The sequence below is a fragment of the Gemmobacter nanjingensis genome (genome assembly GCF_014652195.1).
Classification (GTDB): Bacteria; Pseudomonadota; Alphaproteobacteria; order Rhodobacterales; family Rhodobacteraceae; genus Gemmobacter; species Gemmobacter caeni.
In genome coordinates this window covers 110,067-222,506 of record NZ_BMYI01000002.1, presented here as the reverse complement: position 1 = coordinate 222,506, position 112,440 = coordinate 110,067, and the positions used below count along the sequence as shown (strand labels likewise).

The window sequence follows — 112,440 nt, the reverse complement described above, 5'->3', positions numbered from 1 at the left end:
CAGTCGGGGAACAGGCATGATCGGACGGCTGCTGGCGGAACTCGCCCGGCTCAGGAATACCGCAACCTGGTCATGGGAGGGCTGGGCCGCCTCATGGCGCAACGAGAAATCGCTGCGGCAGTGGTTTGCCGTCAACATCGCCTCGGCCGCGCTGGCTTTCACGCTGGACCTGACGCCGGGCGAACGGGCCCTGATCCTTGCGCTTGGCGTATTGCTGCTGGCGGCAGAGCTGATGAACACGGCGGTGGAGGAGGTGGTAGATTATATCTCCACCGACCATGACCCCCGCGCCAAACGCGCCAAGGATGCCGCCTCGGCCGCTGTCGCGGTGACCGCCATCGCGGGCGGTCTGGCCTGGCTGATGATCCTGCTGGGGTAAGCGGATCAGAGCGTCTTGTGCGTGCCGTCGCAGAACGGCGCCTTGGCCGAATGCTTGCAGCCGCACAGAAAGGCGGGCTTTGTCGCCTCGGCGGTGAATTTCACCGGGGTAAAGCCGGTTTCCTTGTGGCTGCCATCGCAGAAGGGCTGTTTCTGCGACCGCCCGCAGGCGCACCAGAAATAGGTTTTCCCTTCGGTCAGTTCGACCCTGTAAGGGGCTTTCTGCGGGCATTCCGGGCTGTCGGTCATCAGGCTCTCCGCTGGCGGTTGGCTGCGGGAATGCTAGCGCGCGCGCCCCGAACCGCCAAGCGGGCATTTCCGACCTGACGGGACCGGCAGGGTGTGGCATCCTGCGGGAAAGACGGAGGTTCCCATGCGTGCCCTATCCTTGCTTGTCGCCCTGCTGCCGCTGGCGGCCTGTGTGCAGCCTGCCCCGCCCGGCCCAACCAGCCTGCCGCTAATGGGTGGCTACCGCGACCCGGCCGATCCCTGCCGCCGGGTGGGTGAGGATGCCTTTACCAACCAGTTCCTCGACGATGCCGCCGATCTGGTGGCCTGCCCGGCGGGGATGGAGAACATGGGCGTCTTCATCACCGAAACCGCCGCCCGCCGCCTGACCGACGCGGCAGGATACACGATGTTCAGCGTGCCGCGGCGGTGAGGGTCAGGTCGTGGCGGCCCAGCCCCGAAAGGTGAAGCCCGCGTAGAACAGGCCGACATCGGTAAATCCTGCCTCTTGCAACAGGGCCTCATCTTCGGTCGGGGAAAGAAGCGGCAGACGCTCTGCAATCGCCGCAGCCGCCGTTCGGGCGCTTTCCGGCGGAACACCATTGCTTGCCGCGAAATCGGCATAGCGCCGCAACCATAGCGCCCGTCCGGCCTCGGGCACACTGTGATGCGCCACGATCAGAGGCGCGCCGGGTTTCAGCCTGCGGCGCAATTCGGTCAGCGTGTGCAGACGTTCTTCGCGGGGCAGAAAATGCAGAGTCAGCAGACAGGTGGCGCCTTCGAACGGCCCCGTCGGTGCATCGTCGATATAACCTTCGTGCCAGTCGATGCGCGCGGCGTGATCCCGCGTGACCTCACGCGCCAGTGCCAGCATTTCTGCCGAGGGATCGACGCCGACGAACCGCCAGTCAGCCCGGTAGCGCGCGAACAGATCCAGCTCCTGCCCGCCGCCCGCGCCCAGCACAAGAATGCCCGCCCCCTCGCCCGCATGTTCCGCCAGCAGCAGCGCCGTCATGCGATGCAGGTCGCGCAGACCGGGAACGAGGCGCGCAGGCCCTTCGGTATAACGTGCAACGGTATCGGGATCGGTGAAAACGCTCATGCCGTCAGTCTAGGGGCACGGCCTGTCGCTGTCGACCGCCTCAGACCACCCGCCCCCACAGATCATATTCGCTGGCTTCCTCGACCTCGACCGTCACCATGTCGCCGGGCGACAGGGTTTCGAAATCCGCGTCGATGAACAGGTTGCCGTCGATTTCGGGCGCGTCGGCCATGGTGCGGCAGGTGGCGCCTTCTTCGTCCACCTCATCCACCAGAACCTGCATCACCTGCCCCACCTTGGCGGCGAGCTTGGCTTCGGAAATCGCCTGAGCCTTTTCCATGAAGCGTTCCCAGCGGTCCTGTTTCACCTCGGCCGGCACATGGTCGGGCAGATCGTTCGAGCGCGCCCCGGCGACGTTCTCATACTGGAAGCAGCCAACGCGATCCAGTTGCGCTTCATCGAGCCAGTCCAGCAGGGTCTGGAATTCCGCTTCCGTTTCACCGGGATAGCCCACGATGAAGGTCGAGCGCAGCGTGATGTCCGGGCAGGCGGCGCGCCAGGCGGCAATCTCGTCCAGCGTCTTTGCCGCCGCCGCAGGGCGGGCCATGCGTTTCAGCGTCTCGGGATGCGCATGCTGGAACGGGATGTCCAGATAGGGCAGCACCAGCCCCTCGGCCATCAGCGGGATCAGGTCGCGCACATGCGGATAGGGATAGACGTAATGCAGCCGCACCCAGGCGCCCAGCTTGCCCATCTCGCGCGCCAGATCGGTGATATGCGCCCGCACCTCGCCGCCCTTCCAGGGCGAGAGGTCATGCTTGCGGTCGACCCCATAGGCCGAGGTATCCTGCGAGATGACCAGCAGTTCCTTCACCCCGGCCTCGACCAGCTTTTCCGCCTCGCGCAGGACGGCATGAGCCGGGCGGCTGACCAGACGGCCGCGCATGTCGGGGATGATGCAGAACCTGCACTTGTGATTGCAGCCTTCCGAGATCTTCAGATAGCTGTAATGGCGCGGCGTCAGCTTCACCCCGCTGGCGGGCAGCAGATCGACGAAGGGGTCGGGCTGCGGCGGCACGGCCTTGTGCACGGCATCCAGCACGGCCTCATACTGATGCGGGCCGGTGACGGCCAAAACCTTGGGATGCGCGCCGGTGATGTAATCCGGCTCGGCCCCCAGACAGCCGGTGACCAGCACCTTGCCGTTTTCACGCAGAGCTTCGCCGATGGCATCAAGGCTTTCCGCCTTGGCACTGTCCAGAAAACCGCAGGTGTTCACAATCACCGCATCGGCGCCCTTGTAATCCGGGCTGATCGCATAACCCTCGGCGCGCAGGCGCGTCAGGATGCGTTCACTGTCCACCAGCGCCTTGGGGCAGCCAAGCGAGACCATGCCGATGGTCGGCTGGCCGGGGCGTGCCACGTCGGGGATCATGGCACGGGCGAGATCGGGGCGGAGGTTCGGCGGGTTCTGCGACATTGGCCCCATATAGCGGTGAAGCAGGCCGCCGCAAAGGGGCCACGCGCAGCCCACCGCCGACCGGCGCCACACGGGATTGTTGCCCGCAACGGCTGCGGTTAGGCTGCGGGCAAGAGTGGAAGGAGGGCCGGATGCGCTGGTTGATGCGGATCGTCTCGTCATTGCTGGTTCTGGTGCTGCTGTTGGCGCTGATGGTGTTCCTAATGCCGAAGGACAGGATCGCCCGGCTGGCGGAAACGGAATTTGCCCGCACCACCGGCCGCGTCATCGAGATCGGCAACCAGATCCGCCCGACGATCTGGCCTGTGCTGGGGGTCACCGCCGGGCCGGTGCGCATCGCCAATCCTGACTGGGCAGCCGGACCGGACCTGCTGCATGCCGACCGCATTGCCATCGGGCTGGAACTCGGGCCTTTGTTCGATGGCCAGATCCGCATGACGGAGGTGGAGATCGACAAGCCCGAACTGCTGCTGGAGCGGCGCAAGGACGGGCGCACCACCTGGGCCATGGGGGGCAGCGGCGGGTCGGGCCCCGCAAGCGGCGCATCCTCCGGCGCGGGCATGACGCTCGGGCGGGGCACGATCCGCGATGGCCGCCTGCGCTTCATCGACCGTCAGAGCGGCACCGAGATCGAGATGACCGACGTCAATATCGACGCCGCCATACCCGAGTTCGATGGCCCGGCCCGGATCGACCTGCGCGGGCTGGTGCGCGGGCAGCCGGTCACACTCAATGCCTCGGTCGAGGCGCTGGGGCCGCTGCTGGCCGGAGAACTGGGCGCGATCGAGCTTCAGGCAGGCGCGGGCAAGGCGGCTTTCGGCTTCAAGGGCAAGGCAAGTCTCGCGCGGGCCGAGGCCGAAGGCCATCTGACCGCCGATCTGGGCGACCGCCCGGCACTGGAGGCGGTGCTGGGCCGCCCCCTGCCCGATCTGCCCGAAGGCCTGGGTGCGCGCGCCATCGGGCTGAGCGCCGATCTGACGCGCACGGCCAAGGGCGCGCTGCATCTGCGCAAGGCCGAAATCGCGCTGGACGATACCGTGATCACGGGCGAGGCCGACCTGTTGCCCGGCACAGACCGCCCGCGCCTTCAGGGTCGCTTCACGACCGAACGGCTGACCCTGCCCGGCAGCACGACGCAAGGGGACGGCAAGAACACGGGCGATGCGGGCTGGTCCACCACCCCCATTGACGTCTCGGGCCTGTCGGCGCTGGATGCCGAAATCACTCTGTCCGCCGGGGCCATTGCAGCCGGTCCGCTGAAGCTGGGCCAGACCCAGGCGGGCGTCACGCTGGACCGCGCGCGTGCCGTGGTGAAACTGACCGAAGCCGCAGCCTATGGCGGCTGGATCACCGGGCAATTCGTGCTGAACGGGCGTCAGGGCCTGTCAGTCGGGGGTGACCTTTCGCTGAAGGAGCTCAACCTGCAACCCCTGCTGCAAGACCTGACCGGAACCGACCGGCTGCTTGGTCGCGGAAATGTGAAGCTGAGCTTCCTCGGCTCCGGCGCGTCGGTCGATGCGATCCTCCGCAGCCTGTCCGGCGACATTGCCGTCAAGATGGGCAAGGGCGAAATCCTTGGTCTCGACATCGTGGGGATGCTGCGCACCATGGACCCCGGCTATGTCGGTGAAGGCAAGCGGACGATCTTCGACACCGCCGGAATGACCGCGAAAATCACCAATGGCATCGCGGTTTCGGACGACCTGAACATCGCCGCCAACCTGTTCACCGCAGGCGGCGCCGGGCAGATCGACCTTGGCGCGCGCAGTCTCGACTACCGGCTGCTGCCGCGTCTGGGCGGAGACGACGGCGTAGAAATTCCGGTGCTGATCAAGGGGCCATGGGCATCGCCCAAGATCCGGCTGGATCTGGAATGGCTGACCCAAAAGCGGCTGGATGCCGAAAAGGCCCGCGCGGAAGAACGCGCCAAGGCCCGGCTGGAGGAACTGGCGAAAGACAAGCTAGGTGTCACCCCACAGGAGGGCGAAAGCCTTGAAACCGCCGCCAAACGCCGCGCGCAAGAGGCGCTGGAGGCGGAAACCGGGCGCATCCTCGACAAAATCCTGAACGGAAACTGAGGCTTGCGCGGCCTTACCGTTTAAGAACCTCGACGGTGGGCAGATCGGTCAGCGACAGGCCCGCCGCGCGGAAGGCTGCCAGCGACAGTTGCGCAGCGCCCTCGCCCGGCATCAGGTCAACCTGCACGGTCACGCCACCGGCCGTCCGGATCACCCCCGGCACCGGCGCCGACACCAGCGACGACCGCAGCCAGAATCCCGGCGTGGTCGGATCGCCCAGCGTCACCACCACCTTGCCCAGCGAGCCTCCGGCCGGAACCGTCGCCGCCGTGGCGGCCTTGCGCTGTTCGTCGGTGGTCGTGTCCAGCGTCTCGGCCGTGCGGGCGCCGGGTTTCGGCGGCGGCGCCGAAAGCTCGGGCGTGGGCAGCGGCAGCGGCTCGGAAATTGCGCTTTGCGGTGCAGAGGGGCGCTTGCCGAACTGAGGCATCTTCAAGTCTGCGCAGCCCGCCAGTAGCAGGCACCCCCCCAGAATCGTCAGACCACGCAGCATTCCGCACCTCCTTCTCACGCGCCCGCATCGGGCAGAGTGCAACGATAGTCGGGGGGGAACGGCGCTTCAACTGTCGGATTCGCGCTTGCTGGCCGTTCGGCGAATGCCTACCTTTCAGGCATGAACGCGCCCCTGATCGACCCTTTCGCCCGTGCCATCCGATACCTGAGGGTTTCGGTGACGGACCGCTGCGATTTCCGCTGCACCTATTGCATGGCTGAACACATGACGTTCCTGCCGAAGGCAGAGTTGCTGACGCTGGAGGAACTTGACCGGCTTTGCACCGCTTTCGTGCACATGGGCGTGGAAAAGCTGCGCATCACCGGGGGCGAGCCGCTGGTGCGCAAGGGCATCATGACCTTCTTCCGCGCCATGTCGCGCCATCTGGACAGCGGTGCGCTGAAGGAACTGACGCTGACAACCAACGGCAGCCAGCTTGCCCGTTTCGCACAGGAACTGGTCGATTGCGGGATCCGTCGGATCAACGTGTCTCTGGATACGCTCGATCCCGCGAAATTCGCGGAAATCACCCGCTGGGGGCGCCTGCCGCAGGTGCTGGACGGGATCGAGGCAGCGAAGGCGGCCGGGCTGCGCGTGAAAATCAATGCCGTGGCGCTGAAGGGCTTCAACGAGGACGAGCTGTTCCCGCTGGTCGACTGGTGCGCGCGGGAGGGCCATGACCTGACCTTCATCGAGGTCATGCCGATGGGCGATCTGGGCGGCGAGGACCGGCTGTCGCAATACTGGGCGCTGACCGACCTGCGGGCCCGGCTGGCCGAACGCTTTACCCTGACCGATCTGGCGGAACGCACCGGCGGCCCGGCGCGCTATGTGCGGCTGGAGGAGACGGGGCAGAAGATCGGATTCATCACGCCCTTGACCCATAATTTCTGCGAAAGCTGCAACCGGGTGCGGCTGACCTGCACGGGTGAGCTTTACATGTGCCTCGGGCAGGAGGACATGGCCGACCTGCGCGCGCCGCTGCGCGCCAGCCCGGATGACGCCGGGCTGGAACAGGCGATCCGTGCCGCCATTGCCCGCAAGCCGAAGGGCCATGACTTCGATTATTCGCGCCAGGCCATCGCCGGACAGATGACCCGCCACATGAGCCATACGGGTGGCTGAAGCCGTGAGCGACCGGCAGAAATGGCTGACTGCCGCGGCAGAACATCTGCTGCCCGCCATGGTGTTGCCCCGCGGCAGCGAAATGCTGCGCGCGGCAGGGGCAATCGGGCTGACGCTGGGTCTGGCCGCGCTGATGCAGATGCTGCTTGGCGCCAATGATGCGCGGTTCTCGCTGATCGCCCCGCTGGCGGCCACCACCTTCCTGTTGATCTCGGTTCCCAACAGCCCGCTGACACAGCCCTGGTCGGTGGTGATCGGCAATGGCGCGAGTGCTGCGGTGGCGGTGACCGTGTTGCAATTCGGCCTGCCCGTCCCGCTGACCATTGCGCTGGCAGTGGGCGGGGCGACGCTGGCGATGATGCTGCTGCGTGCCATGCATCCGCCCGGCGCTGCCGTTGCCATGGCCGCCGTACTGTCAGCCCCGGCGACGATGAAGCTGGGCTACCAGTTCGCGCTGACGCCGGTGATGCTGGACAGCACCATTCTGGTGATTGCAGCCATCGCGGTAAACCGGCTGACCGGCCGGGTCTATCCTTTCCGCCTGCCCCATGACGCCACCGCCGCGCCGCGCCGCGCCGACCGCCCCTCGCCAGAGGTGCTGGAGCGGATTCTGGGAGACCTGCGCCTGTCGGCCAATATCGGGGTCGAAGACCTGCGTCGCGTGCTGGACGAGATCGAGAAGCGCGAAAAACCGCCTGTACCGCACCGGAAGCCCCGCTTCAGCGGAGCTGTCGGAGCATTCCGGCCACGCTCTCGTCGCTGAACGGCAGGTCCAGCACCAGGGGCGGCGGCTGTCCCGGCAGCGCCTCGACCGAGGCGCGCAGACTGACATATCGACCACCCAGCGCCGCTATACGCTCCAGCAGACCGCTGTCGCGCGCCGTGGCGAAAGGCAGGTTCAGGAAAGCCGCCGCCAGATCCACAGCATCGGCCAGTTCGGCCAGCGCCGCCTCGATCTCGGTCGCGACCAGAACCGTCGCCATGCGGTCAGCCTCGCCGATCAGCATGCCCAGATCCTCGGCCACCAGCCGGACCGGGTCGACCACCAGAAACAGCCGTCGCATCCCATTCTCCCTGCGCCAGGATCTCCGGTCACCCGATTCCCCGCCCGATTCCCCGGTAGCATGGAACCGTCTGCGCAGGTTCGCATTAAACTGTGACATAGCCGAAGAGGAATTCGCCATGCCCACAGCCTGCGCCGACTGCCCCCTGCGCTGCCAGCCGATGTTCCAGCCGATGAATGCCGGGGAGGTCGCCTTCATGCAGGCCTTCAAATCGTCAGAGGTGGAGGTGGCCGCCGGACAGGTCTTGCTGTGGGAGGGGCAATCGAGCCCGTGGCTTTACACCGTGCTGCGCGGTCAGGGCCTGCGCAGCAAATCGCTGCCAGATGGTGAACGGCAGGTGGTGAATTTCGTTTTTCCCGGGGATTTCCTTGGCTTGCAGTCGGGAGTTATGGGCGAGATGAAACATTCGGTCGAGGCTACGACCGACATGACCCTGTGCCGTTTTGAACGGAACGAGTTGTGGCGGGTGTTTCGCGATCAACCCGCCCGCGCCTTCGACCTGACTTATCTGGCGGCGACGGAAGAACATTTTCTGGGAGAGGCCTTGCTGACCCTCGGCCAGCGCGACGCGACCAGCCGTCTGGCCTGGGCCTTGCTGCGACTGTGGCGACGGGCGGTTGCGACGGGCATGCAGGGGCCGCGCGGCGTGCCGCTGCCCTGGCGCCAGCGCGATCTGGCCGATGCGCTGGGTCTTTCGCTGGTTCATACCAACAAGACGCTGGCCCGGCTGCGCATCCTGGGCGCCGCGCACTGGTCCGGCGGCTATCTGGCGGTGCCTGATCCGGCGCGGCTGGCCGAACTGGCACAGGAAGAGGACGGGGCTTCGACGCCCCGCCCGCTGTTCTGACCGTCAGGCGGCCGGCATCCGCGTTTCCACCATGCCCGCATACCAGCTTGCGCCGAAGGGAATGGCATTGTCGTCAAAGTTATAGGCCGGGTGATGCACCATCGCAGTATCGCCATTGCCAAGGAAGATATAGGCGCCGGGGCGTTCGTTCAGCATGAAGCTGAAATCCTCGGCCCCCATCAGCGGCGCGGTATTGGTGTCGACATAGCCGGACACCGCCTGCGCCACCTCGGCGGCGAAGCCGGTATTTTCCTCGGTGTTCATCGTCACCGGATAGCCGCGCTGATAGTTCAGCTCGGCCTTCGCGCCCAAAGCCAGCGCCGTGCCCTCAACGATTTCCTTCAACCGCTGTTCCACCTGATCCTGCACCGCCGGGTCCATGGTGCGCACGGTGCCTTTCATCTTCACCACCTGCGGAATGACGTTATGCGCGGTGGAATCGGTGGCGACAGTGCAGATCGAGACGACGACCTGTTTCAGCGGATCGACCGTGCGGCTGGCGATGGTCTGCGCCGCGACGATGATATGGGCGGCGACAACGGTGGTGTCGATGCAGTCATGCGGCTTGGCGGCATGGCCGCCCTTGCCGGTCACGGTGATGTCGAACTGATCCGCCGCCGCCATCATGGCGCCGGGGCGGATGGCGAAATGGCCGACCGGGATGCCGGGCATGTTGTGCATCCCATAGACTTCCTGAATGCCGAAGCGGTCCATCATGCCATCGGCGCACATCTCGCGCCCGCCGCCGCCGCCCTCTTCGGCGGGCTGGAAGATCACCACGGCGGTGCCGTCGAAATTGCGGGTCTCCGCCAGATATTTGGCCGCGCCCAGCAGCATGGCGGTATGGCCGTCATGGCCGCAGGCGTGCATCTTGCCGGGGGTTTTGGAGGCATATTCAACCCCGGTCTGTTCGATGATCGGCAGCGCATCCATATCGGCGCGCAACCCGATGACACGGCCCGTGCTGTCCGTCCGGCCCCTGATGACCCCAACAACGCCAGTGCGGCCGATGCCCTCCACCACCTCGTCGCAGCCAAAGCCGCGCAGCAGTTCGGCCACCTTGCCCGCCGTGCGGTGCACTTCGAACAGCAGTTCCGGGTTTTCATGGAAATCACGCCGCCAGGCAGTGATTTCGGGCAGCAGTTCGGCAAATCGGTTCTTCGGGGGCATGGCGTTCCTCGTGTCCTGGCCGCGCGTGCGGACTTGGATGCCAGCCTGTTACAATCACCGCGCCGCTTCAACCCCGGCGTGTCGGGATTTGATCACAATGACGGGCCGGGTGCGATTTTGCTGCCGTCGGTGAAGCGGGTCAGCCGGAAACGGTGCAGATCGTGGCCGGTATCGTTCCCGGCCACCAGATCGGCGATGACGCGGCCGAAACCGGGGCCGATGCCGAAGCCATGGCCGCTCATCCCCGTTGCCAGCACCAGACCGGGCAGCGCCGCCACCCGGTCCACCACTGGCACCACATCAGGCATCGTGTCGATCATCCCGGCCCATGCTGCCTTGAGCTTCGGCGCCCCGAGATGCGGGAAGCAGGCGGCGAAGCTTTGGCAGACATCGGCAACAATCCGGGCCGAGGGTTCGGGGTTCAGCACGCGCATCCGTTCAAACGGGCTGGTTGCATCCGCCGCCCAGCGACGCGGAGTGCCCCAGGCATCGGGGTAATGCGAAGGTGCGGCGGGAAGGAACTTCGTGGAGCGGAAATCCTTTTTCAACACAGGCAGATAGAGGCCGAAGTTGCGAAAGGCATCCGGCCCGATGAAGAAGTCATGTGCCGCACCGGGGGCGAGCGTATAGCCGCCATCGGCACGTCGCCGAAAGGCAAAGGCATCATCCGCCGCATTGCCGGCAAAGACCTGCGGCAAGGGTTCGGTCGCCATCACGGTCGCCCGCACCGAAAGCTGCGGGATCGCCACGCCATGCGCGCGGGCAAACAGCGCCGACCAGGCGCCGCCCGCCAGAACCACCTGATCGCAGGCGATGCTGCCCTGTTCGGTGACAACGCCGGTGACGCGACCGCCCGCGATGTCCAGCGCCCGCACCGCGCAGTTTTCCACGATCACCGCGCCACGCGCCTGCGCGCCCTCGGCCAGCAGCGGCACCGCCACCCAGGGTTCGGCCCGCGCGTCGGAGGCGGTGAACAGCCCGCCCTTCCACGGCGTCGCCGCCCCTGCGATGCGTTCGGCCACCTGCCCCGCGCTCTGCATCTCGGTATCGACGCCAAAGCTGCGGGCCTCGGCGCGCCAGGCCTCGAACCCCGCCATCTCGGCTTCGGTCCGGGCGAGATACATCACGCCTTCCTGACGGAACCCCAGCGCCTCGCCAAATTCCTGCGACAGCGATTTCCAGTGGCGCAGCGATTCCATCATGATCGGCAATTCGCCGAAATCGCGGCCCTGCTGGCGGATCCAGCCCCAGTTACGGCTGGATTGTTCGCCCGCGATCCGGCCCTTTTCGCACAGCGTGACGCGCAGCCCGCGTTCGGCAAGGTTCCACGCGGTCATCACCCCGATGACGCCGCCGCCGATCACCACCACGTCGCAGGCGTCGGGCAGCGGGCCGGCAAAGCGGACCGGCGTTGCCTCGGAAATCGGGAATGGCATCATTGCGCCAGATCCTCGACCAGCGCCTGCATGAAGCGCCAGCCTGCCTCGAATTCGCTGACCTCCAGATATTCGTCGGGCTGATGAGCCTGCGCGATGTCGCCGGGGCCGCAGACCACGGCGGAATAGCCCTCGGCCTGGAACTGCCCGGCCTCGGTGCCGTAGCTGACAACCATGGTGCCGTTGTCGCCGGTCAGGCGCCGCACCAGCGCCTCGGCCGCGCCATTGGTTTCCGGGGTCAGCGCGGGCACCACGAAGATGCGGTCCAGCAGCACCGCCGCTTCGGGGCGCACGGCCTTCATCGCAGCCTCAACCCGCGCGCATTCAGCCTCGAACCGCGCGGCCCAGTCCTCGACGCTTTCACCCGGCACCACGCGGAATTCCATGACGAACCGGCAATCGGCGGCGGTGATGTTATGCGCCGTCCCGCCCGAGATCTGGCCGGAATGCAGCGTTGTGAAGGGCGGGCGGAACAGGCCCGCAATCTCGGTGACCGGCTTCGCCCGGTTCTCGTCATTGCGGTCATTCATCCACTGGATCAGCCGCGCAGCTTCCATGATGGCGCTGACACCCTCGGGCAGAAGCGAGGAATGCACCTCGAACCCCTTCACATGCACCCAGAAGCCGGTGCCGCCCTTGTGACCATTCACCAGTTTCATCCGCGACGGCTCGCCAATCACTGCCGCAGATGCGCGCGGCAGGGTGCGGGCCATTTCGGCGATCATCGGCGGCGCGCCGGTGCAGCCCAGTTCCTCGTCATAGGACAGCGCGAATTGCAGCGGCCGCTTCACCCCGCGCTGCACCGCCAGCGGCACGGCGGCCAGTGCCAGCGCGACGAAGCCCTTCATGTCGCAGGTGCCGCGCCCGTAAAGCCGCCCGTCCCGCTCGGTCACAGTCCAGGGGTCAGAGCTCCAGTCCTGTCCGTCAACCGGAACGACATCGCTGTGCCCCGAAAGGATGACGCCCCCCTCCACCGCCGGGCCCGCGCTGGCATAAAGCGCGGCCTTGTCGCCGGTTTCATTGTAGACGCGATGCGCTGCCACGCCCCAGGACGCCAGATAGCTTTCCACCCAGTCCACAAGGTCCAGGTTGCTTCCCCGGCTGACGGTCGGAAAGGCCACCAGCCGGTCCAGAATCTGACGTGGCGTAAGCTGCTCGGGCATCGCGATCTCCATTTTCCGGGGCGAGCCTGCCCAGTGCCCATGCAATTTGCAAGTGCCGTAGCGTCCATCGCAGGCAGAGCGCAAACTCTTGCCGTCAAAGTGATAGAACTGCCTTGCTAGGTGAAGAAAAATATCTGACACTCTGGTCAAAGATGGCGGCAAAATCCAAATGAGACCGTCCAAACAAGAATAAAAACAAAAACTTGGGGAGTTACATATGCCCGACGGGGCGGTGCCCGTACTTGAGGTTCGCGGCCTGAAAACCGTTTTCCACACCCGTGGTGGATCGGTTCACGCGGTCAATGATGTCAGCTTCCATCTGATGCCCGGCGAGCTTCTGGGCGTTGTTGGCGAAAGCGGTTCGGGGAAGTCGGTGACGATGATGTCGCTGATCGGCCTGCTGCCCTCGCCCCCGGCTGATGTGCAATCCGGTCAGGTGCTGCTCGGCGGTCAGGATCTGCTGAAAGCGACGCCGGAGGCCCTGCGCAAAGTGCGCGGCGCCCGCATCGGCTTCGTGTTTCAGGACCCGATGACCTCGCTCAACCCGGTGTTTACCGTGGGCAGTCAGATCATGGCGCCGCTGCGCAAGCACATGGGGCTGTCGAAGGCGCAGGCCGAAGTCCGCGCCGTGGAACTTCTGGAACTGGTGGGCATTCCCGATGCGCGGCGGCGGCTGAAAAGCTATCCGCATCAGTTTTCCGGCGGGATGCGGCAGCGCGTGATGATCGCCATTGCGCTGGCCTGCGACCCCGAGGTGCTGATCGCGGATGAACCGACGACGGCGTTGGATGTGACGATTCAGGCGCAGATCCTCGAACTGGTGAAAGAGCTGCGGCAGAAGCTGGGCATGGCGATTGTCTGGATCACCCATGACCTTGGCGTGGTGGCCGAAATCGCCGACCGGGTGATGGTGATGTATGGCGGTCAGGTGGTGGAACAGGCCCCGGTGAAAGAGCTGTTCCGCAACCCGCGCCACCCCTATACCCGTGCCCTGCTGAAGACGATCCCGAAGCTGGGCGGCCAGCGCGGCGAACGCTTGCAGGTGATCGAGGGGCAGCCGCCGATCCTTGGTTCCGCCCCAGCCGCCTGCCCGTTCCGCGCCCGCTGTGCCCATGCCTTCGCGCGCTGCGAGGCGGAAAACCCGGTCCGCCGCCCGGTGGATGGCCGCCCTGTCGGTCAGGGGCATGATGTGGCCTGCCATTGGTCGCCCGAAGGTGCAGAAGACCCGTCGCAGGAGGCTGCCCATGCGTGACACCACGACGCGCCCTCTGGTCGAGGTGCGCAATCTGAAAATGTATTTCCCGATCCACAGCGGTCTGATGCGCAAGCACACCGGCGATGTGAAGGCGGTGGATGACATCAGCTTTGACATCTATGAGGGCGAGACGCTGGGCCTTGTGGGCGAAAGTGGCTGCGGCAAGTCGACGGTTGGGCGAGCCCTGCTGAGGCTTTACGAACCCACCGCAGGACAGATCACCATTGCGGGCGACGATGTGGCGAGCCTGTCGCCCGAGGCGCTGCGCCGCAAGCGCCCCACCATGCAGATGGTGTTTCAGGACCCGCAGGCCAGTCTCAACCCGCGCATGACGGTGGCCGATATCATCGGCGAGCCGCTGGACGAACACAGCGGGCTGTCGAGTGCGGACAAGCTGGCGCGGATTTATGAGCTGATGGATGCCGTCGGCCTGAACCGCGCCTTCGCCAACCGCTATCCGCATGCCTTTTCCGGCGGTCAGCGGCAGCGGATCGGCATTGCCCGGGCCCTGGCGCTGAACCCCAAGTTCATCGTCTGCGACGAACCCATCGCGGCGCTGGATGTGTCGATCCAGGCGCAGGTGGTGAACCTGCTGGAGGATTTGCAGGACAGGCTGGGCCTGACCTATCTGTTCATCAGCCATGACCTGAGCATGGTGCGCCATATCGCCGACCGCGTGGCGGTGATGTATCTGGGCCAGATCGCCGAAATCTCGCCGGTGGACGCGCTTTATGCCCGGCCGCTGCACCCCTATGCCGAGGCGCTGCTGTCGGCTGTGCCTGAACCCGACCCGAGCCGCGAGGGCGCGCGCCAGCGCATCATCCTGAAGGGCGATGTGCCCTCGCCCGCCAACCCGCCGAAAGGCTGCAACTTCTGCACCCGCTGCCCGAAGGTGATGCCGGTCTGCCGCGAGGTGGAACCTCGGCTTCAGGAGGCGGCGCCCGACCGCCTGGTCGCCTGCCATCTTATTCATCCGATAGACGCCGCGAGAGCCGGGCAAACCGGCCAAGCCGGGGCACAAGAGCACAGCCAACAACAAGGAGTGTAACAATGAAAATGAAAGCCGCCCTGTTGGGCGCCGTCGCTCTGGCCGGGCTCGCCCCGGCCGCCTATGCAGAGCGTGGCGCCGACGGCCATGTGAATATCCTCTATTCCCAGGCGCCCTCGACGCTGAACCCCTATCTGTCCTCGGGGACCAAAGACATCGAGAACGCCTCGCTGGTGATCGAACCGCTGGCAGGCTACGACGAGAAGGGCGTCATGATCCCGCGTCTGGTGGACGAGATCCCGACCCTGGAAAACGGCGGCGTGGCCGAGGACCAGAAATCGATCACCTGGAAGATCAAGCCCGATCTGAAATGGTCCGACGGCTCGCCCGTGACTGCGGATGACGTGGTGTTCACCGCCGAATACTGCATGCATCCCGAAGGTGGCTGCGCCCAGCTTGCCAAGTTCGAGGGCGTGGAAAAGGTGGAAGCGGTCGATCCGCAGACCGTGAAGATCAGCTTCAAGGAAGCGAAGCCCAACCCCTATCTGGCTTTCGTGGGTTCGACGACGCCGGTGCTTCAGAAGGCGCAGTTCGCCAATTGCCTTGGCGCTGCCGCCTCGACCTGTACCGAACAGAACTTTGGCCCCATCGGCACCGGCCCGTTCCGGGTGGTCGAGTTCAAGACCAATGACGTGATCCAGCTGGAAGCCAACCCGGAATACCGTGACCCGGCCAAGCCCGCTTTCGCCACCGTGACGGTGAAGGGTGGCGGCGATGCCGCCTCGGCCGCGCGCGCCGTGATGGAAACCGGCGAATTCGACTATGCCTGGAACACCCAGATCCCGCCGGAACTGCAACAGGCGATGGAACAGGGCGGCAAGGGCGAATTCGTCAGCGGCTTCGGCACGCTGGTCGAACGGATCGAGATGAACATGACCGATCCCTCGCCCGATCTGCCGGAGGGCGAACGCTCCACCGCCAAGCACCCGCACCCGATCCTGTCGGATCTGAAGGTGCGTCAGGCCCTGTCGATGGCGATCGACCGCAACCTGCTGGTGGAAATCGGCTATGGCAATGCCGGTCGTCCGACCTGCAATCTGGTGCCCGCACCGGAAATGTATGCCTCGACCGATAACACCGGCTGTCTGACGCAGGACATCGAAGGCGCCAAGAAGCTGCTGGACGAGGCCGGCTGGACCGACAGCGACGGCGACGGCATCCGCGACAAGGACGGCAAGAAGTTCAGCCTGCTGTATCAGACCTCGGTCAACCCGGTGCGGCAGGACTTCCAGGCGCTGATCAAGGGCTGGTGGAACGAAATCGGCATCGAGGTCGAACTGAAGGCCGTGGACGGTTCGGTGTTCTTCGGCGGCGACGCCGGTTCGCCCGACACGTTCCAGAAGTTCTATGCCGATGTCGAGATGTACGCCAACAACTTCGACGGCACCGACCCGGAGGCCTATCTGGCGGAACATACCTGCGCCAAGGCCCCGCGCCCGGATACCCAGTGGCAGGGCGAGAACATCAACCGCTACTGCGACCCGGCCTATGACGCCATGATCGCGGAGCTGGGCAAAACCGGCGATCTCGAAAAGCGCGCCGAGCTTGCGAAGAAGCTGAACGACATGCTGACCAAGGAAAGCATGACCATCGTGCCGCTGGTGGATCGTGGCCGTCTGTCGGCGCGGTCGAAAACCCTGGGCGGTGTCGTGCTGAACACATGGGATTCCGAACTGTGGAATGCCTCGGACTGGTATCGCATGAAGTGATGCGGGCCTGAGCCCCGGCTCTGATCCCGGCCGGTGCGGCAACCGCACCGGCCCCCTTCCCGACAAGACCAGGAGGCCAAGACCCATGACCCGAGGTGTCGTGCCATGCTGACATTCACGATCCGCCGCCTGTTGCTGGCCATCCCGACCCTTCTGTTCATCAGTCTCGTGATCTTCCTGCTGCTGGAGCTCGCCCCCGGCGACCCGATGTCGGAAGTGCCACTGACCGTTCCGCCCGAGGTGAAGCAGAAGATGCGCGAGGCGCTTGGCGCCGACCAGCCGATGTTCTTCCGCTATATGCTGTGGCTGAAACAATTCTTCGTCATCGAACCGCTGCACATCCTTGGCGCCATCACCGGCTATGACCTGGCGGGTGACGCGCAGCGCATCATCTCGTGGCAAAGCCGCAGCCCGGTGGCCGACATCATCGCGCAGCGCATCCCGCAGACGCTGACCGTGATCGGCGCGGCCTATCTGATCGGCGTGCTGATCGCCCTGCCCATCGGCATTTATTCCGCCTATCGGCAATACAGCTGGTTCGACCAGCTTGGCACCTTCATCTCGATGATCGGGTTTTCGGTGCCGACCTTCTTTACCGGCGTCCTGCTCATCGTGATCTTTTCGGTGAAGCTGGGCTGGTTCCCCTCGATCTACGACACCACGTTGCGGGTGACGGACTGGGCCAGCTTCGGCAAGCAGGTCAAGCAGATGGTGCTGCCGGTCTCGGTGCTGGCGCTTTACAACGCGGCGCAGATCAGCCGCTACATGCGGTCCTCGATGCTCGACAATCTGGGGCAGGATTATGTGCGCACCGCGCGGTCGGTCGGCATGACCGAGCGGGTGGTGGTGCTGCGCGACGTGCTGCGCAATTCCATGATCCCGGTGGTCACGGTGATCGCGCTTGGCATCCCGACCATCTTCGGCGGCGCCATCATCACCGAACAGGTGTTCAAGGTGAATGGCCTCGGCCAGCTGCTGATTTCTGCCATCCACGGCAATGACCTGCCAATGGTACAGACGCTGACCTTCATCTTCGCCATCCTGATCGTGCTGTTCAACCTGATCGCCGATATCCTTTATGGCATCCTGGACCCGAGAATCCGCTATGACTGAAACCGCTGCCTCCCCCGCCGCGCTGAAACCGCCGCGCAGCCAGTGGCGTGATGTCTGGGATCAGTTCCGCACCCACAAGGGTGCGCTTCTCGGGCTGATCGTGCTGGTGTCTCTTGTGCTGTTCGTCACCATCGGGCCGTTCTTCCGCGATGCGCCCGATCTGACCATCGCGCAGCAGATCAAGCTCCGCAACAAACCGCCAAGCTGGGAATTTCCCTTCGGCACCGACCAGTTGGGCCGCGACATGCTGCTGCGCATGATGGAGGGCGGCAAAGTCTCGATCTCGGTCGGGCTGGTCGCCATGCTCATCTCGATCACGCTGGGATCGACCGTCGGCGTGCTGGCGGGCTATTTCAAGCGTCTGGACGGGCCGCTGATGCGGATGACCGATCTGTTCCTTGCCCTGCCCCTGCTGCCTTTGCTGCTGGTCATGGTGATGCTGTTCCGCGAAAAGCTCGCGGGCGCATTGGGGCCGGAGGCGGGCACCTTCCTGCTGATCGTCTCGGCCATTGGCGTGACAAGCTGGATGCAGGCGGCGCGCATCGTGCGGGGCGAGGTTCTGGCGCTGAAGGAACGCGAATTCGTGCTGGCCGCCCGGTCCATCGGCACGCCGCCGCGCCGGGTGATCCTGCGCCATGTGCTGCCCAATGTGATGTCACCCATCATGGTGGCCGCGACCCTGGGCATCGCCAGCGCCATCATCACCGAAAGCGCGCTGAGCTTTCTGGGCCTCGGCTTCCCGCCGGATTTCCCGACCTGGGGGCGGCTTCTGTATGACGGGGTGGAGCAGATGCAGCTGTTCCCCGCCCGCGTGATCTGGCCCGGCCTTGCCATTTCACTGACGGTGCTGAGTGTGAACTACATCGGCGACGGGCTGCGAGACGCGCTGGATCCGCGGATCCGCGGGCGCTGAAACAACAGCCGGGGGCCTCGTGCCCCCGGTTCGCATTTCCAGTCAGTGCATCGCTTGCCGGATACGGCGGATCATCAGCCAGACCCCCAGTATGACCGGCAGCACCAGAAGCGCGGTCAGCATCTCTTTCGGCAGATGCACCAGCTTGCCAAGCGGATACAGCAGATAAGAGGCAAGGCTGACGGCGTAATAGCTGATCGCCACCACAGACAACCCTTCGACCGTATGTTGCAGCCGCAGTTGCAGATCGGCGCGGCGGTCCATGCTTTCCAGCAGACGCTGGTTCTGGGCGCTGCGGTCCACATCGACACGGGTGCGCAGCAGTTCGGCGGCACGGGCCGTCCGTTCCGACATGGTGGCCAGTCGCGTCTCGGTCGATTTCACCGTACGCATCGCCGGATCATAGCGGCGCATCATAAACTCACCAAAGGTCTGCCGCCCATCCAGCCGGGTTTCACGCAGCACCGCGATGCGTTGCGATACGATGGCCTCATAAGCCCCTGTCGCGCCGAAGCGGAAGGAATAGCGCACGGCAAGCGATTCCAGCTCGGCCGAGATCGACAGCAGATCATGCAGCACCGCCTCCGGCCCCCGATCCATCGCGTCGAGGCTGGTGACCAGCGCCGACAACCGCGGATCCAGCGCATTCAGCCGTGATGACAGTTCGCGCCCCCGGCTGAGGCCCAGCATCGACATGGCGCGGTAGGTTTCAATCTCGCACAGGCGCTGCACGATCCGGCCCACGCGCCGCGTGCCGACGCCCGGCGCCACGAAAACCGCAAAGCGCATGTGTCCCGCCGCGTCGATGCGGAAATCGCCCGCGATGATCGCCGCGCCATCGACCACGCGTGACACCGCCAGGCTTTCCGAAACAAACCAGTCGTCGATCCGGGCCAGAATCTCTTCCTCGGTTTCCGGCATCGGTTCGACCCGGATCAGGAGCGAGGCAAGCCGCTTGCCCGGCGCCGCCGCCAGCCATTCTGTCGGAAAGACCTTGGCCTCCACCGCATCGAACGGGCGCTCTGACAGGCCCGGAGTAAAGGCGGAATAGGTGACGAACTCGGTATGGCTTTCCCATTTCAGCGTCGCACGCCCGATCTCGCCCGAGAAATGCGTGGCATCGGGCTGCGGATGGGCCGAGCCATGCCGGTCCAGCAGCGCCAGAAGATGCGCACGGTCGGCATTCCGGTCGCGGTTATGGGCGTCCACCGGCTCCTTGATCGCCACATAGGCGGCCATGCAGGGCACCTCCAGCGACGGGAAGGGCCGGGCATGAAGTTCGTTCACCAGCGGATAGCGCAGGGGATGGTCGGGGATCTTGGGCATTTTCGGTCTCGGGCTTTTGCCCCTTGATGGGTCGGTCGCCCCCGGATTTGGAAGCGGAATCGAGGCATACCCGCGTATGCATCGCCCCTGTTGCTGAAATGCAAAAGGCCCCGGTGGTGCCGGGGCCTTTCATCATGTCGCGGCGATCACTCGATCATCGGCAGCAGGGCGTCGATGCTCTTTTTTGCGTCACCGTAGAACATGCGCGTGTTCTCTTTGTAGAACAGCGGGTTTTCGATGCCGGAATAGCCGGTGCCCTGCCCGCGCTTCGACACGAAGACCTGTTTCGCCTTCCAGCATTCCAGCACCGGCATGCCGGCGATGGGGCTGTTGGGGTCTTCCTGCGCGGCCGGGTTCACGATGTCGTTCGAGCCGATGACGATGGCAACATCCGTTTCGGGGAAGTCCTCGTTGATCTCGTCCATCTCCAGCACGATGTCATAGGGCACCTTCGCCTCGGCCAAGAGCACGTTCATATGCCCTGGCAGACGGCCCGCCACCGGGTGAATGGCGAAGCGGACGTTCTTGCCCTTGGCGCGCAGCTTGCGGGTCAGTTCGCTGACCGATTGCTGTGCCTGTGCCACCGCCATCCCGTAGCCCGGAATGATGATGACAGAGTCAGCGTCGTTCAGCGCCGCCGCCACGCCTTCGGCGTCAATGGCGATCTGTTCGCCCGTGACTTCCATCGCCGGGCCGGTCGTGCCACCGAAGCCGCCGAGGATCACGCTGACGAACGAACGGTTCATCGCCTTGCACATGATGTAGCTGAGGATGGCACCGGAAGAGCCCACCAGCGCGCCCACCACGATCAGGAGGTCATTCGACAGCGAGAAGCCGATGGCCGCCGCCGCCCAGCCGGAATAGCTGTTCAGCATCGACACCACGACCGGCATGTCGGCACCGCCGATGCCCATGATCAGGTGGTAGCCGATGAAGAAGGCCGCCAGCGTCATCACGATCAGCGCCAGCGTCGAGCCCGATTGCAGATAGACCAGCAGCAGCGCCAGCGACAGCACCGCCGCACCTGCGTTCAGCATGTGACCGCCCGGCAGTTTCTTGGCCTTGCCGTCCACACGCCCCGCCAGCTTGCCGAAGGCGATGACCGAGCCGGTGAAGGTGACCGCCCCGATGAACACGCCGAGGAAGGTCTCGACCCGAAGGATCGACACTTCGACCGGCGTCTTGTGCGCCACCACGGCGGCAAAGCCGTGCAGCGCGGCGCGGGCCGCTTCGTCCATGCCTGCCACGCGGGCAAGTTCGATATGAGTGTTGTACCCGATGAACACCGCCGCCAGACCGACGAGGCTGTGCATCGCCGCCACCAGTTGCGGCATTTCGGTCATCTGCACGCGCTTGGCGACGACCCAGCCGATCGCGCCGCCCGCTGCCACCATGACAACCGAGATCAGCCAGTTGCCCGCACCGGGACCGACCAGCGTGGCCGCCACGGCCAGCGCCATGCCGACAATGCCATACCACACCGCGCGCTTGGCGCTTTCCTGCCCCGAAAGGCCGCCCAGCGACTGAATGAACAGAACTGCCGCAACGACATAGGCGGCCGTGGTGAATCCGTATTCCATTTCCCGGCCTCCCCCTTACGACTTCTGGAACATGGCGAGCATCCGCCGGGTGACCATGAAACCACCGAAGATGTTGATCCCGGCCATGAAGACCGAGGCCGCTGCGAGAATGACGACCAGCCAGTTGCCCGAGCCGATCTGCATCAGCGCGCCCAGAATGATGATCGACGAAATCGCATTGGTCACCGCCATCAGCGGCGTGTGCAGGCTGTGGCTGACGTTCCAGATGACCTGAACGCCGACATAGACCGACAGCACGAAGACGATTAAGTGCGCCATGAAGCTTGCGGGCGCGAACAACCCCGCCAGCAGGATCAGCCCGCCGCCGATGGCCAGCATCAGCACCTGATCACGGGTCTGTTTCCTGAAGGCCGCGGCTTCCTGCGCGCGTTTTTCCTCGGGCGTCAGCTCCTTCGCCTTTTCCTTCGGCTTCTGCGCGGCGATGGCCTGCACCTTCGGCGGCGGCGGCGGATAGGTTATGGCACCGTCTTTGGTCACCGTCGCGCCGCGGATCACGTCATCTTCCATGTTGTGATCGACCACACCGTCTTTCTTCGGTGTAAGATCGGACATCATGTGACGGATATTGTTGGCATAAAGCGTCGAGGCCTGTGCCGCCATCCGGCTGGGGAAATCGGTATAGCCGACGATGGTCACACCGTTTTCGGTGACGATCTTTTCGTCCGGCACCGTCAGGTCGCAGTTGCCACCGCGCTCGGCCGCAAGGTCGACGATGACCGAGCCCGGCTTCATCATCTGCACCATATCCTCGGTCCACAGTTTCGGCGCGGGCCGACCGGGGATGAGGGCGGTGGTGATGACGATGTCGATGTCGGGCGCCAGTTCGCGGAACTTCTTCAGCTGCGCTTCGCGGAACTCCGGGCTGGACGGGGCGGCATAACCGCCGGTCGCCGCGCCATCGGTCTGCGCTTCACTGAAGTCGAGGTAGACGAACTCCGCACCCATCGATTCGATCTGCTCGGCCACTTCGGGACGCACGTCGAAGGCGAGCGTGATGGCGCCCAGCGAGGTCGAGGTGCCGATGGCCGCAAGACCTGCCACACCGGCGCCGACGATCAGCACCTTGGCCGGGGGCACCTTGCCCGCTGCCGTCACCTGACCGGTGAAGAAACGGCCAAAGTTGTTGCCCGCCTCGATCACCGCGCGATAGCCCGCGATATTGGCCATCGACGACAGCGCGTCCATCTTCTGCGCCCGGCTGATGCGCGGCACCATGTCCATGGCGACGACCGTGGCGCCGCGTTCCTTCGCGGCCTCCAGCAGTTCGGGGTTCTGGGCAGGCCAGAAGAAGCTGATCAGAGTCTGCCCCTGCCGCAGCATGGCGACCTCGGAAGGCTCCGGCCCGCGCACCTTCACCACCACATCGGCGGCGGCATAAAGCTCTGCCGCAGTGGTGACGATCTCGACCCCGGCGGTGCGGTACGCCGCGTCCGAAAAGCCAGCCTTGGCCCCGGCGCCCGCTTCCAGAACACAGATATGCCCCAGTTTCTGCAACTGCACAGCCGAGTCGGGTGTCAGCGCCACCCGGTTCTCGCCTTCGAATATCTCTCTCGGTGCCCCGATCTTCACTGTTTCTCCCCCGTTCGATGGCGCGTTTCAGCGCGTCAGGTTTCTAGTCGATAATCGCCGCGCAAGAAAATTTCAAAAAGAAAGTTCTGCTCTGCGGCAAAATTGCGTCGCTACGCTGCGGCATATCATATCCATCGCCGCACCTGCGCGGTCCAAAGGTCGTAAGCCGCGCCAAACCGTTGCCGCAGCACCCCCTCCTCCGGCAGGATGAAACGGTGCTGGATCACCGCCATGAACACCAGCAGTACCGGCAGTGCGAGCGGCACATCCCACCACAGAATCGCCGCTGCCAGAATCAGCGCATCGCCGAGATAGATCGGATTGCGTGACAGGCGGAACACGCCCCTCGTTACCAGCGCCTGCGGAACGCGGCGCGGAATGACCGTCGTGCGCCCGCCCCACATCTGCATCGCCGCAGCCAGCATCAGCGCCAGACCAAGCCCCGCCAGCACGGGGGCGACGACCGCCCCGGCCGTACCGAAGCCCGCGAAAGGAACAACCCGGTCCATCACCCAGACGAGGGCAATGGCACATGCAAGCCAGAGCGGCGGCCAGTCCAGCGACAGCAAGGCGCGTCCCTCACGTTAGGTCAATACCGGCTTATTCCCGCTCATTTACGACTTTGCAACCCTGTTTGGTCCTGCGTATGGCTATGACAAGGAAAGGTTGCCGCCGCCCCATAAGTTTTAAACTTGAAATTTATGACTTTCAGGATAGAGATATAAGTTGTCGCCCCTCGCCCGACACGCCAATCTGGTGCAAAGGCCGTGCGCGTGACTCCCGGCCGCTGACTGCAAGGATCAAGATGACCCGCGATTTCGCTGATACCCGCGCCCTGTTCGATCTGCCCGAAGGGGTGATCTATCTTGACGGAAATTCGCTGGGACCGCTGCCGAAAGCCGCCGCCGCCCGCGTTGCCCGCACCGTGACCGAGGAATGGGGACAAATGCTGATCACCGGCTGGAACAAGGCCGGATGGATGGAACAGCCCTCGAAGACCGGCGACCGGATCGGACGGCTGATCGGCGCCGAGCCTGGCCATGTGGTGATGGGCGACACGCTGTCGATCAAGGTCTATCAGGCGCTGGCCTCGGCGCTGGAGATGAACCCGACGCGGCGGGTGATCCTGTCGGATACCGGCAATTTCCCCTCCGATCTTTACATGGCCGAGGGGCTGTGCCGCACGCTGGGCCCGGATTACAACCTGAAAACCGTGGCGCCGGAACAGGTGCTGGAGGCGCTGGACGACACGGTTGCAGTGATGATGATCACCGAAGTCGATTACCGCACCGGCCGCCGGCATGACATGGCGGCGCTGACGGCGCGGGCGCATGAGGTGGGCGCGCTCGCGGTCTGGGATCTGGCGCATAGCGCGGGGGCGCTTCCGGTCGAGGTGGCAAAGGGCGGCGCCGATTTCGCGGTGGGCTGCACCTATAAATACCTGAACTCCGGCCCCGGCGGCCCGGCCTTCATTTATGTCGCGCCACGCCACGCGGAAACCGCGCGCCCGGCCCTGTCCGGCTGGCTGGGGCATGAGGCGCCTTTTGCCTTTGACCTGGACTATCGCCCCGGCCGCGGGATCGAGCGCATGCGCGTCGGCACCCCGCCGGTGCTGCAACTCGCCGCGCTCGACGCCTCGCTCGACATCTGGGACAAGGTGGAAATGGCGGACATCCGTGACGCCTCGCTGGCCCTGACCGACCGCTTCATCGCGGGGGTGGAAACCGCCTGCCCCGGCCTGGAACTCGCCACGCCGCGCGATCATGCGATGCGCGGCAGCCAGGTCAGCTTCCGCCACCCGGAAGGCTATGCCATCATGCAGGCGCTCATCGCGCGCGGCGTCATCGGTGATTTCCGCGCCCCAGACATCCTGCGTTTCGGCTTCACGCCCCTGTTCATCAATGCGGAAGATGTGGACAAGGCGGTCGCCATCATCAAGGATGTAATGGACGGCGCCCTGTGGGACCGCCCCGAATACAAGACCCGCGCCCGCGTGACCTGACCCATAAAGAAACCCGCCCCGTGCTTTACCTTGGTCGAAATATCCCCGCCGGAGGCTCCCGGCCCAACCGGAGGCGCCTCCGGCGGGAGTATTTTGCCAAGGAGCAGGTGCAGAGCGTGCCGCCCCTGTGCCGGCCGGCGGGATGGGTTTGTCTGTGGCGGCGGATCGGTAAGGTTTCGGTACTGAACCGGCAGGTGTGCGGCTGACCGCCGCCCTGCCCTTTCAGACACCGGAGTTTCCCATGACCACCTACGATCCCGCCCGCGACGGCGCGCAGATGTCTTTCGACGGCCGCATGTCCTATGGCGATTACCTGCATATCGACACGATCCTGAACGCCCAGCAATTGCTGACCGGCGCGCATGACGAGATGCTGTTCATCATCCAGCACCAGACATCCGAGCTGTGGATGCGGCTGGCGCTGCACGAGCTGGATGCCGCGCGCCGTGCAATTGCGGCGGACGAGGCGCGCTCTGCCTTCAAGATGCTGACCCGCGTGGCGCGGATCTTCGAGCAGCTCAATTCCGCATGGGATGTGCTGCGCACCATGACGCCCAGCGAATATACCCGCTTCCGTGACGGGCTGGGGCAAAGCTCGGGCTTCCAGTCCTGGCAATACCGGCTGATCGAATATGCGGTGGGCAACCGCAACCTGGCCATGCTGCGCCCCCATGCGCATCGTCCCGACCTGACGGCGAAGCTGGAGGCGGAACTTGGCCGCCCCTCGCTTTACGACGAGGCGCTGCGGCTGCTGGCGCGGAAGGGTCTGCCGGTGCCGGAGGCCGTGCTGGCCCGCGACCTGCGAGCGCCCTGGGTGGCCGATCCGGGGGTGCAGGCGGCTTGGGAGATCGTTTACCGCGATCCGCAGGCACATTGGGAAGCCTATGAAATGGCCGAGAAACTGGTGGATTTCGAGGATTATTTCCGGCGCTGGCGGTTCAACCATGTCACCACGGTCGAACGTGTCATCGGCTTCAAGCGCGGCACCGGCGGCACGGCGGGCGTGAGCTATCTGCGCCGCATGCTGGAAGTCGAACTGTTTCCCGAATTGTGGCACTTGCGCACGGCTCTGTGAACAATCCGTGATGGACCAAGACGGAACCCTGCAATATCTGTGGGAATTGTGTATCGGGTAAACGGGTTCCGTCCGTTCGGATTCGCTGGGAGAAATTGATGCTGCGTAATGTTCTGGCTCTGGTTCTTGGCGGGATGCTTGTGGGCTCCCTCGGGGCTTGCGTCCAGCCTGCCGTCACCGAGGCGACCAAGTCGCCCGAGCCGCCCGCGCCGGTGGTGAAACAGCCTGTTCCCGAAGATTTCGTGAACAGCTATGTCGCGCGTCAGGACGGCCCCTTCACCATCCCCGCCGTGCCGGAAGAAAAGATCCCGCCGCAGTTCAAGCGGCAGCTGGTGGATTTCCCGACCAATGATCCGGTCGGGACGATCATCATCAACCCGACGAACAAGACGCTGCATCTGGTGACCGCGCCGGGTAAGGCGATGCGCTATGGCATCGCGGTCGGCGCTGACGGCTTCCAGTGGGCGGGTGAGGCTCTGGTGACCAACCGCAAGCACTGGCCCACCTGGACGCCGCCGAAGGAGATGATCGAGCGCAAGCCGCAGCTTGAGAAGTGGAAAGACGGCCAGCCGGGCGGTCCGACCAACCCGCTGGGCGCCCGTGCATTGTATCTGACGACCAATGGCGTCGATTACGGTTTCCGCATCCATGGCACGCCGGAATGGAAGTCGATCGGGCGCAACGCCTCGTCGGGCTGTTTCCGCATGATCAACCAAGATGTGATCGACCTCTATGACCGCGTGCCGAACGGGGTGAAGGTGGTTGTGCTGAATGCCGATGGCTCGCGTCCCGCCGCGCTGAAGCTGCCGCCGCCGCAACCCAAGAAAGCTTCGGTCAAGCCGAAGCAGACGCCGAAACCCGCCGATGCGCCGGTTCCAGCCAAAGCGCCGGGCGCGCCTGCGCCGGGTTTCCCCACCATGACGGCACCTGCTCTGAACCCGCCCGCTCTGGGCGGCGTGCCTGCCGCGCTGGTGGCACCGGCCCAGCCCGCCGCCCCGGCGCCGGAAGCTGCCGCCGTGACCGTGACCCCGCCTGCGGCCGAACCGGCCACCCCCGAGGCTCCGGCCCCTGCCGCAACCTGCGTGCCCACGGCGGAAAAGCCCTGCCCCTGAGGCCGATTGGTGCATCTAATGACAAAGGCGCGGCTTTTGCCGCGCCTTTTGCTTTGCAGGTTGCCGCTTTCGGGATCAGGCGGAGCGAACCGCTGCCGCGCCCTGCCCGGCCCATTCCGCCGCCGCCCGCCCGAAGGCCGCGAACAGCGGCCGCGAGACCGGATCAGCCACCGCATTCCATTCCGGGTGCCATTGCACCGAAAGCGTGAAGCCCGGCGCGTCTTTCACATAAAGCGCCTCGGGTGTGCCGTCGGGGGCCTGCCCGTCGATGACAATGCGCGGACCGGGCCGGTTGATCCCCTGCCCGTGCAGTGTGTTGGTCATCACCTCTTCGGCCCCCATCAGCCGCGCAAATACCCCGCCGGGGGTAAAGCGCACCGGATGGCGCAAGGCGAACTTCTCCTCCAGCGATCCATCGGGTGGCATGCGGTGGTTCATGCGCCCCGGCAGATCGCGGATTTCGGGGTAGAGCGTGCCGCCCATGGCCACGTTCACTTCCTGAAAGCCGCGACAGATGCCAAGGAAGGGCTGCCCCCGGTCCACACAGGCACGGATCAGCGGCAGCGTGATCGCATCGCGCGCGCGTTCAAACGTGCCATGGGCGGGGGTTTCCGCCTCGCCATATTCGCTGGGATGCACGTTCGGCCGCCCGCCGGTCAGCAGGAAGCCGTCGCAAAGCGCCAGAAGTTCGTCAACGCTGACCAGCCGGGGGTCCGAAGGGATGATCAGTGGCACGCAGCCCGCCACCTGCGCCACCGCCTCGGAGTTCATCGTGCCCCCGGCATGAACCGGATAGCTTTCGTTCAGCAGGCTCATGTTCCCGATGATCCCCACGACGGGGCGGCGGCTGGCGGCGTGAACTGACATGGTCTGAGCGCATTTCCCTGTGTTTCGCCAAGTCTAGGCCCGCAGCCCGCGGTTTTGAAGCGTGAAACCCGGCTGTTTCGGTGCATGGGTGCAGAACTCGCCGTCATTCCGCGCAGGCTGCCCCGGCTTTGCCCGCCGGACAGGCCGGAAATAATGCCGCTCCAGAGCCGGAAATTGCCCCTTTGCCCCCCGTTCGGGGGATGGCCCGGCAACGGGTCCGGCCTTTAGAAGCAACAGACCCGGAAGGGACACCCCATTGTTCCGACAGAAATTTGTGGAGAGTGCGCATGGCAAAGACCATCGAAAAGGTGAAAACCTGGTTCAACAACACCAAGGATCTCGACCTGCTGGCCTTCGACGCCACAACCTTGTCCAACGGCAAGGTGATGGTGGCCTTCGGGGGTTCGGCGCTGATTGATTCAGGCATCTATGCCAATTCGGTGGTCTATACGGCCACGCTGAACCTCAGGACCGACAAGCTTGGCCCGATCACCACCGCCTCGGTCGCCACCACGCCCGGCGGCTTCGCCCCGATCAGCACATTTCAATATGTGGATCTGATCGCGGGGACCAAGGGCCGCGCATTGCTGACGGGGATGTTCTACAACAACCGCATCGACGGCGACGACCATAACTGGTCGCTGGCCGCACAGGGCTATCGCGGAACGGCGCCGGTTGGCGGCACCCGGCTGGAGCCGCATTCGGTGACGCCCGGCCAGCCCGGGATCAACCCGGCGACCGACTGGTCGGGGGTCCGGCTGAAGGATGGCAGCTATGCCGTTTTCCACACTCAGCCCGGCGCCAGCGCCGCCGACATCTCGACCGGCATCCTGATGACCAAATTCAAGGCCAGTGGCGCGCCCTCGGGCAAGGCCAAGGTGGTGGTCGAGGATCATTCGGTCGGCATCAGCCCCTGGGCGATCGAGGCAAGTCCGGTCGCCCCTTCGGCGGTGGTGCTGGGGAACGGGCGCATCGGGGTCTTCTACAAGGAGGTCGGGGGCGAGACGATCAACGGCATCACCTATACCGACAAGCAGATCACCTATCAGCAGATCACCGCGAGCGGCAAACGTGTGGGCAAGGCCATTGCCATAGACGACACGCTGGGCGCGGGAACCCTGCGCCCCGAGGCGGTGGCGCTGGACAATGGCCGCGCGGTGGTGACGTGGTATGACTCTGCCGATGGAGGGGCGCACAAGGCACGGATCGTCGGTGCCAATGGCAAAGTGGCCAGCAAGACCATCACCCTGAACGAGGACGGCCACGACAGCTGGACCGACCTGAAGGTCATCGCGCTGGCGAAAAACACCTTCGCGCTCAGTTGGTTCGACAGCGACAACAGGCTGTGGCTGGGGCAGGTGTTCGACGGCGACGGCGCAGCCCGCACCGGGCGCTTTCTGCTGACCGACAATGGCGCCGATCTTTCGGTCGTGGAGGGCGAAAAGAACGATGGCGGCATTATCCGTCAGGGTAAGGGGTTTCTTGGCTGGACCATCGGACGGGAAACCGAACTGACGAAGGAACACCTGGACGGTCAGGCCTTCAGCCTGATCTCGACGCAGGGCGCCGAGCGCAATGGCAACGGGCGCGGCAATACCCTGAACGGCACCACGAAGGACGACATGCTGGACGGGCGTGGCGGCAAGGACAAGCTGGACGGGCGCGCGGGCAATGATCTGCTGACCGGCGGGAGTGGGAATGACCGGCTCAAGGGCGGCTCCGGGTTCGACTGGCTGGAAGGCGGCTCGGGCAATGACACGCTCGACGGCGGCAGCGGCACCGATGTGCTCTATGGCGGTGCGGGGCGCGACCGCGTGCTGGGCGGAACCGGGAACGACCGGATCCATGGCTGCGCGGGGGCAGATACGCTGACGGGTGGCGCCGGGGCCGACCATTTCATCTTCACCGCGCGCAGAGAGAGCTTCCGGTTCGTCTTTGACGAAGGCGGCGACACGATCACCGATTTCCGGCCCGGTCAGGGCGACAAGCTGATGTTTTCGGGCTTCGGCGGCGCCAATCCGTTCAATCCGCTGCCCAACGGGACTGCCGCCAGGCCCACCGAGATCGGGTTCTATTTCAACACGAAAACCCATGTGCTGAGCTACGACCCGGATGGCTCGGGCACGCTTTATGAACGGCAGACCGTCGCCAAACTGGTCGGCGTCAATTCTCTGGGCTGGGATGATATGATCCTGCTGCCCTGAATCCTGCTGCGCGGAGCGGCAATCACAGCGCCTTGCGGAAAAACACGCGGGAAAAGCCCTGATCGACCCGCCGCCCCGTCTCGGTATAGCCGAGGCGGGGGTAAAGCCGCAGCGCACCCGCCATCGCCGCATTGGTGTAAAGCGTGACGGCGGGCAGCCCCGCCGCCCGCGCCTCGGCCTCGCACAGGGCGACCAGCCGGGCGCCAAGACCGCGGCCCTGCGCCTCTGGCACCACCGCCAACACGTCGAGAAGCATGGCCCCGTCTTCGGGCCAGCAGGCCATGACAGCGCCCTCGTCCAGCAGCCAGACCTGACCCGCCGCGATCAGCGCCGCATAATCGGCATCCATCGGCGCCGGACGGCGACCGATCAGCGGCACATAAGGCGCAAAGGCGGCCTCGACCACCGTCTGCACCTGCGCCAGATCGGCGGGCATGGCGCGGCGCGCGGTCATGCGCCAGCCGCCCCGGCCACCGCATGCGCCGCCGCCGTCAGCGCGCCCGGCCCATGCGGGATGTCCAGCGCGATCATGCCGGCCTCCATCGCCGCCAGTACGCCCAGCGTCATATGGGCATTCACATGGCCCATATGCGCCACCCGCAGAAAGCCGTGATAGGCGGGCTCCGACGGCAAGGCCATGCCCAGACCGATGCCCAGCGTGACCCCCGCACGTTGCTCCAGCCAGTCGCGCAGGCGGCTGGCATTCGGCGCCGGGCCAATCCGGGCCGCTGTCACCGAATGGCCGCGAGACGCCGGATCCGCCACGTTCAGCGCAATCTCGGGCTGCCCCGCGCCCCAGGCATCGAACGCCGCCCAGACGGTGCGGGCAAGCGCGGCATGCCGCGCCCAGACCGCCTCCAGCCCCTCCTCGGCGATCATGTTCAGGCTTTCGCGCAGACCGAACAGGTGATGCGTCGGGGCGGTGCCCGCCCAGTGCTGCCAGAACTCGGTCGCGGTCGCGCGGGGCGTCCAGTTCCAGTAGGGCGTGCGCAGGTCGCTGGTCTTGCAACGCTCCATCGCGCGGTCGGAAAACCACAAAATCCCCAGCCCCGGCGGCACCATAAGCCCCTTCTGGCTGGCCGCTACCACCACATCCACGCCCCAGTCATCCATGAAGAACGCATCGCAGCCCATCGAGGCGATGCAATCCACCGCCAGCAAGGCCGGATGGCCCGCAGCGTCGATGGCGCGGCGGATGGCGGGGATGTCATTCTTCACCGAACTGGCGGTATCGACATGAGTGACCAGAACCGCCTTGATCCCATGCGCGGTATCGGCCCGCAGCGCTGCCTCGATCCGGGCGGGATCGGCGGGGGCGGCCTTGCCGAAATCCAGAAGTTCGGCCTGCACGCCCTGCGCCGTGGCACTTTCCGCCCAGCCGATGCCGAACCTTCCCGTTGCCACGACCAGCGCCCGGTCCCCGCGCGAGAACAGGTTGGCATTGGCCGCCTCCCACGCACCATGGCCATTGGCGATATAGAGCGCCACATATGCCTTCGTCCCCGCCAGCCGCCGCAGATCGGGCCAGAGGCTTTCCACCATCTCGGGCAACGCCCCGGCATAGATATTGGGCGCCGCCCGGTGCATCGCGTTCAGCACGCGATCCGGCATGGTCGAGGGGCCGGGAATGGCGAGGTAGGGGCGTCCGTTGGCGAGGGTCATCTGCTTCTCCGCGAGTCCTGACAAATGGCTACGCCCGCGCCGGAGCGGCGTCAACGCGGGGCACGCACGCGCACGCGCCTTGCCCTGCCCTGCCACGCGGGCTATCCCAAGGGCCAGCCGTGACAGGAGCCGCCCTTGGCCAGACCGCCGCAAGACCCGCGTTACACCTCGCGCCGCCTGTTCGGCAGGCTCTGGTCGGGCTACCTGCGCCCCCATGCGGGGCTGATGGCGCTGGCCTTCGGGCTGATGGTGATTGAAGGATCGACGCTCGGCGCGTTGTCCTGGCTGCTGGAGCCGCTGTTCGACAAGGTCTTCGCGCCCGGTGGGGAAGGCGCACTGATCTGGGTCGGCCTTGCCATTCTTGGCCTGTTCCTTGTCCGCGCCGTCACCTCGGTCGCGTCGAAAACCACGCTGACGGCGGTGGCGCAGAAAAGCTCCACCGCCATGCAGGTGGATCTTCTGGCGCATGTGCTGCGGCTGGGTGGCCGGTTCTTTCAGGACAACCCGCCCGGCGCGCTGATGGAGCGGGTGGTGGGCGATACCGCCGCCGTGCAGGGCGTCTGGTCCTCCATCATCATAGGGGTCGGGCGCGACACTATTGCACTGGTGTCACTGTTCGCCGTGGCGCTGTCGATCGACGTGCACTGGACGCTGGCGGCGCTGGTGGGGGCGCCGCTGCTGATCCTGCCGGCGGTGGTTGTGCAGCGCTATATCCGCCGCAAGACCATGCTGATGCGCGAACAGGCAGGCAGCCGCGCCACCCGCCTGGACGAAATCTTTCACGGCATTCAGGCCATCAAGCTGAACCGGATGGAGGACTACCAGACCGGCCGCTTCCGCCGCATCGTCGGCACCATCGTCCGCGCCGAGGTGCGCACCGCCTTTGGCCGCTCCACCATCCCGGCGCTGATCGACGTGGTGACCGGCATCGGCTTCTTCACCGTACTGATGCTGGGCGGGGCAGAAATCGCCGAAGGCGAGCGCACGACGGGCGAGTTCATGTCTTTCTTCACCGCCATGGCACTGACCTTCCAGCCGATCCGCCGCATCGGTGATCAGGCCGGGGTCTGGCAGGTGGCCTCTGCCTCGCTGGAGCGTATCTTCCGCCTGTTCGACACCGCCCCGCCCGAACGCCCCCGCGCCGGCGAGGCAGAGCCCGGCCCCCCGCCGGTGGGCATTGTGCTGAACGACATCAGCTTCGGCTATGGCGAAACGCCGGTGCTGCGCGGGCTGAGCTTCACGGCAGAGCCGGGCCAGATGACCGCGCTGGTCGGCGCTTCGGGGGCCGGGAAATCCACGGTCTTTCATCTGCTGACCGGCATGGCAGAACCACAATCCGGGGTGATCACGCTGAACGGGCGCGACATCGCCGGGATGCGCCTGCCGGAGCTGCGCGCGCAATTCGCCGTGGTTTCGCAGGATGCCATGCTGTTCGATGAAACCATCCGCGAGAATGTAACGCTGGGCCGCGACATCGCGCCCGATCGGCTGGAGCGCGCCTTCGAGGCCGCGCATGTCGCCGATTTCCTGCGTGCCCTGCCGGAGGGCGCCGATACCCATGCCGGGCCGCGCGGCTCGGCCCTGTCGGGCGGGCAGCGGCAGCGCGTGGCCATTGCGCGGGCACTGGTGGCCGACGCGCCGGTCCTGCTGCTGGACGAGGCCACCTCGGCGCTGGATGCGGCGTCCGAGGCCATCGTGTCAGAGGCGCTGACCCGTCTGGGCAGTGGACGCACCACGCTGGTGATCGCGCATCGTCTGGCCACCGTCCGCGCGGCTGACAAGATCGTGGTGATGGATCGCGGTCGCGTCGTCGAGGAAGGCACGCATGACAGCCTGCTTGAAAAGGGCGGGCTTTATGCCGATCTCTACCGTCTGCAATTCCAGGAGTGAGCCATGCGCCGCCTCATCCGTCTGACCGGCCCCGATGCCCTGAGCCTCCTGCAAGGACTGGTCAGCAATGATGTATTGCCGCTGAAAGCGCGCGGCATCGTCTATGCGGCACTGCTGACGCCACAGGGGCGGTATCTGGCGGATTTTTTCGTGGTGAACACCGGAACGGAGCTGCTGCTGGACCTGCCCGAAAGCCTTGCTGACGGGGTGATGCGGCGGCTGGCCATGTATCGGCTGCGCGCCGACGTGGCCTTCGCGGTGTCGGATCTGTCGGTCAGCCGCGGCATCGGCGACGCGCCCGAAGGCGCCCTGCCCGATCCGCGCCACCCCGCGCTTGGCTGGCGTCTCTATGGCGCGCCCTTGCCCGAGGCCACGGTGGACTGGGATGCCATTCGCGTGGCGCATATCATTCCCGAGACCGGGGTCGAGCTGATCCCCGACGAAACGCTGATCCTCGAAGCCGGGTTCGAGCGGCTCAATGGCGTCGATTTCCGCAAGGGATGCTATGTCGGGCAAGAGGTGACCGCGCGGATGAAGCACAAGACCGAGCTGCGCAAGGGCTTGGTCCGGCTGCATATCTCGGGCACTGCCCCCGCTGGAACGCCGATCCTGATGGCCGACGGGCGCGAGGCAGGGCGGCTTTTCACGCAATCCGGCGACCGGGCGCTGGCGCAGATGCGACTGGACCGTCTGGCAGGCCCGTTGCAGGCCGGAGATGCCATTTTGCGGGCTGACGCATAAAATGCGAAGATTGACAAGCTTTCCCGCAACATGATTTCGGCGCGGGAACGCGCAACCACCCCGAAAAACTGGCGAAAGTTTGACCAGTCCTTGAACCGTTCGGGGCGTATCCTATATCTCGTCGGCACACCCCGGATTTGACCCCAAAACCTAGTGGTATGCGCTGCCAGCCATGACGTAGACGCATGGCAGCCATATCAAACCCGAGATACCGAATCGTCTCGAAAACGTCATATTCCCCGGGCGCCGGAATACGCAAGAGCAAGAACAGGAAAACGGACATGGCTGATTTCATCGACGGCACCGCGTTCAACTATGAGCAGGGGCAACGTGCCCGCAAGCTCTTCGCGGCTGTCGTTCTGGCGGCCCTCGACGATGCCATCGCCGATGACAAGAAATACGGCAACGGGCCGGAGCAGATCGCCCGCTGGGCGCGCTCGCGCGACGGGCGCGAGGTTCTGTCCTGCGCCGGGATCGACCCGAACGAACGTGTCGTGAAGGGCCTTATGGAATTCGTGGCGAAAGGTGTGCGCACCTCTGTCGCGCTGTCGCGCGAGGAAAGCGAACGCCGTCACGCCGCCGAGCTGGAGGCCGAAGCGGCCTGAGCCGCCGGCACCCTGCGAAATGCAAACGCGCGCCGGATGGCGCGCGTTTTTGCTTTTGGCGTCAGTCCGGTTTCAGGAAAGATCGCGGCTGGCAATCGCGCGACTGATCTCGGCCCGCACCAGCTTGCGCACATTGCGGGTGATGCGTTCACCCAGAGCCCCCTGAAGCTCTTCGCGGATGATGTCGCGCACGACTTCGCGCAGTGCCTCTTCGTCGAAATCATCGGCATCGCCGGGTGCGAACAGACCGGGTTCAGCGGCGGCCTGTTCGGCTACCTCGTCCTCGACCGCGCGGCTGAGCTCGGCCACCACCTCAGCCTCAGCCAGATCCGCCGCTGCCGGATCGCTGTCGATCTCGGCCACGGGTTCCGGCTCGTCCAGTTCGGCGGGCTGCGGACCATCCGGCCAGGCCCCGTCGCGCCAGGCATCTTCCATGCGCGCCTGATCGGCCGAAACGAACTGCACCACCTCGGCTTCGGCCACGCTGTCCAGATCCACCTCGACAACCTCGGGCAGGCTCGGCCAGCTTGCCTCGCCCCACTCCGGCTCGGCCGCCTCAGTTTCCCAGGCTTCGTCGGGTTCGACAGCCGCCCCAAGCGAGGCGACCACATCCTCGATGCGCCGCGCCGAAGCGGGCTCTTCCGTCAGGCCGGTGATATCGGTTTCCGGCTGTTCCGGCGCGGCCGCAGGCGCGGCCGCAGGCGCGGGCACAACACGCAGGGCGGGTGTCAGCAACAGCTTGCCCGGAACGGCTGGCGGGTTGGTAGGCGTGCGATGCGCGGGACGCAGATCGTCGGAGACAAGCCGACGAATCGACGACAGCACATCCTCGATTTCCCGGGAACTCATCGGTTCGTTCATGCCTGCCCCGTTATTCGCCTTTCGGTCCAGACTAGCCGCAGGCGCGCCCGCTTACAAGCGGGCGCCGCCTTATCCGTCAACTTGCGTGCAATCGCCGGTCACGGCTTTTTGCCGATGGACTGCAACACACGGTCCAGTTTCTTGCCCTGGAACGAGGTCGCGGGCGCGTCCTTGACAGCGTTGTAGTAGCCGGTCACGTCATAGGTCGGGATACCGAGGTTCAGATCCGTCACCGTCAGACGGCCCATGGCTGACAGCACGTTGTAAACCGCGAAATAGCGCTCCGCCTCGGATTGCACGCGGGCGGCGCGGGCATCCAGAAGCTCCTGCTCGGCGTCCAGCACCTCAAGCGTGGTGCGCGCGCCCAGCTTCGCCTCTTCGCGCAGTCCGTCGAAAGCGATCTGCGCCGCCTCGATCTGGCGGTTGTTCGCTGCGATCTGCGCCGCCGCCACGTCAAGGCCGGACCAGGCATTGCCCAGGTTCTGTTCAATGGAGACGCCGGTCTGGTGCAGCGAGGCGCGTTGTGCCTCACGCTGCGCCATGGCCTTGCGATAAAGCGCCGACAGCCGGCCGCCCGCATACAGCGTCTGGCGGCCGGTGATCCCCACGGTGGCGAGGTTGTAGTCGCTGCTGGCCGAGGCCGTGCCTTCGTACATCCCGGCGGTCGCATCGAGCGTCACCGTCGGCTTCATATTCGCCTTGGCAATGTCGACGCCCAGATCGGCGGCCTTCACCAGATGCTGCGACCGGATCATGTCGGGGTGATTGCGCCGCGCAATACCCAGCGCCGCATCTTTCGACGCCGGAAGCTTCGGTGCCTTCGGCAGGGCCGACAGACGCCCCGGATAGGCGCCGGTCATGGCCTTATAGGCCTCGCGCGCCACCATCAGATCGCCCTCGGCGGCCGTCAGCGCGGCACGGGCCTGCGCCAGACGCGATTCCGCCAGCGCCACATCCGTCCGCGTCACCTCGCCCACATCGAAGCGGTCTCTGGAGGCTTGCAGCTCCTGCGTGATGACGCGGCTGTTGTTCTGCCGCAGTACCACGATCTCCTGCGCCAGGCGCACGTTCACATAGGCGTTGACCGTATTCAGCAGCACCTGCTGTTCCACAGAGACCAGCCCGGCGCGGGTAGCCAGAACCGCTTCTTTGGCGGCTTCGATGGCGAAATGAGTGCGGCCGAAATCAATCAGCAGAAGCTGGAAGGACAGCTCCAGCGAATTGGTGGTGGCGGTCGCCTCGTCCGGAACGGTGCTGAACAGGCCGCTGGACTGCCCGGCATTTTCATAGATCTGGCGCGAGCGGCGGAAATTCGCGGTGAATTCCACCACCGGGCGCAGCGCAGAGACCGCCGAGGCCACATCCTCATCCGCCGCGCGCAGCACGGCCCGGTTCTGGTCGAGCAGGTGCGAGTTGCGGTAAGCGGCAATCAGCGCATCCGCCAGCGTTTCGGACTGTGCCGCAGGGGCCATCATCATGACGGACACCGCCGCCGTCGCAAGAATCCGCCTCATGCCGAACATCGCCTGCTCCTGTTCTATTGCCCGCCTGCCGGGGTCGTTCAGAGTGTAAAGGCTCTCCGCGCCGCGAAGCCCGGCAGAACCGGGGCGGAAGCGTTGAAAGCATAGCGCCAGGTGATCTGGCCGTCGATCTTGTAACCGATGCGGGCGACGCCCAGCGCGCCTTCCATGAACAGGCAGCCGATGCGCCCGCCCTCTTTCAGCTGCGCCAGCAGCGCGGCGGGAACCACCTCGGCTGCGCCCTGCACAGTAATCACGTCATAGGGGCCAGCCTTGGGCGCGCCATCGGCCAGCTTGCCAGCCATCACTGCGGCATTGTCCACGCCATGCGACGACAGCGTGCGCTGTGCCTCGGCCACCAGCGCCTCGTCCTCTTCCACGGCCACCACCGCCTCGGCCATGCGGGCGATGACGGCGGTCGAATAGCCAAGGCCACAGCCAATATCCAGCACGGTTTCCGTCGGCTGAATATCCAGCGCGTCCAGCATCTTGGCCAGCGTGCGCGGCTCCATCAGCACGCGGCCGCCGCCCATGGCGACATGCTCGCCCACATAGGCGGCCTCGCGGCGGTCCTGCGGCACATAGGCTTCGCGCGGGACAGTCAGCATGGCCTCGATGATCGGGAATTTCGTGACATCCGAGGGGCGGATCTGCGTGTCCACCATCATGGTGCGGCGCGTGGCGAAATCGGTCATGCTAAACTCGTCGGTCTAGTTTCGGCTCACAAGGTGATGCCACAGAAAACCGGCAACGGCAACAAGCCATCTTCGCCTTCCCGCAGAGACATATTCGATTCACTGAATGCAAATCGCAACCGCCTTTTGCGCGGCTTGACGACAAGCCCGCCTGGCCACAGGATCGGCTTATGACAAAGACCGATTTTCCCGTAACGATCTGGCACAATCCCGGCTGTTCGACGTCGCGCAAGGCGTTGCAGGCGATCCGTGATGCGGGGGTGGAACCGCGCGTGATCCGCTATCTTGAAACCGGCTGGGAGGAGGCCGGGCTGCGCGCCCTTCTGGAGGCTGCCGGGCTGACCCCGACACAGGCGCTGCGCCGCAAGGGTGATCTGGTGGCAGAGCTTGGGCTGGCTGCGGCCGGGGATGCGACGATCTTCGCCGCCATGCTGGCCCATCCGGTGCTTGTGGAGCGGCCCTTCGTGCAAAGCCCGAAGGGAACCGCGCTGTGTCGCCCGCTGGAAAGGCTGACGCCGCTGCTGCCCTGAGGGTCAGTCGATCCAGACCGGCGTGACGCCAAGGCTTTCCAGCCAGCGGAGCAGATCGGCCGGGGCCATGGCCACGGTGCGGTCATTCACCAGCGGATGCATATGCACCAGCCGCGCCTCTTTCAACGCGCGTTCCAGCACCAGCACCACCCCGGTTTCCGCCCCCGTCACCATGGCCAGCGGGCTGACCGCGCCGGGGCGGATGCCCAGATGCTCCATCAGCCGGTCGGCCGAACCGAAAGACGGGTTCTGTGCCCCGATGGCGGCGCCCAGCGCCTTCAGATCCACTGCGCGATCCTGTTCGACCGTGACCAGATAGTTACGCTTCTTGCGGTCGCGCAGATAGAGGTTCTTGATGTGATAGCCGCCCGCCTCGCTTCCCAGCATGGCATGCTGCACCTGTTTGGCATCCTCGACCGTGCGCAGGGGCGCGTGGTCGTAGCTTTCAAAGGCGATCCCCGCCGCACGCAGCGCCGCCATCAGCGCATCCGAACTGACCGGCAGTTCATGCTGCGCGGCGGAACTGGCGTCGGGGGCAAGCGTCTGGTCCATGGGGGCACTCCTTTGCCCCCATGAAGCGCATGACGCCCCGCGCCGCAAGGCCGGATGCGGCTATTCCCAGTCCAGAACGACCTTGCCCGACAGGCCGGAGCGCATGACCTCGAACCCTTCGGCGAAATCTGCAACCTTGAAGCGGTGGGTGATGACGCGGCGGATGTCGAGGCCGTTTTCCAGCATGGCGATCATCTTGTACCAGGTCTCGAAAATCTCGCGGCCATAGACACCCTTGATCGTGATGGCCTTGAAGACGATGCGCGACCAGTCCACCGGGCTTTTGCCCGGCGGGATGCCCAGCATGGCGATACGCCCGCCCATCACCAGTTGTTCGACCATCTGGTCCAGCGCGGCCTGATTGCCGCTCATCTCCATCCCCACGTCAAAGCCTTGCGTCATCTTCAGCCGTGATTGCACGGCCTTCAGATCCTCGGTCGCCACATTGACCGGCACCACATCGGCTACCTGCCCAGCAAGTTCCAACCGCGCGGGGTTCACATCGGTAATCACCACATGCCGGGCGCCGACATGCCGCGCCACCGCCGCCGCCATGATGCCGATAGGCCCGGCGCCGGTGATCAGCACATCCTCGCCCACCAGATCGAAGCTGAGCGCGGTGTGCACGGCATTGCCCAGCGGATCGAGAATGGCCCCGATCTCGTCATCAATCGAGTCGGGCAGCGGCACCACGTTGAAGGCGGGCAGTTTCAGATAGGTCGCGAAGGCGCCGTTTTCATTCACGCCGATGCCGCGCGTGGCAGGGTCCAGATGGAACTTGCCCGCACGCGACTGGCGCGAGTGGCGGCCGATCAGATGCCCCTCGCCCGAGCAGCGCTGGCCGATGGCCTGATCGGTGACATTGCGGCCCAGTTCGACAATCTCGCCCGCGAATTCATGCCCGGTGATCAGACCCACCGGCACGGTGCGCGCCGCCCAGTCATCCCAGTTCCAGATATGGATGTCGGTGCCGCAGATCCCGGTCTTGCGGATGCGGATCAAAACATCATCCGGCCCGATTTCCGGCACCGGGCGCGTCTCGGCCCAAAGCCCGATTTCGGGTTTCGCCTTCACCAGCGCTTTCATCTGGTTGGTCATGCCAGGGCCCCCACCGCCTTGCCCGCTGCCCGGAAGGCATCAAGCGCGAAATCCAGATCATCCCGCGTCAGCCGCGCATTCATCTGCGTGCGGATGCGCGCCTGCCCTTTCGGCACCACCGGGAAGAAGAACCCGGCCACATAAACCCCGCGCTCATACAGGGCCGAGGCCATGTTCTGCGCCAGCACCGCATCGCCCAGCATCACCGGCACGATAGGATGTTCACCCGGCAAGAGACGAAAGCCCGTATCCTCCAGCCCCGCGCGCCAGTAGCGGGCATTCTCGAACAGCTGCGCGCGCAGGTCGTCGGCGGCCTCGACAATATCCAGTGCCGCCAGACCGGCGGCCACAACGGCGGGCGGCAGGGCGTTGGAAAACAGATAGGGCCGCGCGCGCTGCCGCAGCAGGTCGATCACCGGCTGCGGCCCGGCGATATAGCCGCCCAGCGCACCGCCCAGAGCCTTGCCCAGCGTGCCGGTCAGAATGTCGACCGAAACCCCGGCATGGGCCGGCGTCCCGCGCCCCTGTGGCCCCATGAAGCCGGTGGCATGGCAGTCATCCACCATCACCATCGCCCCGTAACGGTCTGCCAGCGCCCGGATCTCCGCCAGCTTCGCCAGATAACCATCCATCGAGAACACGCCATCCGTCGCCACCAGAATGAACCGCGCGCCATCGGCGCGGGCGGCCTGCAACTGCACCTCCAGATCCGCCATATCGGAATTGGCGTAGCGGTAGCGCTTCGCCTTGCACAGGCGGATGCCGTCAATGATGCTGGCATGGTTCAGGCTGTCGGAAATCACCGCATCCTCCGGCCCCAGCAGCGGTTCGAACAGCCCGCCATTGGCGTCGAAACAGGCGGCAAAGAGGATCGCATCCTCCATCCCCAGAAAGCCCGCGATCCGTGCCTCCAGCGCCCGGTGCATGTTCTGCGTGCCACAGATGAAGCGGACCGAGGCCATGCCATAGCCCTGCCCCTCCATCGCGCCGCGCGCCGCCGCCACCAGACGCGGATCATCCGCCAGCCCAAGGTAGTTATTGGCGCAGAGGTTCAGGAGCCTGCGCCCCGCCACCTCGACATGCGCGCCCTGCGGGCCGTGGATCAGCCGCTCGCGCTTCATCAGCCCCTCGGCCTCAATCCCCGCCAGCACCTCGCCAAGATGCGCCAGAAACGCCGCCTTCCCCGAATCCGTCATCGCAGAACATCCTCCGTTATGGCGGACAAATTGCCGCAAAACCGGAAATCCGTCAAGATAGCGGATACGCATCCGCCAAAACGGATTTCTTTTTCACTGCCCGAGCCGCCGCCCTAGCTGTCCTGCACGATCAGGATGGCCCGCGCCCCGGCTTCGGCCCGGATGGCATGGGCGCGATCCGCCGCATAGCGCGCGGTATCGCCCACGGCCAAAGCCTGTTCATCCTCGCCGCTTTGCACCAGCAGCGCACCTTCGATCACGGTCAGATGTTCGCGGCAGCCGGGGCTGTGCGGATCGGACACCAGCGCGCCGCCGGGCTGGAAGATCAGTTCGTAAACCTCGTGTTCCCCCACCGCCTCGGCAGGGGAAAGGATGCGGATGCGCACGCCACTGCCCCGCCCGGCAATGACCGGCGCAGCACCGGCACGGATCACCTCGATCCCGCCAGAGGGGCGGCCTTCCAGCAGCCCCGCGAAATCGACCTGAAGAGCCTGCGTCAGGTTCCACAGCGTCGCCACGGTGGGCGAGCTTTCGCCACGTTCGATCTGGCTGACCATGGAGCGGCTGACACCCGACAGCTTTGCCACCGCATCAAGGCTCAGCCCGCGCGCCTTACGCGCCTCGCGCAGCGACGCGGCCAGCCGGTCATGGATGTCGGATCTTGCGTTCATGACTCATAGTCCCCGGCGGCACCGCGCCGCGCAACTGGTATTTTCGCGGCGTCAGGTGCCACAGAAGGTGCGGAAGCCCTGCGCAAAGTCCTGCGGCGCGGGCAACGCATAGGCCTCCAGCCCCGGCCTTTCGCCAAAGGGCTGCGTCACCACATCCAGCAGCGCGTGGAAAGGCGCCATGTCACCCGCCTCCGCCGCCGCCAGCGCCTCTTCCACCCGCAAATTGCGCGGGATGTAGACCGGATTGATCGCCGCCATCCGCGCCGCGAAATCCGGCGCGCGCCGTGCCTGCCAGCGCGGCCACCAGACGGCCAGCGCGTCCGGATCGGCGAACAGCCCCGCCAGGGCCGCCGCATCGGGCGCGTCCGCTAGCCGGTGAAAGCCCAGCGTCCAGTCAGTGCCTTCCAGCGCTTTCAGGAAATCGCCAATCAGCGCACCATCGCCGTCCTCCTCGCCCGCCAGCCCCAGCTTCGCCCGCATCACTGCCAGCCATTCGGCGCGGAACTGCCCGGCAATCGCCTCCAGCCGCGCATTGGCCAGATCCACGGCGCGATCCTCGTCGGCATCGAACAGCGGCAGCAGCGTCTCTGCCAGCCGCGCGAGGTTCCAGCCGAGGATCTGCGGCTGGTTGCCATAGGCATAGCGCCCCTGCCGGTCGATCGAGGAATAGACCGTGGCGGGCGCATAGCCTTCCATGAAGGCGCAGGGGCCATAGTCGATGGTTTCGCCCGAAATGGTCATGTTGTCGGTGTTCATCACGCCATGGATGAAGCCAAGCCCCATCCAGCGCGCCACAAGCCGCGCCTGCGCCGCCGTGACCGCCTCGAACAGCCCGAGATAGGGGTTTTCGGCGTTCAACGCCTGCGGATGGTGCCGAGCGATGGCGTAATCGGCCAGCCGTTTCACCATGTCGCCCTGCCCGCGCGCGGCGAAGAACTGGAAGGTGCCGATACGCAGATGGCTTGCGGCAACGCGGGTCAGCACCGCGCCGGGCAGCGGGCGCTCGCGCAGCACCTGCGCGCCGGTCGCCACGGCGGCCAGCGCCCGGCTGGTCGGCACGCCCAAAGCCGCCATCGCCTCGCCCATCAGATATTCGCGCAGGACCGGCCCCACCGCCGCGAAACCGTCGCCGCCACGCGAAAAGGCGGTGGGGCCAGAGCCTTTCAGCGCGATATCGCGGCGCTCGCCCTTCCGGTCGATCACCTCGCCCAGCAGCAGCGCCCGGCCATCGCCCAGTTGTGGGGAAAAGCCGCCGAACTGGTGGCCTGCATAGGCCTGAGCGACAGGTTCGGCGCCGTCAGGCAGCAGGTTGCCGGAAAATACCTCGGCTGCGCGGGCCTCCAGTGCTTCCGGTTCCGCGCCAAGTTCCTCTGCCAGTTCCCTGTTGAACATCAGAAGCTTCGGCGCCACCGCCCGGCGCGGTGCCTGTTCCAGCCAGGCGCCCGGCAGATCGCGCACATAGCTGTTGTCGAAGCGCAGCCCAAAGCTGCCCGCCGCCTGTTCTGCCAGTGTCATGATCCGCCCTTTCCTGTCGCGCCCTTCCGATATGGACCCCGCGTGCCGGGGCGGCAAGCCTCAGCGCGGCAGGGTCAGGCGCATCTCGGCGCCGATCTCGGCCGCGCGCCCCTCGTAAAACCGCGCCTCGCCCGCCAGAGCCACACCGCGGCGCGGTTCTTCCAGCACCAGCCCCAGCCGGGCGTAGGGGCGGCGTGTCACCACGGTTTCAGAAACGTCCAGCAAGGCGGAACGCACCGTCACCCGCGACCGTGCCGCCTGCATCCCCAGCCCCAGCACCACCTGCCCCGAAAGGGCGCCAAGATCCGCGCGGCGGCTCAGCGCCAGTTCGGGCGTGACCGACAGGCTGCGAAAGCCAATGTCCACCGGATCGGTCAGGATGCCCATGCCCTTGGGCAGGCGGTAGCGGCTTTCACCGATCCCGGTCAGCACCGAGGCCTCCAGCCCGAAGCCCGCGCCCAGATCGGTCTCGCGCGACAGCCGCAGCCCGATCAGGCGGTCGCGCACCAGATCATGCGGCGTGTCGCTGTCCGGGCCAAGCACTTCGGGGTCGATCTCCAGCCCGAAGGCGGGGGGCCGGTTCCGCGCAGGAACCGCCGCAGGTGCCGTGACGAAGCGAGCCGCGGTGACGCGCAGCGCAGGCTCCACATGACCGCGTCTGTCCTGCCCCAGAACCAGCGCACTGCGGCAGCCCTGACAAGCCCCCGTACAGCCCGAAAATACGGCCAGAACCGAGGCCGCCGCGACAAGGCGTCGCCACCCCCTTTGGCGGGGCCGGAGGGGCCACAATTGCCCTTGCATTCCCAGCGTCGCCCTTCCAGATTTGCTGCAATTTTCCAAGGAGGTATACATGTCCACGCTGCGCATCAACACATCGCTTGTCGATGTCATCCAGAAGACGGTCGCCCAGATCGGCGCGAAACCCGGCCTTTACCTCCCCTCGCTCAAATATGCGGACCGGCTTGACCTGTTTGGTGATGTCATCGACGCCGTCACCCCACGCGTGACGCAGCTGTCCTCCACCAAGATCACGCTGGCTTTCAGCGCGGAGTCCAACTGGACGCTGAGCCTTGCCGGCAAGGGGATCAGCCCGGTCGGCAATATCCAGTCCCTGATCGAAGCGATCCAGGATGGCGTGGCAAAGGGCGAGTTCGACAGCCTGACCCTGAAACAGGGCAAGACCACGCTGATGAACATTGATTTCTCGCCCACCGGCTACACGCTGAAAACCGGCACTGACACGCTGCGCATCACCGGCAGCCTGCCGGATTCGATGGATGACATTTATGCCATCGCCGCTGTCGTCGGCCAGATCGGCGATCTTGAGGACATGACGCCCAGCCAGCGTGAACAACTGGCCGATGCGCTGTCTGATTACGGCATCACCGGGCTGAGCCTTACCAACGCGACTCGCGAGGTGTTTTCGTTCAGCCTGACCGAAGACACGCTGGCGCTGAAGCTCTTTGGCTATACGCTCCAGTTCGATGGCGTCTTCCCCACCAATTTCGGCGAGATGCTGACGGTGGGCTGGGATCTGCTGGCCCAGATGGGCGAAGACCCGGATCTGTCGTCCATCGCGGGGCTGGCGCTGGATGGCATGAAGCTGACCGCGCCCGACGGCACGACGCTGATGAACCTGACCGGCCCGCTCGACACTTCCGATCCCGGCCATATCGACCGCTTCGTGGTGGATGGCGTCCGCTCGCCGGTCGGGACGATCCTGATGTTCGATCCCACCGCCGAAGGGGATCGTGACAACGAACTGATCATGGGCACCTGGGGCCGCGACAGCCTCAGCGGCAATGGCGGGCGCGACCATCTGATCGGCTACAAGGGCAACGACATGCTGTCCGGCGGCACGGGGGCGGATACGCTGGTCGGCAGTCAGGGCAACGACAGCCTGTATGGCGGCAGCCAGAATGACCGGCTGGAAGGCGGCGTCGGGCGCGATGTGCTGACCGGCGGCAAGGGCGCCGATCATTTCGTGTTTGGCAATGGGTCTGGCCGCGACACGATCACCGACTACCGCGATGGCACTGACAGGATCGTGATCGGCTGGAGCCGCGCCGACAGCTTCGCCGACCTGACGATCACCGACACGAGCCTTGGCGCCCGCATCACCGATGGCAAGAATATCGTCATTCTGCACGATGTTGCAGCTTCGGTTCTGGATGCAGGCGACTTCATCTTTGCCTGACCCCCCCGGCCGGGCGGCCCCGCGCAGGGGCCCGCCCGCCCCTGCGGCGTTTTCCGCCAATACCGGCCTCGGGCCTTTTCTCGACCCCGTCCTGCGTCTATGCTAATGCCATTCCGGCGGCAGGGCAGTTGCCGCAACGAGCGAATGAAGCGCAGCCCGGCAGAAGGCGCGCCATAATGAGGGTTAGGAATGGCACGAGCAGCGGTCGGACATCTGGTCATGGCGGTGGTTTCCGTCGGTCTTCTGACAGCCTGTGAAGCAGGCAAGAATCCTTTCGCCCCGAAACCGAAGCCGGAGGTCGCGGCCACCGGCAGCGGCGAAAGCCCGGCGGCGACCTCGGTCAAGCTGGTCGACCGCGATGTCGAGGCGCCCGAGATCTTTCAGACCACCGATACGGCGCTCTGGGATGGTCGTCCCTCACTGGGCGGCGTCTGGGTGGCCTCGCCCGATGCGAAAGACCCGGAGCGGGTGATCCTGCGCAATCCGGCGAACGGAAAATTCGTCATCGGGGCGCTGTTCCGCCGCGAACGTGACAATCCGGGGCCGAAGCTGCAAATTTCCTCCGATGCCGCTGCCGCGCTGGGGCTTCTGGCCGGGCAGCCCGGCAAGATCAACGTGACCGCCCTGCGCCGCGACGAGGCGCCGACGCAGACCGATGCGTCGAAGCCGATCCTTGACGCCGCCGAAACCGTGGCAGCGGAACAGCCCGCAGCCCCCGCGCCCGTTGCAGGGGCCAAGCCGATCGCGGGCGCGCCCGTCACCGCGCAGCCGCTGGACAAACCGGCCGCCGCCGCTGCGGCCCCGGCCGCGAAACCGGTGGCCCCGGCGGCCAAGGCAGCCCCCAAGGGCAAGACCACGACGATCCAGATCGGGATCTTCTCGGTCGAGGCCAATGCCAAACGCGCCGCCGATGCGCTTGGCAAGGCCGGTGTCTCGGCCAGCATCAAGCCCGGCCAGACCCAGGGCAAGGCACACTGGTCGGTCACTGCCTCGGGCAGTGGCGACCGCACCGCCCTTCTGAACAAGGTCAAGGGGCTGGGCTTCGCCGACGCCTATCTTCTGTCGAAATGACCGCCTGACACACACGCGGCGCCCGCCCGATGCGGGCGCCCCCAGACCACGGATCGCTGCCATGATGAAACCGCTTCGCCTCGCCCTTGCGCTCCTTCTGCTTTCGGCGCCTGCGCAGGCGTTCGAAACCCAGGCCCGCGCGGCATGGGTCTATGACATGACGACCCATACCGTTCTGATGGACAAGGATGCCGACGAGCCGCTTCCGCCGGCCTCGATGTCCAAGCTCATGACCATCAACATGCTGTTCGAGGCGCTGCGCGACGGGCGCGTGCAGTTGTCGACGCCTTTCGCCGTGTCGTCGCGCGCCAAGGCGATGCAGGGGTCGACCATGTTCCTCAACGAACGCGACCGCCCGACGGTCGAGGAACTGATCCATGGCATGATCATCAATTCGGGCAATGATGCCTGCGTGGTGGTGGCCGAGGGTCTGGCGGGCACGGAAGAGGCCTTCGCGCGCCAGATGACCGAACGCGCCGCCGCGCTGGGAATGGAAAATTCGCATTTTGCCAATTCCAGCGGCTGGCCCGACCCGAACCAGCGCATGAGCATGGAGGATCTGGGCATCCTTGCCGTGCGGCTGATCAGCGAATTTCCCGAATATTACCCGATCTTCGCGCAAACCGAGTTTGATTATCAGGAGCGTTCGCCCGCCAACCGCTTCAACCGCAATCCGCTGCTGAAACTGAACATCGGCGCGGACGGGCTGAAGACCGGGCATACTGCCGAGGCGGGCTATGGCCTTGTCGGTTCGGCCAAGCAGGGTGACCGCCGCATCGTCTTCACGATCACCGGCCTGCCGAGCGACAAGGCCCGCGCCGAAGAGGCAGAGCGGATCGTGAACTGGGCCTTCCGGCAGTTTTCGATGAAGACCGTGGTGAAATCGGGCGTGCGCATTGCCGAGGCCGATGTCTGGATGGGCGAGCAGGCCCGCGTGGGCCTTGTGGCCGCCGAGGATGTCACCCGCCTGGTGCCCGCGCTGGCGCAGGACACCATGACGGCCGAGGTGGTCTATTCCGGCCCGGTCAAGGCACCGATCACGGCCGGGCAGAAGGTCGCCGATCTGGTGATCCACATTCCCGACCTGCCGGATGCGCGGATCCCGCTGGTGGCTGAAACCGATGTCGCCAATGCGGGCTTCGCGCAGCGGATGCTGGGCGCCGCCAGGGTACTGATCTCGCGCGCCCTGCCCGCCGACAGCCCCGCGAGCTGATGCCGGGACGGTTCATCAGTTTCGAGGGCATTGACGGCTCGGGCAAAAGCACGCAGGCGCGGCTGCTGACCGATGCTTTGCGCGCGCGTGGCCAGTCGGTCGTGCTGACGCGCGAGCCGGGCGGCAGCCCCGGCGCCGAGGAAATCCGCCGTCTGGTGCTGGAGGGCAACCCCGACCGCTGGTCGGCGGAAACCGAGTTGCTGCTGTTCACCGCCGCCCGCCGCGACCATCTGGAAAAGACCATCCGCCCGGCTCTGGCGCGGGATGAGACCGTGATCACCGACCGCTTCGCCGACAGCACCCGGATGTATCAGGGCATCTCGCGCGGGGATCTGGCGGCGCTGGTCGACCAGTTGCACCGGCTGATGATCGGGGTGGAACCCGATCTGACGCTGCTGATCGACATTGACCCGGAGGTCGGCCTGTCGCGTGCGGTGGCGCGGCAAGGGGCGGAACAGCGGTTCGAGGATATGGGGCTGGATCTGCAACGCCGGATGCGCGCCGGGTTCCTTGCGCTGGCGGCGGCCCATCCGGGCCGCTTCCGCGTGATCGACGGCGCCCGCGATCCGCAGGCGGTGGCCGCCGATGTGCTGGCCGCCGTGACGGGGGGCTGACATGCCCTCGGTCTTTCTGGACGACTTTCCCGAACCCGACCGGATCGAGGGTGCCCCCCATCCGCGCGAGACCGCGCATCTTTACGGCCACGCGGCGGCACAGGCGGATTTCCTCGCTTCCTACCGGGTGGGACGGCTGCATCATGCCTGGCTGATCACCGGGCCGCGGGGCCTTGGCAAGGCGACGCTGGCCTGGAAGCTCGCGCGCTTCCTGCTGGCCACGCCCACCGATGACGGCGGCATGTTTGCTCCGCCCCCGCCCGAGACGCTGGACATTCCTTCCGACCACCCGGTCGCCCGCCGCATAGCGGCGCTGTCGGAACCCCGGCTTTATCTGCTGCGGCGGGGCCTGAACGAAAGCGAAAAGGCGGTGGCGCAGGATATTCTGGTGAAGGAAGTCCGGCTGCTGAAGGAATATTTCGCGCTTTCCGCCGCCGATGGCGGCCGCCGCGTCGCCATCGTGGACAGCGCGGATGACATGAACGTTTCGGCCGCCAATGCGCTGCTGAAACTGCTGGAAGAGCCGCCGGGCAATGTGACCTTCTTCCTGATCTCGCACCAGCCCTCGCGGCTCTTGCCCACCATCCGCTCACGCTGCCGCGAATTGCGTCTGTCGCCGCTGGCGGCGGGCGACATGGCGGCCGCGCTGGATCAGGCGGGCACCGCCATTGACGACGCTCAGGCCATGGCGGAACTTGCCGGCGGCTCGGTCGGCGAGGCGCTGCGGATGATCCACCTCGACGGGCTGGAGCTTTACGGCAAGCTCGTCACCCTGCTGGGCGCCCTGCCCCGGATGGACCGGCCGCGCCTTCTGACGCTGGCGGAGACCGGCACCGGCAAGGGGAACGAGGCGAAGTTCGACCTGATGGTGTCGCTGATCGACCTCATGCTCGCACGTCTGGCGCGGGCGGGCACGCTGGGCATGACACCGCCCGAGGCCGCACAGGGCGAAGCCGCGCTGCTGGCCCGCCTGTCGCCCGACCCCTGGGCCGCGCGGGCATGGGCCGACCTTGCGCAAAGCCTGTCGGCGCGGGCGCGGCGCGGCAAGGCGGTCAACCTTGACCCTGCCGCGCTTCTCATGGATATGTTCCTTCAGATCGAACAGACGGCGGCCATGCTCGCCGCAAGGTGACGCATGACCCTGCCCGAAATCGTAGACAGCCATTGTCACCTCGACTTCCCGGATTTCGAGGGTGAACTGCCGCGCATCATCGACGCGGCCCGCGCCGCCGGGGTGCGCCGCATGGTGACAATCTGCACCCGGCTGAAGAACGAGCCCCGCGTCCGCGCCATCGCGGAGGCGCATGACGGCGTGTTCTATGCCGCAGGCACCCATCCGATGAGCGCGGCGGAAGAACCTATGGCGACGCTGGACGAGTTGATCGCGCTGGCCGCGCATCCGAAATTCGTGGGCATCGGCGAGACGGGCCTTGATTACCATTACACCGCCGACAGCGCCGAGGTGCAGAAGACTTCGCTGCGTCTCCATATCCGGGCGGCCCAGGAAACCGGGTTGCCGCTCATCATCCATTCCCGCGCGGCGGATGACGACATGGCGCAGATCCTGACCGAAGGCTTCCGCGAAAAGCCCTATGCCTGCGTCATGCATTGCTTTTCCTCCAGCGCGGAACTGGCGCGGGCGACGCTGGATCTGGGGTTCTACCTCTCCATGTCCGGTATCGCCACCTTCCCCAAAAGCCAGGAGCTGCGCGACATCTTCGCTGCCGCGCCGCTGGACCGCATCCTATTGGAAACCGACAGCCCCTATCTGGCCCCGGTGCCCTATCGCGGCAAGCGCAATGAACCGGCCTATACTGCCTTCACCGCCAGGACCGGCGCGCACCTGTTTGGCCTGACCGAAGCCGAGTTTGCCGCCGCCACAACCGCCAATTTCGACCGGCTGTTCCGCAAGGCCCGTGTGAGCGAGGCCGCCTGATGCATCGCTTCACCATCCTCGGCTGCGGATCGTCGGGCGGCGTGCCGCGCATCGGGGGCGACTGGGGCGACTGTGATCCGATGAACCCGAAGAACCGCCGCCGCCGCTGTTCCATGCTGGTGGAACGGATCGGGCCGGAGGGCACGACACGGGTGCTGATCGACACCTCGCCCGACATGCGCGAACAACTGCTGGATGCGGGCGTCGGCACGCTGGATGCGGTGGTCTTCACCCATTCACATGCCGACCATGTGCATGGCATCGACGACCTGCGCCAGATCGTGTTCAACCTGCGCCGCCGCCTGCCGGTCTGGGCCGACGGGCCGACGCAGGGCGCGCTGATCGACCGTTTCGGCTATGCCTTCGTACAGCCCGCAGGCTCGCCCTATCCGCCCATCCTGGACCTGAACACCATCGACGGCGATTTCACCATCGACGGCGCGGGCGGGCCGATTGTGCTGACCCCGTTCCTCGCCGATCACGGTTCCATCGACGCGCTGGGGTTCCGCATCGCGGGGCTGGCCTATCTGCCCGATGCGGTGGCGATCCCCGAGGCCAGCTGGCCTGCGCTGGCGGGGCTGGAGATCTGGGTGCTGGACGCGCTGCGCCGCAAGCCGCACCCCACCCATGCCCATCTGGCGCTGGCGCTGGAATGGATGGCCCGTGCCGCGCCCCGGCGCGGCGTGCTGACCAACATGCATCTCGACCTTGATTACGAAACGCTGGCGGCCGAATTGCCGCCGCATATTGAACCCGCCTTCGACGGTATGGTTCTGGAGCTTCCTGACATATGAGCGCCCTTCTCGACGTCATCATGCCGGTCTTTCTGGTCATCGGGGGGGGCTGGCTGGCGGCGCGGGCGAAGCTGTTCAGCGATGCGGCCGTTGACGGGCTGATGCGGTTTGCACAGACCTTCGCGGTGCCGGTGCTGCTGTTCCTGTCAATCTCGCGGCTGGACCTGTCGGCGGCCTATGACATCGGCCTGTTCATCAGCTTCTATGCCGGGGCCTTTGCGGCCTTCGGCCTTGGCATCCTTGGCGCGCGTCTGCTGGGGCGGCCCGGCACCGATGCTGTGGCCATCGGTTTTGCCTGCCTGTTTTCCAACTCGCTGCTGCTGGGCCTGCCGATCACCGAACGCGCCTATGGCGCTGATGCGCTGGCGGCAAACTACGCCATCATCTCGATCCACTCGCCGCTGCTTTACGCAACCGGCATCACGGTGATGGAACTGACGCGGAGCCATGGCCAGGGCCTGCCCGCAGGGCGGCTGGCGCGACAGGTGCTGCGCGCGATCTTCTCGCAGCCCATGGTGCTGGGTATCTGTGCCGGGTTCTTCGTCAATCTGACCGGCCTGCCGCTGCCCGATTTCGCATGGTCGGCGCTGAAGATGATCGGCGGCGCGGCGATCCCGACAGCGCTGTTCGGGCTGGGTGGCGTTCTTTATCGCTACCGCCCCGAGGGCGACGGCCGTGCCATCGCGCTGGTCGTCGGGCTGTCGCTGCTGCTGCATCCGGCGATCACCTGGCTGCTGGGCAGCAAGGTTTTCGGCCTGTCCGTCGAGCAACTGCGCTCGGCGGTGGTGACCAGTTCGATGGCGCCGGGGGTGAATGCCTATCTGTTCGCGCATCTCTACGGCGTGGCGAAACGGGTGAATGCCTCGGCTGTGCTGCTGGCCACCGCCGCCTCCATCGGAACGATCTGGATGTGGCTGCATATCCTGCCGTGATCCCGGGAAATCAGAATGAAAAAGGGGGCCGCATGGCCCCCTTTCTGCATTCCTGACACCCGGATTACTGCGGGGTGACGCCCCGGATCCGCTCCGACCGGCGGCGCAGCAGTTCCACCGTGGCCAGCAGGGCAATCGAGATCAGCACAAGGATGGTTGCCACCGACAGGATGGCCGGGCTGATTGCCTCGCGGATCCCGTTCCACATCTGGCGCGGGATGGTCTGCTGGTCGGGACCGGCGATAAACAGCACCGCCACCACTTCGTCAAACGAGGTCACGAAGGCAAACAGCGCACCCGAAATCACACCCGGCAGGATCAGCGGCAGGACCACCTTGAAGAAGGTGCGCGAGGGCGACGCGCCCAGAGAGGCGGCAGCGCGGCTCAGCGACTGGTCGAAACCGATCAGCGTCGCTGTCACGGTGATGATGACAAAGGGAATACCAAGTGTGGCATGGGCCAGCACGACGCCGGTATAGGTGGAGGTCAGCCGCCCGCATTCGAAGCCAAGCATGGAACAGGGGTTCGAATAGAAGAAGAACAGGCCGGTGGCGATAATGATGATCGGCACGATCATCGGCGAGATCAGAACCGCCATGATCAGCCGCCGATAAGGCATTTCGGACCGCGACAGACCAAGCGCCGCCAGCGTCCCCAGAACGGTCGCGACGATGGTTGACCAGAAGCCGATGATGACCGAGTTCTTGGCGGCCTTCACCCAGGCGGCATTGGCCCAGACATCTTCCCACCAGCTGCTGTCGCGCGGGGCATCCGGTGCGACCATGCCATGCGTCAGCAGAAGGTCATACCAGCGCAGGCTGTAGCCCTCGGGGTCGAAGGTCAGCATCTTCTGCGTGAAGGTGAAATAGGGCTCGGCGTTGAAGCTGAGCGGCATGACGATCAGGATGGGCGAAATCAGGAAGACGAAGATCGCCACGCAGATGACGTGGTAGGTGTAATACCACAGGCGTTCCAGCGGATCGGCATAGACGGGAAGAGCCATCGGTTTCTCCTCGGGCCGGATCGCCGGGGGCGCTGCCCCCGGACCCCCGGGATATTTGGACCAGGATAAAGGGAGGCGCGGGGGCGCCTCAGCCCAGTTTCAGCTTGTCGATGCCGACGAGGCGGTCATAGAGCCAGTAGAGCACCAGAACCCCGGCCAGCAGCATGGCCGAAAGTGCGGCAGCCAGCGACCAGTTAGATTTGCTCATGTGGAACTGGATCAGGTTCGAGATCAGCTGCCCGTCGGCCCCCCCGACCAGAGCAGGGGTGATGTAGTAGCCGACCGCGAGGATGAAGGTCAGCAGCGCCCCTGCGCCAATCCCCGGCAGGGTCTGCGGCAGATAGATGCGGCGGAACGTTGTCCAGCTGGTCGCGCCCAGGCTGCGGGCGGCACGGGCATAGGAGGGCTTGATCGTGCGCATCACCGAATAGAGCGGAAGCACCATGAAGGGCAGCAGGATATGCGTCATCACGATGATGGTGCCGGTCTGGTTGTAGATCATGGTGATCCGGCCATCATCACCGATCACGCCCAGTGAAACTAGGATATTGTTCACCACGCCCTGCCCTTGCAGAAGCACAATCCAGCTGGTCGTCCGCACCAGAAGCGAGGTCCAGAACGGCAGCAACACAAGGATCATCAGCAGGTTGGATTTCGACATCGGCAGCGTGGCCAGCAGATGTGCGATCGGGAAGGCGAGGATCAGGCAGAGGAACGTAATGACGCCGGACAGGATGAAGGTCTTGCCAAACAGCCAGAGATAGATGCGCTCGTTTTCCGGCACCCGCTCGATCCCGCCGTCGGCAGTGCGCTGGCGGTCGGTGGCGATCAGGTAGAAATCCGAGGTCCAGGGGCTGGAGGCTTCGCGCATCGCCTGCCAGATCACCGGCTCGCCCCATTTAGCATCCAGCGCCAGCAACGCCTCCTTGTAGGGCGGCTCCAGCTTGTCGGCGCCACGGGCGGAGGAGGTGAACAGCGACCGGGTGCCGGGCACGGTATAGTTGATCCGCGTGCCTGCCTCCCCCGCCGTCTTGTCCTTTTTCATCAGCGCGAGATCGGAGGCCAGCGCGGCATAGGCGCTTTCGTCGAAGTCGCTGCCATCGGGATGGCTGCTGAACCATTCGCCAAGCGCGGGGGCAGAATTGGAAAATCCGTCGTGATAGACCGAGCGTTGCAGCATCTGGCCAATCGGCAGAATGAAGGTCACCACCACGAACAGCAGAAGGGGCGCCACGAGGAGGAAGGCACGGCGTCGCGCGCGCGCCTGAGCGGCGGCCAGAGCCGCCTTGAGGGGGCGGCCGTCGGCAGTGGTCAATTGCGAGTATGCATCGGTCATCGTCAGTCCTTGAACAAGGCTGAAGCAGGGTCAGTCCGGGGAAACGGGAAGCCGGGCCGGGGTGAAATGCCCCGGCCCGGATCTGCCATCAGTTGGCGGCGAGCCAGGCGTTGAAACGCTCATTCAGCTCGGAATCGCGGTCGACCCAGAACTCGTAGGACGACGGCAGCGCGTTGGTCAGGTTTTCAGCGGCGGTGGGCATATGCGGGCCCATCTCGGTCTTGCCGTCCTGATAGAGACCGACCAGCGCGCCCGAGGATTTGCGGGCCGGGCCATAGCTGATCCACTTGGCCTGATCGGCAAGGCGCTGGGTGTCCGTCGCATAGGCGAGGAACTTCTTGGCCTCTTCGAGGTTCGGGGCACCTTTCGGGATCACGAAGAGGTCATATTCATAGACCTGACCGTCCCAGACCACCTGGAAGGGTTTGCCCTCGGCCACGGCGGCGGCGAAGATCCGGCCGTTATAAGCGGTGGTCATCGCCACCTCGCCATCGGCGAGCAGCTGCGGCGGCTGGGCACCGGCTTCCCACCAGATCGTGTCCTTCTTGATCTTGTCGAGCATCGCGAAGGCACGATCCACCCCTTCCGGGGTTTCCAGCGTAGCGTAGACATCGGCCGCCGGCACGCCGTCAGCCATCAACGCCATTTCGAGGTTGGCCTTGGCGCCCTTGCGCATCGCGCGCTTGCCGGGGAATTTCTCCAGATCGAAGAAATCGTGGATCGAGGTCGGACCTTCCGGGAACTTCGACGAGTCGTAGGCGAAGACGGTCGAGAACACGATGGTCGCAACGGCGCAATCGGTCAGCGCGCCCGGCAGGAAATCCTCGGTCGCCGGGGTGCCATCGGGAGCCGGGGGCAGCATGGCCGGGTCGATCTGTTCCAGCATGCCTTCGTCGCACAGGCGGATCGCATCGGCATATTCCACGTCGGCGATATCGACCGTCACGTTATTGGCTTCGACCATGGCCTTCACCGGGGTCGCCGGGTTGTCGGCGTCGACCATGGTGACCTTCACGCCGGTCTCGGCGCTGTAGGGCTTGATATAGGCTTCGGTCTGGCTGGTGCCGTAGGCGCCGCCCCAGGACATGACCGTAACATCGGCCACGGCCGGAAGGGCCATGCCGGTCAGGGCGGTCGAAAGGACGAGAAGTTTCTTCATGTTATGGTGCTCCCGTTGGTTGGACGTTATTGGCCGCGTCCTTGCGGCATCTCCGGCGGCAACCGCCGGACATTCGATATCTTACATCGGATCCAGCGCGCGGGCATCCGCCGGATGCCAGCCCACCTTGATCTGCTGACCGGGCGACAGTTTGGTCTGACCCAGCGTGTTGCGCATCTTCATCACGAAATCATCGCTGCCCGCCACGCGCAGCCGCACGCGCAGGATATCCCCCATATAGATCACCTCAAGCACGGTGGCGTCGATCATATGGGCGCCTGCCGGCATCATCTCGGGCTTGAACTCCACCCGCTCGGGGCGGATTGACACAAGGGTCTTCTGACCCTTCGCCGTCACGTTGACGGGCGTCGCGTCGATCAATTCGCCGGTTCCCAGACGCACCAGCGCCTTGTCGCCCGAAAGCTCCTCGATGGTGCCCGGCAGTTTGTTGTTCTCGCCGATGAACTGCGCGACAAAGCTGTTGTCGGGGCGTTCATACAGATCGGACGGCGGGGCAAGCTGCTGGATCTTGCCATCGTTGAACACCGCCACGCGGTCGCTCATCGTCAGCGCCTCGCCCTGGTCGTGAGTCACATAGACCACGGTGATGCCGAGGCTTTCGTGCAGGTGCTTGATCTCGAACTGCATGTGTTCGCGCAACTGCTTGTCGAGCGCGCCCAGAGGTTCGTCCATCAGCACAAGTGCCGGGTCGAACACCAGCGCGCGGGCCAGCGCGATCCGCTGCTGCTGGCCACCGGAAAGCTGGGCCGGGCGGCGGTTGGCAAAGGCACCCATCTGGACCATATCCAGCGCGCGCCTGATCTTGGCTTCGCGCTCGTCCTTGCCCATGCCGCGCACTTCCAGCGGGAAGGCGAGGTTTTCGCCCACCGTCATATGCGGGAACAGGGCGTAGTTCTGGAACACCATGCCGATGCCGCGCTTGTGCGGCGGTACGAGGTTGATGTTGCGCCCGTCCAGCCGGATCTCACCATGAGTGGCGGTCTCGAACCCGGCCAGCATCATCAGACAGGTGGTCTTGCCAGAGCCGGACGGCCCGAGCATCGTCAGAAACTCGCCCTTGCCAATGTTCAGGTTGAGGTCTTTGACCACCAGAGAAACGCCGTCATAGCTTTTCTGCACATGGTCGAAGACGACGAAATCGTCGTTGCGGGCTTCTGTCGTCACCCTGGTCTCCCCGTGTATCGGCAGGTCGTCCTGCACTTTCTCTTGTTCCGACTAAAGCGGATGCGTCGCTGCATTGCAACGCTGTTCTGATGCCCGGCAGTGTCGTTGCGTCACCGCCCCCATACCGGCAATAAAACGACACTTGTCCGCACGGCAGCGGCGAGAATGGAAAAGGCGGGCCTGAACCTGTCAAAATTGGCGCATTTCAGGTTCACAACCGGCATGACAGAGTCGATTCGCGGCATAATTGACAGAATCACTCAAAGTGCGGGCGAGGTCGCGATGTATGCAATGGCACACGAAAACGACATCGCGTGAACGGCGCCGGATGTCGTTTTCCATCATGCTGCAACTGCGAGATAGCCGGCCAGAATGACAAAAGCGCCGCGGCTTTCGCCCGGCGCTTCAGTCAGTCATGGTGCGGTTGAAAGGACTCGAACCTTCACGGGAGTTACCCCACAGCGACCTCAACGCTGCGCGTCTACCAATTCCGCCACAACCGCATGCTCTGGCTTGGTGACGGGCTGTTTAGCGAAGCCTCTGCGCGAAGGAAAGGGGGATTTCACCGCCCGCCGGAAAAATTTTATCCGACGGGCGGGGAGCGATCAAACGGCCTATTGGCCGAGCATCAGACGGGGCAGCGCGGTCATCACCGAAACCGCCCGCGCGGCGACCGGCGTCGTCGCCGGGGGCGCAGCGGACGTGGCCTGCGGGGCCGCCGCGATCACCGTTTCCGCCGGAGCCGGTGCGGCCTCGACCACCACTTCGGGCGCGGAGGTTGCCGGCGCCAGAACCGGCAGCGGCGCGGCAGGCTGGGCCGGGCCATCGCTGCGGCCGTTCAGCATGAATACTGCCTTGCGCACCAGATCCCCCTGCCCTGCGGGCGTGCCGGGCAGGCCAGGCGCCCCCGCGGGTGTCAGCTCAAACCAGCCCATCGCCAGATCGGGCCGCCGCGTCGCGCCGATCCCGTCGGCGAGGTGATAGCCCGGCAGGGCGGCATAGCCGCTTTCTCCCAGCGCAGTCAGCACCAGTGCCGATCCCAGCGCCACATCGGCATCATCCAGTGCATAGCCGACACCCAGACAGATCTTCGACGTGCCAGAAAGCTGGGCGGGCGACATGCCCGATCCGGCGATGAACTGTGTTACACCAGCCAGAACCTCGGGCGCAGGTTTCAGCGATACCGCCGTCACCTGGTCCTTCAGCACGGGGCCAAAGGCCTTGCACTGATCCGCCACCTGCTGCGGTGTGACGCCCGGCACCGCACGCGACAGCGCCTCGCCCTGCTGGATCGCCGCCGCACGGCTGAGGCAGAACTGTTCTGACAATGCCTGTGCCGGATCGCTCATGTTGGCGACCGTCATATAACCGCCGTTGGCGTTGGTCTTCAGCGCGATCGTGTTGCAATGCGAACTGAGCGAAACCAGAGTGCCACCGAAGGACGGCAAGGCTGGCGCTGCCGGGGCAGGCGCGGGTTCGGCCACCAGCGCGGGCAGCGCCGGTGCGGGCGCCACCGGCTGCACCGGCTCGGCCGCCATCATCGCACCGGCAACGGCCATGCCCTGCCCCGTCATCTGGCCTGCCATCTGACCCGGCATCTGCGTTGGCAGACCCGCCATCTCGTCCCGTTGCAGCAGCAGCAGGCCCTTGATCCCCATGGGATGCGTGCCCATCACCTGCATGACCTGCGGACCGCCCGCGACGGCACGGTGATAGGCCGTCACCAGCAGCGTGCGTTCATAGTCGGTCAGCTGGCCGGTGGGCGGATAGCCCAGCGTCGCCTGATAGGACGAGATCGCCGACCGGCTCTTTGGCCCCAGCGAACCGTCCGGCGTACCGACCGGATAGCCGAAGTGATTGAGCGCGGTCTGCACCTCGCGGTTCTGTTCGCGCTGCGCAGCCGAGATGCCGGTGGATTTCGTTGATTTCGTGCTGGTCGACCGCCGGGTGGTCGTCGTCTGCTTGCGGCGCTGCTGGTCCTTGGCAATGGCATGACCGATGATGCCGCCAATCAGTGCACCGGCAATCGCATCGCCCGCATCGGCCCGAACCGGGCTGGCAGGCGACAATGCCATGGCTGCCGCCACGGCACAGGTGGTTGCAACTGTCCTGACTTTCATCGAAAGACTCCTGAAGAAAGGCGTAAGCTATCCTGTCAGCGTAACACGCCATCGTTACATTGCGAGAAAAAACCGCGTCTGAGGAGGATGCCCATGGTCGAATGGCGCCACATGCCGGGCCTCAGCCCCTATGCCGAGACACTGGCCGCGATGGAGGCCCGCGCGGCAGCCATCGCAGCGGGCGAGGCGGAGGAGGCGATCTGGCTTCTGGAACATCCGCCGCTTTACACCGCCGGAACTTCGGCCCGGCCCGAGGATCTGGTGGAGCCGGACCGCTTCCCGGTTCATGCGGTCGGGCGCGGCGGTCAGTATACCTACCACGGCCCCGGCCAGCGCATCGTCTATGTCATGCTGGGTGTGAAGAAGCGCGGCGGCGATGTGCGCTGCTTCGTGCGCCACTTGGAAAACTGGGTCATCGCCGCGCTGGCCGAATTCAACGTGAAAGGCGAAATCCGCCCCGGCCGCGTCGGCGTCTGGGTCGAACGGCCTGACCGGCCACGCAATGCCGATGGCTCGGTCGCCGAGGACAAGATCGCCGCGCTTGGCATCAAGATCCGCAAATGGGTCAGCTTCCACGGCATATCGATCAATGTGGAGCCGGACCTGAGCCACTTCGGCGGCATCGTGCCCTGCGGCATCCGCGACCATGGGGTGACCAGCCTCGTCGATCTGGGGCTGCCCGTTACTATGGCCGATCTGGATGCCGCGCTGATGGCCACCTTCGACGCCGCGCTGGAGGCGCCGTCCTGCCGGGCCTAGACATTTTGACAATTGTCAAAGCGCGACAAGCCGCCTCATGGTAAAGCCTCGTGGCACGGCACTATCCATCTGCCGAAGCCCTAGCCACCGGACGCGCCCGCCGCGCGCCGGGCCTGACGCCAGACAAGGACGATCACGATGAAACTGACACTCACCGCCGCCCTCGCCACCCTTGCGCTCGCCGCCCCGGCCTTTGCCGGAGACGCCGCCAAGGGCGAGGCCGATTTCAAGAAATGCAAGGCCTGCCACATGATCGTCGCCCCGGACGGGACCGAGATCCAGAAAGGCGGCAAGACCGGCCCGAACCTTTATGGCGTGGTCGGCCGCAAGGCAGGGTCGCTTGAGGGCTTCAACTACTCCAACGCCCTGGTCAAGCTGGGCGAGGCCGGTGAGGTCTGGACGGAAGAAGACATCGCGCATTACGTCGCCGATCCGAACAAATACGTCGATGAAAAGACCGGCGACAAGACGCTGAAGACCAAGATGACCTTCAAGCTGACCAAGGGCGGCGAGGACATGGCGGCCTATCTCGCCTCGGTCGCTCCGGCGCCCGAAGGTGCGTCGAACTGACGCACCATCTTGCGGAGTTTGCGCGGCTTTTCTTGATCTGCGTCAAAGTCTGCGATTGCCCGCAGGGCAGTGCCGCTCTAGTAATGGCTCATAATGCGGCCGGGATTCCCTTCCCGGCCGCTGGGACATAAGGGAGCAACGTATGGCAGACGCAGCCATTCATGGTCATGACCATGATACCCGCGGGTTCTTCACCCGCTGGTTCATGTCGACCAACCACAAGGACATCGGGATCCTCTATCTGTTCACCGCCGGCCTCGCCGGGCTGATCTCGGTGGGTTTCACCGTTTTCATGCGGCTTGAACTGATGGAGCCGGGCGTTCAGTACATGTGCCTCGAAGGCACCCGGCTTTTCGCGGATGCCACCCGCGAATGCACGCCGAACGGCCATCTCTGGAACGTGTCGATCACCGCGCACGGCATCCTGATGATGTTCTTCGTGGTCATTCCGGCGCTGTTCGGCGGCTTCGGCAACTATTTCATGCCGCTTCAGATCGGCGCGCCGGACATGGCGTTCCCGCGCATGAACAACCTGTCCTACTGGCTTTATGTCGCGGGCACTTCGCTCGCCGTGGCCTCGGTGTTCTCGCCGGGCGGCAATGACCAGCTGGGTTCGGGTATCGGCTGGGTGCTCTATCCGCCGCTCTCGACCTCGGAAGGCGGCTATTCGACCGACCTCGCCATTTTCGCCGTGCACCTCTCGGGCGCCTCGTCGATCCTCGGCGCGATCAACATCATCACCACCTTCCTGAACATGCGTGCCCCCGGCATGACCATGCACAAGGTGCCGCTGTTCGCCTGGTCGGTCTTCGTCACCGCCTGGCTGATCCTGCTGTCGCTGCCCGTGCTGGCTGGCGCCATCACCATGCTGCTGACCGACCGGAACTTCGGCACCACCTTCTTCCAGCCCTCGGGCGGCGGTGATCCGATCCTCTACCAGCACATCCTGTGGTTCTTCGGTCACCCGGAAGTGTATATCGTGATCGTGCCGGGCTTCGGCATCGCGTCGCAGGTCATCGCCACCTTCTCGCGCAAGCCGATCTTCGGCTATCTGCCGATGGTCTATGCGATGGTCGCCATCGGCGTGCTGGGCTTCGTCGTCTGGGCGCACCACATGTACACCGTCGGCATGTCGCTGACCCAGCAATCCTACTTCATGATGGCCACCATGGTGATCGCGGTGCCCACCGGCATCAAGATCTTCTCGTGGATCGCGACGATGTGGGGCGGCTCTATCGAGTTCAAGACGCCGATGCTGTTCGCGCTCGGTTTCCTGTTCCTGTTCACCATCGGCGGCGTGACCGGCATCGTTCTGAGCCAGGCCGGTGTGGACCGCGCCTATCACGACACCTATTACGTCGTGGCGCACTTCCACTACACCATGTCGCTGGGCGCTGCCTTCTGTATCTTCGCCGGGATCTACTTCTGGTTCGGCAAGATGTCGGGCCGCCAGTACCCGGAATGGGCGGGCAAGCTGCACTTCTTCATGTTCTTCATCGGTGCGAACCTGACCTTCTTCCCCCAGCACTTCCTCGGCCGTCAGGGGATGCCGCGCCGCTACATCGACTATCCCGTGGAATTCGCCTACTGGAACCACGTCTCGTCGATCGGCGCCTTCATCTCGTTCGCCTCGTTCCTGTTCTTCCTCGGCATCGTGTTCTACACGCTGTTCGCGGGTAAACGCGTGACCGAAAAGAACTACTGGAACGAATATGCCGACACGCTGGAATGGACGCTGCCCTCGCCGCCGCCGGAACACACCTTCGAGCAACTGCCGAAGCGTGAGGACTGGGACAAGGGCCACGCCCACTAAGCGCTGAAACCACAGAAGGCCCCGGCACCGCGCCGGGGCCTTTTGCATTCCGCCTCCCGCCCCTTCATCTGTTCGCAAATATCCCCGGGGGTGAATTGCCGCAGGCAAGAGGGGACGGTAAGCCTCCTGTCGACAACAGACATATCCCATGCCCTATGAATGGCTTCCCCCCTCGCCCGAAGGCGCACGGCTGCACCTCTGGCCCTATCGCTCGCTGCCGCGGCGCGGTTTCGTGTGGTTTGTCGGCGCCACCGCCGCGCTGATCGCCGTGCCGCTGATCGGGGTGCTGGGGTCGCCCGTGCTCTGGGCGCTGCTGCCCTTCCTGATCGCCGCCATCGCCGCGATCTGGTGGGCGCTGGACCGCTCATACCGTGATGCCGAGATCGTCGAGGATCTGCTTCTGACCCCGGCGCGGATGACGCTGACCCGCCACGGCCCGCGCGGCCGTCACCAGAGCTGGGAGGCGAACCCGCATTGGGTACGGGTGGAGCGTCACGAAACCGGCGGGCCGGTGCCGCAATACCTCACCTTCTCCGGTGGTCCGCGCCCGGTGGAGATCGGCGCCTTCCTGACCCCCGAAGAGCGGCTGACGCTGGAACATGAGCTGCGCCAGCATCTGCGCGCGCTGCGCTGAGACTGTCGCCTTTGTTCAATACGGCAGCGACCTGCATGCGCAATCTGGCCCGGTCGAAAGGAGCCAGACATGATTTTCCGCTATACGATCCTTTACGTTCAGGATGTGCCCGCCACCCTGGATTTCTATACCCGCGCCTTCGGGCTGGAGCGCGGCTTTCTGCATGACTCCGGCGATTATGGCGAGGTGCAGACCGGCAAGACGCGGCTTGCCTTCAGTTCGGTCGCGCTGATGCAGCGGCTGGGCAAACGCATCGCGACCGGGACGCCCGCCCTGCCCGCTTTCGAAATTGCCTTTGAAACCGCCGACGTCGCCGCCGCGCTGGAGAGGGCCGTCGCGGCCGGTGCCGAACAGGTGCAAGGGGTCGAGCGGATGGAGTGGGGCCAGACCACGGCCTATGTCCGCACCCCGGATGGCACGCTGGTCGAGCTTTGCACAAAAGTCGGCTGACCGCCTAAAGACCCGGCGCCAGCAGCGCCGCCATGGCCTCGGGATCGGCCAGAAGCCGGGCGGGCGGCGCGCCATGGAAGTGGCGCGCCTCGCGGGTGAAATGCGCCTGATCGGCATAGCCGGCACCGGCGGCGGCCATGGCCAGGGGCACGCCCTCGGCGGCTTCAGCCATCGCCCGGCGCAGGCGCGCCAGCCGAAGCCAGAACAGCGGCGGCTGGCCGGTTTCCGCACGGCTCAGTCGTTGCAGGCTGCGCAGGCTTTGCCCCAGTCTGCGGGCCAGCGCCCCGGCCCCGTCCGGTGGTTCCGCCAGCGCAGCAAGCATTTCGGTCAGGGCAGGATTGACGGTGCAGATCGCACTGATCGCCGCCACCTCGTCCGGTTTCTCGGGGTCCAGCGCCGACCAGAGCGTCGCGGGCACACGAATTCCCGGCGCCAGACGAAAGCCCCGCATCGCTGTGCCGGTCAGTCCTCGCACCACCCGGACCCGAAGGTCCAGCGAGGAAACTTTCCAGACCGGCGCCTGTCCGGGCATATGTTGCCAGATCACATCCTGACAGCCATCTGGGAAGATCCGCACCGGGCCGGGACGCAACCGCGCTACCTGCCAGGTCTCAAGGACACCCCCCGTCATGCGCGGTCCTTCAGGCCAGCTTGTCCTTCACCATCGGGCCGACTGCACCAAAATCCATCTGGCCGGTGTATTTGCCCTTCAGCACCGCCATGACCTTACCCATGTCGCGGATGCTGGTGGCGCCCGCCTCGGCAATGGCGGCCTCGATGGCGGCGGCAACTTCCGCTTCGGTCAGCTGCTTCGGCAGGAATTCGGAAATCACCGAGATTTCGGCCAGTTCCTTCTCGGCCAGTTCCAGCCGCCCGCCCTCTTCATAGGCGCGCGCGCTTTCCTGACGCTGTTTCACCATGCGGCCCAGAATGGCCAGAATGGCAGCATCGTCGACCACGGCACCGTCGCTTTCGCCCCGCACCGCGATCTCGCGATCCTTGATTGCGGCGTTGATCAGCCGCAGCGTGGAGAGCCGGTCGGCCTCCTTCGCCTTCATGGCATCTTTCAGCGTGGCTTGAAGCCGGTCACGCAAGCTCATGAAACACCCATCCCCAGGTTGCCCGAAGTCGGCAGTCTAACCGTTCACGCTCTGTAACACAACCAGCCGAAAAATGTGTAAGATACTGATTTTTATGAAATAATAATTTCACGCTTCGTAAGGATCATCGGCCTTGACCCCGCCGCCTGTCGCCCTTAGGTTCCCCCCGTTTATCCGGAGAGTCGCCATGCCCCAGACGCAAGTCCCCACCGCCTGCCTCGCGCTTGCAGACGGAACGATCTTCTACGGCAAGGGTTTCGGCACCCCCGGCGAAACGGTGGCCGAACTGGTGTTCAACACCGCAATGACCGGCTATCAGGAAATCATGACGGATCCCTCCTACGCCGGGCAGATCGTCACTTTTACCTTCCCGCATATCGGCAATACCGGCGTCACCGTCGAGGATGACGAAACGGCCGAGCCGGTGGCAGCGGGCATGGTGGTGAAATGGGATCCGACAGAGCCGTCGAACTGGCGCGCGACTTCGGATCTTCAAGCCTGGATGGCCGCGAAGGGCCGTATCGGCATCGGCGGGATCGACACCCGCCGCCTGACCCGCGCGATCCGGCAACAGGGTGCGCCGCATGTGGCACTGGCCTTTGATCCCGAAGGCAAATTTGACCTTGAGGCGCTGGTCGCCAAGGCCCGCGCCTGGCAAGGGCTGGTGGGCCTCGATCTGGCGAAAGACGTGACCTGCGCACAAAGCTATCGCTGGGACGAAATGCGTTGGGCCTGGCCCGAGGGTTACAGCCGCCGCGAAGGTCCGGGCCTGCGTGTCGTCGCCGTGGATTACGGCGCCAAGAGGAACATCCTGCGCTGCCTCGCCTCGGCGGGTTGCGAAGTGACCGTGCTGCCCGCCACCGCGACCGCGGAAGAGGTGCTGGCACATGACCCGGAAGGCGTGTTCCTGTCGAACGGACCGGGCGACCCGGCTGCGACCGGCGTCTATGCCGTTCCGATGATTCAGGAAGTGCTGAAGCGCGACCTGCCGGTCTTCGGCATCTGCCTCGGCCATCAGATGCTGGCGCTGGCACTTGGCGCGCAGACCGTGAAAATGGGCCATGGCCATCACGGCGCCAACCATCCGGTGAAGGAAGTTGGCACCGGCAAGGTGGAAATCACCTCGATGAACCACGGCTTCACCGTGGATGCGCAGACCCTGCCCGCCGGTGTGGTGGAAACCCATGTCTCGCTGTTTGACGGCACCAATTGCGGTATCGCCGTTGAAGGCAAGCCGGTGTTCTCGGTCCAGCATCACCCCGAGGCCAGCCCCGGCCCGCAGGACAGCTTCTATCTGTTCGACCGCTTCGCCGAGGCGATGCGTGCCCGTCGCGCCGGCTGAGCCAGACCTCCGGCCGTTAACCCCGCGTTAACGGCTTTCCGCCGATCCTGCCGCCGGATGGCACGGGATCGGCATGACGGCACACAGACCCGAGTTGCGGCAGGACCGGACCGCGCCCGTTGCGGGCGGCGGCGGGCTTGGTGTTGCCCTGCTGCGCGAGGGTCTGGTTCCGCCGCATGAGATCGTCACAGCGCTTGCCGATGTTCAGGCCACGCAACACGACCTCGCCGATGCTCTGCGGGGCGGCGGGCCGCAGCGTCCCGCGGTTTACGACAGCATGGCACGGCACTGGCGCGTCGATATCGCCAACCTGTCGCGCCAGCCGCCCGATCCGCGCCTGATCGACCGGCTGGGCATTGCCGCCTGCCTGCGGGACCGGCTGGTGCCCTGGCGACAAAGCGGGGCGCTGACCATCATTGCCGTGTCTCACCCCGATGTCTTTCATCGCCAGCAATTCTCGCTGGAGGCGGTCTTCGGGCGGGTAGGCATGGCCATCGCCCCGCCTGAGGAGATCGAGGCTGCCCTGATCGCCGTGCGCGGGCCGCAGATGGATCGTGCCGCCCGGTTCAAGGTTGCGGCAGAGGAAAGCTGCCGTGACTGGGGCGGGCACCGCCATGCCAGTGTCGCCCGCACTGCGCTGGTTCTGGCAATCATCTGGCTGACGCTCGCGCCGGTCAGCCTCGCGGCGGCTCTCGCCTTCTGGGCAGTGCTGACGCTGCTGTTCGCGACGCTGATGAAGGCCGCCGCCATCCTTGCCGCGCTGCGCAAACCGCCGCCGGAGCCACCCCTGCCGCATATCGCCCGTCAGCCCGTCATCTCGATCATGGTGGCACTTTACCGCGAGGCCGATATCGCCCCGCGTCTGGTGCGGCGGCTGGGCCATCTGGATTATCCGCGGGACTGTCTTGAAATCCTGCTGGTGGTCGAAGAGGAGGACAGCCTGACCCGCGCCGCGCTGGCCAGCGCCCGCCTGCCCGACTGGATGCGCGTTGTCGTGGTGCCGGATGGACCGCTGAAAACCAAACCACGCGCGCTGAACCACGCGCTGAGGGCCTGCCGGGGCACCATTATCGGCGTCTATGACGCAGAAGACGCGCCGGAGCCTGACCAGCTGCGCCGCGTGGTCGAGCGTTTCCATCGCCGCGGCCCCGAGGTCGCCTGTCTGCAAGGGGTGCTGGATTTCTACAACCCGCAGACCAACTGGCTCAGCCGCTGTTTCACCATGGAATATGCCACATGGTTCCGCATCATCCTGCCGGGGCTGGAGCGGCTGCGGCTGGCCATCCCGCTGGGCGGCACAACCCTGTTCTTCCGCCGCGATGCGCTGGAGCGGCTGGGCGGCTGGGATGCCTATAATGTGACCGAGGACGCCGATCTGGGCATCCGCCTCGCCCGCCACGGCTTTCGCACCGAGCTGTTGCCGACCACCACCTTTGAGGAGGCGAACTGCCGCGCCCTGCCCTGGATCAGACAGCGCTCGCGCTGGCTGAAGGGCTACATGATGACCTATGCGGTGCATATGCGGTCACCCCGCCTGCTGCTGCGGCAGTTGGGCTGGTGGAAATTCGCGGGCTTTCAGGTGTTCTTCCTGACCACATTGTCGCAATTCCTGCTGGCGCCGGTGATGTGGTCGTTCTGGCTTGTGCCGCTGGGTGTGCCGCACCCGCTGGTCACCGCCATGCCCGGCTGGCTTTATGCGCTGACCGCCGGGATTTTCATGTTTACCGAGGTCATGCTGCTGGTCGTCACCCTGGTTTCACTGCGACTGACCCCGAACCGGATCAACCCACTCTGGGCGCCGGTGCTGCATTTCTATTTCCCGCTCGGGGCGCTGGCCTCCTACAAGGCAGCGTGGGAGCTGGTGACGCGCCCGTTCTGGTGGGACAAGACGCATCACGGTCTGTTCGACCCGCTGAACGACGGCTGAAATCAGCGCAGCCGCAACTCGCCCGCATCAACCCGCAGCCGGGTTTCGAATGCCTTGGAAATATGTGCCTTCAGCGCCGCATAGGCGGCATCGCCGTCCCGCGCGGCAATCGCCTGCACGATTTCGTCATGTTCGCAGATCGCCACCTCGTCGCGCCCTTCGGCCGCGAAAGAGGTATTGGCCATCAGCGCCATCGAGCGATGCACGAGATCGAGCTGCTGCACAAGAAAACGGTTGTGCGACGCAAGATGAATCTGCTTGTGGAACCGCTTGTTCGCCCGGCTCAGCGCACGGGGATCCCCCCCCAGCAGCGCACGGTCTTCCTCGACCATCGAGCGCAGCACGCGGATTTCCTCATCCGTGGCATGGCGGGCGGCGAGCCGCGCGGCCAGCCCCTCCAGTTCCGTCCGCACGGTATAAAGCTCAGCCAGCTGGTTGTGATCCAGCGTCGCCACAATCAGGCTGCGGCCATCGCGGGTCAGCATCGACTGGGTCTCCAGACGCTGCAAGGCCTCGCGCACCGGGGTGCGGGATACGCCCAACCGCTCGGCCAGTTCGGATTCGACCAGCCGCGAGCCGGGCTTGTAATCCCCCGCCTCGATCGCTTCGAGGATCAGCGTATAGGCGTCTTTCTGCAAGGGGCACTCCTTTCGCATCCGGCGACACTAAGCCGGGCGTGGCGCCGGGTGCAAGCGACATTGCCGCAGCGGCCCGGTTGCGCTAGCTGTGGCACATGGTAGCCCAATCCTTCTCGCATGTCCGTCACTGGGTCTTCGACCTCGACAATACGCTTTACCCGCCCGAGGCGCGGCTGTTCGACCAGATCGAGCGCCGGATGACCGCCTGGGTGATGCAGGAGTTGAAGGTGGACCAGCCGGAGGCCGACCGGCTGCGCCGCCACTACTGGCAGCTTTACGGGACCACCCTTGCCGGGCTGATGGCAGAACACGGCATCGACCCGCATGGCTACATGCACGAGGTCCATGACATAGACTTCACGGTGCTGACGCCGGACGCCGGTCTGGCCGCACGCATCCGTGACCTGCCGGGGCGGCGGATCGTCTATACCAATGGCAGCGCGCCTTACGCAGAAAAAGTCCTGGCCGCGCGGGGGCTTGCCGGGGTGTTCGACGCGATCTACGGGGTGGAGCATGCCGGTTTTCGCCCGAAGCCGGAGCGCGCGGCCTTCGAGACGGTCTTTGGCCGCGACGGGATCGTGCCGGAAACCGGCGCCATGTTCGAGGATGATCCGCGCAACCTTGCCGCCCCGCATGACATGGGGATGCGCACAGTGCATGTGGCCCCCGCCCCTGCCCCAGCGCCGCATATCCACCACCATACCGACGATCTGAGTGGTTTTCTCGCCCGGCTGCTGCCCTGACGACCTGCGACAGCCTGTCGCGCGTCAAGTTGTATTCTGGAAACACCTTTGAGCGGCGGCGATAAACCGGCCACGCAAACAGGAGAGTTCCATGACCGCGCTTCCCGCCACCGGCCTTGGCCGTCTGCCGCTGATCGGCTTCATCGCCCGCGATATTGCCCGTGACATCAACGTCATTTTCTACATGCTGACCATTGTGGTGACGATGATCACGCTGGCGGTGATGACATGGGGCGTCGTCGCCCTCGCCATGGTGGCGCTGGCCATGGTGCCGGTGATGTTCTGCATTCTCATCGCCATCACGCGGGGCTGACGCTTCGTCGCGTGGACGGCCCCTGCCTTCTGGTCTATCTGACAGGGGAACGGAGGGCTGGCCATGCGTGAGACGACCGACATCCTGATTTCCGGCGGCGGCGTGGCGGGGCTGGCGGCAGCCTGTGCCTTCGGCAGCGCGGGTTTTTCGGTGATCTGCGTGGAGCCGAACCCGCCGGTGACCGAGGCGGAGGCCGAAGGCTCGGACCTGCGCACCACCGCCTTCCTGCATCCGTCAATTCCGGTGCTGGAGGCGGCGGGGCTGTGGCAGCGGCTGGAACCCCATGCCGCTGCGCTTCAGATCATGCGGATCGTCGATGCGGGTGGCGAAAAACCCGAGCCGCGCGTCATCAAGGATTTCGACGCCACCGACCTGTCGGACAAGCCCTTTGGCTGGAACTTGCCAAACTGGCTTTTGCGGCGCGAGATGCTGGCACGGATCGGGGAGTTGCCTAATGTGCGCTTCCTGCCCGGCGTCGGCACCGCCAGCGTGCTGACCCGCGAAACCGAGGCGCTTGTCGGCCTCAGCGACGGGCGGCGCATCGCGGCGCGGTTGCTGATCGGCGCCGACGGGCGCAACAGCACGGTACGGCAGGCGCTGGACATCCCGGTGAAAACCCTGCGCTACGGCCAGAAGGCGCTGGCCTTCGCCGTCAGCCACCCGATACCGCATGGCAATATCTCGACCGAGATCCACCGCTCCGGCGGGCCCTTCACCTTCGTGCCCCTGCCTGACCGCGACGGGCTGCCGCGATCTGCCGTGGTCTGGATGGACCACTCGGCCGAAATCGACCGCCGCATGGCGCTGTCCGTGGCCGGTTTCGAGGCCGAGATAATGGAGCGCTCCTGCGGGCTGCTGGGGCCGCTGACGCTGGTAAGCCGCCTGACAAGCTGGCCGATCATCGCTCAGATCGCCGCCCGCATGTCGGGCGAGCGCGTGGCGCTGATGGCCGAGGCTGCGCATGTGATGCCACCCATCGGGGCGCAGGGCCTGAACATGAGCCTCGCCGACCTGACCGCGCTGCTGGATCTGGCGCAGGCTGATCCCGCGCATCTGGGTAATGCCGCGATGCTGGACGCCTATCACCGCAAGCGGCATCTGGATGTGGAAGCACGGGTGCGCGGCATCGACCTGTTGAACCGCGCCTCGCAGATCGGGGCGCAGCCGCTGCGTGATCTGCGCGCGGCAACACTGGACGCGCTCTATTCCGTGGCGCCTGTCCGGCGCGGGCTGATGCGGGCGGGGATCGGGGTGCGGTGAGACACGGCTGAACCGGGGTCTGCCCCCGGTTCGCCACCCTATTTTCGGCGGAGTGAATGCTCTGCCCGTCAAAGCACCTTGTCGAGCACGACTTTCAGGCGGGCCACGGTGCCATCCACATCCTTCAGCTTGTCGAGACCGAACAGACCGAGGCGGAAGGTGCGGAACTCCGGCCCTTCGCCCACCTGCAAGGGCACGCCCGCCGCGATCTGCATGCCTTCGGCGAGGAACTTCTTGCCATTCTGAATGTCGGGATCGTCGGTATAGCTGACCACCACGCCCGGCGCACCAAAGCCTTCAGCCGCCACCGATTGAACGCCCTTTTCCGCCAGCAGCGCGCGAACGGCGCGGCCCAGTTGCCATTGTGCGGCCTTTGCCGCCTCGAACCCCAGCGCGCGGGTTTCGGCCATGGCATCCCGGAAGCCGATCAGCGCGTCGGTCGGCATGGTGGCGTGGTAGGCATGGCCGCCCCCCTCATAGGCCGCCATGATCGCGCGCCATTTCTTCAGGTCCAGCGCGAAGCTGCTGGAAGTTGTCGCCTCCAGCCGTTCCACCGCGCGCGGCGACAGCATCACAAGGCCGGCCGAGGGAGAGGCCGACCAGCCCTTTTGCGGCGCCGAGATCAGCACATCGACGCCCGTGGCCGCCATATCGACCCAGATCGTGCCCGAGGCGATGCAGTCGAGCACCATCAGCGCGCCGACCTCATGCGCGGCCTCCGCCATCGCGCGGATATAATCGTCGGGCAGGATCAGTCCCGCCGCGGTTTCCACATGCGGGGCAAAGACCACATCGGGGCGGGTGTCGCGGATCTTCGCCACCACCTCGTCAATCGGCGGCGGTGCAAAGGGGGCGCGGGCGCCATTGCCGGATTGCCGCGCCATGACGACCGTCGTGTCCGCGGCAAAGCCACCTGCTTCGAAAATCTGGCTCCAGCGGTAGGAGAACCAGCCGTTGCGCACGATCAGCGCATGGGCGCCGCTGGCGAACTGGCGCGCGACCGCCTCCATCGCATAGGTGCCGCCCCCGGGCACCAGCGCCACGGCGGCGGCGCCATAGACCTCGCGCAGGAGGCCGGAGATATCGCGCATCGCCTGTTGAAAACGGTGCGACATATGGTTCAGCGAGCGATCGGTGAAGACCACCGAAAATTCCTGCAAGCCTTCCGGGTCCACTTCGGGGCGCAATCCGGGCATGACGATCTCCTCTCATTCTTCCGGGGAACCCTAGCGCGAGACGGCACGGCTACGCCCGCGAAATCCGACATGAATTCCGCCGGATTGCGCGAAAGCATTTGTTTCGGTTTGCGAAAGCCGCCCTCAGCCCAGCGGGCCGGGGCGCGGTTCTTCGGACAGGACCACATTCGCCTCGACCTGCCCCACCCCGGGCAGGGTCATGATCCGCCGCCGCAGCACGCGTTCGAAATCCGAAATGTCGCGGGCGACAACGCGCAGGCGGTAGTCGAACAGGCCAAGGACATGCTGCACCACCTGCACCTCGGGAATGGCGGTCACGGCGCGTTCGAAGTCCTCAAGACTGACGCGGCCCTTGGTGGCCAGCTTCACACCCAGAAACACCGTCACCCCGAAGCCAAGCGCCGCGCGATCCACCAGCACGCGCTGGCCCTTCAACACACCGGCATCAGTCAGCCGCTTCACCCGGCGCCAGGCGGCAGGCTGGCTCAGGCCATGACGGCGGCCAAGTTCGCCTGCGGACAGCGTGCCGTCACGGGCAAGGTCGCGCAGCAGCGCACGGTCGGTGTCGTCCAGGTCGATCACAGCGGCAGCCCCGCGCTGTCCTTGATGGTGGCCACCAGCATCAGCGCCTCGATGTCATTGATATGCGGCAGGGTCAGGATGCGTTCGCGGTAGATCTGCTGATAATGCTGCAGATCGCGCGCGATCACGTTCAGACGCACGTCGACGCGGCCCAGAAAGGTTTCGAAACCAATGACCTCGGGCACCTCGCGTGCCGCTTGCAGGAATTCATCGAAAGCGCGGGGGTGGATCTTGTCGAGCGTGAAGCGCAGCGAGACTTCCACCTCATACCCCAGCGCATGCCAGTCGATCACCGCCTGCCGGGCCTGAATGACCCCGCTGTCGGCCAGCCGCTCCAGCCGGCGCCAGCAGGTCGCGGTGGTCAGGCCCGCACGCTCTGCCAGCGTGGCGGTCGGCAGGCCCGGCTCGGCCAGCAGATGCCGCAAAAGCCGCCTGTCGCTGTCATCAAGCATGATGCTCACATGAATCCTCTATTTCGCGAATGAGATTTTCGCAGAAACCCTGTTCCGGGTCAAACCGGCGCCAGCCACCTTTCTGCCACAGTGCCGGATAAACCGCTGCCCCACCGCCGAATTCCGGCAACATCATGCAGCCGTGCGGGTAAGCTTGGCCAAAGCAGTGCGCCCTGCAACGACAGGGTACGAGAAGAACAGGCCCCATCGGATGACCGAACGCACCATCTATGTCTTCGCCAAAAGCGGGGTCTCGATCACCCGTATCAACGGCGCCGCCACCAACCAGAATGACATCATCGGCAATGCGCTGAACGGAGATGCCTTCAGCTGGGAAGTGCCTTATGATCTTGCGCTGACCTTCTCGGGGCCGACCACCGCCATTCATTTCGATGACAGCGACGGCTATCTGACGGATGATCCATTCTCCGGCGCCACCGTGATCGACCAACGACTGACGCAATCGTTGAACATCAACGGCACCACCTACAATCCGTCGAATGAAACGATCCGCTGGAAATACCCGCCGCCGGTGGGCGTGGAAAACGAATATGAGGTCACGCTTTACGATGCGGCGGGGCACAGCTACCGCATGGTGGGCGTGTCGATCACCCAGGGCTATACGACCCAGGTTGTCGGCGTCATGTTCGAGGGGGATCAGCCCCCCGCAGGCACCAAGCTTTATTACCTGCAGCGGATCTCCAGCTATTCGGGCTATGGCCAGTCCACGCCGATCATCGACCCGGTCACCTGTTTCCTCGCCGGAACCCGGATCGAAACCGGGGATGGTCCGCGCCCGATCGAAAGCCTGCGCGCGGGCGATATGGTGCGGACCCTGCATCACGGCATGCAGCCGCTGCGCTGGATCGGGCACAGCACCGTGCGCGGCATCGGGCTGAATGCGCCGGTGCAGATTGCCGCCGGGATCATGGGCAATACCGAGGCCCTGAGCGTTTCGCCCAATCACCGCATCCTGCTGCGCTGCGCCGAGGCCGAGCTGTTCTTTGGCAGCACCGAGGTACTGGTGCCCGCAAAATTCCTGATCGATGGCCAGAGCGTGCGCAGCATGCCCGCAAGGCAGGTCGATTACCTGCATATGCTGCTGGACCGGCACGAAACCGTGTTTTCCAACAACGTGGCAACCGAAAGCCTGTTTGCCGGTCAGGTGGCTCTGGATTCGCTCGATACCGCCGCGGTGGACGAGTTGCGTGACCTGATGCCCGGTCTGGATCTGCGGCACCACCGGCTCAGCCACCGCAGCCTGAACCGGGGAGAGGCAGCATTGCTGCTGTCGCATCTGCGGGCCGGTGGCACGGGGATGCGGCTGCCCGGGATCATGCTCTCAGCCCCCCCCGCCCGCACGCGCAAAGCGGCATGACGAATTGAAATCCGACTGATAGCTCATCTGGCGCATGATTTTTGCGGCAGACCGGATCAATCAGAAAATTTTGCACAGAACCGCGCAGGAATTTCCCTATTCTGCCCATCATCAAGGCAAGGAAAGGACCGCCTCATGCGCGTGTATTACGACCGCGATTGCGACATCAACCTGATCAAGGACAAGAAAGTGGCCATCCTGGGCTATGGCTCGCAAGGCCACGCCCATGCGCTGAACCTGCGCGACTCGGGTGCCAAGAACGTGGTCGTCGCGCTGCGCGCCGGTTCGGCCTCGGCCAAGAAAGCCGAAGGCGAAGGCCTGAAGGTCATGGAAATCGCGGAAGCCGCCGCCTGGTGTGACGTGATCATGTTCACCATGCCCGATGAGCTGCAAGCCGAAACCTACAAGAAATACGTCCGTGACAACCTCAAGCCCGGCTCGGCCATCGCCTTCGCCCACGGCCTGAACGTGCATTTCGGCCTGATCGAGGCGCCGGAAGGCGTGGACGTCATCATGATGGCGCCGAAAGGCCCGGGCCACACTGTGCGCGGTGAATACGTCAAAGGCGGCGGCGTGCCCTGCCTCGTGGCCGTCCATCAGGACGCGACCGGCAAAGCGCTGGAAATCGGCCTGAGCTACTGCTCGGCCATCGGTGGCGGCCGCTCGGGCATCATCGAGACCAACTTCCGCGAAGAATGCGAAACCGACCTGTTCGGCGAACAGGCCGTGCTGTGCGGCGGTCTGGTCGAACTGATCCGCATGGGCTTTGAAACCCTGGTCGAAGCCGGTTACGCCCCGGAAATGGCCTATTTCGAGTGCCTGCACGAAGTAAAGCTGATCGTGGACCTGATCTACGAAGGCGGCATCGCCAACATGAACTACTCGATCTCGAACACCGCCGAATATGGCGAATATGTCTCGGGCCCGCGCATCCTGCCCTACGAGCAGACCAAGAAAGCCATGAAGGAAGTCCTGACCGACATCCAGACCGGCAAGTTCGTGCGCGATTTCATGCAGGAAAACGCCGTGGGTCAGCCGTTCTTCAAGGGCACCCGCCGCCTGAACGACGAGCACCAGATCGAGCAGGTCGGCGCCAAGCTGCGCGCGATGATGCCCTGGATCTCCAAAGGCAAGATGGTCGACCGTTCGCGCAACTGAGCCGCGACCATTCGCATCAGAGGGGGCGCCTTGCGGGGCGCCCCTTTTTCGTTCAGGGTCAAGGCGTTGAAAGAGGTGCCCCATGCCCGATCTGCCACCTGACAAGATTGACGCCATTCTGGCGGAACGCGCGCGGTTCTTCACCGCCGGCTGGTTCCGCGAATTGCTGGCGGGGCGGATGACGCCGGGCGAAACCTTTTGGGCGGGCACCTATGGGCCTCTGCTGTTTCTGGTGCCGGGGCTGGTGATGCTGGCCATGCTGCTGGCGATCTTCGCCCCGGCGGCCAGCATGCCGGTGATGGCGCTGAGTTCGATCCTGTTCGGAATCTACCTGCTGGCCGTGCTGAGGGCGCTGGTCCGCAGCACGGCACGCGCGACGGGGCCAAAGACCTGGCCCCGCGTCGGGATCATTGTCACGCTGCTGAATGCGGTGGCCAGTATCGGCACAGGCGTGGTGCTGCTTGTGGCCTAGACCGCCGCCTCCACCGCCGCGACGATGCCCTCGACCTCGGCACGCAGCAGCGCCTCGTCCTCGCATTCGGCCATGACGCGGATCAGCGGTTCGGTGCCCGACTTGCGGATCAGCACGCGGCCCCGGCCGGTCAGCCGCGCTTCGGCCTCGGCGATGCGGGCCTTGACGGTTGCGTCGGAAAGCGGTTGTTTTCCAGCCTCATAGCGCACGTTCTTCAGAAGCTGCGGCACGGTTTCGAATGTGTGCAGCAGGTCCGAGGCCGGACGCTCGGTACGGGCCATCTCGGCCAGGAATTGCAGTCCGGCCACCAGCCCGTCACCAGTGGTGGCGTAATCGGTCATCACGATATGGCCAGATTGCTCGCCGCCCAGGTTGAAGCCACCGCGGCGCATCGCCTCGACCACATAGCGGTCACCCACGGCAGTGCGCTCCAGCCGCAGCCCGCGCCCTTGCAGAAAACGTTCCAGCCCGAGGTTCGACATCACCGTTGCGACCAGCGTGCCGCCGCGCAGCCGTCCTTCCTCGGCCCAGCGGGCAGCGAGAAGCGCCATGATCTGATCGCCGTCCGCCGTACGGCCGTTCTGATCGAGGATCATCACCCGGTCGGCATCGCCATCCAGCGCGATACCGACATGGGCGCCATGCGCCACCACGGCCTCGGCAGCGGTCTGGGTATGGGTCGAGCCGCACCTTTCGTTGATATTGGTGCCGTTCGGGGACACGCCGATCGGGATGACCTCGGCCCCCAGCTCCCACAGCACCTCCGGCGCGGCCTTGTAGGCGGCCCCATTCGCGCAGTCGATCACCACTTTCAGCCCGTCCAGCCGCAGGCCCGCCGGGAAGGTCGTTTTGACAAATTCCTGATAGCGCCCGCGCCCGTCTTCGATCCGCCGGGCGCGGCCGATGTTCTGCGGCTGGGCGGGCGCAATTTCGCCCTCAAGGATCGCCTCGATCTCGGCCTCCGCCTCGTCGGACAGCTTGAATCCGTCGGGACCGAAAAACTTGATCCCGTTATCATGGTGCGGATTGTGGCTGGCCGAAATCATCACGCCCAGATCGGCGCGCATGCTGCGGGTCAGGAACCCGACCGCCGGTGTCGGCACCGGCCCCAGCAGCAACACATTCATGCCGGTCGAGGTCAGCCCGGCCGTCAGCGCGTTTTCCAGCATGTAGCCGGAAAGCCGGGTATCCTTGCCAATCACCACGCGATGCGCCGAACCGCCGTCACGGCGGAAAAACCGCCCGGCGGCTGCGCCAAGGCGCAGCGCCATCTCGGCAGTCATCGGATAGGTATTGGCGCGGCCCCGAACCCCGTCGGTGCCGAAAAGCTTGCGGCTCATGCCACATCTCCTGTCGTGACGGAGCGCCACAGGGTCAGGGCCTGCCGCGTCTCCCATACATCATGGACACGCAGAACCTGCGCGCCCTGCGCCACCCCGGCCAGCGCCACGGCAACCGAGCCGGGCGCCCGGCGCGCGGCTTCAGCCTCGCCGCCCAGCGTGCCGATGAACTTCTTGCGGCTGACCCCCAGCAAAATCGGACAGCCAAGGCCGTGAAACAGGCTCAGCCCCCGAATCAGCGTCAGGTTATGATCCAGCGTCTTGCCAAAGCCGATACCGGGATCGACCATGATCCGCGCGCGGGGAATGCCCGCAGCTTCCGCCTCGGCCACCTTGGCGGCGAGGAAGTCATAGACATCCAGCAGCACGTCATCATAGCACGGGTCCAGTTGCATGGTCTGCGGCGTGCCCTGCGCATGCATGAGGCAAACCGGCGCACCGGCATCAGCCGTCACCTGCTTCAGCGCCGGGTCATAAGTGAAGGCGGAAACATCGTTGACGAAGCTCGCCCCCGCCGCCAGCGCCGCCGAAGCCACGGCACGCTTGCGCGTGTCGATGGAAATGGCCGCCTCGATCCCGCCGGCGCGCAGGGCGGCGATCACCGGGGCAGTGCGCGCGGTTTCCTCCGCCACCGGCACCTCGACCGCACCGGGCCGCGTGCTTTCGCCCCCGATGTCGATGATATCGGCCCCCGCCCCGGCCATCATCTGCCCCTGGCTCAGGGCCGCTTCCGGCGCAAGGAACTGGCCGCCGTCGGAAAAGCTGTCGGGCGTGACGTTCAGGATACCCATGAGGCGCGGGCGGTCCATCGAAAGCCCGGCGAAATCGGCGCGCGGCGCCGTCAGTCGCGCGCGTGCCTCTTCCGGCAGGTCCGCAGCGGCGATGAGATGTGACGGGCGGTCGCGCTCCCGCACTTCGACGCGGTCAAACCACAGCCAGCCACCGGCCAGCGTCAGGGCGCCGTCGGGACGGCAGGGATCGGAGGAGGTGACAGGTCTGTAATATCGCATGCCTTCGGATAGGCCCTTGCCGCGATACAGGCAAGCCGCCCGTGTCAGCCGCGCTCCAGCCGCACGCGGCTTCCCGCCGGAACTGTTACATCGCCGTGAACGATCAGCGCCTCGGCCGCGGTCAGTTCCGCCAGCCAAAGCGCCAGCGCCTCGGGGGCGCGGGAATGCGGGCCATCGACAGCATCCAGCACCAGTTTCGAGGGTGCCCAGACAATCGTTTGCCCGTGCTTCATCGCCCAGTCGATTTCGGTGCGGGTGGACACCACCACACAGCGGTCATCGCGCGCGGCAAGTGTCCAGGCGTTCTGTTCGATGGCCAGAAGGTCGATCCGGCGCTGCGTCGGCTTGTGGCCGGTCACCGGGCGCGGGAAATCGGGCAGACCTACCGTCAGGATCAGCGGCAGGCCCCGTGCCTGCCAGGCATCAAGGCGCTGCGGCAGATCGGGCGCCGCGATGGCAGCATTGTCGAGATGGATCACCAGCGGATGCAGCGCCTGCATCGCGCCCTCGCTGTCCAGCGCCTGTACCGGCGCCTCGGCCCGGCTGCGCACGATTTCCACCCCCAGCGCACCGGGGCCACGGTCCAGCTTTTCGACCCGCACGAAAACCCGCATCGCCTGCGGCTCGGCCAGCACGCGCTCCGCCACCTTTTCGGCCAGCGTTTCCAGCAGGTTCAGCCGCTCTTCCGCCAGTTCGGCGGCTATCGCCTCGGTGATCCGGTCGTAGGACAGGATGCGGTCGACATCATCTTCCAGCGGGGCAGGATGTGGGCGCACCTCGACCACCACATTGAAGCGCAGGCGCTGCTTGTGGCCACGTTCCTGCTGGAAGGCGCCAATATCGGCCTCAACCACATGGTCACGCAGGGAAATGCGATCCCGCGGGGCGGCCCCGGCCGATGCAAGGCTGCGCTCTTCCGGGTGGGCAAAGGCGAGACGGGTGTCGCTGGTCATATCGCCCTCCGGCGTTCGGGTCTTTCTGCGGGCAGTTTAGAGGCCCGAGACGGCTATGCCCTGCCCGCCAGCGGCAGGCAAGGCCCAAGACCCGACATCAACGCGGTTACTGCCGGTAGAAAAGATGCGCGCCGATCGCGGCGGTCCGCTCGAAGCGGCGCGACCAGGACGGGCGGATATTGACCGTATGGAAATGCGTCGCCCCCGCTGTCAGCGCACGAGGCGCCCCATCCAGCATCAGCCGCGCGATCTTGCCAGCGCGATTCCACGCGCCTTTCTCGTTCGCGCGGTCGGATTTGCCATCGCAGGTATAGGAGAACTGACACCCCTGATTGACGACACCGCAGATCGTTCCGGGATAAGAGGCACTGTCGACCCGGTTCAGAATGACCTCGGCCACCGCGAACTGGCCCCGGATCGTTTCGCCACGCGCCTCGTGATAAAGCGCGGTGGTCAGGCACTGCCATTGCTGATCGCCCGAGGTGACCGGCAGCGCATCAAGGAAACTGCTGTCATACCGGATGAGGTTTGGCGTCGAAATCTCTGGCAAGCCAGACTTTTTCGCCACACGCTTCACCACCGGACGCTTGACCTGCACCCCGTCTGCCAGCGCAGCAAGCCGGGCGGGCGCCACCTGGCCCATGGCCGTGCGCTCCATCCCCAGCAGCGACGTCATCTGACCTCCCAGCGTGATTGAGGGGTCATTCGACTGGCTCACCGTCACATCGGCGAAGGCCGCTCCACTGAGGACGACAGTAGCCGAAACGGCCATCGTCCAACCTTGTAGCAAGCGCATTAACTCTGATCCCGGTCCTGTTCCAGCGCCGCGCGCAGCTGAGAAAATTTGTAAACAACGCGCAACAAGGGGCGCCCTTAGCCCAGGACAGCGGTCCGAGTCTACCCTAGTGGCAAAAAAACCACACAGAATCAGCGAATTTTGCGCAATTTGTTGCCGAAGCTCTTTTTGAAACCGCAAGAGGAAACAGCGGAAGCATCGCCGTTTCCGCTTGTTTTTCCACAGTTTTCATTGCTTCGGATCGGTCAGCGCCAGATGTGCCGCCGCAAGTCGCGCCAGAGGAACGCGGTAAGGCGAACAGCTGACATAATCGAAGCCCGCCTTGCGGCAGAAGGCGATTGATTCGGGGTTTCCGCCATGTTCGCCGCAAATCGAAAGGGTGAGATTCGGCCGGGTCTGACGGCCCCGCTCCGCCCCGATCAGCAGCAGTTCCCCTACGCCATCCACGTCGAGAATGTGGAACGGATCTTCGCTGAACACCCCCTCCTGCACATAGGTATTCATGAAGCGTCCGGCGTCATCGCGGCTGAGCCCGTAGGTCATCTGCGTCAGGTCATTGGTGCCGAAGGACAGGAAGGCCGCGTGCTGCGCGATCTCGCCCGCCCGCAGCGCGGCGCGCGGGGTTTCCACCATGACACCCAGCCGGTAGTCGAAGCTGACCCCGGTTTTCGTCCGCACCAGCGCCGCCACCGCGTCGATCCGGGTTTTCACCAGTTCGACCTCGCGCCGCGCCGATACGAGGGGGATCATGATTTCCGGCACCACCGGCTCGCCCGCGCGCACGGTTTCCACTGTCGCCTCGAAAATAGCACGCGCCTGCATGTCATAGATTTCGGGCAGGACAACGCCCAGCCGGACGCCCCGCATCCCCAGCATCGGGTTGAACTCGGCCAGCGCCTCGGCCCGACGCGTGACCTCGGAAAGCGGGCGGTCCAGCGCCTCGGCCAGTTCGCGCATACCTTCGCGGGAATGCGGCAGGAACTCATGCAGCGGCGGGTCGAACAGGCGGATGCAGACTGGCAAACCCTTCATGATTTCAAAGAGTTGCACAAAGTCCGCGCGCTGCATCGGCAAAAGCCGTGCCAGCGCCGCAGCCCGGTCGGGGGCGGTATCGGCGAAGATCATTTCGCGCATGGCCACCAGCCGCGCCTCTTCAAAGAACATGTGTTCCGTCCGGCACAGCCCGATGCCCTGCGCCATGAAGTCGCGCGCGGTCTGGGCATCCGACGGCGTGTCGGCATTGGCGCGGATTCCGATGTCGCGCAGCTCGTCCGCCCAGGCCAGAAGCTGCCGGAACGACTCCCCCTGCGCCGAGGGCAGCATGTCCGCCGCCCCCACCAGCGCCTCGCCCGAGGTGCCGTCGATGGTGATGATATCCCCCTCACGGAACACCCGGCCATCGCGGGCGGTCAGCTTGCGGTCTCGGGTATCCAGCCGGATATCGGAGGCGCCCACGATACAGGGCAGGCCAAGGCCGCGCCCGATCACCGCCGCGTGGCTGGTCATGCCGCCACGTTCCGTCAGCACGGCCGCCGCCGAATGCATGCCGCGAATGTCTTCCGGCGCGGTTTCCCGGCGCACGAGGATACAGGCCTCGCCCCGCGCGGCGCTGGCCTGTGCCGCCTGCGAGGAAAACACGATGCGCCCGGTTGCGGCACCGGGGCTGGCGGCGATGCCACGGGCGAAAACGTCGCGCGGCCCGCGCGGATCGACCTGCGGGTGCAGCAGTTCGGACAGCGCGCGGGGTTCGACCCGCAGCACCGCCTCGGCGGGGGTGATCACACCGTCGCGCGCCAGCGCCACGGCGATCTTTAGCCCCGCACGGGCGGATCGCTGCACCTTCACCGCATCCAGCACGGCCAGCTTGCCGTCCTCGATGGTGAATTCGATCTGCATTTCCTCACGCAGGCGCTGACGGCAGATCGCCCCCTCTCGGATCAGTTCGGCGAAGATTTCAGGCGCCAGTTCCTCCAGCGAGGGGCCGCGCGGGTCACGGGTCAGATACAGCGCCTCGCCCTTCTTCAGCGCGTCGCGGCCCTGACTTTGCCCCAGATAACGGCCGATCACCTTGGGATTTCCGGTCACCGGATCGACGAACTGGATCACACCGGAGCCCGAGACCCCCTGTCCGATTCCCTGCGCCATCTGCTGCACCACCAGACCCAGCGCCGCCTCGGCGGGCGCGCCCTTGGCCTGACGCAACAGCCGGGCGGTCGTTCCCTCCCATGCGCGGGCCATGGACCGCAGCACATCGGCCAGTTGCCGCGCCGGGTCTTCGGGGAAGGGTTCGTCCATCTCCATCTCATAGGCGCGCAGCGCGTCGTTCAGCCCGCGCGCGCCGGGTTCCAGCCCCTCGAACATATCGGGGTCAAGGCGGGCGACGTGCACGGCATAGCCCTGAACGAAGCGCAGATACAGCGCATCAGCCGCCGCCTGCCCGTGGCTTTTGGCCAGCAGATCATGGCGCGCTGCGTTGAACCCGATGTTGAGGATGGTGGCAGGCCCGCCCCAATCGGGGTTTTCCGGGCTTGGGCGCACCGAAATCAGCGGGCTGTCGCCGAAATGGCCCAGCACCGCCGGGCAATCCAGCATCTGCCCGGCGGCAATGGCGCGCACAGTCGAGGCGGGCAGCGTTACCGTTTTCGGGACGGGCAGTTCCAGCCGGATCAGCCGTTGCAGGCATTTCGCCCGCCAGCCATGGCGCGGGGTCGAGACCTCGGCCGAGGGGGTGATGACGGTGAAATCGGTAAGAAGTTCGGTTTTCTGCACTGCGGCGCCCTTTCGGTTCGCGGGCAGAATACGCCGTTCGGGGCGTGGCGCAAGCGGCGCTGGCAAAAGGGGGGCTTTCCGCCCCCCTCGCCCGTTCCGGGCTCACCCCCCGGAGGATATTTTGGCCAAGATGAAGGGGATCAGCCCTCGACCTTGGTGAAGTCGGCCACCTGTGCCACCAGCGCGCGGATGCGGTGGAGCAGGTTCAGACGGTTGCGCCGCACGATGGCGTTGTCGGTATTGATCTGAACGGCGGTGAAGAAGGCGTCGATGGGCGCGCGCAGTTTGGCCATGGCGGCCATGGCGGCGGCGAAATCTTCCTGCGCCATGGCGGGGGCAATGGCAGCCTCGCCCGCGTCGAGCGCGGCGAACAGGGCGCGTTCCTCGTCGGTTTCGGCGAATTTGGGATCGGCGCCGAAGGAATATTCCACTCCGTCCTTCTGTTCGGCCTGTGTCAGGATGTTGTTCGCCCGCTTGAAGCCTTGCAGCAGGTTGGTGCCATCGTCAGAACCAAGGAAGGCTTGCAGCGCCTCGGCGCGTTTCACCAGCAGGGTGAGGTCGTCATTGCCGGGCATGGCAAGGCAGGCGTCGATGACGTCGTGGCGAATGCCCTGATCGCGGAGGAAGACCTTGAGGCGGTCGTGGAAGAAGGAGAGGAGATCCGCCATCACCTCATTTGAGAACTTAAACGGTCCATTTTCAGTGAGCTTTTGCTGCAAGAGATGGACCATAAGGATATCGGCAATTCGCCAACGCACCCCATTCCCCAGCACCAGCCGGATCACCCCCAGCGCGGCGCGGCGCAGCGCGAAGGGGTCTTTGCTCCCCGTCGGCTTCTCGTCGATGGCCCAGAATCCCGTCAGGGTGTCGATCTTGTCGGCCAGCGCCACGGCGACGCTGACCGGCTCGGTCGGCACGGCGTCGGAGGGACCGAGGGGCGAGTAATGGTCGCGGGCGGCGTTGGCGATGGCTTCGGGTTCCCCTGCTTCCAGCGCGTAATAGCGCCCCATGGTGCCTTGCAGTTCGGGGAATTCACCGACCATGGCAGAGCGCAGGTCGAGCTTCGCCAGACCGGCGGCGCGGGCGGCCTGATCCGGGTCAGCCCCCACCAGCGGCGCGATCTCGCGGGCGAGCGCGGCGATACGGGCGATGCGGTCGGCCTGACTGCCCAGCTTGTTGTGGAAGGTCACGGCCTTCAGCCCCTCGGCCCAGTCGCCCATACCGGCCTTGGCGACGCGCAGGTCGTTTTCCCAGAAGAAGCGGGCGTCGGACAGGCGGGCGGACAGCACCTTCAGGTTGCCCTTCAGGATGGTCGCGCCATTGTCGGCGGTTTCACGGTTGGCGACGGTCACGAAGCCCTCGATCCGGCCCGATTTCGGGTTTCTGACCGAGAAGAATTTCTGATGCTCGCGCATTGAGGTTTGCAGCACTTCGGGCGGCAGGTGCAGGAATTCGGCGCCGATGGCGCCCATCAGCACCACGGGCCATTCCACCAGCCCCGCCACCTCGGTCAGCAATCCCGCATCAGGGACAAGTTCAAGACCGCGCGCAAAGGCCTGATTTTGCGCATCATTCCAGATATGCGCCTCACGTTCGGCGCTGTCGAGCATCACGAAGGCGCGGCGCAATTTCGCGGTATAGTCGTCAAAGGACGAAACCGCGAACCGCGCGGGCGCCATGAAACGGTGGCCCCCGGTGGTATTGCCCGCGACGATCCCGTCCACCGACATCGGCACGACCTCGGCCCCGCCCTCGTCGCCCAGAAGGCAGAGGATGGAGTGCAGCGGCCGCACCCAGCGCAGGCTGCCCGAGCCCCAGCGCATCGACTTCGGCCAGGGGAACGTGCGGATGGTGCGTTCCAGCACCTCGGCGATGATTTCGGCGGCCTTGCGGCCGGGTTTCTCGATGACGGCGAAATAGACCTCGGCCTTCTTGTCGGCGCGCTTTTCCAACTGGTCCAGCGTCAACCCGGTGGAGCGCAGGAAGCCGTCCAGCGCGGCCTGCGGCGCGTCGGTGCGGGGGCCTTTGCGTTCCTCGCGCACGGGTTTGCTTTCGGGCGTCAACCCCTGCACCGTCAGCACCAGCCGGCGCGGCGTGGAAAACGCCCCGGCGCTTTCATAGGTCAGACCCGCCTCGACCAGACCGTCCGTCACCAGCTTCTTCAGGTTCTCGCGCGCGGCGGCTTGCATCCGCGCAGGGATTTCCTCGGAAAACAGTTCGATCAGCAGGTCGGACATGGAGATCTTCTTTCAGCTTCGCGGATCATCCGGGCGCGGCCGCGCCCTGCCTGCGGCATACAGGCCCGGCCGTCGCCACGCAAGCGGACCGGGGCGATTTTGCGGCACATCCCGAGGGCGAAACGGCACCGCCCCCGGCCCTGCCGCTTACTTCAGGATGCCCTTGGTCGGGTCTTCCTTCAGCTTGTCGTTCAACTGGTGCCAGGCATAGGCATTGCCGTTCGGAAAGACCGCGACAACCCGATCCACGCCCGGCACGATGTCATGGACCGACAGGAAGGCGATGGCTTCGCCCGTTTCCAGCGCCTCGCCGATCTTTTCGGCATTGAAGCAATCGAACCACGGCGGGCCGACCAGCGGTTCGGCCTGATCATAGACCCTGTAGGTCTCGGTCAGCATGGCCTGGCTCATCGGGGTGTGGAAACAGGCCCGGAAACGCAGCGGCGAGGAGGTGGCGTCAATGCCTTCCACATTCTCGGCCAGAATCGCCTCGGGCGCATCCCCAAGGATCGGGGTCAGCTGGATTTCCGCCCCCGGCTGAAAGGTGGCGGGTTCATAGAAGGCGTAGACCTGCAACCAGTAGATTGCGATTCCTGCGATTGCGGCGATCAAGACGATTCCCCCCGCGATGAGCTTGCCACTCACGCCGCCGTCTCCACCGAGGCGCCCGCCTCGGTCTGGACGAAGGCATCGGCGCATTTCTTCGCCAGCGCGCGCACCCGGCCGATATAGGCCTGCCGTTCGGTGACCGAGATCACGCCGCGCGCGTCGAGCAGGTTGAACAGATGGCTGGCCTTGATGCACTGGTCATAGGCGGGATGCGCCATGATGATGCGCTTGCCGCTGTTCGGATCTTGCGGATCAAAGGCCAGCAGGCGTTCGCATTCAGCCTCGGCATCCTCGAAATGGCGCAGCAGCATCTCGGTCGTGGCGCCGTCGAAATTGTGGCGGCTGTATTCCTCCTCCGTCTGGCGGAAGATATCGCCGTATTTCAGCGGGATCGGCGATTGCGGATCGTTGAACGGCATGTCCATGACGTGATCAATGCCCAGCACATACATGGCCAGCCGCTCCAGACCATAGGTCAGCTCGCCCGAGACCGGCTTGCAGTCATGCCCGCCGACCTGCTGGAAATAGGTAAACTGGCTGACTTCCATGCCGTCGCACCAGACTTCCCAGCCCAGCCCCCAGGCGCCCAGCGTCGGGCTTTCCCAGTCATCCTCGACAAAGCGGATGTCATGCAGGCTGGTGTCGATGCCGATGGCGTTCAGGCTGCCCAGATACAGCTCCTGCAGATCGGGCGGCGAGGGTTTGATCAGCACCTGATACTGATAGTAGTGCTGAAGCCGGTTCGGGTTCTCGCCGTAACGGCCATCGGTCGGGCGGCGCGAGGGCTGCACATAGGCGGCGGCCCAGGGTTTGTTGCCAAGGCTGCGCAGCGTCGTCGCCGGGTGGAAGGTGCCCGCGCCCACCTCCATGTCATAAGGTTGCAGCACGGCACAGCCCCTTGAACCCCAGTAGGTCATCAGGCGCAGGATGATTTCCTGAAAGCTGCGGGGCGTATCGGTGGCGGACATGGCGGACCTCAGGGAAGACGGGGCCGGACGGCGGCAATTCCCCGTCTGCATAGGCAGAAGGGCCGCGAGGGTCAATGGGATGCCGCCCCCGCTTCGCGGCGGCGCGCCTGCTCGCGGAACTGTCAGATTTCAGGGATGCACAGCGTTTGCATGCGGCGGCAGGCGCGTGTAACGCTCGGGTGAGGTGGACGTGACGGGATTACAGTGGGAATGAGACATATTCTTTATCTGCTTGGCCTTGTGGTGCTGCTGGCACTGCCGCAGGGGGCGCGGGCGCAACAGCAATACTGGCTTCAGATCGAGGCGCAGCCGACCCTGCGCGAGGCCGAGGATCGGGCGCGCGCCTGGTCGGCGCTGTTTCCCGATGTGGCGGGCTTCACCCTGGGGGCGGGCTGGTATGCGCTGACGCTGGGTCCGCATCTGGATCGCGACTCTGCGCAGGAACGGCTGGTGCAACTGAAACGCGAGGGGCTGATCCCGCGGGACAGCTATGTGACCGACAACCGCGCGCTGCGCGAGCCCTTCTGGCCCACCGGCATGAATCTGGCTCCGGCCCCCGCCGAGCCCGAGGCACAGCCCGTTACCGTACCCGAAGTGCAGACCCTGGCCCTGCCCGACGCCGGAACCGGCACCGACCCGGCCCCCGCACCGGAACCGGAGGCGCAGGCGGCGCCCCCCGAGCCTGCCCCGCCAGCGATCATCGAGGAAAGCCCGGCCGAAGCCCGCGCCTCGGAAGCCCTGCTGAGCCGGGATCAGCGGATGGAATTGCAGGCCGCCCTGCAATGGTATGGCTTCTACAATGCCAGCATCGACGGCGCCTTCGGACCCGGCACCCGCAAGAGCATGGCCGACTGGCAGACCGCGAACGGGCTGGAACCGACCGGCATCCTGACCACGATGCAGCGCGACACGCTGGTCGCGGCGCACCAGCAGGCGCAGGCGGAACTCGGCCTGCAAACCGTGACCGAACAGGAGGCGGGGATCGAAATCACCCTGCCGACCGCGCTGGTGGAATTTGACCACTACGAACCGCCCTTCGCGCATTTCCGCGAAAAGAACGGCTCGGGCGTGCGGGTCATCCTGATTTCGGAACCGGGCGATCAGTCGACGCTCTACGGGCTTTACGACGTGCTGCAAACGCTTGAGGTCGTGCCTCTGTCGGGCGAGCGCAGCCGTGCCGAGCGCAGCTTCACCATCGACGGGCGCAACGGCACGGTGGCAAGCCATACCTATGCCGAACTGTCGAAGGGACTGATCAAGGGTTACATGCTGATCTGGAACCCGGCGCAGGACGAGCGCATGGGCCGCGTGCTGGCAGCGATGCAGTCGAGCTTCCGTTCGGTCGGGGACAAGGCGCTGGACCCGGGTCTTGTGCCGCTGTCCGACGACAGCCGCCGCAGCTTGATGGCCGGGCTGGAAGTTCGGCGCCCTGAACTGTCGCGCAGCGGCTTTTATGTCGATGGCAGTGGCGCCGTGCTGACCACCCGCGAGGCGGTGGAAGGCTGCAACCGTATCACGCTGGACCTGCGCACCGACGCCACCGTCACCTTCTCGGATGCCGCGACCGGGCTGGCGCTGCTGAAGCCCGCGCAACAATTGTCTCCACCCGCCGTCGCCGAATTGCTGACCGGGCCGGCGCGTCCCGGACAGGAAGTTGCCGTCTCGGGCTACAGCTATGAAGACACCCTGCCCGCCCCGACCCTGACCTTCGGCACGCTGGAGGAAATGAAGGGGCTGGACGGTGAGGCGGGCATCGCGCGTCTGTCGCTTCAGGCGCTGCCCGGCGATGCCGGTGGCCCGGTGCTGGACGGCGCGGGCACCGTCATCGGTATGCTCATGCCGCGCGACACCGCAGGCAGCCGCAAGCTGCCCGACAGCGTAACCTATGCCGCGCAGGCCGCCACCATCGCTACAAGGCTGACCGAAGCGGGGATCACCCCGCATGCCTCGGCGCGCAGCGGCGCCATGGCGCCCGAGGATTTGAGCCGGATGGCGCGAGGCATGACCGTTCTGGTCTCCTGCTGGTAAGCCACCGGAGCCCGCAGACAAAAAGGGGCCGCCAAGCCCGGCCCCTTTTACATGTCAGTCGCGCCAGAACCGCGCCATGAACAGCACATAGACCGACAGCAGCTCCAGCCGCCCCAGGATCATCCCGGCAATCAGCAGCCATTTGGAGGCGGTCGGAAAACCATCCACCGCGCCCGTACGCCCGACCTCGGGCCCCCAGACCGGCCCGATATTGGCAAGCGAAGTCCAGGCCCCGGTCAGCGCCGCGCTGTCCGACAGGCCGCTGAGCGACAGCGCCACCACCAGGAGGCCGAAGGTCAGCACGAACAGCGTGAAGAACATGATGACCGAATCCAGCACGTCATCACTGACCGGATGCCCGCCATAGCGCATCTGCACCGCCGCACTGGGATGGCGCAGACGACGCAATTGCACCTTCACCGCCTCGAACAGGATCAGATAGCGGAACACCTTGACCGAACAGACGGTGGAGGAGGTGCAGCCGCCGATCAGCCCCACGGTCAGCAGCACTGTAAAGGCGAAAGCCCCCCAGAGCGTGACATCAACCGAGGCATAGCCGGTGCCGGTGAACACAGTAACGACGTTGAACAGCACATCCGTCGCAATACGCTCCGGCGCGATCTCGTGCTGCCACCAGGCGATGAACAGGATCAGCCCTACCGCGACCGCATTCCAGCGCAGGAAGGCCCGCACCTGAATATCGCGGAACAGCGGCGCCACATCGCCCCGCATCACCTGCACATAGCGGATGAACGGCAACGAGGCCATGAGCATGAACAACACCGCCACCAGCTTCGATGCCTCGGGGAAGGCCGCGAAGCTCAGATCGCGGGTCGAGAAGCCGCCGGTAGAAACGCAGGTCAGCGCATGCATCACCGCCTCGAACCCCGACATGCCCAGCGCCCGGAAGGCCAGCGCACAGGCCACGGTGATCAGCGCGTAGATCTGGATCAGCCCGACCGAGATTTCAAAGGCGCGGGGCAGGATCTTGCCCAGCGTGTCAAACCCTTCCGAGCGGAAGAACTGCATCCCGCCGACTTTCATCACCGGCAGAAAGATCAGTGCCACGATGACGATCCCCAGCCCGCCCAGCCATTGCAGCATGCCGCGCCAGAGGTTCGTGCCCATCGGCAGCAGGTCAAGCCCCGGCGCGCCGGTTTCGGCATCGGGGCCGATGATGGTGGTTCCGGTGGTCGTCATGCCCGAAACCGCCTCGAAATAGGCATCCGTCGCGCTCAGCCCCGGTTCGCCCAGCATGAAAGGCAGCGCTCCGAAGGCGGGCAGGATCGTCCACACGGCCGTGGTCAGCACGAAGGCCTGTTTCACGGTCAGCCCCGTACCCGTCGCATTGGAACAGGTCAGGGCCATCACGGCGCCGGTCACAGTGGTCACCGTCGCCGCCGAGAGGAAGGCCAGCCAGTTGCCATGCCCGGTGATGCGGTCCAGCCCCAGCGGCAGCAGCATCAGCCCGCCCAGCACAACCAGCAGGAGGCCAAGGATATAGACGATCGGTCGCAGATCAATCATGCACAGAACCTCGCCCCGCAGCAGCCAGCTGTCAATCGCGCCAGAAACGCGGCATCAGGACCACCAGAAAGGCCAGCAGCGACAGGCGGCCCAGCAGCATTGCGGCGATGAGAATCCACTTCGCCGCCGTCGGAAATTCGATGAAGGTTCCGGTGCCCGCAACCAGCGGGCCGATGCCGTAGCCGATATTGCCGATCGAGGTCCAGACCGCGAACAGCGCACTTTGCATGTCGACGCCGGTGAAGGTCAGCGCAGCACTCAGCACGCCGATGATCAGGATATAGGAGGTGACGAACATCATCACGCCATTCATCGTCTCGGTATCCACCCGCCGACCGTCATAGCGCACAGCGGCAATCCGGTCCGGCATGTCGATCTGGCGCAGTTGCGCGATGACGGCCCGCACCGAAAGCTGCACCCGGAAGACCGTCAGCGCGCCCGAGCTGGAGCCGGAGCAGCCGCCGATGACCCCAAGGATGAAGGCCGCCACCAGGACGAAGCCCCCCCAGTTGGAGAAGGTTCCGGCAAAGAAGCCGGTGCCCGTCATGATCGAAGTGGCATTGAACAGCACGTCACGGAAAATCGGCTCTGGGTCGCCGCCTTCGGTCAGCACCCGCCAGAGCGTCAGGATCAGCACCGCCACTGCCAGCCAGATGACGAAGGCGCGCGCCTGCGGGTCACGCCACAACGCGCCATGGCGGCCGGTGACCATCTGGACGTAGCGGATGTAGGGCAAGGCGGCCAGCACCATGAACAGCGCCCCCGCATATTCGGGCAGGCCCGGATAGGCACCGAAAGAGGCATCCTGCGGGGAAAACCCCCCGGTGGCGATGGTGGCGAAAGCATGCACTACCGCATCCAGCGGTGCCATGCCGACCCCCAGATAGACCACCAGACAGGCCAGCGTCAGCCCGGCATAGACCCCCAGCAGCGAAAGCGCGATATCGCTTGCCCGCGGCAAGACCTTGCCCAGCGTGTCAAAGCCTTCGGTCTTGAAGAACTGCATGCCGCCGACCCGCATCACCGGCAGGAAGATCATGGCGATGAAGGCGATGCCCAGCCCGCCCAGCCAGTTCAGCATGCCGCGCCAGAGATTCAGACCCTGCGGCTGATCCGCCAGCCCGATGATCACGCTCGATCCGGTGGTGGTGATGCCCGAGACCGCCTCGAAATAAGCGTCCGTAAAGCTCAGCCCCGGTGCGCCGGTCATCATCGGCAGCGCCGCGAACATCGGCAGGACCACCCAAATACCAAGGGTCAGCAGGAAGGCTGACCGGGTATCGAAACCCCGGTTCAGCCCGGCCCGCGTTGCCATGGCGACCAGCATGCCGGTTCCTGCGGTTATAATGGCCGCCTCGACAAAGGCCCCTGCATTGCCGTTGTCCATTGCTCCGTCGAGCAGCGCCGGGATCAGCATGAGACTGCCCAAGATGAACAGCAGTCGTCCAAGGATACTCGCGGCGGGGGTCAGGTCGATCATGATGCGCAAGACCTCGACCGCCCGCAGGCGTTTGTCAAGCGTGGCCCTGCGACAGGGCCGCGCGCCCCGGATCAGCCGACGTGGAACAGCGTGCCGAACAGGCGGGGATCAAGGCTTGCCTGCGCGAAGGTTGGGCCTTCGGTCAGCACGCTGACGGCATCATGGCTGTGCAGGCTTTCCTGATGGCTGGCCACGATACGGAAATCGCCCACCCGCGGATCGGCCTGCAACTGCGCACAGAACAGCCGCGCGGCATCCTCAACGAAGATCGGATTGGCGGCATTCAGTTCCGCAAAAGCCTGTTCATCCTCGCGCTTCACCATCACCTGAGTCTCGGTCGGCACGGCGCGGCGGCACAGTTCGATCAGATCCTCGAACCACAGCGCAGGGCCCGGATTGGCCACGACCGAAATGCGCGCCACCGACCGCTGCGAATGCGGCGTGGCCAGTTGCCCGCGCGTGCGGCGGGCATGTTCGCTGAGTTCCAGCGAGCACGGGCAGGTCGAGGAGTAAACATAGTCGAGGTGCATGATCTTCAGCCGCTCGCCCGCGCGGTCAACCAGTTCCAGCGCGATGTCGTAATATTGCCAGCCCGACAGCCCTGACCGCAGCGACGGCACCTTCACGGGGAAGGAAAACCGCATCTGGATACGCGCATCGAAGCTTTCCAGATCGCGTTTGTAGTCGCTCAGCGCATGTTCAATGACATCGAAGCTGAAATCCCGCTCGGCATGGGTATAGAAGGACCGCATGATGCGGCTCATGTTGATGCCCTTCTTTTCCGCCTCAAGGCTCACCGTTCCGGTGACGCTGGTTTCCAGCAGCACCTCGCCCGCATCGCGGGTGCGATAACGGATGGGCAGGCGGAAATTGGAAATCCCGACATGCTGGATCTGCGTCTTCGCCCCCCGGATCAGACTGGCCGGGCCGTTCTGCAAATCGGGCAGCGTCGCCTTGTAGGCGGCATCGGCACGGAATTCAGCCGGATAGATGGTGGACAGGTCGGGATAGCCGTCGCCGATCAGTGCCCGCGCGGCGGGATCAAGCGCCAGCATCTCCGTGTCGGAAGCCTTGGAGGCCCATTGACGGATCAGCGCCAGCGCCGCCTCCACCTCTTCAGGCCCAGGCTTGCGATCCAGTTCGGGGGTGCGGATGTTCATTGGCGGTCCTTTCGGTTCCGGCGCGGGAGAGACAGGATTCTTGTCCGCGCCTTCAATGTCAGCAGGATATACGAAGGGCCGCGCCCCCCGGATCACTCACGCCCCGGTCTCCCGGAGCGCAGGGTCAACATAGGCATGGCCAGGGATCATTGTAAGGCCGGAGGCGACGCGAAAAAGCGCATTTGCGCCGCCTGCCGGTGCCGGGATCAGACCGCCGCCAGCGCGTTCTTCAGGTCTGCCACCAGATCGCCCGCATCTTCCAGGCCGACCGAGAACCGGATCAGGCCAGGCGTGATGCCCAGCAGGTCTTTCTGATCCTGCGGCAGCCGCTGGTGGGTGGTGGTCGCGGGATGGGTGGCGATGGATTTCGCATCGCCCAGATTGTTGGAAATCTTGATGATTTCCAGCGCGTTCATGAAGCGGAACGCTGCCTCTTTCCCGCCCTTGATGTCGAAGGCCACCATGGTGCCGCCCGAGCCCATCTGCTCCATCGCCAGCGCGTGCTGCGGATGGCTGGCAAGGCCGGGGAAGATCACCCGCGACAGCCGCGCATCACCTTCCAGCGCCTGCGCCACCGTCAGCGCGCTGTCCGCCATGGCACGACAGCGCAGGTCCAGCGTCGCCATGCCGTTCAGCATGATCCAGGCGGTGAAGGGGCTCATCGAGCCGCCGGTGTGCTTCATGTAGGGTTCAACCGTCTTGCGGATGAACTCGGTCGTTCCACAGATCACCCCGCCCAGCGCGCGGCCCTGCCCGTCGATGTGCTTGGTCGTCGAATAGATCACCGCGTCTGCACCCAGTTCCACCGCCCGGCTGAAGATCGGGGTCGAGAACACGTTGTCCACAATGACCAGCGCGCCCGCCGCATGGGCGATATCCGCCACGCCCCTGATGTCCACCAGTTCCAGCGTCGGGTTCGACATGCTTTCAAAGAACACCGCCTTCGTCACGCCGGGCCGCACCGCTGCGCGCCATTGGTCCAGATCGGCGCCATCGACGAAGGTGACCTCTACCCCGTAGCGGCCCAGCACCTCTTCAAGGATGTAAAGGCACGATCCGAACAGCGCCCGCGCCGACACCACATGATCGCCCGCGCGCAGTGCCGACACCAGTGCCCCGTTCACGGCCGCCATGCCGCTGGCGGTGGCAAAGGCGTCTTCAGTGCCTTCCAGCGCCGCGATGCGTTCCTCGAACATCCGGGTCGTCGGGTTGCCATAGCGGGCATAGATGAACTCGTCGCCCTCGATCTTCAGGAACCGCGCCTCGGCTGCCTCGGCCGACGGATAGGCAAAACCCTGCGTCAGAAAGATTGCCTCGGCCATCTCGCCATACTGGCTGCGGCGGCTGCCCTCATGCACCAGCGTGGTGCGCGTTTTCCAGTCTTTGCTCATCTCTGCCTCCGGCAAAACAAAACCCCGAAGACCGTCCGGCTTCGGGGTCAGAGCCCTTCACCTTTTAGCGGTTTGTTTAACGTGGCCCGCAATCCGGTCACAAAGCGCCACAAGGCCCGCCATACGCCCGGCGCACGAAAAGGTCAACGCCACGCGGGTTGCGCGCAACCCGGCTTTGCGTTTTTGTGAGCGCAAACAGGAGATGCCGCCATGACCATCGCGCTTTACTACTGGCCCACGCCGAACGGCCACAAGATCACCATCGCGCTTGAAGAACTGGACCTGCCCTATGAGGTGAAGCTGGTGAACATCGGCAAGGGTGACCAGTTCGCCCCCGATTTCCTGAAGATCGCGCCGAACAACCGGATGCCCGCCATCGTCGATCCCGACGGGCCGGATGGCGAACCGATCCCGATCTTCGAAAGCGGCGCGATCCTGCAATACCTCGCCCGCAAGACCGGCAAGCTCTACGGCCGGACCGAGCGGGAGCGCGTGGCGGTGGATCAGTGGCTGATGTGGCAGATGGGCGGCGTGGGGCCGATGGCCGGTCAGGCGCATCACTTCCTGAAATACGCGCCGCAGATGGACCCGCCGCAGGTGCTGCCCTATGCGCAGGAGCGTTACCGTAAAGAGGTTGGCCGCCTTTATGGTGTGCTGGACCGGCAGTTGCAGGGGCGCGAATTCGTCGCCGGTGACAGCCTGAGCATTGCCGATATTGCCATCTGGCCCTGGGCGATGGGCTGGGAAGGCCAGCAGCAGACGCTTGACGACAAGCCCGATCTCGCCCGCTGGCTGAAGGCTCTGGGCGCGCGTCCCGCCTTCCAGAAGGGTCGCGCCGTCGCCGCCGAAGCCCGCCTGCCCACGATGGACAAGCAGGCGATGGAGACGCTTTTCAAACGCTAGACCGCGCCGCGCGGTCAGGCGCTCAGCAGCGCTGCGACCTCACGTCGGTGCGGGCGCTGCCGGTGTTCCATCACATAGACGCCCTGCCAGCGCCCCAGCGCCAGCCGCCCGCCGATCAGCGGGATGGTCAGGCTGACCGGCAGCAGTGCCGCCTTGATATGGGCGGGCATGTCATCCGGCCCCTCATAGGTATGGGTCAGCCAGCGCATCGAGGGATGGGTGGCCGGCGGCACGAGCCGGTCCATCCAGTCGGTCAGATCGCCCTGCACCTCCGGGTCGGCATTCTCCTGGATCAGCAGACTGGCCGAGGTATGGCGGATGAACAGTGTCACCACGCCTTCGGTGCGCCCTGCACCTTCGGCCCAGTTGCGCAATTCGCGGGTAAACTCATAAAGGCCGGGGCCCTGCGTTGGGATCGTGAACAGCGTATTCATGGTGCCTCCGGTGTCAGGGTGCCGCGATAGCGGATCAGCAACCCACCCCACGGCAGGCAGGCCGCCACGTCGAAGGCCACGCCTGTTTCTGTTCCCGTCTCGGCCACCTCCGCCCGTGGCAGGCAGAAGCGTGGCACCGGCAGACCCAGAACGCGTCCGCCGGTGACATGCAGACGAAATCCGCCGGGGATGGGCTCGGGGCGCATCATCAGCACGAAGGGGCCAAAGCGCTCCACCACCCTGCCCGCCCGGAAGCTGAGTATTGACGGCGTGCACCGGCCCCCAAAGTCGCGCAGCCAATGCACCATTGCCCCTTCGCGCCGCGTGGTCAGGTGCAGGTCAACCGTGCCCGCAGCGGGAAACCGGCCCAGCCACAGCAAAAGCCCGGCCACGATGCCGCTGCCGCGCTCCACCCGGCACGGGCCGGACCAGCGCCGGGGTGCCGCCTTCGGGCTGTGCAAAGCGCGCAGGCAGACCGGCAGGTCAACGGCCCCCAGCGCTTGCAGGAACGGGTCGCTCATCCCCCGAAACCGCCGGGCAGAAAGCGGCTGCGCACCTCCGGCCCCGGCATCAGACAGGTCTCGGTCCGCCCGAACAGGCGATAGCGGTTGCGCGCAATCAGGTGATAGGCCGGATCTTTCATCACCCCCGGCAGAAAGCGCAGCAGGCCAGCCAGCGCCCAAGGCCCGCCCAGCCGCCGCATCGCCGCCGAAAAGGCATCGAGCCGCTGGTGGATCTGTCCGTCCACCACCACCAGATTGGTCTCAAATTCGGTCAATGGCAGGTCCAGCGCGGCATAAAGCGCCTGCCCCAGCGGGCTTTGCGCGGTGGCAAAGCTGAAATGTCGCTGCCGATCCCTGCGCAGCATGAAGCGGAAGAAGCCCGAACACAGCACACAGACCCCGTCAAACACGATCAGGTCGCGGCCCGACAGACGGGCTTGCAGAACGGGGGGCAGACTGGAAACCGGGACAGGCATGATCCGGGTTTAGGCCGCAGGCCCGCATGGGTCAATGCGGGCTAAAGGCGCATCCTGCGAAACACTTTGGGCAGTTCGCCGGGCAGATCCTCGGCGATCAGGCCGGGGCCGAAGCTGCGCGCGGCCTCGACATGCAGCCAGGCGCCGGTCGCGGCCGCATCGAAAGCGCCGAGGCCACGCGCCAGAAGGCCCGTGATAATCCCCGCCAGCACATCCCCCGCCCCGGCGGTGGCGAGCCATGGCGCCGGACGGTCGTAAACCGCCGCATTGATGCGGCAAGCCCCGGAAGGCGCGGCGATCACCGTATCCGCCCCCTTGAACAGCAGCACGCAGCCCGCCCGCGCCGCCGCCGCCCGCGCGGCATCCACCCTGGAAAAGGCCGGGCCGCGGGTCGCGGGCTCTGCCAACCGGGCGGCGATGTCGGGGAACAGCCGGGCGAATTCGCCCGCATGCGGCGTCAGCACGCAATCCCCGTGCAGCATCGCAAGCAGCCCCGCATCCCGCGCCAGCAACGTCAGCGCATCGGCATCCAGCACCAGCGCGCGGCGGCTGCCCAGCGCCTCCGCCACATGCCGCGCCTGCAAGGCCCCGAGGCCAAATCCCGGCCCAATGCAAAGCGCATTGATCCGCCGGTCCGCCAATACCTGCGCCAGCCCCTCGCCCCCGACCTGCCGCAGCATGATGGCATCCAGTCGCGCCGCATTCTCGGCCATTGCATCAGGCGGACAGCCCAGCGTCACCAGCCCCGCCCCCACCCGCAGCGCCGCACGCGCCGAAAGCCGCGCCGCGCCACCGCGTCCCTGCCCGCCCGACAGGATCAGCGCATGACCGTGATCGAACTTGTGCTGCCCGCTGCCCTTGCCCAGCTGCGCGTTTGCCCCGGCCAGCGTCACATCCTCCCCGGCGGTTCGTCCCAGCCCGATATCGACCAGCCGCAACGCACCACAATGCAACGGACCTTCCGACAGCACATGACCCAGCTTCCGTGCATGGAAAGTGACGGTCAGCGCGGCGGAAGCCGCCGCCTCCCCCAGCACGCGGCCGCTGTCCATGCACAGGCCGGATGGCGCATCAACCGCCACCAGCCGCCCCGCGGGAAGCCCCGTCATCACTGCCGCAACCTCGGGCGGGAGCGGCCGGGTCAGCCCGGTGCCGAAAACCGCATCGACGATCACATCCGGCACCTTGGCCCCGGCCTGCCCGATGATCGCCGCAGCCTCCCACTGCGCAATCTCACCCATCACGCGCCAGAGGTCGTAATTCACCCGCGCATCAGGCGGCAACTTTGCCGCATCGCCGTAGAGGAAAACCGCAACCTCCCAGCCCCGCTCCTGCAAAAGCCGCGCCACGACGAAACCATCCCCGCCGTTGTTGCCCGGCCCGCACAGCACCAGCGCCCGGCGCGCCTCAGTTTCTGTCCGCAAAAAGGCCGGCGTCCGGGGCAGAACCCCGGTCGCGGCCCCACGCCCCTCGGCCAGATCGGGCCATTCCGCCAGCAAGGCCGCCACCACGCCGTAGCCCGCACGTTCCATCAGCTCCAGCCCTGTCAGGTCACCAGAGGCGATGGCGGCCTGTTCGATGGCGCGCATTTGGGCAGCGCTCAACAATTCGGTCATCTTTGAGGCTCTTGTTGATTCAATTTTGCCGCCAATCGGGGCAATATGCACAAATATTGTGCAAATGCGGCGATTTTGCCGGTTCATATCCGACACCGAAAGGCTAGCCGATTGTCCCCCCCGCCGGGAAGTGGTCACTGACCGTCAAGACGCAATTGCCAGCGGGGAGTCGGCCCATGAAGAAGATCGAGGCGATCATCAAGCCCTTCAAGCTCGACGAAGTGAAAGAAGCACTTCAGGAAGCGGGCATTCAGGGCCTGTCGGTCACCGAGGTCAAGGGCTTCGGTCGCCAGAAAGGCCATACCGAACTCTATCGCGGCGCCGAATATGTCGTCGACTTCCTGCCGAAGGTGAAGATCGAGGTCGTACTGTCCGATGACATGGTGGACACCGCCGTCGAGGCCATCATCTCGGCCGCGCGCACCGACAAGATCGGTGACGGCAAGATCTTCATCTCGCCGGTGGAACAGGCCATCCGCATCCGCACCGGCGAAACCGGCGACGACGCCGTATAAGGCTTTCGCCGGCCCCGGCACGCCCGGGGTCCGGCCCCGCCCATACCGGGCCCGCAAGGCCCGCCCCCGACAACCCAACCGAAAGGCAGACTCATGAGCGCAGTCGCTAAGGCTCTGAAACTGATCAAGGACGAAGAGATCGAATATGTCGACGTCCGTTTCACCGATCCGAAAGGCAAACTCCAGCACGTCACGCTGATCGTCGACCTGATCGACGAAGACTTCTTCGAAGAAGGCTTCATGTTCGACGGCTCGTCCATCGCGGGCTGGAAGTCGATTGACCAGTCGGACATGAAACTGATCCCCGATGCGACTTCGGTCTACATCGACCCCTTCTATGCCGAGAAGACGCTGTGCGTACACTGCGACGTGGTCGAGCCGGACACCGGCGAAGCCTATGACCGCTGCCCGCGCCAGATCGCCAAGAAGGCCGAAGCCTACATGAAGTCCTCGGGCATCGGCGACACTGCCTATTTCGGCCCGGAAGCCGAATTCTTCATCTTCGACGACGTGCGCTATTCAGTCACGCCGCAGAAGGTTGCCTTCTCCATCGACGCGGAAGCCGCGGCGTGGAACACCGATGCAGCCATCGAGGGTGGCAACCTCGCCCACCGCGCCGGTCACAAAGGCGGCTACTTCCCGGTCAACCCGATCGACGAAGCCCAGGACCTGCGCGGCGAGATGCTCTCGACCATGAAGCGCATGGGCATGAAGGTCGACAAGCACCACCACGAGGTCGCGACCTGCCAGCACGAACTGGGCATGATCTTCGGTGGTCTGGTCGAACAGGCCGACAACATCCAGAAGTACAAATACGTCATCCACAACGTCGCGGCTGCCTATGGCAAAACCGTGACCTTCATGCCGAAGCCCATGAAGGGCGACAACGGCTCGGGGATGCACGTCAACATGTCGATCTGGAAAGACGGCAAGCCGCTGTTCGCAGGCGACAAATACGCTGACCTGTCGCAGGAGGCGCTGTATTTCATCGGCGGCATCCTGAAGCATGCGAAAGCACTGAACGCCCTGACCAACCCCTCGACCAACAGCTACAAGCGTCTGATCCCGGGCTTCGAGGCTCCGGTGCTGCGGGCCTTCTCGGCGCGCAACCGTTCGGGTTGCGTCCGTATTCCGTGGACCGAATCGCCGAAAGCCAAGCGTGTGGAAGCCCGCTTCCCCGATCCGGCGGCGAACCCCTATCTGGCTTTCGCTGCCCTGCTGATGGCTGGTCTTGACGGCATCAAGAACAAGATCGATCCGGGCCCGGCTTCGGACAAGGATCTTTACGATCTGCCGCCGGAAGAGCTGGCCGAAATCCCGACCGTCTGCGGTTCGCTGCGCGAGGCGCTGGAGGAGCTGGAGAAGGACATGGACTTCCTGCTGGCCGGCGACGTGTTCACCAAGCCGCAGCTTGAGGCCTATATCGGCCTGAAGTGGGAAGAGGTCTATGCCTACGAGCACACCCCCCACCCGGTCGAATATCAGATGTACTACTCCTGCTGATCCCTTTCGGATCGCAGTCGAAGGGCGCCTCCGGGCGCCCTTTGCTTTTGGGCCTCCGGCGCAATTATGGCAAGGATAGGGCATTCCTGCGCAACAATTCCCTGATTTGACCATGCTTCCCCCGCGAGCACGGCACAATCCAGAGGTTAGCTGCCCTCAGAACACGCCTGTTGGAGGTATGCCATGTGGTCACGACCCGACAGTATGATTGCCCAGATTCTGTACACCGGCGGCCCCGTGCCGAACTTTGCCGCGCTCGTCAGCATGATTGACCGGCACCTGACACGCCACTTTCCGGCCGGGCACAGCCTGACCTGGGACCATGATGACATCGCCAGTTTCGACGCAGGCGCACTGCGCCTGCTTCTGGCGAAAAACGAGCCTGTGCCAAGCGGTTACACGGCAAGCCTGACACTTGCTGCCGGTCCGCGCCCTGATCTGGAGGAAGGCACCCTGCCGCTGCTGAGCCAGGAAAACCTGTCGCGCGTGCTGACCCAGATTGTCGAAGGCACCCTGCGCCAGCATCCGGCGGAAACCGTTCTGTGGCAACACCGGCCGGAGCCGCTGGATTCCGATCTGGCCGATGCAGTGGCGCTTGGCCTGCCGGCACGCGAGGAGGTCGACTATCTTTCCAATGGCGAATCGGCCAATTTCACGACTGTCCCAACAGTGTGGAGCCCGCATCCCGTACCACAGGCCTCGCCGCAGCCCCGACCCGAGATGCGGCACGAGGATGGCCACGACCGTGCCGCCATGGCCCGGGTCAGGGATGCGCTTTATGGTGAGATGCCCGCAGCAGTGACGCCGCAGCCCAAGGCCGAAGCCTCACCGCAGATGCGGCTGGCCGTCCATGCGATGAACTGCACCCTGATCGCCGTGGCGCTGCCTGTCGGCACCGCGATGATGGCTTACAGTTTCCGCAAGGGCGAAAACCTCGCCGCCAGTGCGCGCGCACTTGCGCTGACTGGCATGGGGCTGGCGCTCTGGCACAATGTGGCATCCTTGCCACTGCCGGTCTGACCCCCTCTTGCGCAAGGTCCGGGCGGGTTCCATATGAACGGCACGGGGCGTCAGGCCCCCGCCGTCCGCAGGGCAAGTGCCCATGGTGAAGCCTGACCCGTGACCCTTTCCTCAAGGTCATCCGGCAAGGCCAATGCGGACAGCTTTGAACGCCCGCTGCATGACCATGCGAAAGGGTTACACCATGACGACGACGATCCCCGCGACCACCGCGATGAAAGCGCAGGCCCGCAGGCTGCGCAGCGCCCTTGGCGCACGCGGCCAGACCCTCAGCCACTCTGCCGCGCTGGAGCTGGTGGCACAGACCCACGGCCTTGCCGACTGGAACACCGCTGCGGCGCTGTCGCCTGCCGGGCAGGCACTGCAACCGCATACGGTGGGCGAGCCGGTGCGCGGCCACTACCTCGGCCAGCCCTTCACCGGACGGGTGCATGCCCTGCGCCGCAAGGGTGCCGCGCATATGGAAATCGAGATCCAGCTGGACCAGCCGGTGAACGTATCCCGCTCGGCCCTGTTCGAGGCGCCCCGGCGACGCATCCGTGCCACCATCGGCCCCGAGGGCCGGTCGATCGGCGCCACCTCGGACGGGGTGCCGCATCTTCAGATTGCGGCGGCCTGATCCATCAGCCGCTCGAGCGCGCGGAGCGCCTGCGCCTCGAATGCCGCAAGCCGCGCCGGGGAAACATCCTCGGCGCGGTAAAGCGCGGCAAAGCCGAAACGGGCTTTGGGCGCGCAGACCTTCAGCACCCCCCAGCGCAGCATACGCCGCACCGGGCGCCGCATCACCAGCCAGTCGGCCCAGGCCGGGCCGCCCAGCGTGGTGACGGCAAGCAGGCCGCGCAACCCCGTCAGCCTGCCAGAAATCGGGCCAAGATCGCTGGCGTGGTCATAGGCGTGACCCGGCACCCAGACCCGGTCGATCCAGCCCTTCAGCATCGCGGGCAGACCATACCACCAGGTCGGGAACACCAGCACCACCAGATCGGCGCGTTCAAGCTGCGCCACCTCGGCTGCGACCGCGCGGATATCGTAGGTTTCCGCATAGGTGGACCGCCGCTCTGCCGCCGTCAGCACCGGCGAAAAGCCCGCTGCGTAAAGATCCAGCCGCTCCACCACCGCACCGCGCGCCGTGATCCGATCCGCAAGCAGACGAACCAGATGCCCGGTCAGGCTGTCCTGAAGGGGATGTGCGCTGACCAGAAGAACCCGCATCACAGCCCCGCCGCTGCCATTCCGGCGCGGGCTTCCGGCTCCAGATCCTCCAGCCGCACCAGATAGGTGTGGATAGTGAAGACCACAGCCCGCGTGTCCGGCAGGCGCAGCAGGCATTGCCGCTCGCAGCGCATGTACAGCCGTTCGACCGGCGGCGGGCGGCGGGCACCTTCGGGACGCGGCTGGAACAGCGCCGGATCATCATAGACCAGCGCATTCATCCGCCACAAAGCCTGTTCCGGCCGGATCGCATCAAACAGACGCTGCACCCGGCGGGCCACATCGTCGGTGTAGTGATCGACCGGCACATGGATGCGTGTCATCGCCCGGCCGATCTTTTCGGCCAGGGTCCAGCTTGCCGGAAAGCATAGAACCGCGCCGGTCAGAACATGTTCGGTGCCATCATGCTGAAGCAGGCACAGATCCTCCTGCACCAGACGCCCGGCGGTCATCAGCGGGCGGCTGCGGTCCAGCGGTACGATTACGCCATCGGGGCGCGTCACGGCATCAGCACCGACCCGGTAACCCGGCACCTTTGCGACCTTCGCCAGCACGGCGGACAGCAGTTCCTCCGCCGCCGCCCTGGCCTGCGGCAGCAGGGCGTGAACCAGAGCCGGATCACTGGCCAGACGCGCGTCACGTTCAGCCATCTGGCCCGCGAAAGCATCATCGGCGCGCAGCCAGTCATCGCCCTCGACCGGCAGGATACCGGGCAGGCGCGCGGTGCGCGGGTCCATCCAGGGAGCGAACGGCAGGCGGGATTGCAGGATCGGCTGTGTCATGGAGCAGAGGCTAGCCTGCCACAAGCACAACCGGAAGGGGGAAGTCCTTGAAAAAACATCTGCAACTCAGGTTGCAGATGACGATATAGCATGTCGGGTACGATTGACCGCCCGTCCTCGTCAGCCCAGATGCCGACCCAGCCCTGCGAGCCTTCAGGCCGCTTAGCCACGGACCCGCGAATGACCCTTCCCCGCCCCAAACCGCTCAGCGCCGCGATGCTCGTCGCGCTGACCTGCCTGTTCATCATGGCCACGGCCAATGCCACGCATTTCCGCAACGGCGCCCGCATCTTCGAAGGCGCCCCCCTGGCCTTCGTGACGCTGGAGGCGGCGCTGTTCTTCCTGTTCTACGCGCTGATCCTGCCGTTCAGCCAGCGCTGGATCGTGAAGCCCGTTCTGGTGTTCCTGCTGCTCGTCTCGGCCTCGGCCTCGCATTTTCTGGAAACCTACGGCACGATCATCGACCGCGAGATGATCCAGAACGTCATGAACACCACCACGACCGAAGCCGGACATCTGATCACATTCGGCTTCATCCGTGACATGCTGATCTTCGGTGTCCTGCCTTCGGCTGTCGTGCTCTGGGTGCCGCTGAAGGATGAGCGCTTACTGCCGAAGCTGCTGCGCACGGCGGTCATCGCCGTGGTCAGCTTCGCGCTGTGCCTCGGCCTGCTGCTGACTGACTACAGCCGCTTCGCCGCGATCTTCCGCGAACAGAAGGAACTTATGGCGACCTGGAACCCCGGCGCGCCAATCACCGGGACCATCCGCTATGCCAAGCTGATCATGCGCAGCCAGAACATCGTGGTGGCCCCCCTTGGCACCGATGCGAAGGCGGGCCCCTACCTGTCGCAGCCCGGCAAGCCGGTGCTGGCGGTGATCGTGGTGGGCGAGACCGGCCGCGCTGCCAACTGGTCACTGAACGGCTACAGCCGCGACACCAACCCTGAACTGGCGAAACGCGACATCACCTATTTCACCGATGTGACCTCCTGCGGCACCTCCACCGCGGTTTCGGTGCCCTGCATGTTCTCGGCCCTGCCGCGCGAGGATTACACCTACACCAGGGGGCTGTCGCAGGAAAATCTGGTCGATGTGCTGGTCCGCGCCGGGTTTGATGTGAAATGGTGGGACAACAACACCGGCTCGCAGCATGTCGCCAAGCGCATCGGCGAGCAGGAATATGACAAGGAGAAAGATCCGGTGGCCTGCGCGCTGGGGGAATGCGATGACCGTATCCTGCTGAAACAGCTTGCCGCCGAACTGCCGAAGATCACAAAGAATACCGCCATCATCCTGCATACGGTGGGCAGCCACGGCCCGTCCTATTACCTGCGCTACGATCCGGCGACGGCGCCCTTTGCGCCAACCTGCCAGACCGGCGAGCTGGGCAAGTGCAGCAGCGAGCAGATCGTGAACACCTATGACAATACCATCGCTTTCACCGACCGCATTCTGGCCGAAACGGTCGACATGCTGGCGGGGGCGCCGAATTTGGTGCCGGTGATGTATTACGTCTCGGATCATGGCGAGAGTCTGGGTGAGAACGGCCTCTACCTCCATGCGGCACCCTGGTTCATGGCGCCGACGGAACAGACCCATGTGCCGATGGTCACCTGGGTCTCGCCCGAGGCCGAAAGCCGGCTGGGCCTGACGAAAGCCTGTCTGGATGCCCGCAAGGCAGATACCCTGTCACACGACAACATGTTTGCGACGGTGCTGGGGATGCTGGACATCCAGACCGAGGCGCGTGACCCGGCGCTGGACCTGACCGCCGACTGCCGCAACTGAGGCTGAGGTCAAGAACGACAGGCGCGCGTCGCATCCCGGCGCGCGCCTTTCCCATGCTGCGGCCCAGTCTGAACCCGGACACGGAGGCCGCCATGCAAAGCTATGCCGATACCCGCCGCAAGATCGACCCGAGCCGGGGTGACCGGCTGGGCGATGGCACCCCCAACGACAATGACCGCGTAGAGATCGGGCCGACCCAGCTTGCCTTTGCCGAATGGGCGGCGGCGGGGCTGGAATTGCCGGACCTCGACCGCATGCGCCATTACCGCTGGGACCGGCTGGTCAGGGCGCTGGTGGCGCGCGATGTGGGCGGTCTTCTGATGTTCGACCCGCTGAACATCCGCTATGCCACCGACACCACCAACATGCAGCTCTGGAACAGCCACAACCCGTTCCGTGCCTGCCTGATCTGCGCTGACGGGCATATGGTGGTCTGGGAATACAAGAACTCGCCCTTCCTCGTGACCTTCAACCCGCTGGTGAAGGAACTGCGCTCGGGCGCGAGCTTCTTCTACAACGTCTGCGGCGACCGAACCGCGCAGGACGCCGGTTCATTCGCCGCGCAGGTGGACGAAGTGATGCGCGCCCATGCCGGAGCAAACCGGCGGCTGGCGGTGGACAAGATCATGGTCCACGGCTTGCGCGCGCTGGAAGCGGCGGGGTTCGAGGTGCTGGAGGGCGAGATCATCACGGAACGCACCCGCGCCATCAAGGGCCCGGACGAGATTCTGGCCATGCGCTGCGCTCACCACGCCTGCGAATCCGCCATGGCCGGGATGGAAGCGTTCACACGGGAAAACGTGCCGAAGGGCGGCGTGTCCGAGGATGACATCTGGGCCGAACTGCACAAGGGCAACATCCGCCGGGGCGGCGAATGGATCGAGACGCGGCTTCTCGCCTCCGGCCCCCGCACGAACCCATGGTTTCAGGAATGCGGGCCGCGAATCGTTCAGAACAATGAAATCGTCGCCTTCGACACCGATCTGATCGGCAGCTACGGCATCTGTATCGACATCAGCCGCAGCTGGTGGATCGGCGACGCACGGCCCTCGAATGCGATGATTTCCGCGATGAACCATGGGCTTGACCATATCCGCGACCATCAGGCCCGGCTGAAACCCGGTGTCACCATCCGCGAACTGACCTTCGGCGGGCATCAGCTGGAAGATCGCTACTGGAAGCAGAAATACTCCTGCAAGATGCACGGGGTCGGGCTGTGCGACGAATGGCCCTTCGTGCCCTACCCCGATGGCTGGGTGGATGGCGCTTTCGAGGTCGCACTGGAACCGGGCATGGTGCTTTGCACCGAGGCGCTGATCAGCCCGGAGGGCGGAGACTTCTCGATCAAGCTTGAAGATCAGGTGCTGATTACGGAGAATGGCTGCGAGAACCTGACCCGCTATCCCTTCGACCCGCGCCTGACGGGCGAAGCCTGACCGACGGAGCCCGCCAATGCCCTTCCGCCCCGCCCTTGCCTTTGCCGCTCTGGCCCTTTGCGCGGGATGCGGTGGCGGGGGTGGCCGGCAGGCGGCCGAAGCGTCGAACAGCCGCTGGGCCAGCATGTCGAACCCCGCCTCGCAATATTGCGCAGAACTGGGCGGGCGACTGGAGATGCGGCAGGAACAGGCGGGCGAGGCGGGCTATTGCCATATGCCCGACGGCACCGTGGTCGAGGAGTGGCAGCTTTATCGCGGCAAGAACGCGCTCTGACCCGTCAGGGCAGCAGCGCATCCAGTTGCACCTCCAGCCCCGCACGCATATCGGCGCCTGTGGTCAGTCGCAGCTCCATCAGCCCCAGCGTCGCGGCATAGAACAGCCGCGCCGCATGTGCCGGATCATCGTGACGGGCTTGCTTGAAAAAGCCTTCCAGCACCGCCAGCCGCCGCGCATCCATCGCCGCCACCGCCTGCGCGACCTGTGGTTCGGTCCGCGCCCAGCCACGCAGCGCGGGCTCGACACCGGCGCCACCGTAAGCGGCGGGCGGTGCAACGGAAATCCGCCCGATCAGCGCCTGTAGCGCCGCCCGCCCCTCGACCCCGCTGGCCAGCACTGTGGTGGTGATCTCTTCTTCCGCCAGCCGCTGCCACAGTGCGACCATCTGCACCTTCAGTGCCGCCAGATCAGCGAAATGCCAGTAGAACGAACCCTTGCTGGTTCCAAGACCACGCGCCAGCGGCTCCACCCGCAGCGCGGGGGCGCCGCCGTTCACCAGCGCCCTGAATCCCGCCGCAATCCAGTCGCGAGGGGTCAGGCGGGTGCGGTCTGTCTGCAAGGCAGGTATGGTCATGCGCGAACCATACGATAGCGTATGGACTCGGGGCAAGCAGCCATGCCACAAACCATACGCAACCGTATGGAATTGGCCATGTCCCTGCATCGCCTCACGGCCCTGGCACTGGCCGCCTTCCTGATCAGCCACCTAGCGCATCACCTGGCGGGGCTGATCGCCGGACCGGCGCTGCATCTGGCGCTCTCGGCCCCCTTCCGCGCCTTCTGGCGGCAGCCGGTTGTCGAGGTCTTGCTGCTGACCGCCTTCGCGATGCAGATCACCACTGGCCTGCGCCTGTTGTGGCGTGGAAGGGCCTGGCGCTGGCGCGGCCTGCGCCGCTGGCAGGCACTGTCCGGCGTCACCCTCGCGGGGTTCCTCTGTATCCACATCGGCGCGGTGCTGGCCGCCCGCGCCACGGGCACCGACACCAACCTGCATTTCGCCGCCGCCGGGATGCAATCCGGCCTCTGGGCGCTGTTCTTCGCGCCCTATTACACCGCCGCCGTGACCGCGCTTGGCCTGCATACCGGCATCGCGCTGAGGCGCCGCACCGGGCAGCACTGGGCCTTCCCCCTGCTGACCGCCGCCGGGCTGGCGCTGGGGATCGGCCTTGTTCTGCTGATGGCCGGGCTGATCCATGATTACACCGTGCCGCAGGAATGGCGCGCCGCTTTCGGATAATGCACCGCCGCCACCTTGCCAGCCCGGCCCTTGCGGATTAAGGGGGCGCAACCCCGCATCCCCGTCAGGAAAGGCCCGCCGATGATCCCGCGCTACTCCCGCCCCGAGATGGTCGCCATCTGGTCGCCCGAGACCAAGTTCCGCATCTGGTATGAGATCGAGGCGCATGCCTGCGACGCGCAGGCCCAGCTTGGCGTGATCCCCAAGGCCAATGCCGAGGCCGTCTGGCGCGCGAAGGATGTGGAATTCGACGTGGCCCGCATCGACGAAATCGAGGCGGTGACCAAGCATGACGTCATCGCCTTCCTGACCCACCTGGCCGAACATATCGGCTCGGAAGACGCGCGTTTTGTCCATCAGGGCATGACCTCGTCGGACGTGCTGGACACCACGCTGAACATCCAGCTTGTCCGCGCCGCCGACATCCTGCTGGCCGATATGGACCGGGTTCTGGCCGCGTTGAAGACCCGCGCGTTCGAGCACAAGGATACCGTGCGCATCGGGCGCAGCCATGGCATCCATGCCGAACCGACCACGATGGGCCTGACCTTCGCCCGGTTCTATGCTGAAATGGATCGCGGCCGTGCCCGTCTGGTCGCCGCGCGCGAGGAAATCCGCACCGGCGCGATTTCAGGCGCCGTCGGCACCTTCGCCAATATCGACCCCTTCGTGGAGGAATATGTCTGCGAAAAGCTGGGTCTGGTGCCCGAGCCCGTCTCGACCCAGGTCATCCCGCGCGACCGTCACGCCATGTTCTTTGCCACGCTGGGCGTCATCGCCTCGTCGATCGAGAATATCGCCATCGAGATCCGCCACATGCAGCGCACCGAGGTGCTGGAGGCGGAAGAATTCTTCAGCCCCGGCCAGAAGGGTTCGTCGGCCATGCCGCACAAGCGCAACCCGGTGCTGACCGAAAACCTGACCGGCCTCGCGCGGCTGGTGCGCATGTCGGTGGTGCCAGCGATGGAGAATGTGGCGCTCTGGCATGAACGCGACATCAGCCATTCCAGCGTCGAACGCGCCATCGGCCCGGATACGACCGTGACGCTCGACTTCGCGCTGAACCGTCTGGCGGGGGTGATCGAGAAGCTGGTGATCTACCCCGAGAACATGCTGAAGAACATGAACAAGTTCAAAGGGCTGGTCATGTCGCAGCGCGTGCTTCTGGCGCTGACGCAGGCAGGGGTAAGCCGCGAGGATGCCTATCGTCTGGTGCAGCGCAATGCGATGAAGGTCTGGGAGAAGGGCGCCGATTTCAAGACCGAGCTGCTGGCCGACCCGGAAGTGACCGCCGCCCTGTCGCCCGCCGAGATCGAGGAAAAATTCGATCTGGGCTATCACACCAAGCATGTCGATACGATCTTCGCACGGGTGTTCCGCGCGTAACAGCGTCAGGCGCAGGACAATGGCATTTCAGGGGGGCGGGCCGGATGGCCTGCCCCTTTCCCATTGAAAGGCCCCGCGCACATCGGAACAAGGTCCGGCTCCGTGCAGGTTCTTTGCCCGACAGGGCAGAACCGTGGTATCCTTTCCCGAAACAGGAGAACCGCCATGCGCCTGATCCCTGCACTACTGCTTGCCGTCACGCCCTTCGCCGCCTTCGCCGCCGGGTCTGATGACACCGAGCCGCCGAAACCCACCGAAACATCGCAGACCTGCAAGAACGGTCAGGTCTGGGACGACAAGACCAGGGCCTGCGTGAACCCCGAGGAATCGCGGCTGGACGACGACGCCCGCTTCCGTGCCGTACGCGAACTGGCCTGGGCCGGACGTCCCGCCGACGCGCGCCGGGTGCTCGCTGCCATGCACGAAGGCGACAGCGACCGCGTGATGACCTATGACGCCTTCACCCTGCGGATTTCCGGCCGGATCGAGGACGGGCTGGCCCGTTATGAACAGGCGATTTCGGCCAATCCCGCCAATATCCTCGCCCGCAGCTATTACGGGCAGGCTCTTGTTCTGCAAGGTGAATACGGCATGGCCCGTGAACAGCTCGCCGCCATCGACAACCGTGAAAGCTGGGCCTGGCGCGCCCTGAACCATGCCATCGAGACCGGAGAAACCGCCAACTATTAAGGAGGGAACCATGCGCCTCAGAATTGCTGTTCTTGTCTGCCTCGCCCTGCCTGCCCCCGTGCTGGCCGAAGGCTGCCACCAGCAAACCGCCATGAACTGCGCCGAAGGGATGCAGTGGAACGCAGGCACCAAATCCTGCGAACCCATCTCCAGCTAAGCGCCCGTTAACCGGCGCCTGTCAGCCTGACCCCGGAAGAATCACCGGAGGCGACATGGCGCAGGCGCTTGCTCGGATCAAACCTGTCCAGATTGCCGTGCCCCGGCCACCGGGCACGGCGCTGCATTTGTCACGGCGGCAGAAGGCGGCAATCATCGTGCGGCTGATGCTGGCCGAAGGCTCACCCCTGCCGCTGTCCTCGTTGCCCGAGGCGATGCAGACCGAACTCGCACAGCAGATCGGCGAAATGCGGCTGGTGGATCGCGGCACGGTGCAGGCGGTGGTGGCGGAGTTTCTGGAGGAACTGGAACAGGTCGGGCTCAGCTTCCCCGGCGGTCTGGAGGGCGCATTGTCCCTGATGGACGGGCATATTTCCGGCGCGGCGGCGGCGCGGCTGCGCCGGATGGTGGGGCTGCGCCCCGATGCCGACCCATGGGACCGGATCACCGCCCTGCCCCCCGATCTGCTGCGCCCGGTGCTGGAGGTTGAAAGTACCGAAATCGCTGCCATCATGCTGTCAAAACTGCCCGTGACGAAGGCGGCGGCGCTGCTGGGCAAGCTGCCCGGCGACAAGGCGCGGCGCGTCGCCTATGCCATGTCCCGCACCGCCAATGTCGATCCGGGCACGGTGCGGCGGATCGGGATGTCGCTGCTGACCCAGCTCGACAACCAGCCCGCCAAGGCCTTCGATGCGGGGCCGGTGGAACGGGTGGGGGCGATCCTCAATGTCTCCCCCGCCGTCACGCGAGAGGAGGTCTTGCAAGGGCTGGACGAAACCGATCAAGGCTTTGCCGAACAGGTGCGCAAGGCGATTTTCACCTTCGTGCACCTGCCGCAACGTCTGGCCCCGCGCGATGTGCCGCGCCTGACCCGCGCGGTGGACCAGCCGACGCTGGTCACCGCACTGGCAGGCGCCCGCAGCCCCGATCAGCAGGCGGCGGCAGAATTTATCCTCGCGAACCTCTCGCAACGTATGGCGCAAACCCTGCGAGAGGAAATCGCCGAACGCGGCAAGGTGCGGGACCGTGACGCCGAAGCCGCCATGACCAGCGTGATCGAGGCGGTTCGCGGCATGGAACGCGAGGGCGAATTGACGCTTATCCGCAGTGAGGAAGAGGAGGAATGACCCTGCCCACCGCGTCTTGCCCTTCCCGCGCCCCGCCCCTAGGGTCTGCCGGACCCAGACAGGCGAAGGCAGATGCACCAGACCGAAACTACCCGTGGCATCCTGCTGATGCTGATCGCCATTGCGACCTTCACCAGCATGGATGCGCTGGCCAAGACCATGGTGGCCGATTACCCGGCACTTCAGGTGGTCTGGGCACGCTATACCGGGCAGACCGTTATCGTGACGCTGGTCTTCCTGCCGCGTCTGCACCAGCTCTTGCGCACGCGGCATCCGGGCCTTCAGGCGCTGCGCTCGCTGTTCCAGTTCGGCGCGACGGCCTTTTTCTTCCTCAGCCTCGGGCATATTGGCCTCGCGGAGGCGACCGCGATCACCGATCTGAACCCGGTTCTGATCACACTGGGCGCGGCATTGTTCCTGGGCGAGAAGCTGGGCCCGCGCCGGCTGGTCGGGATTGGCCTGTCGCTCGTGGGGGCGATGATCATCATTCGCCCCGGTCTGGGCGTATTCCAGCCCGCCGCCCTGCTGCCGCTGGCCTGCGCCTGCTGCTATGCCGCCTTCGCGCTGGCGACCCGGTATGTTGGCCGCAGCGAGGGGTCATCGACCGCACTGCTGTACTCCGCGCTGTTCGGCACATTTGCCACCAGCGTTATGATGCCGGGCATCTGGCAACCCATTGCCAGTGCCGACCTCTGGAAATTCCTGCTGATCGGCGCGCTGGGGTCGGTGGCGCAATTCTTTCTGATCCGCGCCTTCACGGTGGCGGAAGCCTCGGCCATCGCTCCTTTCGGCTATGTCGGGATCATCTTCGCGACAGGCTGGGGCGTGCTGCTTTTCGACGAATGGCCCGATCTCTGGACTGTCGTCGGCGCCCTTGTGATCGTGGGGGCGGGCCTCTATGTCTGGCATCGCGAAACGCGGGATCGCCCG

At 65.3% G+C, this 112,440-nt stretch carries 109 protein-coding genes, 1 tRNA gene and 1 riboswitch (1 of these 111 cut by a window edge); of the genes, 55 read left to right on the top strand and 55 right to left on the bottom strand.

Annotated elements, in window-relative coordinates; genetic code table 11:
* Positions 1-16: 16 nt before the first annotated feature.
* Positions 17-379 carry a diacylglycerol kinase gene (locus tag IE126_RS06120; protein ID WP_054301656.1) on the top strand — a complete coding sequence of 121 codons (363 nt, stop codon included), beginning with the start codon at positions 17-19 and terminating at the stop codon, positions 377-379.
* A 5-nt stretch (positions 380-384) separates the two neighbouring features.
* On the opposite strand, the gene IE126_RS06115 is transcribed toward IE126_RS06120, so the two are convergent.
* Complete coding sequence (locus IE126_RS06115) at positions 385-627, bottom strand: CDGSH iron-sulfur domain-containing protein (RefSeq protein WP_119133048.1); 243 nt, start codon at positions 625-627, stop codon at positions 385-387.
* 124 nt (positions 628-751) lie between these two features.
* On the opposite strand from IE126_RS06115, the gene IE126_RS06110 reads away from it, so the two are divergent.
* On the top strand, positions 752-1,039 hold the full coding sequence (locus IE126_RS06110; RefSeq protein WP_189380470.1) for a hypothetical protein: 288 nt from the start codon (positions 752-754) through the stop codon (positions 1,037-1,039).
* 3 nt (positions 1,040-1,042) lie between these two features.
* Here IE126_RS06110 and IE126_RS06105 read toward each other — a convergent pair whose 3' ends face one another.
* Together IE126_RS06105 and rimO are read right to left on the bottom strand one after the other, a co-directional pair.
* Positions 1,043-1,708 carry a class I SAM-dependent methyltransferase gene (locus IE126_RS06105; RefSeq protein WP_189380469.1) on the bottom strand — a complete coding sequence of 222 codons (666 nt, stop codon included), beginning with the start codon at positions 1,706-1,708 and terminating at the stop codon, positions 1,043-1,045.
* A 40-nt stretch (positions 1,709-1,748) separates the two neighbouring features.
* Positions 1,749-3,128, bottom strand: a complete 1,380-nt coding sequence (gene rimO / locus IE126_RS06100) for a 30S ribosomal protein S12 methylthiotransferase RimO (protein WP_108127100.1) — start codon at positions 3,126-3,128, stop codon at positions 1,749-1,751.
* A 131-nt stretch (positions 3,129-3,259) separates the two neighbouring features.
* On the opposite strand from rimO, the gene IE126_RS06095 reads away from it, so the two are divergent.
* A complete protein-coding gene (locus IE126_RS06095) occupies positions 3,260-5,206 on the top strand; it encodes an AsmA family protein (protein WP_189380468.1) in 1,947 nt (648 codons plus the stop codon).
* A 13-nt stretch (positions 5,207-5,219) separates the two neighbouring features.
* Here the strand turns inward: IE126_RS06095 and IE126_RS06090 are convergent, their stop codons facing one another.
* The gene (locus IE126_RS06090; protein WP_054301650.1) at positions 5,220-5,696 is read right to left on the bottom strand and encodes a hypothetical protein; all 477 of its coding nucleotides are present in this window, start codon (positions 5,694-5,696) and stop codon (positions 5,220-5,222) included.
* Positions 5,697-5,816: 120 nt separating this feature from the next.
* Here IE126_RS06090 and moaA point away from each other — a divergent pair, with 120 nt between their 5' ends.
* Both moaA and IE126_RS06080 read left to right on the top strand, forming a co-directional pair.
* On the top strand, positions 5,817-6,821 hold the full coding sequence (gene moaA, locus IE126_RS06085; RefSeq protein ID WP_189380467.1) for a GTP 3',8-cyclase MoaA: 1,005 nt from the start codon (positions 5,817-5,819) through the stop codon (positions 6,819-6,821).
* Positions 6,814-7,584 carry an HPP family protein gene (locus IE126_RS06080; RefSeq protein ID WP_189380466.1) on the top strand — a complete coding sequence of 257 codons (771 nt, stop codon included), beginning with the start codon at positions 6,814-6,816 and terminating at the stop codon, positions 7,582-7,584. Before moaA ends, IE126_RS06080 begins: the two co-directional genes overlap by 8 nt.
* On the opposite strand, the gene IE126_RS06075 is transcribed toward IE126_RS06080, so the two are convergent.
* Positions 7,541-7,885: a hypothetical protein gene (locus IE126_RS06075; protein WP_054301647.1), complete on the bottom strand. Its 345-nt coding sequence runs from the start codon at positions 7,883-7,885 to the stop codon at positions 7,541-7,543. The genes IE126_RS06080 and IE126_RS06075 overlap by 44 nt on opposite strands.
* Before the next feature lie 118 nt (positions 7,886-8,003).
* On the opposite strand from IE126_RS06075, the gene IE126_RS06070 reads away from it, so the two are divergent.
* Positions 8,004-8,732: a Crp/Fnr family transcriptional regulator gene (locus IE126_RS06070; protein ID WP_054301646.1), complete on the top strand. Its 729-nt coding sequence runs from the start codon at positions 8,004-8,006 to the stop codon at positions 8,730-8,732.
* A gap of 3 nt (positions 8,733-8,735) precedes the next feature.
* On the opposite strand, the gene IE126_RS06065 is transcribed toward IE126_RS06070, so the two are convergent.
* From IE126_RS06065 to argE, 3 genes are all read right to left on the bottom strand, one after another.
* On the bottom strand, positions 8,736-9,902 hold the full coding sequence (locus IE126_RS06065) for a M20 aminoacylase family protein (protein WP_189380465.1): 1,167 nt from the start codon (positions 9,900-9,902) through the stop codon (positions 8,736-8,738).
* A 92-nt stretch (positions 9,903-9,994) separates the two neighbouring features.
* Complete coding sequence (locus IE126_RS06060; RefSeq protein ID WP_229825310.1) at positions 9,995-11,338, bottom strand: NAD(P)/FAD-dependent oxidoreductase; 1,344 nt, start codon at positions 11,336-11,338, stop codon at positions 9,995-9,997.
* On the bottom strand, positions 11,338-12,501 hold the full coding sequence (gene argE / locus IE126_RS06055; protein WP_189380463.1) for an acetylornithine deacetylase: 1,164 nt from the start codon (positions 12,499-12,501) through the stop codon (positions 11,338-11,340). The genes IE126_RS06060 and argE overlap by 1 nt, the downstream gene beginning before the upstream one ends.
* Positions 12,502-12,718: 217 nt before the next feature.
* Between argE and IE126_RS06050 the strand changes: the two genes are divergently transcribed.
* From IE126_RS06050 to IE126_RS06030, 5 genes are all read left to right on the top strand, one after another.
* The gene (locus IE126_RS06050; RefSeq protein ID WP_054301643.1) at positions 12,719-13,753 is read left to right on the top strand and encodes an ABC transporter ATP-binding protein; all 1,035 of its coding nucleotides are present in this window, start codon (positions 12,719-12,721) and stop codon (positions 13,751-13,753) included.
* A complete protein-coding gene (locus IE126_RS06045) occupies positions 13,746-14,804 on the top strand; it encodes an ABC transporter ATP-binding protein (protein WP_054301642.1) in 1,059 nt (352 codons plus the stop codon). The genes IE126_RS06050 and IE126_RS06045 overlap by 8 nt, the downstream gene beginning before the upstream one ends.
* 2 nt (positions 14,805-14,806) lie before the next feature.
* Positions 14,807-16,513: a peptide ABC transporter substrate-binding protein gene (locus IE126_RS06040; protein ID WP_054301641.1), complete on the top strand. Its 1,707-nt coding sequence runs from the start codon at positions 14,807-14,809 to the stop codon at positions 16,511-16,513.
* Between the two features lie 105 nt (positions 16,514-16,618).
* A complete protein-coding gene (locus IE126_RS06035; protein WP_054301640.1) occupies positions 16,619-17,626 on the top strand; it encodes an ABC transporter permease in 1,008 nt (335 codons plus the stop codon).
* Positions 17,619-18,539 carry an ABC transporter permease gene (locus IE126_RS06030; protein ID WP_054301639.1) on the top strand — a complete coding sequence of 307 codons (921 nt, stop codon included), beginning with the start codon at positions 17,619-17,621 and terminating at the stop codon, positions 18,537-18,539. Before IE126_RS06035 ends, IE126_RS06030 begins: the two co-directional genes overlap by 8 nt.
* A 42-nt stretch (positions 18,540-18,581) precedes the next feature.
* Here IE126_RS06030 and IE126_RS06025 read toward each other — a convergent pair whose 3' ends face one another.
* From IE126_RS06025 to IE126_RS06010, 4 genes are all read right to left on the bottom strand, one after another.
* Entirely contained in the window at positions 18,582-19,865 is a 1,284-nt protein-coding gene (locus tag IE126_RS06025) for a DUF3422 family protein (protein WP_054301638.1), read from the bottom strand.
* A gap of 146 nt (positions 19,866-20,011) precedes the next feature.
* A complete protein-coding gene (locus IE126_RS06020; RefSeq protein WP_054301637.1) occupies positions 20,012-21,445 on the bottom strand; it encodes an NAD(P)(+) transhydrogenase (Re/Si-specific) subunit beta in 1,434 nt (477 codons plus the stop codon).
* A 15-nt stretch (positions 21,446-21,460) separates the two neighbouring features.
* Positions 21,461-23,035: a Re/Si-specific NAD(P)(+) transhydrogenase subunit alpha gene (locus IE126_RS06015; RefSeq protein WP_189380462.1), complete on the bottom strand. Its 1,575-nt coding sequence runs from the start codon at positions 23,033-23,035 to the stop codon at positions 21,461-21,463.
* Between the two features lie 125 nt (positions 23,036-23,160).
* Complete coding sequence (locus tag IE126_RS06010; RefSeq protein ID WP_189380461.1) at positions 23,161-23,604, bottom strand: methyltransferase family protein; 444 nt, start codon at positions 23,602-23,604, stop codon at positions 23,161-23,163.
* A gap of 236 nt (positions 23,605-23,840) precedes the next feature.
* On the opposite strand from IE126_RS06010, the gene kynU reads away from it, so the two are divergent.
* The 3 genes from kynU to IE126_RS05995 all read left to right on the top strand — a co-directional run bounded on the left by kynU (position 23,841) and on the right by IE126_RS05995 (position 27,224).
* Complete coding sequence (kynU, locus tag IE126_RS06005; RefSeq protein WP_189380460.1) at positions 23,841-25,037, top strand: kynureninase; 1,197 nt, start codon at positions 23,841-23,843, stop codon at positions 25,035-25,037.
* Positions 25,038-25,278: 241 nt separating this feature from the next.
* Positions 25,279-26,112: a tryptophan 2,3-dioxygenase gene (gene kynA, locus IE126_RS06000; RefSeq protein ID WP_189380459.1), complete on the top strand. Its 834-nt coding sequence runs from the start codon at positions 25,279-25,281 to the stop codon at positions 26,110-26,112.
* Between the two features lie 98 nt (positions 26,113-26,210).
* Complete coding sequence (locus IE126_RS05995) at positions 26,211-27,224, top strand: L,D-transpeptidase (protein ID WP_229825268.1); 1,014 nt, start codon at positions 26,211-26,213, stop codon at positions 27,222-27,224.
* Positions 27,225-27,299: 75 nt separating this feature from the next.
* On the opposite strand, the gene IE126_RS05990 is transcribed toward IE126_RS05995, so the two are convergent.
* Positions 27,300-28,091 (bottom strand): gamma-glutamyl-gamma-aminobutyrate hydrolase family protein, encoded by a 792-nt coding sequence (locus tag IE126_RS05990; protein WP_054301632.1) that lies wholly within the window; start codon positions 28,089-28,091, stop codon positions 27,300-27,302.
* 287 nt (positions 28,092-28,378) lie between these two features.
* Here IE126_RS05990 and IE126_RS26320 point away from each other — a divergent pair, with 287 nt between their 5' ends.
* Entirely contained in the window at positions 28,379-30,295 is a 1,917-nt protein-coding gene (locus IE126_RS26320; protein ID WP_308429971.1) for a calcium-binding protein, read from the top strand.
* 22 nt (positions 30,296-30,317) lie between these two features.
* On the opposite strand, the gene IE126_RS05980 is transcribed toward IE126_RS26320, so the two are convergent.
* Both IE126_RS05980 and IE126_RS05975 read right to left on the bottom strand, forming a co-directional pair.
* Positions 30,318-30,749 carry a GNAT family N-acetyltransferase gene (locus IE126_RS05980; RefSeq protein WP_108127124.1) on the bottom strand — a complete coding sequence of 144 codons (432 nt, stop codon included), beginning with the start codon at positions 30,747-30,749 and terminating at the stop codon, positions 30,318-30,320.
* Positions 30,746-31,957 (bottom strand): pyridoxal-phosphate-dependent aminotransferase family protein, encoded by a 1,212-nt coding sequence (locus IE126_RS05975; RefSeq protein WP_189380458.1) that lies wholly within the window; start codon positions 31,955-31,957, stop codon positions 30,746-30,748. Before IE126_RS05975 ends, IE126_RS05980 begins: the two co-directional genes overlap by 4 nt.
* A 135-nt stretch (positions 31,958-32,092) precedes the next feature.
* Between IE126_RS05975 and IE126_RS05970 the strand changes: the two genes are divergently transcribed.
* The 3 genes from IE126_RS05970 to IE126_RS05960 all read left to right on the top strand — a co-directional run bounded on the left by IE126_RS05970 (position 32,093) and on the right by IE126_RS05960 (position 35,193).
* Complete coding sequence (locus IE126_RS05970; RefSeq protein ID WP_189380457.1) at positions 32,093-33,847, top strand: ABC transporter ATP-binding protein; 1,755 nt, start codon at positions 32,093-32,095, stop codon at positions 33,845-33,847.
* Positions 33,848-33,850: 3 nt separating this feature from the next.
* Entirely contained in the window at positions 33,851-34,588 is a 738-nt protein-coding gene (ygfZ, locus tag IE126_RS05965) for a CAF17-like 4Fe-4S cluster assembly/insertion protein YgfZ (RefSeq protein WP_189380456.1), read from the top strand.
* 281 nt (positions 34,589-34,869) lie between these two features.
* Positions 34,870-35,193: a DUF6280 family protein gene (locus tag IE126_RS05960; RefSeq protein ID WP_054300712.1), complete on the top strand. Its 324-nt coding sequence runs from the start codon at positions 34,870-34,872 to the stop codon at positions 35,191-35,193.
* A gap of 72 nt (positions 35,194-35,265) precedes the next feature.
* Here IE126_RS05960 and IE126_RS05955 read toward each other — a convergent pair whose 3' ends face one another.
* The 3 genes from IE126_RS05955 to IE126_RS05945 all read right to left on the bottom strand — a co-directional run bounded on the left by IE126_RS05955 (position 35,266) and on the right by IE126_RS05945 (position 38,269).
* Entirely contained in the window at positions 35,266-36,042 is a 777-nt protein-coding gene (locus IE126_RS05955; RefSeq protein WP_189380455.1) for a hypothetical protein, read from the bottom strand.
* A gap of 110 nt (positions 36,043-36,152) precedes the next feature.
* Positions 36,153-37,568, bottom strand: a complete 1,416-nt coding sequence (locus IE126_RS05950; protein WP_108127448.1) for a TolC family outer membrane protein — start codon at positions 37,566-37,568, stop codon at positions 36,153-36,155.
* Positions 37,569-37,615: 47 nt separating this feature from the next.
* The gene (locus IE126_RS05945; RefSeq protein WP_054300714.1) at positions 37,616-38,269 is read right to left on the bottom strand and encodes a protein-L-isoaspartate O-methyltransferase family protein; all 654 of its coding nucleotides are present in this window, start codon (positions 38,267-38,269) and stop codon (positions 37,616-37,618) included.
* 170 nt (positions 38,270-38,439) lie between these two features.
* Between IE126_RS05945 and arsC the strand changes: the two genes are divergently transcribed.
* Positions 38,440-38,799, top strand: a complete 360-nt coding sequence (gene arsC, locus IE126_RS05940) for an arsenate reductase (glutaredoxin) (RefSeq protein ID WP_189380454.1) — start codon at positions 38,440-38,442, stop codon at positions 38,797-38,799.
* Positions 38,800-38,802: 3 nt separating this feature from the next.
* Here the strand turns inward: arsC and IE126_RS05935 are convergent, their stop codons facing one another.
* The 6 genes from IE126_RS05935 to IE126_RS05910 form a co-directional block, all read right to left on the bottom strand.
* The gene (locus tag IE126_RS05935) at positions 38,803-39,351 is read right to left on the bottom strand and encodes a prolyl-tRNA synthetase associated domain-containing protein (RefSeq protein WP_108127136.1); all 549 of its coding nucleotides are present in this window, start codon (positions 39,349-39,351) and stop codon (positions 38,803-38,805) included.
* A 60-nt stretch (positions 39,352-39,411) separates the two neighbouring features.
* On the bottom strand, positions 39,412-40,437 hold the full coding sequence (tdh, locus tag IE126_RS05930; protein WP_189380626.1) for an L-threonine 3-dehydrogenase: 1,026 nt from the start codon (positions 40,435-40,437) through the stop codon (positions 39,412-39,414).
* An 8-nt stretch (positions 40,438-40,445) separates the two neighbouring features.
* Positions 40,446-41,645, bottom strand: a complete 1,200-nt coding sequence (locus IE126_RS05925) for a glycine C-acetyltransferase (protein ID WP_189380453.1) — start codon at positions 41,643-41,645, stop codon at positions 40,446-40,448.
* 113 nt (positions 41,646-41,758) lie between these two features.
* The gene (locus tag IE126_RS05920; protein WP_054300719.1) at positions 41,759-42,316 is read right to left on the bottom strand and encodes a helix-turn-helix domain-containing protein; all 558 of its coding nucleotides are present in this window, start codon (positions 42,314-42,316) and stop codon (positions 41,759-41,761) included.
* A 51-nt stretch (positions 42,317-42,367) separates the two neighbouring features.
* Complete coding sequence (locus tag IE126_RS05915) at positions 42,368-43,831, bottom strand: protein adenylyltransferase SelO (protein ID WP_189380452.1); 1,464 nt, start codon at positions 43,829-43,831, stop codon at positions 42,368-42,370.
* A gap of 60 nt (positions 43,832-43,891) precedes the next feature.
* Positions 43,892-44,479 carry a hypothetical protein gene (locus IE126_RS05910; RefSeq protein WP_189380451.1) on the bottom strand — a complete coding sequence of 196 codons (588 nt, stop codon included), beginning with the start codon at positions 44,477-44,479 and terminating at the stop codon, positions 43,892-43,894.
* 202 nt (positions 44,480-44,681) lie between these two features.
* On the opposite strand from IE126_RS05910, the gene IE126_RS05905 reads away from it, so the two are divergent.
* The 8 genes from IE126_RS05905 (at position 44,682) to IE126_RS05870 (ending at position 52,588) form a co-directional block, all read left to right on the top strand.
* Entirely contained in the window at positions 44,682-46,028 is a 1,347-nt protein-coding gene (locus IE126_RS05905) for a calcium-binding protein (protein ID WP_189380450.1), read from the top strand.
* Positions 46,029-46,217: 189 nt separating this feature from the next.
* Positions 46,218-47,099, top strand: a complete 882-nt coding sequence (locus IE126_RS05900) for an SPOR domain-containing protein (protein WP_189380449.1) — start codon at positions 46,218-46,220, stop codon at positions 47,097-47,099.
* Between the two features lie 61 nt (positions 47,100-47,160).
* The gene (locus IE126_RS05895) at positions 47,161-48,312 is read left to right on the top strand and encodes a D-alanyl-D-alanine carboxypeptidase family protein (protein ID WP_369814575.1); all 1,152 of its coding nucleotides are present in this window, start codon (positions 47,161-47,163) and stop codon (positions 48,310-48,312) included.
* On the top strand, positions 48,312-48,926 hold the full coding sequence (gene tmk / locus IE126_RS05890) for a dTMP kinase (protein WP_189380448.1): 615 nt from the start codon (positions 48,312-48,314) through the stop codon (positions 48,924-48,926). The genes IE126_RS05895 and tmk overlap by 1 nt, the downstream gene beginning before the upstream one ends.
* Position 48,927: 1 nt before the next feature.
* The gene (locus IE126_RS05885; RefSeq protein WP_189380447.1) at positions 48,928-50,058 is read left to right on the top strand and encodes a DNA polymerase III subunit delta'; all 1,131 of its coding nucleotides are present in this window, start codon (positions 48,928-48,930) and stop codon (positions 50,056-50,058) included.
* Between the two features lie 3 nt (positions 50,059-50,061).
* The gene (locus IE126_RS05880) at positions 50,062-50,862 is read left to right on the top strand and encodes a TatD family hydrolase (protein ID WP_108127150.1); all 801 of its coding nucleotides are present in this window, start codon (positions 50,062-50,064) and stop codon (positions 50,860-50,862) included.
* A complete protein-coding gene (locus IE126_RS05875) occupies positions 50,862-51,656 on the top strand; it encodes an MBL fold metallo-hydrolase (RefSeq protein WP_189380446.1) in 795 nt (264 codons plus the stop codon). The genes IE126_RS05880 and IE126_RS05875 overlap by 1 nt, the downstream gene beginning before the upstream one ends.
* Positions 51,653-52,588, top strand: a complete 936-nt coding sequence (locus tag IE126_RS05870) for an AEC family transporter (RefSeq protein ID WP_054301275.1) — start codon at positions 51,653-51,655, stop codon at positions 52,586-52,588. The genes IE126_RS05875 and IE126_RS05870 overlap by 4 nt, the downstream gene beginning before the upstream one ends.
* Positions 52,589-52,652: 64 nt before the next feature.
* Here IE126_RS05870 and IE126_RS05865 read toward each other — a convergent pair whose 3' ends face one another.
* The 6 genes from IE126_RS05865 to IE126_RS05840 form a co-directional block, all read right to left on the bottom strand.
* Positions 52,653-53,591, bottom strand: coding sequence for an ABC transporter permease (locus IE126_RS05865; RefSeq protein ID WP_054301276.1), 939 nt, complete (start codon positions 53,589-53,591; stop codon positions 52,653-52,655).
* An 88-nt stretch (positions 53,592-53,679) separates the two neighbouring features.
* Positions 53,680-54,927, bottom strand: a complete 1,248-nt coding sequence (locus IE126_RS05860; protein ID WP_108127156.1) for an ABC transporter permease — start codon at positions 54,925-54,927, stop codon at positions 53,680-53,682.
* Between the two features lie 88 nt (positions 54,928-55,015).
* Positions 55,016-56,086 carry an ABC transporter substrate-binding protein gene (locus IE126_RS05855; RefSeq protein WP_189380445.1) on the bottom strand — a complete coding sequence of 357 codons (1,071 nt, stop codon included), beginning with the start codon at positions 56,084-56,086 and terminating at the stop codon, positions 55,016-55,018.
* A gap of 81 nt (positions 56,087-56,167) precedes the next feature.
* On the bottom strand, positions 56,168-57,271 hold the full coding sequence (locus IE126_RS05850; RefSeq protein ID WP_054301279.1) for an ABC transporter ATP-binding protein: 1,104 nt from the start codon (positions 57,269-57,271) through the stop codon (positions 56,168-56,170).
* Between the two features lie 416 nt (positions 57,272-57,687).
* Positions 57,688-57,774: transfer RNA gene (locus IE126_RS05845), tRNA-Leu, on the bottom strand.
* A 111-nt stretch (positions 57,775-57,885) separates the two neighbouring features.
* A complete protein-coding gene (locus IE126_RS05840) occupies positions 57,886-59,391 on the bottom strand; it encodes a peptidoglycan-binding domain-containing protein (protein WP_189380444.1) in 1,506 nt (501 codons plus the stop codon).
* An 87-nt stretch (positions 59,392-59,478) separates the two neighbouring features.
* On the opposite strand from IE126_RS05840, the gene lipB reads away from it, so the two are divergent.
* The 5 genes from lipB (at position 59,479) to IE126_RS05815 (ending at position 63,617) form a co-directional block, all read left to right on the top strand.
* On the top strand, positions 59,479-60,150 hold the full coding sequence (lipB, locus tag IE126_RS05835) for a lipoyl(octanoyl) transferase LipB (protein WP_189380443.1): 672 nt from the start codon (positions 59,479-59,481) through the stop codon (positions 60,148-60,150).
* A 138-nt stretch (positions 60,151-60,288) separates the two neighbouring features.
* Positions 60,289-60,720 carry a c-type cytochrome gene (locus IE126_RS05830; protein ID WP_054301175.1) on the top strand — a complete coding sequence of 144 codons (432 nt, stop codon included), beginning with the start codon at positions 60,289-60,291 and terminating at the stop codon, positions 60,718-60,720.
* A gap of 142 nt (positions 60,721-60,862) precedes the next feature.
* Positions 60,863-62,533: a cytochrome c oxidase subunit I gene (locus tag IE126_RS05825; protein ID WP_054301176.1), complete on the top strand. Its 1,671-nt coding sequence runs from the start codon at positions 60,863-60,865 to the stop codon at positions 62,531-62,533.
* A gap of 148 nt (positions 62,534-62,681) precedes the next feature.
* On the top strand, positions 62,682-63,167 hold the full coding sequence (locus IE126_RS05820) for a DUF2244 domain-containing protein (protein WP_108127166.1): 486 nt from the start codon (positions 62,682-62,684) through the stop codon (positions 63,165-63,167).
* Between the two features lie 69 nt (positions 63,168-63,236).
* Positions 63,237-63,617, top strand: coding sequence for a VOC family protein (locus IE126_RS05815; protein ID WP_189380442.1), 381 nt, complete (start codon positions 63,237-63,239; stop codon positions 63,615-63,617).
* Between the two features lie 4 nt (positions 63,618-63,621).
* Here IE126_RS05815 and IE126_RS05810 read toward each other — a convergent pair whose 3' ends face one another.
* Together IE126_RS05810 and IE126_RS05805 are read right to left on the bottom strand one after the other, a co-directional pair.
* Positions 63,622-64,248, bottom strand: a complete 627-nt coding sequence (locus tag IE126_RS05810; protein ID WP_189380441.1) for a helix-turn-helix domain-containing protein — start codon at positions 64,246-64,248, stop codon at positions 63,622-63,624.
* Positions 64,249-64,258: 10 nt separating this feature from the next.
* Positions 64,259-64,717 (bottom strand): GatB/YqeY domain-containing protein, encoded by a 459-nt coding sequence (locus IE126_RS05805; protein WP_054301180.1) that lies wholly within the window; start codon positions 64,715-64,717, stop codon positions 64,259-64,261.
* Between the two features lie 187 nt (positions 64,718-64,904).
* Between IE126_RS05805 and carA the strand changes: the two genes are divergently transcribed.
* A complete protein-coding gene (gene carA / locus IE126_RS05800; protein WP_108127172.1) occupies positions 64,905-66,059 on the top strand; it encodes a glutamine-hydrolyzing carbamoyl-phosphate synthase small subunit in 1,155 nt (384 codons plus the stop codon).
* A 73-nt stretch (positions 66,060-66,132) separates the two neighbouring features.
* Entirely contained in the window at positions 66,133-67,986 is a 1,854-nt protein-coding gene (locus IE126_RS05795) for a glycosyltransferase (protein ID WP_189380440.1), read from the top strand.
* Between the two features lie 2 nt (positions 67,987-67,988).
* Here the strand turns inward: IE126_RS05795 and IE126_RS05790 are convergent, their stop codons facing one another.
* Positions 67,989-68,624, bottom strand: coding sequence for a GntR family transcriptional regulator (locus IE126_RS05790; RefSeq protein WP_054301182.1), 636 nt, complete (start codon positions 68,622-68,624; stop codon positions 67,989-67,991).
* A gap of 95 nt (positions 68,625-68,719) precedes the next feature.
* On the opposite strand from IE126_RS05790, the gene IE126_RS05785 reads away from it, so the two are divergent.
* From IE126_RS05785 to IE126_RS05775, 3 genes are all read left to right on the top strand, one after another.
* Positions 68,720-69,367 carry a pyrimidine 5'-nucleotidase gene (locus IE126_RS05785; protein WP_189380439.1) on the top strand — a complete coding sequence of 216 codons (648 nt, stop codon included), beginning with the start codon at positions 68,720-68,722 and terminating at the stop codon, positions 69,365-69,367.
* Positions 69,368-69,458: 91 nt separating this feature from the next.
* Positions 69,459-69,680 carry a hypothetical protein gene (locus tag IE126_RS05780; protein WP_054301184.1) on the top strand — a complete coding sequence of 74 codons (222 nt, stop codon included), beginning with the start codon at positions 69,459-69,461 and terminating at the stop codon, positions 69,678-69,680.
* Between the two features lie 63 nt (positions 69,681-69,743).
* Complete coding sequence (locus tag IE126_RS05775) at positions 69,744-70,940, top strand: UbiH/UbiF family hydroxylase (protein ID WP_189380438.1); 1,197 nt, start codon at positions 69,744-69,746, stop codon at positions 70,938-70,940.
* 68 nt (positions 70,941-71,008) lie between these two features.
* On the opposite strand, the gene IE126_RS05770 is transcribed toward IE126_RS05775, so the two are convergent.
* From IE126_RS05770 to IE126_RS05760, 3 genes are all read right to left on the bottom strand, one after another.
* On the bottom strand, positions 71,009-72,136 hold the full coding sequence (locus IE126_RS05770) for an aminotransferase class V-fold PLP-dependent enzyme (RefSeq protein ID WP_189380437.1): 1,128 nt from the start codon (positions 72,134-72,136) through the stop codon (positions 71,009-71,011).
* A gap of 123 nt (positions 72,137-72,259) precedes the next feature.
* Complete coding sequence (locus IE126_RS05765) at positions 72,260-72,718, bottom strand: Lrp/AsnC family transcriptional regulator (RefSeq protein ID WP_054301187.1); 459 nt, start codon at positions 72,716-72,718, stop codon at positions 72,260-72,262.
* Positions 72,715-73,170: an Lrp/AsnC family transcriptional regulator gene (locus IE126_RS05760; protein ID WP_189380625.1), complete on the bottom strand. Its 456-nt coding sequence runs from the start codon at positions 73,168-73,170 to the stop codon at positions 72,715-72,717. Before IE126_RS05760 ends, IE126_RS05765 begins: the two co-directional genes overlap by 4 nt.
* A gap of 211 nt (positions 73,171-73,381) precedes the next feature.
* Between IE126_RS05760 and IE126_RS05755 the strand changes: the two genes are divergently transcribed.
* The 3 genes from IE126_RS05755 to IE126_RS05745 all read left to right on the top strand — a co-directional run bounded on the left by IE126_RS05755 (position 73,382) and on the right by IE126_RS05745 (position 76,178).
* Positions 73,382-74,548 (top strand): Hint domain-containing protein, encoded by a 1,167-nt coding sequence (locus tag IE126_RS05755; protein WP_189380436.1) that lies wholly within the window; start codon positions 73,382-73,384, stop codon positions 74,546-74,548.
* Positions 74,549-74,683: 135 nt separating this feature from the next.
* Positions 74,684-75,706, top strand: coding sequence for a ketol-acid reductoisomerase (ilvC, locus tag IE126_RS05750; protein WP_119133107.1), 1,023 nt, complete (start codon positions 74,684-74,686; stop codon positions 75,704-75,706).
* A gap of 82 nt (positions 75,707-75,788) precedes the next feature.
* The gene (locus IE126_RS05745; protein WP_189380435.1) at positions 75,789-76,178 is read left to right on the top strand and encodes a hypothetical protein; all 390 of its coding nucleotides are present in this window, start codon (positions 75,789-75,791) and stop codon (positions 76,176-76,178) included.
* On the opposite strand, the gene glmM is transcribed toward IE126_RS05745, so the two are convergent.
* From glmM to IE126_RS05705, 8 genes are all read right to left on the bottom strand, one after another.
* Positions 76,175-77,518, bottom strand: a complete 1,344-nt coding sequence (gene glmM / locus IE126_RS05740; protein ID WP_189380434.1) for a phosphoglucosamine mutase — start codon at positions 77,516-77,518, stop codon at positions 76,175-76,177. The genes IE126_RS05745 and glmM overlap by 4 nt on opposite strands.
* Positions 77,515-78,528: a dihydropteroate synthase gene (folP, locus tag IE126_RS05735; protein ID WP_189380433.1), complete on the bottom strand. Its 1,014-nt coding sequence runs from the start codon at positions 78,526-78,528 to the stop codon at positions 77,515-77,517. Before folP ends, glmM begins: the two co-directional genes overlap by 4 nt.
* Positions 78,529-78,572: 44 nt before the next feature.
* Positions 78,573-79,481, bottom strand: coding sequence for a dihydroneopterin aldolase (locus IE126_RS05730; RefSeq protein ID WP_054301194.1), 909 nt, complete (start codon positions 79,479-79,481; stop codon positions 78,573-78,575).
* Between the two features lie 106 nt (positions 79,482-79,587).
* The gene (locus tag IE126_RS05725; RefSeq protein ID WP_189380432.1) at positions 79,588-80,277 is read right to left on the bottom strand and encodes a cell wall hydrolase; all 690 of its coding nucleotides are present in this window, start codon (positions 80,275-80,277) and stop codon (positions 79,588-79,590) included.
* Between the two features lie 228 nt (positions 80,278-80,505).
* Positions 80,506-83,046, bottom strand: a complete 2,541-nt coding sequence (locus tag IE126_RS05720; protein ID WP_189380431.1) for a putative PEP-binding protein — start codon at positions 83,044-83,046, stop codon at positions 80,506-80,508.
* Between the two features lie 140 nt (positions 83,047-83,186).
* Positions 83,187-85,283 (bottom strand): glycine--tRNA ligase subunit beta, encoded by a 2,097-nt coding sequence (glyS, locus tag IE126_RS05715; protein ID WP_189380430.1) that lies wholly within the window; start codon positions 85,281-85,283, stop codon positions 83,187-83,189.
* Between the two features lie 147 nt (positions 85,284-85,430).
* Positions 85,431-85,928: a DUF6446 family protein gene (locus IE126_RS05710; protein WP_054301198.1), complete on the bottom strand. Its 498-nt coding sequence runs from the start codon at positions 85,926-85,928 to the stop codon at positions 85,431-85,433.
* Positions 85,925-86,860, bottom strand: a complete 936-nt coding sequence (locus tag IE126_RS05705; protein ID WP_189380429.1) for a glycine--tRNA ligase subunit alpha — start codon at positions 86,858-86,860, stop codon at positions 85,925-85,927. Before IE126_RS05705 ends, IE126_RS05710 begins: the two co-directional genes overlap by 4 nt.
* A gap of 210 nt (positions 86,861-87,070) precedes the next feature.
* Between IE126_RS05705 and IE126_RS05700 the strand changes: the two genes are divergently transcribed.
* Entirely contained in the window at positions 87,071-88,888 is a 1,818-nt protein-coding gene (locus IE126_RS05700) for a trypsin-like peptidase domain-containing protein (RefSeq protein ID WP_189380428.1), read from the top strand.
* A gap of 54 nt (positions 88,889-88,942) precedes the next feature.
* On the opposite strand, the gene IE126_RS05695 is transcribed toward IE126_RS05700, so the two are convergent.
* From IE126_RS05695 to metZ, 4 genes are all read right to left on the bottom strand, one after another.
* The gene (locus IE126_RS05695) at positions 88,943-90,415 is read right to left on the bottom strand and encodes a TrkH family potassium uptake protein (RefSeq protein ID WP_054301201.1); all 1,473 of its coding nucleotides are present in this window, start codon (positions 90,413-90,415) and stop codon (positions 88,943-88,945) included.
* Between the two features lie 31 nt (positions 90,416-90,446).
* On the bottom strand, positions 90,447-91,895 hold the full coding sequence (locus IE126_RS05690; protein ID WP_108127204.1) for a TrkH family potassium uptake protein: 1,449 nt from the start codon (positions 91,893-91,895) through the stop codon (positions 90,447-90,449).
* A gap of 71 nt (positions 91,896-91,966) precedes the next feature.
* Complete coding sequence (gene folE2 / locus IE126_RS05685; protein ID WP_108127206.1) at positions 91,967-93,055, bottom strand: GTP cyclohydrolase FolE2; 1,089 nt, start codon at positions 93,053-93,055, stop codon at positions 91,967-91,969.
* Positions 93,056-93,261: 206 nt separating this feature from the next.
* On the bottom strand, positions 93,262-94,446 hold the full coding sequence (gene metZ / locus IE126_RS05680) for an O-succinylhomoserine sulfhydrylase (protein WP_189380427.1): 1,185 nt from the start codon (positions 94,444-94,446) through the stop codon (positions 93,262-93,264).
* 44 nt (positions 94,447-94,490) lie between these two features.
* Positions 94,491-94,567, bottom strand: a riboswitch (SAM riboswitch).
* A gap of 89 nt (positions 94,568-94,656) precedes the next feature.
* Between metZ and IE126_RS05675 the strand changes: the two genes are divergently transcribed.
* Entirely contained in the window at positions 94,657-95,349 is a 693-nt protein-coding gene (locus tag IE126_RS05675) for a glutathione S-transferase N-terminal domain-containing protein (protein WP_189380426.1), read from the top strand.
* A 14-nt stretch (positions 95,350-95,363) separates the two neighbouring features.
* Here IE126_RS05675 and IE126_RS05670 read toward each other — a convergent pair whose 3' ends face one another.
* The 4 genes from IE126_RS05670 to IE126_RS05655 are packed head-to-tail and all read right to left on the bottom strand — an operon-like array spanning position 95,364 to position 98,378.
* Positions 95,364-95,783 (bottom strand): secondary thiamine-phosphate synthase enzyme YjbQ, encoded by a 420-nt coding sequence (locus tag IE126_RS05670; RefSeq protein WP_189380425.1) that lies wholly within the window; start codon positions 95,781-95,783, stop codon positions 95,364-95,366.
* The gene (locus tag IE126_RS05665) at positions 95,780-96,304 is read right to left on the bottom strand and encodes a DUF4166 domain-containing protein (RefSeq protein WP_189380424.1); all 525 of its coding nucleotides are present in this window, start codon (positions 96,302-96,304) and stop codon (positions 95,780-95,782) included. The genes IE126_RS05670 and IE126_RS05665 overlap by 4 nt, the downstream gene beginning before the upstream one ends.
* Positions 96,301-96,762: a thiol-disulfide oxidoreductase DCC family protein gene (locus tag IE126_RS05660; RefSeq protein WP_108127216.1), complete on the bottom strand. Its 462-nt coding sequence runs from the start codon at positions 96,760-96,762 to the stop codon at positions 96,301-96,303. Before IE126_RS05660 ends, IE126_RS05665 begins: the two co-directional genes overlap by 4 nt.
* Positions 96,763-96,803: 41 nt before the next feature.
* Positions 96,804-98,378, bottom strand: coding sequence for an NAD(P)H-hydrate dehydratase (locus IE126_RS05655; RefSeq protein ID WP_189380423.1), 1,575 nt, complete (start codon positions 98,376-98,378; stop codon positions 96,804-96,806).
* A gap of 176 nt (positions 98,379-98,554) precedes the next feature.
* Between IE126_RS05655 and IE126_RS05650 the strand changes: the two genes are divergently transcribed.
* The 4 genes from IE126_RS05650 (at position 98,555) to IE126_RS05635 (ending at position 102,035) form a co-directional block, all read left to right on the top strand.
* Positions 98,555-98,893, top strand: coding sequence for a P-II family nitrogen regulator (locus IE126_RS05650; RefSeq protein ID WP_054301210.1), 339 nt, complete (start codon positions 98,555-98,557; stop codon positions 98,891-98,893).
* A gap of 93 nt (positions 98,894-98,986) precedes the next feature.
* On the top strand, positions 98,987-100,396 hold the full coding sequence (gene glnA / locus IE126_RS05645; RefSeq protein ID WP_054301211.1) for a type I glutamate--ammonia ligase: 1,410 nt from the start codon (positions 98,987-98,989) through the stop codon (positions 100,394-100,396).
* Between the two features lie 183 nt (positions 100,397-100,579).
* Entirely contained in the window at positions 100,580-101,416 is an 837-nt protein-coding gene (locus tag IE126_RS05640) for a hypothetical protein (protein WP_189380422.1), read from the top strand.
* Between the two features lie 184 nt (positions 101,417-101,600).
* On the top strand, positions 101,601-102,035 hold the full coding sequence (locus IE126_RS05635) for a glyoxalase superfamily protein (RefSeq protein WP_054301213.1): 435 nt from the start codon (positions 101,601-101,603) through the stop codon (positions 102,033-102,035).
* On the opposite strand, the gene IE126_RS05630 is transcribed toward IE126_RS05635, so the two are convergent.
* Both IE126_RS05630 and IE126_RS05625 read right to left on the bottom strand, forming a co-directional pair.
* A complete protein-coding gene (locus IE126_RS05630) occupies positions 102,017-102,628 on the bottom strand; it encodes an NAD(P)H-dependent oxidoreductase (RefSeq protein ID WP_189380421.1) in 612 nt (203 codons plus the stop codon). The genes IE126_RS05635 and IE126_RS05630 overlap by 19 nt on opposite strands.
* Entirely contained in the window at positions 102,628-103,410 is a 783-nt protein-coding gene (locus tag IE126_RS05625) for a heme-dependent oxidative N-demethylase family protein (RefSeq protein ID WP_189380420.1), read from the bottom strand. The genes IE126_RS05630 and IE126_RS05625 overlap by 1 nt, the downstream gene beginning before the upstream one ends.
* A 180-nt stretch (positions 103,411-103,590) precedes the next feature.
* On the opposite strand from IE126_RS05625, the gene IE126_RS05620 reads away from it, so the two are divergent.
* From IE126_RS05620 to IE126_RS25875, 3 genes are all read left to right on the top strand, one after another.
* Positions 103,591-105,201, top strand: coding sequence for a phosphoethanolamine transferase (locus tag IE126_RS05620; protein WP_189380419.1), 1,611 nt, complete (start codon positions 103,591-103,593; stop codon positions 105,199-105,201).
* A gap of 92 nt (positions 105,202-105,293) precedes the next feature.
* Positions 105,294-106,637, top strand: coding sequence for a dimethylsulfonioproprionate lyase DddP (gene dddP, locus IE126_RS05615; RefSeq protein ID WP_189380418.1), 1,344 nt, complete (start codon positions 105,294-105,296; stop codon positions 106,635-106,637).
* Between the two features lie 16 nt (positions 106,638-106,653).
* A complete protein-coding gene (locus tag IE126_RS25875; protein WP_054301217.1) occupies positions 106,654-106,911 on the top strand; it encodes a putative hemolysin in 258 nt (85 codons plus the stop codon).
* 4 nt (positions 106,912-106,915) lie between these two features.
* Here the strand turns inward: IE126_RS25875 and IE126_RS05605 are convergent, their stop codons facing one another.
* On the bottom strand, positions 106,916-107,488 hold the full coding sequence (locus tag IE126_RS05605; protein WP_189380417.1) for a TetR/AcrR family transcriptional regulator: 573 nt from the start codon (positions 107,486-107,488) through the stop codon (positions 106,916-106,918).
* Between the two features lie 78 nt (positions 107,489-107,566).
* Here IE126_RS05605 and IE126_RS05600 point away from each other — a divergent pair, with 78 nt between their 5' ends.
* The 6 genes from IE126_RS05600 to IE126_RS05575 all read left to right on the top strand — a co-directional run.
* Positions 107,567-108,151, top strand: coding sequence for a hypothetical protein (locus tag IE126_RS05600; RefSeq protein WP_189380416.1), 585 nt, complete (start codon positions 107,567-107,569; stop codon positions 108,149-108,151).
* 81 nt (positions 108,152-108,232) lie between these two features.
* Entirely contained in the window at positions 108,233-109,537 is a 1,305-nt protein-coding gene (gene purB, locus IE126_RS05595; RefSeq protein ID WP_054301220.1) for an adenylosuccinate lyase, read from the top strand.
* A 165-nt stretch (positions 109,538-109,702) separates the two neighbouring features.
* The gene (locus IE126_RS05590; protein ID WP_189380415.1) at positions 109,703-110,227 is read left to right on the top strand and encodes a tetratricopeptide repeat protein; all 525 of its coding nucleotides are present in this window, start codon (positions 109,703-109,705) and stop codon (positions 110,225-110,227) included.
* 10 nt (positions 110,228-110,237) lie between these two features.
* Entirely contained in the window at positions 110,238-110,384 is a 147-nt protein-coding gene (locus IE126_RS05585) for a hypothetical protein (protein ID WP_158640443.1), read from the top strand.
* A gap of 55 nt (positions 110,385-110,439) precedes the next feature.
* Entirely contained in the window at positions 110,440-111,510 is a 1,071-nt protein-coding gene (locus IE126_RS05580) for a flagellar motor switch protein FliG (RefSeq protein ID WP_189380414.1), read from the top strand.
* A 72-nt stretch (positions 111,511-111,582) separates the two neighbouring features.
* Positions 111,583-112,440, top strand: partial view of a DMT family transporter gene (locus tag IE126_RS05575; RefSeq protein ID WP_108127238.1) — the 5' portion only. 21 nt of this gene lie beyond the right edge of the window; the window shows 858 of its 879 coding nt (coding positions 1-858); it begins with the start codon at positions 111,583-111,585; its stop codon lies beyond the right edge, outside the window.

Bases quoted from the DNA above. Each gene is read 5' to 3' on its own strand.
- IE126_RS05855 (WP_189380445.1), bottom strand. From the start codon at position 56,086: ATGAAGAAACTTCTCGTCCTTTCGACCGCCCTGACCGGCATGGCCCTT.
- IE126_RS05795 (WP_189380440.1), top strand. From the start codon at position 66,133: ATGACGGCACACAGACCCGAGTTGCGGCAGGACCGGACCGCGCCCGTT.
- IE126_RS05660 (WP_108127216.1), bottom strand. From the start codon at position 96,762: ATGCCTGTCCCGGTTTCCAGTCTGCCCCCCGTTCTGCAAGCCCGTCTG.
- IE126_RS05690 (WP_108127204.1), bottom strand. From the start codon at position 91,895: ATGATCGACCTGACCCCCGCCGCGAGTATCCTTGGACGACTGCTGTTC.
- IE126_RS06070 (WP_054301646.1), top strand. From the start codon at position 8,004: ATGCCCACAGCCTGCGCCGACTGCCCCCTGCGCTGCCAGCCGATGTTC.
- IE126_RS05705 (WP_189380429.1), bottom strand. From the start codon at position 86,860: ATGTCCGCCACCGATACGCCCCGCAGCTTTCAGGAAATCATCCTGCGC.
- IE126_RS05590 (WP_189380415.1), top strand. From the start codon at position 109,703: ATGCGCCTGATCCCTGCACTACTGCTTGCCGTCACGCCCTTCGCCGCC.
- IE126_RS05895 (WP_369814575.1), top strand. From the start codon at position 47,161: ATGATGAAACCGCTTCGCCTCGCCCTTGCGCTCCTTCTGCTTTCGGCG.
- IE126_RS26320 (WP_308429971.1), top strand. From the start codon at position 28,379: ATGGCAAAGACCATCGAAAAGGTGAAAACCTGGTTCAACAACACCAAG.
- purB (WP_054301220.1), top strand. From the start codon at position 108,233: ATGATCCCGCGCTACTCCCGCCCCGAGATGGTCGCCATCTGGTCGCCC.
- IE126_RS05665 (WP_189380424.1), bottom strand. From the start codon at position 96,304: ATGAGCGACCCGTTCCTGCAAGCGCTGGGGGCCGTTGACCTGCCGGTC.
- IE126_RS05840 (WP_189380444.1), bottom strand. From the start codon at position 59,391: ATGAAAGTCAGGACAGTTGCAACCACCTGTGCCGTGGCGGCAGCCATG.
- IE126_RS05640 (WP_189380422.1), top strand. From the start codon at position 100,580: ATGTGGTCACGACCCGACAGTATGATTGCCCAGATTCTGTACACCGGC.
- IE126_RS06075 (WP_054301647.1), bottom strand. From the start codon at position 7,885: ATGCGACGGCTGTTTCTGGTGGTCGACCCGGTCCGGCTGGTGGCCGAG.
- folP (WP_189380433.1), bottom strand. From the start codon at position 78,528: ATGCGATATTACAGACCTGTCACCTCCTCCGATCCCTGCCGTCCCGAC.
- dddP (WP_189380418.1), top strand. From the start codon at position 105,294: ATGCAAAGCTATGCCGATACCCGCCGCAAGATCGACCCGAGCCGGGGT.
- IE126_RS05725 (WP_189380432.1), bottom strand. From the start codon at position 80,277: ATGCGCTTGCTACAAGGTTGGACGATGGCCGTTTCGGCTACTGTCGTC.
- IE126_RS05920 (WP_054300719.1), bottom strand. From the start codon at position 42,316: ATGAACGCAAGATCCGACATCCATGACCGGCTGGCCGCGTCGCTGCGC.
- IE126_RS06090 (WP_054301650.1), bottom strand. From the start codon at position 5,696: ATGCTGCGTGGTCTGACGATTCTGGGGGGGTGCCTGCTACTGGCGGGC.
- IE126_RS05745 (WP_189380435.1), top strand. From the start codon at position 75,789: ATGCCCGATCTGCCACCTGACAAGATTGACGCCATTCTGGCGGAACGC.
- IE126_RS05675 (WP_189380426.1), top strand. From the start codon at position 94,657: ATGACCATCGCGCTTTACTACTGGCCCACGCCGAACGGCCACAAGATC.
- IE126_RS05905 (WP_189380450.1), top strand. From the start codon at position 44,682: ATGTCCACGCTGCGCATCAACACATCGCTTGTCGATGTCATCCAGAAG.
- IE126_RS06065 (WP_189380465.1), bottom strand. From the start codon at position 9,902: ATGCCCCCGAAGAACCGATTTGCCGAACTGCTGCCCGAAATCACTGCC.
- folE2 (WP_108127206.1), bottom strand. From the start codon at position 93,055: ATGAACATCCGCACCCCCGAACTGGATCGCAAGCCTGGGCCTGAAGAG.
- IE126_RS05935 (WP_108127136.1), bottom strand. From the start codon at position 39,351: ATGGACCAGACGCTTGCCCCCGACGCCAGTTCCGCCGCGCAGCATGAA.
- ilvC (WP_119133107.1), top strand. From the start codon at position 74,684: ATGCGCGTGTATTACGACCGCGATTGCGACATCAACCTGATCAAGGAC.
- IE126_RS05580 (WP_189380414.1), top strand. From the start codon at position 110,440: ATGGCGCAGGCGCTTGCTCGGATCAAACCTGTCCAGATTGCCGTGCCC.
- IE126_RS05820 (WP_108127166.1), top strand. From the start codon at position 62,682: ATGCCCTATGAATGGCTTCCCCCCTCGCCCGAAGGCGCACGGCTGCAC.
- IE126_RS05600 (WP_189380416.1), top strand. From the start codon at position 107,567: ATGTCCCTGCATCGCCTCACGGCCCTGGCACTGGCCGCCTTCCTGATC.
- IE126_RS06105 (WP_189380469.1), bottom strand. From the start codon at position 1,708: ATGAGCGTTTTCACCGATCCCGATACCGTTGCACGTTATACCGAAGGG.
- IE126_RS05760 (WP_189380625.1), bottom strand. From the start codon at position 73,170: ATGCTTGATGACAGCGACAGGCGGCTTTTGCGGCATCTGCTGGCCGAG.
- IE126_RS05900 (WP_189380449.1), top strand. From the start codon at position 46,218: ATGGCACGAGCAGCGGTCGGACATCTGGTCATGGCGGTGGTTTCCGTC.
- tdh (WP_189380626.1), bottom strand. From the start codon at position 40,437: ATGAAAGCGCTGGTGAAGGCGAAACCCGAAATCGGGCTTTGGGCCGAG.
- IE126_RS06050 (WP_054301643.1), top strand. From the start codon at position 12,719: ATGCCCGACGGGGCGGTGCCCGTACTTGAGGTTCGCGGCCTGAAAACC.
- IE126_RS05990 (WP_054301632.1), bottom strand. From the start codon at position 28,091: ATGTCAGTTCACGCCGCCAGCCGCCGCCCCGTCGTGGGGATCATCGGG.
- tmk (WP_189380448.1), top strand. From the start codon at position 48,312: ATGCCGGGACGGTTCATCAGTTTCGAGGGCATTGACGGCTCGGGCAAA.
- IE126_RS06115 (WP_119133048.1), bottom strand. From the start codon at position 627: ATGACCGACAGCCCGGAATGCCCGCAGAAAGCCCCTTACAGGGTCGAA.
- IE126_RS05810 (WP_189380441.1), bottom strand. From the start codon at position 64,248: ATGACGGGGGGTGTCCTTGAGACCTGGCAGGTAGCGCGGTTGCGTCCC.
- IE126_RS05655 (WP_189380423.1), bottom strand. From the start codon at position 98,378: ATGACCGAATTGTTGAGCGCTGCCCAAATGCGCGCCATCGAACAGGCC.
- IE126_RS06030 (WP_054301639.1), top strand. From the start codon at position 17,619: ATGACTGAAACCGCTGCCTCCCCCGCCGCGCTGAAACCGCCGCGCAGC.
- IE126_RS25875 (WP_054301217.1), top strand. From the start codon at position 106,654: ATGCCCTTCCGCCCCGCCCTTGCCTTTGCCGCTCTGGCCCTTTGCGCG.
- IE126_RS06095 (WP_189380468.1), top strand. From the start codon at position 3,260: ATGCGCTGGTTGATGCGGATCGTCTCGTCATTGCTGGTTCTGGTGCTG.
- IE126_RS06025 (WP_054301638.1), bottom strand. From the start codon at position 19,865: ATGCCCAAGATCCCCGACCATCCCCTGCGCTATCCGCTGGTGAACGAA.
- IE126_RS05775 (WP_189380438.1), top strand. From the start codon at position 69,744: ATGCGTGAGACGACCGACATCCTGATTTCCGGCGGCGGCGTGGCGGGG.
- argE (WP_189380463.1), bottom strand. From the start codon at position 12,501: ATGCCCGAGCAGCTTACGCCACGTCAGATTCTGGACCGGCTGGTGGCC.
- metZ (WP_189380427.1), bottom strand. From the start codon at position 94,446: ATGAGCAAAGACTGGAAAACGCGCACCACGCTGGTGCATGAGGGCAGC.
- IE126_RS05730 (WP_054301194.1), bottom strand. From the start codon at position 79,481: ATGACCAGCGACACCCGTCTCGCCTTTGCCCACCCGGAAGAGCGCAGC.
- glmM (WP_189380434.1), bottom strand. From the start codon at position 77,518: ATGAGCCGCAAGCTTTTCGGCACCGACGGGGTTCGGGGCCGCGCCAAT.
- IE126_RS05955 (WP_189380455.1), bottom strand. From the start codon at position 36,042: ATGAGTTCCCGGGAAATCGAGGATGTGCTGTCGTCGATTCGTCGGCTT.
- IE126_RS05870 (WP_054301275.1), top strand. From the start codon at position 51,653: ATGAGCGCCCTTCTCGACGTCATCATGCCGGTCTTTCTGGTCATCGGG.
- IE126_RS05770 (WP_189380437.1), bottom strand. From the start codon at position 72,136: ATGCCCGGATTGCGCCCCGAAGTGGACCCGGAAGGCTTGCAGGAATTT.
- IE126_RS05670 (WP_189380425.1), bottom strand. From the start codon at position 95,783: ATGAATACGCTGTTCACGATCCCAACGCAGGGCCCCGGCCTTTATGAG.
- IE126_RS05975 (WP_189380458.1), bottom strand. From the start codon at position 31,957: ATGACCCTCGCCAACGGACGCCCCTACCTCGCCATTCCCGGCCCCTCG.
- IE126_RS05860 (WP_108127156.1), bottom strand. From the start codon at position 54,927: ATGACCGATGCATACTCGCAATTGACCACTGCCGACGGCCGCCCCCTC.
- arsC (WP_189380454.1), top strand. From the start codon at position 38,440: ATGACAAAGACCGATTTTCCCGTAACGATCTGGCACAATCCCGGCTGT.
- carA (WP_108127172.1), top strand. From the start codon at position 64,905: ATGCCCCAGACGCAAGTCCCCACCGCCTGCCTCGCGCTTGCAGACGGA.
- IE126_RS05885 (WP_189380447.1), top strand. From the start codon at position 48,928: ATGCCCTCGGTCTTTCTGGACGACTTTCCCGAACCCGACCGGATCGAG.
- IE126_RS06020 (WP_054301637.1), bottom strand. From the start codon at position 21,445: ATGGAATACGGATTCACCACGGCCGCCTATGTCGTTGCGGCAGTTCTG.
- kynA (WP_189380459.1), top strand. From the start codon at position 25,279: ATGACCACCTACGATCCCGCCCGCGACGGCGCGCAGATGTCTTTCGAC.
- glyS (WP_189380430.1), bottom strand. From the start codon at position 85,283: ATGTCCGACCTGCTGATCGAACTGTTTTCCGAGGAAATCCCTGCGCGG.
- IE126_RS05630 (WP_189380421.1), bottom strand. From the start codon at position 102,628: ATGCGGGTTCTTCTGGTCAGCGCACATCCCCTTCAGGACAGCCTGACC.
- IE126_RS06045 (WP_054301642.1), top strand. From the start codon at position 13,746: ATGCGTGACACCACGACGCGCCCTCTGGTCGAGGTGCGCAATCTGAAA.
- IE126_RS05755 (WP_189380436.1), top strand. From the start codon at position 73,382: ATGACCGAACGCACCATCTATGTCTTCGCCAAAAGCGGGGTCTCGATC.
- IE126_RS06060 (WP_229825310.1), bottom strand. From the start codon at position 11,338: ATGCCATTCCCGATTTCCGAGGCAACGCCGGTCCGCTTTGCCGGCCCG.
- IE126_RS05865 (WP_054301276.1), bottom strand. From the start codon at position 53,591: ATGGCTCTTCCCGTCTATGCCGATCCGCTGGAACGCCTGTGGTATTAC.
- IE126_RS05815 (WP_189380442.1), top strand. From the start codon at position 63,237: ATGATTTTCCGCTATACGATCCTTTACGTTCAGGATGTGCCCGCCACC.
- IE126_RS06110 (WP_189380470.1), top strand. From the start codon at position 752: ATGCGTGCCCTATCCTTGCTTGTCGCCCTGCTGCCGCTGGCGGCCTGT.
- IE126_RS05960 (WP_054300712.1), top strand. From the start codon at position 34,870: ATGGCTGATTTCATCGACGGCACCGCGTTCAACTATGAGCAGGGGCAA.
- IE126_RS05915 (WP_189380452.1), bottom strand. From the start codon at position 43,831: ATGACACTGGCAGAACAGGCGGCGGGCAGCTTTGGGCTGCGCTTCGAC.
- IE126_RS05830 (WP_054301175.1), top strand. From the start codon at position 60,289: ATGAAACTGACACTCACCGCCGCCCTCGCCACCCTTGCGCTCGCCGCC.
- IE126_RS05605 (WP_189380417.1), bottom strand. From the start codon at position 107,488: ATGACCATACCTGCCTTGCAGACAGACCGCACCCGCCTGACCCCTCGC.
- IE126_RS06120 (WP_054301656.1), top strand. From the start codon at position 17: ATGATCGGACGGCTGCTGGCGGAACTCGCCCGGCTCAGGAATACCGCA.
- IE126_RS05585 (WP_158640443.1), top strand. From the start codon at position 110,238: ATGCGCCTCAGAATTGCTGTTCTTGTCTGCCTCGCCCTGCCTGCCCCC.
- IE126_RS05875 (WP_189380446.1), top strand. From the start codon at position 50,862: ATGCATCGCTTCACCATCCTCGGCTGCGGATCGTCGGGCGGCGTGCCG.
- IE126_RS05635 (WP_054301213.1), top strand. From the start codon at position 101,601: ATGACGACGACGATCCCCGCGACCACCGCGATGAAAGCGCAGGCCCGC.
- moaA (WP_189380467.1), top strand. From the start codon at position 5,817: ATGAACGCGCCCCTGATCGACCCTTTCGCCCGTGCCATCCGATACCTG.
- IE126_RS05620 (WP_189380419.1), top strand. From the start codon at position 103,591: ATGACCCTTCCCCGCCCCAAACCGCTCAGCGCCGCGATGCTCGTCGCG.
- ygfZ (WP_189380456.1), top strand. From the start codon at position 33,851: ATGCGCCGCCTCATCCGTCTGACCGGCCCCGATGCCCTGAGCCTCCTG.
- IE126_RS05650 (WP_054301210.1), top strand. From the start codon at position 98,555: ATGAAGAAGATCGAGGCGATCATCAAGCCCTTCAAGCTCGACGAAGTG.
- IE126_RS05825 (WP_054301176.1), top strand. From the start codon at position 60,863: ATGGCAGACGCAGCCATTCATGGTCATGACCATGATACCCGCGGGTTC.
- IE126_RS05780 (WP_054301184.1), top strand. From the start codon at position 69,459: ATGACCGCGCTTCCCGCCACCGGCCTTGGCCGTCTGCCGCTGATCGGC.
- IE126_RS05995 (WP_229825268.1), top strand. From the start codon at position 26,211: ATGCTGCGTAATGTTCTGGCTCTGGTTCTTGGCGGGATGCTTGTGGGC.
- IE126_RS05700 (WP_189380428.1), top strand. From the start codon at position 87,071: ATGAGACATATTCTTTATCTGCTTGGCCTTGTGGTGCTGCTGGCACTG.
- IE126_RS05625 (WP_189380420.1), bottom strand. From the start codon at position 103,410: ATGACACAGCCGATCCTGCAATCCCGCCTGCCGTTCGCTCCCTGGATG.
- IE126_RS05945 (WP_054300714.1), bottom strand. From the start codon at position 38,269: ATGACCGATTTCGCCACGCGCCGCACCATGATGGTGGACACGCAGATC.
- IE126_RS06040 (WP_054301641.1), top strand. From the start codon at position 14,807: ATGAAAATGAAAGCCGCCCTGTTGGGCGCCGTCGCTCTGGCCGGGCTC.
- rimO (WP_108127100.1), bottom strand. From the start codon at position 3,128: ATGTCGCAGAACCCGCCGAACCTCCGCCCCGATCTCGCCCGTGCCATG.
- IE126_RS05695 (WP_054301201.1), bottom strand. From the start codon at position 90,415: ATGATTGATCTGCGACCGATCGTCTATATCCTTGGCCTCCTGCTGGTT.
- lipB (WP_189380443.1), top strand. From the start codon at position 59,479: ATGCCCATGGTCGAATGGCGCCACATGCCGGGCCTCAGCCCCTATGCC.
- IE126_RS05785 (WP_189380439.1), top strand. From the start codon at position 68,720: ATGGTAGCCCAATCCTTCTCGCATGTCCGTCACTGGGTCTTCGACCTC.
- IE126_RS05925 (WP_189380453.1), bottom strand. From the start codon at position 41,645: ATGACGGATTCGGGGAAGGCGGCGTTTCTGGCGCATCTTGGCGAGGTG.
- IE126_RS06035 (WP_054301640.1), top strand. From the start codon at position 16,619: ATGCTGACATTCACGATCCGCCGCCTGTTGCTGGCCATCCCGACCCTT.
- glnA (WP_054301211.1), top strand. From the start codon at position 98,987: ATGAGCGCAGTCGCTAAGGCTCTGAAACTGATCAAGGACGAAGAGATC.
- IE126_RS05980 (WP_108127124.1), bottom strand. From the start codon at position 30,749: ATGACCGCGCGCCGCGCCATGCCCGCCGATCTGGCGCAGGTGCAGACG.
- IE126_RS05950 (WP_108127448.1), bottom strand. From the start codon at position 37,568: ATGAGGCGGATTCTTGCGACGGCGGCGGTGTCCGTCATGATGATGGCC.
- IE126_RS05805 (WP_054301180.1), bottom strand. From the start codon at position 64,717: ATGAGCTTGCGTGACCGGCTTCAAGCCACGCTGAAAGATGCCATGAAG.
- IE126_RS05880 (WP_108127150.1), top strand. From the start codon at position 50,062: ATGACCCTGCCCGAAATCGTAGACAGCCATTGTCACCTCGACTTCCCG.
- kynU (WP_189380460.1), top strand. From the start codon at position 23,841: ATGACCCGCGATTTCGCTGATACCCGCGCCCTGTTCGATCTGCCCGAA.